Origin of the sequence: Burkholderia cepacia (assembly GCF_029962485.1) — a bacterium.
Taxonomy (GTDB): Bacteria; Pseudomonadota; Gammaproteobacteria; order Burkholderiales; family Burkholderiaceae; genus Burkholderia.
Genome location: NZ_CP073637.1, coordinates 399,630 through 513,868 on the forward strand (window position 1 = coordinate 399,630; position 114,239 = coordinate 513,868).

Here is a 114,239-nt window from a genome sequence, read left to right on the forward strand (position 1 = left end):
GAAGGCACCGTCGACAACGGCGACTGGGTCGCGGTCGAACCGGTGCTGAAAGATCCCGAACACATCTACAAATGACGCAATCGACCGAAGACACGCTGCTGCGCCTCGCGGCCGTGATCGATAGCCGCAAGGGCGGCGACCCCGATCAATCGTACGTATCGCGCCTGTTCCACAAGGGCGACGACGCGGTGCTGAAGAAGATCGGCGAAGAGGCGACGGAAGTCGTGCTGGCCGCGAAGGACGTGCGCCAGGGCGGCGCGCCGAGCGCGCTCGTCGGCGAGGTGGCCGACCTGTGGTTCCACTGCCTCGTGATGCTGTCGCACTTCGAGCTGAGCCCGGCCGACGTGATCGCCGAACTCGAGCGCCGCGAAGGACTGTCGGGCATCGAGGAAAAGGCGCTGCGCAAGCGCCGCGAGCGTGAGGAAAACGGCGGCTGACAGGCATCGTCCCGCCGCGGTGGCAACAGTACGGTAAGCTGTAAGAATTGTCATCTAACGGGGGTAGCATCATGAACGATACGTCGAACCAGTTTCCGACGCCTGCGGTGCCGGGGGCGGCGGATGCCGAACGCCTGAACGGGTTGCGCACGCTCACTCACGTGCTCTACGGCCTGTATGCGTTTCACTGGCTGACGGGTGGCGTCACGGGCATCATCGCGATCATCATCAACTACGTGAAGCGCGGCGATGTGGCCGGCACGCCGTATGCCGATCATTTCGAGTGGCAGATCCGTACGTTCTGGCGCGCGCTGATCGCGTACGTCATCGGGTTCGCACTGGCATTCGTCGTGATCGGATTTGCAGTGATGTTTGTCACATGGATCTGGACGCTGTACCGTATCATCAAGGGTTGGCTGTACCTGAACGACAACAAGACGCTCGATCCGCAGGCGTGGTTCTGACCGGCCGCGCACGGGTGTCTGCAGGAGCAACATGAGTCACGATCCGAATTGCCTGTTCTGCAAGATCGCGGCAGGCGAGATCCCGAGCACGAAGGTGCACGAGGACGATGAATTCGTCGCGTTCCGCGACATCCGCCCTGCGGCCGAGACGCACGTGCTCGTGATTCCGCGTCAGCACCTGCCGACGTTGTCGGCGGCGAGTGAGGGCGATGCGCCGATGCTCGGCCGGCTGATGCTGCTCGTCGCGCGCCTTGCCGACCAGCTCGGCGTCGCGTACACGGGCGGCGAAACCGGTTTCCGCACGGTCATCAATACGGGCCCGGGCGGCGGGCAGGAGGTCTACCACCTGCACGCGCATATCCTGGCCGGTCCGCGCCCCTGGCAGCGGATGGGTTGACGGCGCGGGGCGTTTCCCCGCATCGATAGTCGAAGCCGGCGTGTCGCCGGCGATTTGCGCCGCCCGGCGGCGTGGTTGAGGAGAGTTTCATCATGGGTGGATTGAGCATTTGGCACTGGCTGATCGTGCTGCTGATCGTCGCGCTGGTTTTCGGTACGAAGAAGCTGCGCAACATCGGCAACGATCTCGGCAGCGCCGTGAAGGGTTTCAAGGACGGCATGAAGGAAGGCGAAACGCCGGCCGACGCGCAGCAACTGCCGCGCACGGGCTCGGTCGACGTCAACGCGAAGGAAACGACGCGTTCCGATTCGAACAAGGCGTAACGCCGGCACGCTGACAGGCATTCGCGATGCTGGATCTCGGTCTTTCCAAGATGGCGCTGATCGGCGTCGTCGCGCTCGTGGTGCTCGGCCCCGAGCGCCTGCCGCGCGTCGCGCGTACGGCAGGCGCACTGTTCGGCCGTGCGCAGCGGTACATCAACGACGTGAAGGCCGAGGTCTCGCGTGAAATCGAACTCGACGCGTTGCGGACGATGAAGACCGATTTCGAATCGGCCGCGCGCAATGTCGAGACGACGATTCACGACAACCTTCGCGAGCACGAGAAGGACCTGAACGACACGTGGCATTCCGCGGTCGGCGGTCTCGACGAGGCTTCCGGTAACGCCGGTTCCTACGGTTCCGATGCGCCCGCGGCGCCGTCGTGGCGCGGCAGTTCGGCCGCGCTTGCGCCGAAGCGCCGCAACTGGCGCGTGAAGCAGGCGGCGACGCCTGTCTGGTACAAGCGCGCGACCACCCGCCGCACGCACGTGCAGTCGGGCGCCGCGCGTGTCGCGCGCCACCAGCCGGCCAGCCTGCGCCGGCCGACGCGCTTCTTCTGAGCCGAGCGCATGCTCGCTCGTCAATCCTACCGAGGGCCGGCGTGAGCGACCCCCAGCAGAACCCGGGCGACGCCCCGGAAGAAACCTTCATTTCCCATCTCGTCGAGCTTCGCGATCGCATCATTCGCGCGGGCCTGGCCGTGATCGTCGTGTTCCTCGGGCTCGTCTACTGGGCGCCCGACATCTTCCGGCTGCTCGCGCGGCCGCTGATGGAGAACCTGCCGAAGGACGGCAAGATGATCGTCACCGACGTCACCGGCTCGTTCTTCGTGCCGATGAAGGTCACGATGCTCGTCGCGCTCGTGATCGCGCTGCCGGTCGTGCTGTACCAGATCTGGGCGTTCGTCGCGCCGGGGCTGTATCAGCACGAGAAGAGGCTCGTCACGCCGCTCGTCGGCAGCAGCTATGTGCTGTTCCTGTGCGGGATGGCATTCGCGTACTTCCTCGTGTTCCCGACGATCTTCCGCGTGATGGCGCACTACAATGCGCCGCTCGGGGCCGAGATGACGACCGACATCGACAACTACCTGAGCTTCGTGCTCGGGATGTTCATCGCGTTCGGGGTCACGTTCGAGGTGCCGATCGTCGTCGTGCTGCTCGTCAGAATGGGCGTGCTTTCGCTGAAGAAGCTCAAGGAGATGCGGCCGTACGTGATTGTCGGCGCGTTCGTCGTCGCGGCGGTCGTCACGCCGCCGGACGTGTTCTCTCAACTGATGCTCGCGTTGCCGCTCATCGTGCTGTTCGAGATCGGGCTGCTGGCCGCGCGGTTCTTCGTGCCGAAGAAGCCGGCCGAAGAGGGCGAGACGGGGAACGGCGAAGCCACGAGTTGACGGCGGCGCGCAGGGTGGCGCGCTGGCCTTCCGGCCCGGCCTGGGCTGCTCGGTGGCGCAGCCGTCCGACAAGCGTGTAGCGCGGCCACCTTCCCGGCAAGACGGATAGATCGAAGCAAAGCAAAAGGGCAGCCAACCGGCTGCCCTTTTTCATTTCCATCGACGGCGCGGCGCGCGGTATTGCACCGCCCCCGCTCGTCGAAACCTCACTCGGTATCGCTGTCCTGCTCGTCGAGCGCCTGCTTCGGCGGCGGCGGGCGCTTGCCGATCACGACGTTCACGTCCAGCTCCTTGCCCTTGCGCACGACGTGCACCTTGGTCGACGTGCCGGGCTTGATCTGCGCGACGGTGTTCAGCAGCTTCGTCGTGTCGGTGATGTCCTCGCCGTTCACACTCACGAGGATATCGCCCGGCTTGATGCCGGCCTTGTCGGCCGGGCCACCCTGCAGTACGCCGGCGACGATCGCGCCCGATTTCTGCTGGAGCCCGAACGACTCGGCGATCTCCGGCGTGACGTCCTGCGGTTCGACACCGATCCAGCCGCGCGTGACCGAGCCCGTCGTGATGATGCTTTCGAGCACCGTGCGCGCGGTCGAGACGGGAATCGCGAAGCCGATGCCGAGCGAGCCGCCCGAGCGCGAATAGATCGCCGTGTTGATGCCGAGCAGGTTGCCGTTCACGTCGACCAGTGCGCCGCCCGAGTTGCCGGGGTTGATCGGCGCGTCGGTCTGGATGAAGTTCTCGAACGTGTTGATGCCGAGGTGATTGCGGCCGAGCGCGCTGATGATCCCCATCGTGACCGTCTGGCCGACGCCGAACGGGTTGCCGATCGCGAGCACGACGTCGCCGACGCGCGACTGGTCGGAGCGGCCGAGCGTGATCGTCGGCAGGCTCGTCATATTGATTTTCAGCACGGCGAGATCGGTCTCGGGATCGCTGCCGATCACCTTCGCGGTGGACGTGCGGCCGTCGGCGAGCGCGACTTCGATCTGGTCGGCGCCGTCCACGACGTGCTGGTTCGTTAGAATGTAACCTTCAGGGCTCACGATAACGCCCGAGCCGAGGTTGGCTGCCGGTTCGTCCTGCTGCTTGCGGGCGTTGCGGTCGCCGAAGAAGTAGCGGAACAGCGGATCTTTCGCGCGGGGGTCGGGCGGCAGCGAGCCGTCCTTGCTGGAGAACACGTTGACGACGGCCGGCATCGCCTTCTGCGCGGCTTCGGCGTACGACGTGGTCGCCGGTGCGCCGCCGATGCCCGGCGCGACTTCCCGCAGCGCAACGATCGGCGTGGCGAGCTGCTTGCCGAGCTGTCCTTGCCGTTGCAGCCATTGCGGCTTGAGCGTCACGACGATGAACATCAGCGCGAGCAGCACGGTAACCGCCTGCGCGAAGAACAGCCAGAAGCGTCTAAGCATCTGAATGGATTAGAGGTTTATATGGATCGGATCGAACTTGAATTGTACTTGAACAATACCCTTGAAACCGCGCGCTTCAAGGACTATTGCCCGAACGGCCTCCAGGTCGAGGGGCGCCGCAAGGTCGAGAAGATCGCCACCGGCGTCACCGCGTCGGTCGCGTTCCTCGAAGCCGCGCTCGAATGGGGGGCAGATGCCGTGCTCGTCCATCACGGCTATTTCTGGCGCAACGAGGCGCCGCAGATCACGGGCCGCAAGTACCAGCGCCTGAAGCTGCTGCTCAGGAACGACCTGAACCTGTTCGCGTTCCACCTGCCGCTCGACGCGCATCCCGAATTCGGCAACAACGCGCAGCTCGGCAACAAGCTCGGGCTGATCGGCGAGCAGCGTTTCGGCGAAGGTGACCTCGGCTGGATGGCGACGCTGCCGATGCCGGTCACGCTCGAGCACTTCGTCGCGAAGGTCGAGCGCACGCTAGGCCGTACGCCGCTCGTGCTGGGCGATCCGGAAATGCAGCTGCGCCGCATCGCGTGGTGCACGGGCGCCGCGCAGAGCTATTTCGACGCGGCGATCGACGCCGGCGCGGACGTGTACCTGACCGGCGAGGTCTCCGAATACGTGACGCACACGGCGGCCGAGAGCGGCGTCGCGTTCGTTGCGGCAGGGCACCATGCGACCGAACGTTACGGAATCCAGGCACTTGGCGCCCACTTGTCCGAAGAATTCGATATCGAACACCTTTTTATCGATATTCATAATCCGGTCTGAACCCCGGATTTGCGGCGGCGCATCGAAATTTCTCAATGTAGCGAATGCTTAAAAGTGAAATGATTTAATCGCTCCGATAGTGGGGGAAAACCCTTGACTATCAATCACTTCGAAGGGATTTTCATCTCCGGGCCTTGTAAATGGCGACTCCATTCGAGCAAACTAGCGGCGGAATGAAAAGTCGTGACGGAAAATCCAACTCAGAAGTGGGGCGTGTGATGCGAGACAAGGAAGAGAAACGCGTCGACAGCGGCCGCCGTACCTGGCTGATTGCGACATCCGTAGCAGGTGGCGTGGGAGGCGTAGCCACCGTTATACCTTTCGCGGCGTCGCTCGCGCCGTCCGCGAAAGCGAAAGCGGCCGGTGCACCGGTCGAGGTCGATATCAGCGGGCTCAAGCCCGGCGAGATGGTCACCGTGCCGTGGCGCGGCAAGCCCGTCTGGATCCTGAACCGCACCGATTCGATGCTGGCCGACGTGGTCAAGGCCGACAAGGAAGTGGCCGATCCGACCACCGAAAAGCCCTATACGATGCCGTTGCCCGCGTATTGCGCGAACGAATATCGCTCGCGGGCCGATCGCAAGAACATTCTCGTCGTGATGGCCGTCTGTACGCACCTCGGCTGTACGCCAAGCCAACGCTTCACGCCGGGTCCGCAGCCGAACCTGCCGGATGACTGGCCGGGCGGTTTCCTCTGCCCGTGTCACGGTTCGACCTACGACCTCGCCGGCCGTGTGTTCAAGAACAAACCGGCGCCTCAGAATCTCGACATCCCGCCCTACATGTTCACGTCGGCAACGACCCTCGTGATCGGCAAGGACGAGAAAGGAGAAGCGTGATGGCCGACAACAAGGAAGTCTCCACGACAGGTCTCACCGGCTGGATCGACCAGCGCTTCCCGCTCACGTCCACCTGGAAGAAGCACGTTTCCGAGTACTACGCGCCGAAGAACTTCAACTTCTGGTACTTCTTCGGCTCCCTCGCGCTGCTGGTGCTCGTCAACCAGATCGTCACGGGCATCTTCTTGACGATGAACTACAAGCCCGACTCGACGCTCGCGTTTGCGTCGGTCGAGTACATCATGCGCGAGGTGCCGTGGGGCTGGCTGATCCGCTACATGCACTCGACCGGTGCATCGATGTTCTTCGTGGTCGTCTACCTGCATATGTTCCGCGGGCTGCTGTACGGGTCGTACCGCAAGCCGCGCGAGCTCGTGTGGATCTTCGGCTGCGCGATCTTCCTGTGCCTGATGGCCGAGGCATTCTTCGGCTACCTGCTGCCGTGGGGCCAGATGTCGTTCTGGGGCGCGCAGGTGATCGTGAACCTGTTCTCGGCGATCCCGTTCGTCGGCCCGGACCTGTCGCTGTGGATTCGCGGCGACTACGTCGTGTCCGATGTCACGCTGAACCGCTTCTTCGCATTCCACGTGATCGCGATTCCGCTCGTGCTGGTCGGCCTCGTGGTCGCGCACCTCGTTGCACTGCACGAAGTGGGGTCAAATAACCCGGACGGCATCGAGATCAAGGCGAAGAAGGACGAGAACGGCATCCCGCTCGACGGCATCCCGTTCCATCCGTACTACTCGGTGCACGATTTCCTCGGCGTGTGCGTGTTCCTGATGATCTTCGCGCTGATCGTGTTCTTCTCGCCGGAGATGGGCGGCTACTTCCTCGAGGCGAACAACTTCGTCCCGGCGAACCCGCTGCAGACGCCGCCCGAGATCGCGCCGGTCTGGTACTTCACCGCGTTCTACGCGATGCTGCGCGCGACCACCGACCCGTTCAAGATCGTGCTGATGATCGTGATCGCGCTGCTCGGCGTGCTTGCGCTGATCCGCGCGCGCGGCAAGTGGAAGGCCGGGCTGCCGGTGCTGGCCGCGGCGATCGTCGTGTTCATGTACCTGACGGAGTCGAAGTTCTGGGGCGTCGTCGTGATGGGTTCGGCGGTGATCACGCTGTTCTTCCTGCCGTGGCTCGACCGCAGCCCGGTGAAGTCGATCCGCTACCGGCCGATGTTCCACAAGGTGTTCCTCGGGATCTTCGTCGCCGCGTTCCTGACCCTCGCGTTCCTCGGCACGCGGCCGCCATCGCCGGCGGCCACGCTGATCGCGCAGTGTTGCGCGCTGATCTACTTCGCGTTCTTCCTCGGCATGCCCGTCTGGACGCCGCTTGGCACGTTCAAGCAGCCGCCGGAGCGGGTGCGCTTCAAGCCCCATTAACGTGAGCGAGGAGAGAACGACATGAAGAAACTGCTTTCGACACTCGCACTGATCGGGGTGACCGCGTGTGCGCTGCTGGCGGCGCCGGCCGTGCGGGCGGAAGGTAATTTTCCGCTCGACCGGGCGCCCGATAACACGGAAAATCTCGTTTCGCTTCAGCACGGCGCGCAATTGTTTGTAAACTATTGCCTGAACTGCCACAGCGCGAACCTGATGCGCTACAACCGTCTGACGGATCTGGGCATATCCCAGAAGGAGATCGAAGCGAATCTCCTGTTCACGACCGACAAGGTCGGGAGCACGATGTCCGTCGCGATGCGGCCCGAAGACGCGAAGAACTGGCTCGGCACCACGCCGCCCGACCTGTCGGTCGAGGAGCGCGCGCGCGGCCGCGACTGGCTGTATACGTATCTGCGGAGTTTCTACCGCGACGATACGCGGCCGACCGGCTGGAACAACGCGGTGTTCGAGAACGTCGGCATGCCCCATGTGTTGTGGCAGCTGCAGGGGCAGCGCATTGCCAAATTCGAAGACAAGACGGACGAGGAGACGGGCGAGAAGGTCCACACGCTCGTCGGCTTCCAGCAGGTCACGCCGGGCACGCTCTCGTCGCCCGACTATGATGCTGCGGTTGCCGATCTGGTGGCCTATATGACATGGATGTCCGAGCCGGCCCAGCAGACCCGCAAACGCCTCGGCGTGTGGGTGCTGATCTTTCTCGGTGTCCTGACTTTCCTGGCCTGGCGGCTCAATGCCGCGTACTGGAAAGATATCAAGTAAACACGCCTGACCGGCGTGGGGCCGGCGCAAGGCGGAACCCGTGAAAGGGGTGCCGCCGCGTGCCGGCCCTCGGCTTTTTTGAGGAAACGCAAATATGATGGTTCTGTATTCCGGCACAACTTGCCCGTTCTCCCAGCGTTGCCGGCTGGTGCTGTTCGAGAAGGGCATGGACTTCGAAATCCGTGACGTCGACCTGTTCAACAAGCCGGAAGACATTTCGGTGATGAACCCGTACGGTCAGGTGCCGATCCTGGTCGAGCGCGACCTGATCCTGTACGAATCGAACATCATCAACGAGTACATCGACGAGCGCTTCCCGCATCCGCAGCTGATGCCGGCCGACCCGGTGCAACGCGCACGTGCACGCCTGTTCCTGCTCAACTTCGAGAAGGAACTGTTCGTCCACGTCAGCACGCTCGAGAACGAGAAGGGCAAGGCAGCGGAAAAGAATCACGAGAAGGCACGCCTCGCGATCCGCGATCGCCTGACGCAGCTCGCGCCGATCTTCGTGAAGAACAAGTACATGCTCGGCGAAGAGTTCTCGATGCTCGACGTCGCGATCGCTCCGCTGCTGTGGCGCCTGGATCACTACGGCATCGAGCTGTCGAAGAACGCTGCGCCGCTGATGAAGTACGCCGAACGGATCTTCAGCCGTCCGGCCTACATCGAAGCACTGACGCCGTCCGAAAAGGTCATGCGTCGTTGATGATGCAATGAAGGCAAGACGGGGAGGGCGGCGCGGCGTGCCGCGCGCCCGCTCCGGGTTCGAGGATTGTGATGCAAGAGATTTCAACGAAGCCTTATCTGCTGCGCGCGTTGTACGAGTGGTGCACCGATAACGGTTACACGCCGCATATCGCGGTGAGGGTCGACAACTCGACGCGCGTGCCGCGTCAGTTCGTGCGTGACGGCGAGATCGTGCTCAACATCAGCTTCGAGGCGACGAGCCAGTTGCAGATGGGCAACGAGTGGATCGAGTTCACGGCCCGGTTCTCCGGGAAGGCGCACAAGATCGAGATTCCGGTGGCGAACGTGCTCGCGATCTACGCGCGCGAGAACGGGCAGGGCATGGCGTTCCAGGTCGATGCGGTCGCGGGCGAAGGCGCGGATTCGGGTGCGTTCGACGAAGAAGCTGCGCAAGCGGATGAGGCGCAGCGCGACGAGTCGCCTGCCGCGCTGACGCCGGTTGCCGACCGTGGCGCGAACGAGGAACCCTCCGAAGGCGCCGACGAACCGCCGAAAACCGACGGCGATGGCGACGGTTCGAAAGGTGGCAACAGACCTCGCCTCAAGATCGTGAAATGAGGTAGAATCTCGCGCTACGCCGGCTTAGCTCATCTGGTAGAGCAGTTGATTTGTAATCATCAGGTGGCGGGTTCGAGTCCTGCAGCCGGCACCAAATTCGAAGGGCCGGGAGGTTTTCCTCCCGGCCCTTCGTCATTTCAGCGTTCACTTTCCCCGCCCACAGGTTGTCGTTTGTCCCCATGCCGCGGACACGAAGTCCGTCTTTTCGACATCGATCTGTCGAACCAATGAAAGATCGCGCGGCGCGAAGCATCGTCGACGAATCTGAACGCAGCGGCGCAGTGCAGCCGGGCAGACTGCCAACATGCCATCCACTGCCTGTCGGCGCGTAATCGCGTTGCCGGTGCCGCAGGCCGATCCGCTCACATCTGCCTGAACAACCCCGCATACGCACGACTGACCGGCAGCATTTCCCGCTGCCCATGCACGCGAATCCGCAATCTGCCGAGCAAGTCACGCTCGACACGATCGATCGCTGCGTACGCAACGATCACGCCGCGATGTACCTGCGCGAACCGCTCCGGATCGAGTCGTTGCATCAGTTCCTTCAGCGGCGTGCGAATCACGAGCCGTTCACCGGCCGTGACGATTTCCGTGTATTTCTCCGACGCCTGGAAATACAGCACGTCGTCGACCGAGACGAGCCGCGTTGCATCCTTCACGCCCACGGTCAGCCAGCGGATCGGTGCGGCATCTCGCGCTTGCGCCGCCTGCGCCAACGCGTCTGCATGCGCGACGGACGGCCCGCCACGCTGAAGCTTCGCAATACAGCGCAACAGTCGTTCGTCCGTCACCGGCTTCAGCAAGTAATCGACTGCCGCGCGATCGAACGCGTCGACCGCATATTCGTCGTAGGCCGTGACGAACACGACATGCACGTCCGGCACCAGCGCAGCGAGCTTCAACCCGTCGATGCCGGGCATCCGGATGTCGAGAAACGCGATGTCCGGGCGTGGCGACGCGTTCAGCGCGGCCAGTGTCTCGACGCCGTTACGCGGCATCGCGGCGATCTCCAGTTCGGGCCAGAGCTGCCCCAGCCGCTGCGCAAGCAAGGCGGACAGATTCGGTTCGTCGTCGGCGATGAGGGCGGTCGGCATGTCAGTCGATCGGAATCAGCAGGGTAGCGGTGACGCCATGTGCGGCGGCGACGTTCGTTTCGACGGTGACACGGCCGCGCTCGCCGTGCAGCGTCCGGATGCGCGCGGCGACGTTGGCGAGCCCGACGCCGCCGTGCAGGCGCGTGTCGCTTTTGCCGAGGCCGACACCCGTATCGATCACGTTGAGTTCGAGCCTGTCGCCCCGCATCCTGCCGCGAATCACGATCACGCCGCCGTCGATGGACGGCTCGATCCCGTGCAGCAGTGCATTCTCGACAAGCGGCTGCAGCAGCAGCGGCGAGAACGGCAACGCGTGCAAATCCGCCGGCACGTCGATCGTATAAGAAAGCCGCTCGCCGAGCCGGATCGATGCGATCTTCAGCAATGCTTCGACTAGTTCGAGTTCTTCTTCGAGCGTCGACGTCGCATCGCGCGTGCGCCGCAGGCTCGCACGCAGGTAGCGGTTCAGGCTGTCGAGCATCGTCGACGCGCGGGCCGGATCACGCTCGATCAGGCTCTGCACGTTCGCGAGGGTATTGAACAGGAAGTGCGGCTCGATCTGCGCCTGCAGCAGCGCCAGGCGCGCGGCCGTCTCGGCCTGGCGCGCTTCGGCGGCTTCGCGGCGTTCGGTCTCGAGCGTCGCACGCATGCGCATGGACTGCAGGAACAGCGATACGCACACGAACAGGATTGCGGAGATGAGAAACGACGGCCCGTAGTTGTCCCACGTTCCGAGGCGGGCGCGTCCGAATACGTGTGGTACGTTCCCGCGGACGATCGCTGCCGAGATCTCGAAGCCGATGAGTACGCTGACCGGTGCGATCACGACGGCCTTCAGCGCGAGCCCGGGCTTGCGCGGCAGCAGCCGGTCGGCGGCATGGCTGAACAGCAGTGCGCAGAAACCGATCGCGTTGGCGACGACGAGGTAGGGCAACAACGGCTCGTTGAAATGGAGCGCCCAGAAACCGAGGCCGACGACCGAGTTGAAGCACGTGAACGCGAGCAGCATGGCCGGATCGCGCAACAGCCGGGGCGGGGCGCTGGCGGGTGGCTGCGGAATCGGCGACGGGTCGGACGTAGCTCGCATGGTTTCGGGTAAGGGTGGGCGCACGATGCGCCGATGGCTTGACCTTACTGCCGGATGGGCCGATCGCGCGTGCGTTGCGACGAACGGCGCTTGGCTTCGACGAACCGCTTCGGCTGCCGACGGTCGGCCGGTTTCCGTCACGAGTGTAGTGGAAGGCGCTGCGGAAGGACACGGCGCGTTGCCGGTCGCGCGTCGAGTGCGAAGCGCCGACGGATTCAGACGTTGCCGGCTGCGCGAGGCGATCGCGCATCAACCGTCCCGATTCGCCAAACGGTCATCGCCGCGATGCGCAACTCGTCCACGAATTCCCGCCACCCGTCGCAAGCTACGCCGCCCGTCCGGATCGGGCAGTACGGTGTTGCCGTGTCCACTCCGATCAGGCGACTCCGACCATGTCCACTCTCCTTCACCTGAAGTCTTACGTGTACGTCATGTTCTGCGTGCTGCTCTATGTCGGCATCAAGCGCTGTTTTCCTCGCGAGGTGCCGGCGGCCCGTCCGCTGATCTCGCCAATCGCGTTCGGGATGCTCGGCATCGCCAGCCTGAACGGACTCTTTCCGCATGCCGGTATCGAAGCGAACGCGACTGCGCTGGCGGCCGTCCTGGGCGGTGCGGCGCTGGGCTGGTTGCACGCGAGCCGGTGGCGGCTCGAGTACCGCCCGGCCGCCTCGGGCCTGCGCGTGCGTCTGCCCGGCGACGCGAGCCTGCTCGTCACGCTGATGCTGACGTTCGTCGCCGAAACCTGCATCCATTACGCGGTCGCCGTGCAAGTGCCGTGGGCGGCGACGAGCGGCTTCGTAGTGCTGTCGTTCGCGGTATGGGGCGTGCTCATCGGGATGACGCTCGGGCGCGCGGTGAACGTGGTCGTGCGCTGCATACGCCATGCGAGTGGATCGGCGCGCGGCGGGTTCCCGTATTCGGCCGATCCGCGATGAAGGGCGCGACACGGCCGGCGAGCAGGGAACCGGCGGCCATGCATGTGATGCGACCCGTCTTCTTCAATGGGATCGGCATCGAATCGAAACGGCATGCGACGCACGCTGTCTTGCGCCCCGTTTTCCTGTCACGGTCACGTCATGGTGTGCCCATAACGTTGCACGTTCCCGTCGTGGCGGCATCGCCCGATCCGCGACGTGCGCAACCCGCTCGCGACGACGTGCCCGCGTCGCAGGCAGGCCTGCCGGGATCTCGCTCCCGGCGGCGCGACGGTCATGCATCGCGCCATTTCATTCAAAAATACGATCGACGCCGGTTCGAACCGGATCGCGGACGATCAGGAGACAAGGACCATGCTGAGTCCGCATGAATTCTCGATGCTGTTGCGCATTGCGCGTGCGCCGGACAGCGTCGATCAATCGAATCCGGCCTTTGCCGTGCTGGTCGAGAAGCGGCTGGTCGATGACACGCAGGCGCGCATGAACGCCGTGGCTGCGCGCCCGGCGCTGACACCGATCGGCCAGCTGCTGCTGGCGCGCTTCGACGAAGCGGCTTGAGGGGAAGGCGTCACGCGTTCATCCAGATGAACGGCGTGACGCGTTGAACGCCGTGCGACTTATTGCGCGACCGGCACCGTCACGTCGGCGCCGAACCAGTGCATCGAGATCTTTTTCAACGTGCCGTCCTTGTGCAGCGAATCGAGCGCGTCGTTGATCGCCTTCTCGAACTTCGGATTGCCCTTGCGGAACGGGATCGCCATTTCCTGCTTGCCGCCGTTCACGATCGCGCCTGCGCGCAGCGGCAGGTTCGACGTCTTGATCATGTACGGCAGCATCAGGCGATCGTCAAGCGTTGCCTCGATCCGGCCCGCGGCAAGGTCGCGCAGCTTTTCCGGCGCGCCCGGATACGTCTGCACCTCGATGCCCGGCACGGCGCGTGCCATCTGGTCGTAGTTGGTGCCGAGTGTCACGCCGAGCTTCTTGCCCTTGAAGTCGTCAAGCGACTTGAAGTTGCGCGTGTCGTCCTTGCGCTGGATCAGTTGCGCGGCCGAGTACGTGTACGGCTCGCTGAAGTCGAGCGCTTCCTTGCGCTGCGGCGTGATCGTGACCTGGTTGACGATCACGTCGAACTTGCTGGCCTGAAGGCCGGCGATGATGCCGCTCCATTCGGTCGGGACGAACTGCGTCTTCACGCCGAGCTTGCCGGCGACCGCGTTCGCGACGTCGACGTCGAAACCCTCGAGCTGGCCGGACGTGCCGCGCGAGTTGAACGGCGGATAGGTGCCTTCGAGGCCGACGCGCAGCACGCCGGCTTTCTTCACCGAATCGAGCAGGTCGTCGGCGTGCGCGGCGACGGCCGTGAAGCCGAGGGCCGACGCGAGCAGCAGGCCCGACAGCAGGAACTTCGAACGTTTCATCGTAGATCTCCAGGGTTCAGTGTCGTGTGGTGAGCGCCGGGTATCGGTCGGACCCGGGTAAGGCCGGAATACGGGCACGTAGACACTACTCGCAACCGCGCCGCGCCGGAAGTCGAATTGGCCCTGATTGCAATCGATTTCAGGAGGGGCACGACGGCTGCACGGGCTGGCCGGCGTGGGTGCAGGCGGCGTACGGGCGGAACGAATGACGCGTATGCAGTTCCGGTGGGTTTTCAGGGACTGACGTAATTTCTCTGTAAAATCGCGCGAGCGAAGTCCAGTGCTCGCGCCATCCGAGGGCGCGTCAAAAGAAAAAAGGCCGTAGCCATGAACATGCAGAACACTGTTGCCGCATTGCGCGGCGGGTTGCTTCAGCAGGACCGGTTGTTGAAGATCGATACGCCCTTGGGGGGCAACGTCCTGACCGTGCAGCGGGCAGTCGGCCGCTCGCGCATCGGGCGCGCGTACGAGTTTACGCTCGACGTGCTGTCGACCGAAGGCGATCTGGAACTTAAAAAACTGATCGCGCAGCCTGTCACGCTGTGGATCGAGCAAGGCAATCGCAGCTATCGGCCGATCAACGGATACGTGCATACCGCGCGCCGGCTGGGTGCCGACGGTGGGCTCACGACCTATCAGCTCACATTCGCCGATTTCACCCATTTCCTGAAGTTCCGTCGCGACCAGCGGCTCTGGAACGACACGACCGTCGACCAGATCATCAGCGACGTGCTGAACCAGCATCCGCAGGCCAAGGGCCATTTCCGCTTCGCGCCGTCGAAGCCGCTGCCGAATCGCTCCTACACGCGCCAGCACGACACCGACTGGCATTTCGTGCATCGCCTGATGGAGGACGAGGGGCTCTACTGCGCGTGGCAGCAGGCCGACGACGGCAAGTCGCACACGCTCGTGATCACCGACAACCTGCAGGCGTTTGCGCCGCTGTCACCGGAGACGGTGAGCTTCTATCGCGGTGGTGCGGCAAGCGGGGCCGACGCGTTTACGCAATGGTCGGGCTCGCGCACGCTGCAGAGCGTCACGCGTTCGACGCGCACGTTCGACTACAAGAATCCTGCGCAACCGTCGAATCCGAAAGGGACGTTGCTGCCGACGATGGCTGGCCAGGGCGAACTGCCCGACCAGCTCGAGGTGTACGAGTACACGGGCGCTTATACGTATCTGGACCAGACACGCGGTGACCATCTGACGAAGGTCAAGATGGAGGAGTGGGAGTCGCAGGCGAAGCGCTTCCACGCCGCAGGCGGCGTGCGCGCGATCGATGCGGGCCGGCGCTTCACGCTGGCCGGGCATCCCGAGCACGATCGCGATTCCGCCGATCAGCGCGAATTCGCCGCGATCGAGGTCGCGTGGTGGATCGAGAACAACCTGCCCGTTGCGAGCGACAGCGCGGATTTTCCGTACAGCCTGCGCGAGGCATTGGCAGGCGCACAGGAAGGCTATGGTGCCAGTCCCGCGTTTCGCGTGCCGCACGACGACGGATCGACCGGCTTCTATCTCGTCGAGGTCGAAGCGCAGCGCGTGAGCGTGCCGTACCGCAGCCCGTTCGAGCACAAGAAGCCGGAGATGCATCTCGAGACGGCAATCGTCGTCGGGCCGCAGGGCGAGGAGGTCTATACCGACGAACTGAACCGGATCCGCGTGCAGTTCGTGTGGGACCGCCTGAACCCGGGTAACGAGAATGCGTCGTGCTGGGTGCGCGTGGTGCAGTCCGATACCGGCGGCGGCTACGGCGGCGTGCATGTGCCGCGCATCGGCGAGGAAGTGCTGATCGATTACGTCGGCGGCGACTGCGACCGGCCGCTGGCCGTCGGGCGCGTGTACAACGGCGCGAACCAGCCGCAGTGGCATAGCGACGGGATCCTGTCCGGCTACCGGTCGAAGGAGTATTCGGGCGGCGGCTACAACCAGCTCGTGATGGACGATGCGACCGGGCAGAACCGCGTGCAGTTGATGAGCAGCAGCGCGAACAGCTTGCTGCATCTGGGCTACATCATCGACCACAGTGCGAATTCGCGCGGGTCGTATCTCGGCAGCGGGTTCGACCTGCGATCGGATGCGTATGGCGCGGTGCGCGCGAGCCAGGGCCTGTACGTGACGACGCACCCGAAGGCGGCGAACAGCCAGCCGCTCGACGTGAAGGAAGCGCAGCAGCAGCTCGTGACGGGCGAGAGCCTGGTCGAGGCGATGTCGGGCGTGAGCGAGCAGCATCAGGCGGAAAGCCTGAAGGACGCGCAGGACACGATGCGCGCGTTCACGGACGCGACGCAGGACAGTGCCTCGGGCAGCGCGTCGGGCGGGCGCACAGCGGGCGGCGGCACGGGTAACGCGAACGCGTTCAAGGAACCGGTGATGCTGTTCGGCAGCCCGTCGGGGATCGGGATGTCGACGCAGCAGTCGGTGCACGTGGTCGCGAACGATCACGTGAACGTGGCGAGCGGGCAGAGCGTGCACGTGGCCGCGGGCAAGTCGCTGATCGGGAGCATCGGGCAGAAGCTGAGCCTGTTCGTGCAGAACGCGGGGATGAAGCTGTTCGCCGGCAAGGGCAAGGTCGAGATCCAGGCGCAGTCGGACAACATCGAGGTGACCGCGCAGAAGGCGGTGAAGGTGGTGTCGGCGACGGGGCAGATCGAGATCGCGGCCGACCAGGGAATTCTGCTGACGAGCGGCGGCGGGTATATCCGCATTCAAGGCGGGAACATCGAGATTCATACGCCGGGTGCGGTCGATGTGAAAGGTGCGTCGCATACGTTCGCGGGGCCGGCGAGCATGGGGTATCCGTTGCCGAGCCCACGGCCGGATCAGCCGGGGCAACTGGAGCTGTTTCACAAGTACGTGAACGGCGAGGCGGTGAAGGGCGGGCTGTTCACGGTGAAAGACGTGAACGGTTCGGTACTGAAGAAGGGGGCGCTCGACAACAGCGGCTATACGGTCGTGAGCGGGCTGCCGCCGGGTGCGGTGCGTGTCGAGTTCGGGAAGGACCCGCGCGAGTCGGATCAGCCGGCGAATTATTTCAAGCAGGCGCAGTGGCCAGTCGAGTCCGTTGAGCCGCCGTCGCAGGCGGCGCAGGCCGCTGCGTCGGAGCAGCTTGCGAGCCAGTTGAAGGGAATGGCGCCTGCGGCTGCGACGGCTGCGATGGGACTTGCGAGCGGAGGTGGGGCCGGTGCTGCGTTGGGCGGACTTGCGAGCTCCGCGTTGCCGGCTGCGGCGGGTGCATTAGGTGGCGCAGGCGCAGTGTCCGCGTTACAGACGGCGTCGAGCCTCGGCAGCGCTGCGAAGCAGGTCGCCGGGATGGTGCAGGCTGCACGGCAGGGTGGCCTTGCCGCACTGGCTGCGCCGGCCGCGAACGCGGCATCCGGGATGCTGCAGGGGGCGCTGCCCGGCGTCGCCGGCAAGGGCGCTACGACGGTGGCATCCGCTGCGGGGGCAACCGGCATGAAGCTGCCGACGAGCGGATTCGGTGGACCGCTGAAATCCTGAGAGAGCGGCGCATCAGCCGTCTGGAACAACAAATCGCGACTTGAACCAAGAACGACATGGCACAACAACTTCCACCGGGCGCCGAGAAGGAACAGGCCGTTTCCTGGCTCAGCGATATTTCGCCGAAAGATGTGGCGGCGGGGGGCGATCGTTTCAATAAGTGGTTGCTCAAGATCAGCGGCAATCACGTTTCGTTCGAGGATCTCAAAACGTTCGCGAGCGCGGTGCCGATCATCGGCAACCTGATGGCGTTTTACGACGCGGTGTGCGACATCGTGATGATCGTCGAGAAGCGCCACGCCAATCTGCTCGACTACCTTGGGCTTGCAATCAACCTGATCGGGGTCATTCCGGTTCCGCCGCCGCTGGCATCGTTTCGCCTGTCGGCGCGCCCGCTTCTGGCGCTCGTGCGCAATCAATTGCTGATTTCGCGAGGCAATCTCGGGGCAGCGCTCATTTCGGTGCTTGTAACGCACGTCAACGCCGCTGCCGCGACCGAAATCGAAAACTTCCTGAAGACCCTGCAGGACGTTCTTGTTGAACTGCTGAACGACTGCGCGCACAAGGCGCAGGAATTGATGGTCGGTATTGCGACCGGACTGGAACTCGCCCTCAAAGGGCAAATTTTCGACAGTAGCGCGAACGTGCGGCGTACCGCGCAGATCGCTCAGAAGATGGACAAGCGCTCCTGGTACAACCCGATGCTGGTGGTTGACGCGATCGAGTACGGGTACGAAGGCTCGATCGCGTTGGGGAAGGAAGCCGGAAACGCGACGGCCGGGACTGCTGCGAAGCTTGCTCCGGATTCGTGGCTGCAACCGTTCCGCGATATCGTTGCGTTCCTGAAGACCGAGGCGCCGAAAGTCGCGAAGGCGATCCGCGATCTGAACGGCAGCGAAGAAGGCAAGATGCTGTGGCTGATCGCGCAAGTGATCGAGGCCGTGGCAAGGGTGCGCGCACGCGGCAAGCTTCATGAAAAGACCGCCGACGTGCCGCCCGGCGGCAAGGGGCGCGCGCAGCATGATCGCCCTCAGGAGCCAGCAGGTGCGACCGGACAGCAGGCGCATGCGGCAGGTGCTGGCCAGAGTCCTTGTAAAGGTTGTGGGGTTGGTGCGTCGACCGGGTCGATCGATTTTGCTTTCGGCGACGAGACTTTCACTCACGCGGACTTTGAACTGCCCGGCGCGCTGCCGCTCGTCTGGGCGCGCACTTATCGGTCGCGCCTCTCCGCATACGACAACGGGGAACTTGGCGCGCGGTGGCTCACGCCCTATACGACGCGCATCGATGTCGAAGGCGATACATGGTTTTTCCGCGACGCCAGCGGGCGCAGCATCGAATATCGAGCGCTTGCAGTCGGAGGGGTGTATGACGACCTCTCGGAGAACCTGACGCTGACACGGCTGGACGAGACGTGGGTCACGATTGCATACGGTCACGACCAGCTTCATGCGTATGAACGGCGCGGCAATGCGTTCCGGCTGGCGATGCAGAAGGACCGTGCGGGCAATACGATCACGCTCGATTACGACGCGCTCGACCGCGTGGCACGCTTGATCGATGCGAGTGGCAACGTGCTGTCGTTCGAGCACGACAAGCAAGGCCGGGTCGTGATGATCGAGCAGGTGCTCGAGGAAGGAGCGCGCCGTACGCTTGCGAGTTACGCCTATGACGAAGCGGGCGATCTCGTGCGCGCAACCGACCGGTACGGCAACGCGTGGAGCTATCAGTACCGCCGCCATCTCGTGACGCGTTATACCGATCGCACCGGCCGCGGGATGACGCTTGAATGGGACGGCGCGGACGGTGAAGACAACGCGAACGCGAAATGCGTGCGCGAGTACGCGGACGACGGCAGCCTCGATATCCGCCTTGCATGGCATCCGAACATTCGGCTGACCTACGTGACCGATGCGCTCGGTCAGATGTCGCGCTATTACTTCAATATCAAGGGGTACGTTTATCGAATCGCCTATCCGGACGGAAGCGAGGAATGGTTCCGGCGCGACGAGCACGACAATCTGACGCTGCACATTCTGCAAGACGGCAGCATCGAGCAGATGCGTTATGACGCGCGTGGCAACCGGACATGGCACGAGCGCGCGGACGGCAGCATTGTCGAGATGGCGTACGACGACAAGGATCAGATGATCCGGCTCGTTGATCCGAACGGTCATGTCTGGCAGCGCAAGTACGATGATGCCGGCAACCTCGTCGAGGAAATCGATCCGCTCGAGCATGCGACGAAGTACGCCTACAACGACAAAGGGTTGCCTGCGCAGATCACCGATGCGAAGGGCGGCTCGAAGGCACTTGAATACAATGCCGCCGGGCAATTGACGAGCTACACGGACTGCTCCGGAAAGACGACGGAGTGGCAATACGACGATATCGGCCGCGTGATCGAGACAAAGGACGCGTCCGGTGGCTTGGTTGCCTACGGTTATGGACCGAACGGCCAATTGACGGAGACGCGTTCGCCGGCCGGTGTCGAGCACGTGCAATACGACGCAGAAGGCCGGTTGTTGCGGCATACGGATCAACTCAATCGATCGACCCGATACGGCTACGATGCAGTGGGTCGTATTGCGAGCCGCGCGGATGCGCTCGGGCAGACGATCGCGTATCGCTACGACCGTCTTGGCCGCTTGACCGCGCTGACCGATGCGAACCTTGCGACGTACCAGTTCCACTACGATCCGGCGGGGCGGTTGATCGAGGAAATCGGGTTTGATGGTAAGTCGACGCGTTATCAATACGACTCGGACAGCGGCAGCCTTGTTTCGGTTGACGAAGCAGGTTGTGTGACGTCGATCGACGTCGATGCGAATGGCCGCCTGATGAAGCGTGTCGCGGGGGAAAGCGAGGAACGGTTTGCGTACGACCCGAGCGGCAGGCTGATCGACGCGGTGAACCGGTACAGCCGCGTGCAGTTCTTCTTCGATCCGGTCGGCAATCTCGTGCGCGAACATCACGCCTACGATTTGTTCGGCGAGCGGCGTAGCTATGTGTGGCATCACGAATACGACGAGCTCGGTAACCGGCGACGTACCGTGCGGCCGGATGGCCATGCGGTTGATTGGCTGATGTATGGCTCGGGATATTTGCACGGGATGCTGCTCGATGGCGAGGAGCGTGTGCAATTCGAGCGCGATGACCTTCATCGCGAGACAGTGCGGGTGCTGTCGAGCAAGGTCGGGCAGCGCACGCACTACGATCCGGCAGGACGTGTGCTGCAACAGACGATTCAGCGGTCGACGTCGCCTGCGCCGCTTGCCGAGCGGCGGTATCGCTATGACGCGGCGGGGCAGTTGTCGCGAATCGAGGATAGCCGCAAGGGCGGGATCGACTATCGATACGACCCCGTCGGACGGTTGATCGAGGCGATCAGTCCGGTTGAGAAGGAGCGGTTTGCATTCGACCCGGCGAGCAACATCATCGATCCGGTGCGGCCGACCGAAGCACCGGCCTCCCGTCCGAGCCCGGTGCGGCCGGAAAGCACGTTGCCGGTCGAGGTGTCGAAGGTGCTGGGTAACCTGCTGAAGGCGTATGCAGGGATGCACTTCGAGTACGACACGCGCGGGAATCTGGTGCGCAAGCGTACGCCGGCGGGGGAGCAGGAATACGAGTGGGACGAATTCAATCGCTTGCTGGCGGCGCGGGTTGCGGAGGCGTCGCGGCAGAGTCAGTCACGGTATTTCTATGACGCGTTCGGTCGTCGGATCGCTAAAGAGGTGAATGGCGAGCGGACGGTGTTCGGATGGGATGGTGACACGCTGGCGTACGAGAGCGATGGCGAGCGTGGCACGCACTATTTGTACGAGCCGGGAACGTTTGTCCCGCTGGCGCAGTATGTGGCGGAACCGGTCGAAGGAATCTCGACGCCGGAGTGGAAGAGTACCGACCGCTATGTGCCGGAGGATGATCCGCTGCAGAAGGCGCCGGAGCGGCGGGGTGGCGCTGCGCTGTTCTATTACCACTGCGATCAGATCGGGACGCCGCAGTTGCTGACGGATGACGAAGGCGATGTCGTATGGGAAGCGTCGTATAAGGCTTGGGGTGAAGCGCGGGAAGTCATTGCGCGAACGTCGAAGGCGACGGGCGTCGTACCGAAGAACCCGTTGCGATTCCAGGGGCAGCAGGTTGATGAGGAAACGGGGCTCACCTATAACCGACACAGATACTACGATCCGAGCTCAGGTCGTTTCGTGTCAAAGGACCCGATCGGTCTCGCTGGCGGCGACAATGTCTATCAATACGCACCGAACTCGACGGGATGGATTGATCCACTTGGATTGGCTCGTTGTCTAACATCGAGAGCAGCTCGTCGCGAAGCAATGCGGCAGGCAGGTATTCCGACGAGCCAACAGCCAATCGGTCAATCAAAGAACGCATCTGGCCGGGAGTATCGTTATGAAATTCCACAAGCAGGTGGAGGGAAAATTCAGGCCACTGTCCAGCAACAAACGATGGATGTGAGCCACCTTGACGATCCCCACTGGGAGGCGGGCAAGGTAAAGATCGATCCAATCAGCGGCGACACGCGGATGAATGACTATGGTCGACCTAAAATAGCTAATCCGAAAGGAAAGGCTTATTACGGGGGATGTCAATGAGCGAGAACCATGTGGGTGAGTACCGGAAGGAGCTTCTTTTCAGGAGGGCCAATGGAAAGAAAATTTTAGGTGCTTACCTTTCCAAAGTCGCAGTGTTATTTCCATCTCTGGCTCGTCCAGAATTGCTATCCCTTGAGGAGACGGATTTAATTTTAGAGAGATTCAGACTAGTTTGTGCTGATCTTCGGCAAGAAAAAATTCGGATCCCTGCGGGGGATGTTCATTCGCAATTGTCAGCTATTCGGAATTTTGGGGGTGGTTTCTATGTTTTGGTTGATGAGGACTGGAAATATTGCGGCTTGCTGAAGGTGGGTGCGATAGAAACTCTGAATGTGTTGGTCGAGTTTGGTGGGGAGATATTGAATGATCTTGTTTTTATATCGACTGACATGTCATTGGTTGTTGATTTTGATTTTTTTGAGATGAACGGACTTCAATTGATAGATATAAAAAAATGGTGTAAATAGTAGGGCGGATGCACAGGGATGCGAGTGGGGTGAATTTAATCGCTTGTTGTCGGCGCTGGTTGCGGAGGCGTCGCGGCAGAGTCAGTCACGGTATTTCTATGACGCGTTCGGCCGCCGGATCGCTAAGGAGGTGAATGGCGAGCGTGGCACGCACTATCTATACGAGCCGGGAACGTTCGTGCCGCTGGCGCAGTATGTGGCGGAACCGGTCGAGGGAATTTCGACGCCGGAGTGGAAGAGTACCGATCGTTACGTGCCGGAGCAGGACCCGCTGCAGAAGATGCCGGAGCGGCGGGGTGACGGGCGCTGTTCTATTACCACTGCGATCAGATCGGAACGCCGCAGTTGCTGACGGATGACGAAGGCGATGTCGTATGGGAAGCGTCGTATAAGGCTTGGGGTGAAGCGCGGGAAGTCATTGGGCGAACATCGAAGGCGACGGGCGTCGTACCGAAGAACCCGTTGCGATTCCAGGGGCAGCAGGTTGATGAGGAAACGGGGCTCACCTATAACCGGCATCGGTATTATGATCCGAGCAGTGGCCGGTTCATCAGCAAGGACCCGATCGGACTGGCAGGTGGCCTGAATCTGTTCCGGTACGCACTGAATCCGGTACAGTGGATCGATCCGTTGGGGTTAGCGCCTTGCAACTTACTCCGTTATAAAATCAGGGACGGCCTTACACCGATGGCGGGCACACGCCAGACGGGCATCAACCGAGCCTGGAAAGCGGAGCAGGATTTGGTGAAGGCAACGGGTTCGGGGACAGTTGACTGGACGCCAGCACAAATGGACGAATTGCTAAGTTCCGGGAAAGTTGCTGGATTTACAGGCCATCACATAAACAACGTTGAGAGTAACCCTGCATGGGCGGGTGACCCGCGCAACATTGTTTTCCTGTCAAATGGGCCGAACGGTGGCGATCATTTGAATAGTTTGCAAGGGCACCGAGGTAACTATCAGAACGCCACTTCGGGTCGATTGATTGATCGTGCGGCAATGACAAATCAGCATCAACGAGAGAATAGAAATGCAACCTGTCGATAGTATTTTTAGTGAGATTCGCCAGATTCTCGGTGTTGATGAAGATTCTGCCCAACAAACGACTACGTCCGAAATATTGACACTGCCATGGAACAACGAGGCCGCAACTTGGTTATCAGCACTAAGAGCGAATGACCTACATATTCCTTGGTCGGCTGAGGAGCTTCGCCTATTCGGAAACAAAGCTAGCTTGGAAAACGGACAGATTGGGTACCGTATTGACTCGACAGGGAGGCGTTTACCAAACTGGCCGGACGACTGGGTAGCCCTCGGAGAGATAAGCGGTGATCCAATCATTGGAAGGGTTGGAGCGGATGGTTGTGTCATCCTCTTTGCTCGTCATGGTTCGGGAGCGTGGCAAGCGAATCCTGTTTCGAACGACACGAAGGCATTTGCCGAGGCGTTACGCATTTGGTGCGATCTCTTTGTAAGGCGATACTCGAAAGATATTTACGATGACACGCTAGCTGTACGACCAGACTTTTTGGCGGAACTTCAGCAGCGGGTTAACCAAACTCTATCGAATACCCAAACCGACGTGTTCATGAGCATGGTTGATGGTTAAAGACGGGGCTGCACTATAACCGACACAGATACTACGATCCGAGCTCAGGTCGTTTCGTGTCAAAGGACCCGATCGGTCTCGCGGGCGGCGACAACCTCTATCAATATGCGCCGAACCCGGTGCAGTGGATTGACCCGCTAGGGCTCACGAAATGCCCTTGCGCCGACGATTGCGAGAAGATTCTCGCCGACGAAAATGCGGACAGGTTCGCCGAAGCATGTGCACATGACCGCTCGTTCGGTCCGACCGGCGCCATGCGGATCGTCTTGATCTCGCGGCAAGCATCACCGTCGTCTCCCTTCCCGATCCGCTCTCGCCGGATGTTCGATCTGGCGGCGTTTCGATCGATGTGCAGCACGCAACCCGACCTGCAACGGAAGCCGGCCAATCGCGCTCGCTTGAAATTGGCATAATCACGGCCTGCCGCGAGAATCTCGCGGCCGAAGCAACGCAATCATCTCCGATACCACTGCAATACCCATGTCGATCGACTCCGCGACCGAAGTGTCGCTGCAACATATTCTCGAACGCCCGGGCGATTTCTCCGGATGGCTCTACCTGCCGCCGAGGCCTTGGACGCTCGATACGGCGGGCGCTTTTTCCGAAGACACCGGAAACGACGAAGAGGTCGCCGCGCCTGCCATCGCCCGCCAATCCGGCTGGCAGATCACGCTCGACAGCGCGACGATCGAGGACATCGTGATCAACGCGCACGACCAGATCGACGAGCCGAGCATGGCTCAGTTGTTCGATGCGTTCGTGTTCTACATCGAAAACGACGCGTTCATTCTGTTCTGACGGCACGCAGGCCGCTCGCCGGCGGCACGGCGCGTTCAACCGGGAGGCCCGATGCACGACGCGAATCCCAAATCGCTCGTCACCGAACTGCGCGACCGCGAATTCGACGTGATCCACGTATGCTGGCAGACCGGCTGACTCGCCGCGCGACAGGAGGGAAATCAACATGGCAGGCGATCCCGCGACGCTGCGCGCGCAACAGGAAGCCATTTGCGCGCGATATGGCCTGCCTGCCGTCGAGCCTGAAGACATGGTTGCCGTCGCGATGTCGACACTCGGGCGCATGCCTGTCTACGGCACCCGCATCTCGCTGTCCGAGGGCGAGAACGTCGGCTGGTTCTTCCATTGCGGCGAATACTCCGACGCGGTCGATTTTTATCAACCGCTGCATGCCGCGCACTTGTCGACATACCTGCCATCGGTTCTCCCCTATCTGCGGTTGCCGGCCGGTGCGCGTTTCATCGTCGACGATGCGGGTTATGAAGATGTCTGGATTGAGTGATGCATCGAAACGCGTGCAAAAAAAAGGACCGCATTGCGGTCCTTTTTTCACGAAGCGGCGTTGGAACGCTCCGCGCTTCTTACGGCAACGAAATCGTCAAATTGGCCGACTCCGGCCCGACCTTGATCACCTGTGAATAAGGCGCCAACGCCTGCAGCGTCTTGTCCTTCAGATACGTGTTGAGCCCGAGAAACCCGAGCAGCGCAACCAGCGCGAACACGGCCCCGATCGCCCAGACCGGTACCTCACGCTTCAACCGGTGCGCGATCTGGTCCGGCAGCGGCCAATTCGGCGCGAACGGCGCGCGCTTGCCCTTCATATGGGCGATTTCGTCGCCCAGCCGCGCCGTCAGATAAGCGAGCTTCTCCGGCCCCTCGAGCAGATACTTGCCCTGAAACCCGAGCAGCAGGCACATATGAAACACCTCGAGCGACTGCAGCCGCGCCGCACCCTGCGCGCGGCACTCCTCGAGATACTGATAGAACTTCTCGCCCGCGAGCTGCTCGCCGAACAGCACGAGCTGCAGCGGCCGGCGCTCCCAGTCCGCGCGGATCTTGAACTGCGACGACAGCACCATTTCGTCGATGGCCGCGCAGAACGCGAATTTCGCGCCGTACACATCCTCGGCGGCGATATTCAGCTTCTTCGCACCGCGCTCGAAATCCGACAGGAATTCCTGGATCCGCGTGCCGAACTCGCCGGCGCTGTCCGGTTCCCGCCCGTTCTTGAGCAGGAACAGCATGAAGAAGCCGTCGTACAGCAAGTCGAGCAGCGAACGCGCCTGGAACGCGGAGTCCGTCGACGCCGGGGTATGCATGGGTGCCGGCGCGTTGTCGCCGAACAGGGAAGGCGCGTAGCTCATGATGTGACCGCGATCAGTTCGAATTTCAGGTCATTGATGCCAGTCGGCGCATAGATCATCGCGGACTGGGCCTGCAGCATGCGCTCGTACAGCGGGCTGCGCGAATCGAGCGCGAAGTAGCACGCGCCGGGCCGCACCGGAATCGCGGGCGGCACCTGCGGCGTGTACGACAGCCGCACGCCGGGCATCGCCGACAGCACGAGCTTGTCGACGTCGTCGGGCGCGCCGACCTTGAAGCGGGCCGGCACGGCATCGACGAGCTCGACGCTCGGCATGTCCGCGGACACGGCCAGGTAGAACTCGGTCTTGTCGTCGATCTTGCCGGAATCGAGGCGGCCGAGGTGGAACGACGGGCGCACCTCGTCGAGCGTGATCGCGAAGTAGCGCGTCGAGATCACGGTGTCGAGCAGCTCGCGCAGCATCAGGTCCAGACGCGCAAAACTCGGTCCCGGATCGTCGTGGCGGTACACGGGCAGGTCGGCAAGCGTATAGCCCTTCGAGAACGTCATCAGCTGGCCCGCGAGGCGCAGCAGTTCCTGGAACAGCCGCTCCGGATGCAGCGCCGCGTGCTGGTGCAGGTGCGCGAGCGTCGCGAACGCGGCGTTCGCGGTATGCAGCAGCCAGAACGACGCGATGTCGCCCGAGCGGAACTCGATGATGTTCTTCGACGGCTCGCGGTGGAAACCGTACAGCGCGTTCACCTTCGCCTGCAGCGCGTCGACGAGCTGGCGCAGCCGCTGGTGCAGGATCGGCGACGCCTCGATCGCGAGGCACGGCGGCACGAAGCTGTCGTCGATCTCGAAGCCGGATGTCGCGGTGCGGCGCACGCGTACGAGCGGCACCGACAGCAGCTGGTCACGCGGTTCGCTGTGCGCGATCAGCTTGACCTGCGTCTTCAGGAACGTGATGTCGGCTTCGGCGGCGTCGGTGAAATTGTCGGCGACGCTCGTCTGCTCACTGACGAAGCGCGTCATGAAGCCGGCGGCCGGATCGTCGCTGTAATTGGTGCCGTTCTCGCGCTGCGGGTGCAACGCGAGATAGAACACGAACTCGTTGATGCCGTCGGGCAGCGTGTCCAGCGCGATCGGCGGCGGCAGGTCGTCGGCCTGCGGCGCGGCATACAGCGCGCCGTCCGGGAACACGAGCGCGAGTTCCGCCACGCGCAGCACGTTGCTGCCGAGCGCGTCGCGGTCGATGCGCACCGAGCGCACGCCCCAGTTGTAAGGCTGGATCGCCTGGATGGACTCGAACAGGCGCGCTTCGTGGTACGCGTCCTGCCGCTGAAAGTGTTGGGGCCGGAGGAACAGCCCTTCCCCCCACAGCACCTTGGCCGAATAACTCATGTCAAATCCGGTTAATGTGGCGTTGCGATGTAATCGATTTGTTCGTGCCCGAATTAAATCGCCAATTGTTAACTCTTGTTAATTGACATTCGTGCGACATCTTTAACCGCAGGACACCGAAGAAAGCATATTCAGCGGTTGTGAAGGCGCACCCTGCTGCGGTGCAATGACAGTGCCATCGGTGACCGTCATCGCGCAATTATGCAGGCCGATGATTATGCCGGATTTCTCCGACTTCACCGGATCAAACGTCAGTTTCCATCGTTGGAGTGCGGGATCGCGGAACAGCGCGACGATGCCGAACGCCTGCGCCTCGCGCGAAACCTTCTCGGTCGCCGTATAGCGCTGGCCCGGAATCAGCGTGATTTCACGTACGTTCAACAGGTCGGCGCCGAGTGCGGTCTTTTCCTTGGTCGGATCGGTAAAGGCGTCGAACGGCGCCTGCTGGAACGACGTCGGGTCCTTCAGCGCGTAAAGCCGGACGACGAGCGCGAGCGGCTTGTTGTCGGTCGCGGCATTCAGGTTCGGCGCGGCGGCCAGCGTGAGCCCGATATTGCGCGGCGGCTTCTGCGCGTCCGGCAACTCGGGCTTGCCGATGCCGGCCGCGGACATCACGGCGCTCGCGGCCGAGCCGAGCAGCGGAGCGGCCGCGCATCCGGCCAGAAGGGCGCACGCAACCAGCGGCAGCGCGTAGCGAATCATGGACGATCTCATCGTTTTTCCGGCGTGCCGCCTTTATCCCTGTCAAAACTGCCGGGTATTTCCGCGTTCGCTGCGAATTCCCGGCATTGCACTGTTCAACTATTAAGCGCGCTGCGTCTCGGCAGGCGTCCGGAAATTTTTTCCGCTATCCGGGCGGTGCGTCATGCAACCAGTAAAACTTGCACATTCCGACCGAAAGAAAAACCGCTGCGAGCCCGCCGCGATAGGTCATTCGAGGGGGTAGCGCCCGGTTTTAAAAGGAATTACTCTTCACACGACGATTGAATTATGAAAAATTGATCGGTACTATACCCGCGCGCTTCTTGCAAAGCAAAAGAACCAGATTCTCAACGATTTAAAACTCACGCGCCGGTGGATATAACGATGAAAGACCGTCTCTTCGCAAAACTGTCTGGGGTAGTAGTGGCTTGCGGCGTGATCGCCGGTTGCGCGAGCCAGCCTCCCGCGCCGCCGACTGCCGAAGTGTTCAACAAGTCGCTGGCCGATGCAGACGCCGTTGCGAAGGCAGGGGATCAGGACAAGGCACTCGGCCTGTACCAGCAGCTCGCGAAGTCGGATCCGACGCGCGAGGAGCCGTGGTCGCGCATCGCGCAGATCCAGTTCGCGCAGAACCACTATGGCCAGGCGATCGTCGCCGCCCAGGAAGCGCTGCAGCGCGACGCGACCGACCGTCAGGCGAAGAGCGTGCTGGCCGTCGCCGGCCTGCGGATCGCGACGCAATCGCTCGGCGAGCTGCGCCAGGATTCGTCGCTCGCGGGCGACGCGAAGTCCGATGCGCAGGCGCTGGCGAAGCAGCTGCGCGACACGCTGGGCGAATCGGCGCTGTTCCCGCCGGAGACGAAGGCCGTGAAGACGCGCCCGCCGCGCCGCGTCGTCCATCGTCCGAAGGGTGTTGCCGCACCGGCCGCCGAAGCGGCAGCGGCCACTACGCCGACGCCGCCTGCCACGCCGCAAAAGGGCAGCGCCGATCCGTTCGGCGCACTGCGCAATTGAGCGCAACTGAGCGCAACTGACGCGATAACCACAACTAACCTGGGAGCCGTCGAGATGGCCAAGAAAGAAAGCATTCAGAAAAGCTTGCAGAAAATACGGCCGCCGCGCGTCCAGCTGACCTACGAGGTCGAGAAGGGCGATGCGATCGAGGTGAAGGAGCTGCCGTTCGTCGTCGGGGTTGTCGGCGATCTGGCGGGCCAGTCCGAAATCGAACAGCCGAAGCTGCGCGACCGCAAGTTCGTCAACATCGACCGCGACAATTTCGACGACGTGATGAAGGCGATCGAGCCGCGCGCCGCGTTCCAGGTGGAAAACCGCCTGAGCGAGGACGGCGGCAAGTTCGCGGTCGACCTGAAGTTCCGCTCGCTGTCGGATTTCAGCCCGGACGAAGTCGTCGAACAGGTCGAGCCGCTGCGCCGCCTGCTCGAGGCGCGCTCGAAGCTCGCCGACCTGCGCAACAAGCTTGCCGGCAACGACAAGCTCGAGGATCTGCTGTCCGAGGTGCTGAAGAACACGCAGCAGCTGCAGGAGCTCGCGAAGGGCACCGGCGGCGACAAAGACGGCGAATGACGACGGAGTGTTGAGATGAACCAGCAAACGGCTGCGGCCCAAGCGAGCGGTGCGGAATACGCCGCCGGGACTTCGCTGCTCGACGACATCGTCGAGAAGAGCAAGGTCGCGAAATCCGATTCCGAGCACGCACGCGCGAAGGACCTGATCGGTGAACTCGTGCACCAGGTGCTCGACGGCACGGTGATCGTGTCGGACAACCTGTCGGCCACGATCGACGCGCGCGTCGCGGAGCTCGACCGCCTGATCTCCACGCAGCTTTCCGCCGTGATGCACGCGCCGGAATTCCAGCGCCTCGAGAGCACGTGGCGCGGGATGGACTACCTGGTCAAGGAAAGCAACACGGGCCAGACGATCAAGATCAAGGCGCTGCACGCGCCGAAGCGCGACCTCGTGCGCGACTTCAAGGGCGCGAGCGAGTTCGACCAGAGCGCGCTGTTCAAGAAGGTCTACGAAGAAGAATTCGGCACGTTCGGCGGCTCGCCGTTCGGCGCGCTGGTCGGCGATTACGAAATCTCGCGCCAGCCGGAAGACCTGTACTTCATCGAGCAGATGTCGCGCGTCGCGGCGGCCGCCCATGCGCCGTTCATCGCGTCGGCATCGCCGGAACTGCTGGGTCTCGAGTCGTTCTCCGACCTCGGCAAGCCGCGCGATCTCGCGAAGGTGTTCGACACGGTTGAATACGCGAAGTGGAAGTCGTTCCGCGATTCGGAAGATTCGCGCTACGTCGGCCTGACGCTGCCGCGTTTCCTCGGCCGCCTGCCGTTCAATCCGAAGGACGGCCAGACCGCTGAACGCTTCAACTTCGTCGAGGATGTCGACGGCACCGAGCACGACAAGTACCTGTGGTGCAACGCGTCGTGGGCCTTCGCGGCCCGCCTGACGGCCGCGTTCGACGACTTCGGCTGGTGCGCGGCGATCCGCGGCGTCGAAGGCGGCGGCCTCGTCGAGGATCTGCCGACCCACACGTTCAAGACCGACGACGGCGAAGTCGCGCTGAAGTGCCCGACCGAGATCGCGATCACCGATCGCCGCGAGAAGGAGCTGAGCGACCTCGGCTTCATCCCGCTCGTCCATTGCAAGAATTCCGATTACGCCGCGTTCTTCGCCGCGCAGTCGGTGCAAAAAGCGAAGAAATACAGCACCGACAGCGCCAACGCGAACGCCGTTCTGTCCGCGCAGCTTCAGTACATCTTCTCGGTATCGCGCGTTGCGCACTACCTGAAGGCGATGATGCGCGACAAGATCGGCAGTTTTGCCTCGGCGCAGAACGTGGAAACATTCCTCAACCGGTGGATTTCGCAGTACGTCCTGCTCGACGACAACGCGTCGCAGGAGCAGAAGGCGCAATTCCCGCTGCGCGAGGCTTCCATACAAGTGTCGGAGATTCCGGGGAAGCCGGGCTCGTATCGTTCGGTCGCGTTCCTGCGCCCGCACTTTCAGCTCGACGAACTCTCGATTTCTCTGCGACTTGTCGCTGATCTGCCCAAATCGGCAAATTCATAAGCGAGCAAAATCGCCCGGGCGGGCCGCCTGGGTAGGACGTTAAAACCACCTCTTTGGGGAGTAGAAGGGCCATGTTACACATTCACTTGCAATTTGGTAGCCCGGCAGTCAAAGGCGAGTCGGCTGACAAGGACCATCAGGGCTGGCTTGAACTGAAGTCGTGGGATCACTCGATCCTGCAACCGCGTTCGGCAACGGCGTCGTCGGCCGGCGGCCTGACGCAAACGCGTTGCGAACACGGCGACATGGTGTTCTCGAAGGAAATCGACTCCGCGAGCCCGCTGCTGTACCAGCACGCGTCGGGCGGTACGACGTTCGACGAAGTGACGATCCATTTCTCGCGCGCTGACGGTGAAGGCAAGCGCGTGCAGTATCTGGAAGTCAAGCTGAAGTACGTGATCATCTCGAGCATCGCACCGAGCGTCCGCGAGGAAGGCCTGCCGATCGAGACGTTCTCGCTGAAGTACGCAGCCGTGCAGTGGAAGCAGACCCAGCAGAAGATCGGCGGCAACCAGGGCGGCAACACGCAAGGCGCCTGGAGCCTGACGAAGAACGACAAGACCTACGCGGTCTAAGGTCGGTTGCGGCAACGGGGCGCACGGCGTCCCGTTGCCGTTTTCGCTGTGCATGCCGGCTGATGAAACGATTCGAACCCAGTTTTCTCGACAAGCTGTTCGACGACGAACCGCACCTGCCGGCCTCGGCAGCGATGCGGCAATTGTCGCTGGACGAGCTCAAGAACACGGTCGCCCGCGACGTCGAGGCGATCCTCAACACGCGTATCGCGCACACCGAGAGCGAGCTCGCGGCGTTGCCCGAATGCCAGAAGTCGGTGCTGACCTACGGGCTGAACGATTTCGCGGGGCTGAGCCTCGCGAGCCACTACGACCGCGCGTTCATCTGCAAGTCGATCCAGCAGGCCATCGCGCGCCATGAGCCGCGCCTGCAGCAGGTGCAGGTGACGTTCGAGTTGAACGAGCAGGCCACCAACGCGCTCTACTTCGCGATCCAGGCGCTGCTCGTCGTGCACCCGGCCGAGGAGCCGGTGAGTTTCGACGCAATGCTGCAACCGTCGACGCTGCAGTATTCGGTCACGCGCGCACGCGCCGCGAGAATGCAGTAAATCAAGCCGCCGAGCGGGCCGGACCGCCCGGTGATGGTTCCAGGGTCCGGCAGGAAATATTGAGGTTCGGGGTCGTCGATGGAAGAATTGCTGCCGTATTACGAGCGCGAATTATCGTTTTTGCGGCGCTATTCGCGAGATTTCGCCGAACGCTATCCGAAGATCGCGGCGCGGCTCGCGCTGTCGGGCGAGCATTGCGAGGATCCGCACGTCGAACGGATGATCGAGTCGTTCGCGCTGCTCGGCGCGCGCATCAACAAGAAACTCGACGACGACTACCCCGAATTCACCGAAGCGCTGCTGGAAGTGCTGTATCCGCACTACCTGCGGCCGTTCCCGTCGTGCTCGATCGCGCAGTTCACGCCGGCTTCGCCCGGCCAGCAGACCGAACCGGTCGTGATCGATCGCGGCACCGAGCTGAAGAGCCGCCCGATCCGCGGCGTGCAGTGCCGGTTCCGCACGGCCTACGACGTGACGCTCGCGCCGATCCGCATTTCGGAAGCCCGTTACACGCCGGTCGCGCTCGCGCCGAGCGCGACGGTGCTGCCGTCCAACGCGACGGGCGTGATCTCGATCACGTTCGAATCGCTCGCCGCGCAGCTCGATCTCGGCGCGCTGAAGGTGTCGACGCTGCGCGCGCACCTGCACGGCGAGCAGTCGTTCGTCGCCGCGCTCACCGACTGCCTGTTCGTCAACGTGCTCGGCGCGTATGTCGAGCCCGAACGCAACGGCCGCTGGACCGCGCTGCGCAAGTTGCCGATCGCGCAGGCCGGCTTCGGCGAAGACGACGCGCTGATCGACTATCCGGCGAAATCGCATCCCGCGTACCGCCTGCTCACTGAATACTTCGCGTTCCCCGACAAGTTCGATTTCGTCGATTTCGATCTCGCGGCGATCGCGCGCGCGTCGGGCCGCTGCCAGCGCGCGACGCTGCATCTCGTGCTGCAGGACGTGCGCAGCGATTCGCACGTTGCGCGGCTGCTCGAACTGCTGACGCCGAGCCATTTCCGGCTGTTCTGCACGCCGATCGTCAACCTGTTCCGCCAGCACGGCGAGCCGATCCGCATCACGCATCGCGCGGTGTCGTACCCGGTGATCGCCGAGGCGCGGCGCGCGTTCGCGTACGAGGTGTACTCGATCGATTCGGTGAAGCTCGTCCGGCAGCAGGCGCATGAAGAGTCGGTGATCGAGTTCCGTCCGTTCTATTCGCTGCATCACGGCGAATCGGCCCGGATCGGCCACTACTGGTTCGCGCGCCGCAACGACTGGGTCGCGCAGAAGAGCCCCGGCTACGAAACCGAGATCTCGATCGTCGACATCGACTTCGAGCCGACGTCGCCGCAAACCGACACGCTGAGCCTCGACCTCACCTGCACGAACCGCGACCTGCCGGCGATGCTCGCGTTCGGCCTCGAGGGCGGCGACCTGTTCCAGGAAGGCGGTGCGCAGACGAGCGGCATCTCGCTGTTGCGCCGCCCGACGCAGAGCGTGCGCTTCGAGCGCGGCCGCGCCGCGCACTGGCGGCTCGTGTCGCATCTCGCGCTCAATCACGTGTCGCTGGTCGCGCACGGCCTCGCGCCGCTGAAGGAAATGCTGACGCTGTACGACCTGCGGCGCACGGCCGTATCGATGCGCCAGATCGACGGCCTCGCGGGCATCGAGCAGCGCGGCGCCGTGCAGTGGCTGCCCGGCAAGCCGTTCGCGACCTTCGTGCGCGGCATCGAGATCCGCCTGACGATCGACGAGGAGCATTTCGTGGGCGCGAGCCTCGCGTCGTTCGTGCGCGTGCTCGACAGCTTCTTCGGGCTCTACGTCCACCTCAACAGCTTTGTTCAACTAGTCGTCGTGTCGAAGCGCACCGGCGAGGAGATCATCCGATGCAAGCCCCGAACCGGCGAATCGATCCTGGCGTAGTCGATGCGCTGCTCGACGAGCCCCACCGCTTCGAGTTCTTCCAGGCGGTGCGCGTGCTCGAAGGGTTGTTCGCGCGGCAGGCGTCGGATGCCCCCGGCGCATGGCGGCAGGGCGACGTGGTCGCGCAGCGCATCGAATTCCGCAACACGCTGTCGCTCGGCTTTCCGCCGAGCGAGATCGAAGGCGTGCGTTCGTTCGACGACGACGGCACGCTGCTCGATTCGGGCGAGCAGCGCGGCGCTGCGCTCGCAGCCGGCGAGCTCGGCCACGTCGAGCTGACACCCGCGTTCTTCGGGCTGCTCGGCGGGCAGGGCGCGCTGCCGCTGCATTACACCGAGCAGATCGTCGCGCGCGAGCACCTGCGGCGCGATCACGCGGCACGCGCGTTCTTCGACGTGTTCTCGAACCGTGCGACCGCGCTGTTCTACGCGGCGTGGAAGAAATACCGGCTGCCGTTCCATTACGAGCTCGACCGCGACGAGCGCTATCTGCCGCTCTTGCTCGCGATCGCGGGCGTGCCGAGCGACGAGGTGCGCGACAGCCTCGCGGCCGGCTCGGGCGGCGTGCTCGACGAGGCCGTCGCCGGCTACGCGCTGGCCGCGCGGCACCGGCCGATGTCGGCCGCGTACCTGCAGCGCGCGCTGTCCGATTACTTCCGCGTGCCGGTGAAGATCGACCAGTTCGTCGGCAAGTGGTACGACGTGCCGCCCGACCAGTTGAGCGTGCTTGGCGAAGTCAACGCGGTGCTCGGCGCGACGGCGCTCGTCGGCGAACGCGTCTGGCAGCGTGACATGCGCGCACGGATCATCGTCGGCCCGCTGTCCAAGCGCGACTACGAGGCATTTCTGCCCGGTGGCGCGCAGGCCATCGCGCTCGAGCGGATGCTGACGCTGCTCGCCGGCGTCACGCTCGAGTACGAGGTGAAGCTCGTGCTGAAGCGCACCGAGGTCGGCGCGAGTGTGCTCGGCGCGGGCTCGCGGCTCGGCTGGGATGCGTTCCTCTGCACGCGCGACGCGATCGAGGACCGCTCCGACGCGCGCTACGAACTGCACGTGATTCACTGATTCCGAACGACAACAACACGCAATCGAACCTGAGATCGACGCCATGAGCACGCCTCTGAAGACCCTGATCACGAAACTGAACCCGCTGTGCCGGCACGCGACCGAGCGTGCGGCAAGCGCGTGCCTGGCGCGCGGCCATTACGAGGTCGATCTGGAGCACCTGTTCCTCGCGTTGCTCGAGGAGCCGGCCGGCGACCTGCCGCTCGCGCTGCGCGCAAGCCGTGTCGATCCGCATGCACTGCGTGCCGATCTCGAGCGCGAGCTGACGCGCCTGAAGACCGGCAACACGCGCACGCCGGTGTTTTCCGTGCATCTGATCGCGTTGTTCGAGCAGGCGTGGCTGATCGCATCGCTCGATTCGCAGCTCGGCCGCATTCGTTCGGGGCACCTGCTGCTCGCGCTGCTGACCGCGCCGGATCTCGCGCAGTTCGCGCAGCGGATGTCGTCGCAGTTCGCGGAAATGAACGTGACGGACCTGAAGCACAAGTTCGACGAAGTCGTGGCCGGGTCGAGCGAGGCCGAGCCGCGCCAGGGCGAGACGGACGACGGTGGCGCGGTGTCGGCCTCCGACGGTGCGGTTCCCACGGCCGGCCCGTCGAAGACGCCCGCGCTCGACACGTACACGACCAACCTCACGCAGCGCGCGCGCGACGGCAAGATCGATCCGGTGATCGGCCGCGAAGCCGAGATCCGCCAGGCGATCGACATCCTGATGCGCCGCCGCCAGAACAACCCGATCATGACCGGCGAGGCCGGTGTCGGCAAAACCGCGGTCGTCGAAGGGCTCGCGCTGCGGATCGCGGCCGACGACGTCCCGCCGCCGCTGCGCGGTGTTGCGCTGCACGTGCTCGACATGGGGCTGCTGCAGGCCGGCGCGAGCGTGAAGGGCGAGTTCGAGAACCGCCTGAAGAGCGTGATCGACGAAGTGAAGAAGAGCGCGCATCCGATCATCCTGTTCATCGACGAAGCGCACACGATCATCGGCGCGGGCGGCCAGGCCGGCCAGAACGACGCGGCGAACCTGCTGAAGCCGGCGCTGGCGCGCGGCGAGCTGCGCACGATCGCCGCGACGACGTGGAGCGAATACAAGAAGTACTTCGAGAAGGATGCGGCGCTCGCGCGGCGCTTCCAGGTCGTGAAGGTCGAGGAGCCGAGCGAGCCGCTCGCGGCCGCGATGCTGCGCGGGATGTCGGGCTTGATGGAGAAGCACTTCAACGTGCGGATCCTCGACGGTGCGATCACCGAGGCCGTGCGCCTGTCGCACCGCTACATCAGCGGCCGCCAGCTGCCCGACAAGGCGATCAGCGTGCTGGACACCGCGTGCGCGAAAGTCGCGCTCGCGCACAGCGCGACGCCGGCGGCGATCGACGACACGAAGAAGCGGATCGAGCGGATCGATGCGGAAATCGCTTCGCTGGAGCGCGAGGCGGCGGGCGGCGCACCGCACGACGAGCGACTCGGCGAGCTGCGCGGTGCGCGCGACACGGCGCTCGAACAACTGGCTAAGGACGAGGAGCGCTACGAAGCCGAGCGCGCGATCGTCGCCGAGATCACCGAATTGCGCGATGCACTCGACAAGGCGCGCGGCCCGTCGGAAGACGGCCAGCCGGTCGACGTGCAGGCCACCCGCGACAAGCTCGGCGAACGCGTGGCCGCACTGCATGCGCTGCAGGGCGGCGAGCCGATGGTGCCGCTGCAGGTCGACGGTCATGTCGTCGCCGAGATCGTCGCCGCGTGGACGGGCATTCCGCTCGGCCGGATGGTGAAGGATGAAATCGACACTGTCCTGAACCTGCAGCCGCTGCTCACCGCGCGCGTGATCGGCCAGGACCATGCGCTCGACGCGATCGCGCAGCGCGTGCGCACGGCGACCGCGAACCTCGAGGATCCGAACAAGCCGCGCGGCGTGTTCATGTTCGTCGGGCCGTCGGGCGTCGGCAAGACCGAGACGGCGCTCGCGCTGGCCGACATCCTGTACGGCGGCGAGCGCAAGATGGTCACGATCAACATGAGCGAGTACCAGGAAGCGCACAGCGTGTCGGGCCTGAAGGGCTCGCCGCCGGGATACGTCGGCTATGGCGAAGGCGGCGTGCTGACCGAGGCCGTGCGCCGCAACCCGTATTCGGTCGTGCTGCTCGACGAGGTCGAGAAGGCGCACCCCGACGTGCTCGAGATGTTCTTCCAGGTGTTCGACAAGGGCGCGATGGACGACGCGGAAGGGCGCGAGATCGACTTCCGCAACACGCTGATCATCCTGACGTCGAACGTCGGGTCGGCCGCGGTGATGCAGGCCTGCCTGAACAAGCCGGCCGAGGAGCTGCCCGATCCGGACGCGCTCGCCGAGACGCTGCGCCCGCAGCTGTACAAGACGTTCAAGCCCGCGTTTCTCGGGCGCATGAAGGTCGTGCCCTACTATCCGATTTCCGACGACGTGCTCGTCGAGATCATCGAGTTGAAGCTCGAACGGATCCGCCGCCGGATCGAGGCGAACCACAAGGCCGCGTTCGAATGGGACGAGTCGCTCGTCGAGGCAGTGCTCGCGCGCTGCACCGAGGTCGACTCGGGCGCCCGCAACGTGGACCACATCCTGAACGGCACGCTGCTGCCGGAGATCGCGGGCCACGTGCTCGGCCGGATCGCCGACGGCGAAGCCATCGCGCGCATCGCGGTGCGCGCGGACGAGGCGGGCGAATTCGCGTATACCGTCGAATGAGCGCGGCCGCGCAACGCCCAAGCATTGATGAACTGACCGAACCATGCCGATCAATCTCCCCGAGCTGCTGACACCGATCAGCGACGCGTCGCCCAGCGGCGACGACCTGCTGTTTTCGAACGAATTCGACGCGATCCAGGACGCGCGGCGCTACGACGATCCGACGCTCGACCAGGGCGAATGGGTGACCGAGATCAAGGAGGCCGACTGGGGCTTCGTCGTCGACCATGCGGGCGAATTGCTGCGCACGCGCACGAAGGACCTGCGGCTCGGCGTGTGGCTGACCGAGGCGCTCGCGCTCGAGGACGGTATTACCGGCCTCGCCGAAGGTTATGCGCTGCTCGAGGGCCTGTGCCGCGAGTTCTGGGACACCGTGCACCCGCTGCCCGAAGGCGAGGACACCGAATATCGGCTCGGCAACGTCGCGTGGCTGTCCGGCCGTACGGCCGAGCTGTTGCGCGCGGTGCCGATGACGGACGGTGCGTCGAACGCGTTCAGCACGCTCGACTGGGAAGTGGCGCAGCACGTCGCGCAGGCGATCAAGCGCGACCCCGATCACGCGGACGACATCGCGCGCGGCAAGCCGTCGCTCGACCAGATCGACTCGTCGCGGCGCATGACACCGATCGCGTTCTACACGGCGCTGCTGGCGAATCTGAAAGCGTTCGAATTCGCGCTCGATGCGTTCGAGGAGCGGCTCGTCGAGCGCGCGGGCGATTCGGCGCCGAGCTTCCGGCAGGCGCGCGACGCGTTCGAGACCGTGTATCGGCTCGCCGAGCGCTTTGCGCGCGAGCAGGGCTATACGGGTAGCGCACCGCACACGCAAGCGGCGCCGCAGGCGCAGCCCGAGCGCATCGAGCCGGTTTTCGGCAATTCGATCCAGACCGAGGAGACCCACGTGCAGCAGCAGAGCGCTCCGCGTCCTCCGGTGACGCAAATGATCGCCGGTATCCAGAACCGTGCGCAGGCCGTCGACCAGCTGCGTGCGGTCGCGCGTTATTTCCGCCAGACCGAGCCGCACAGCCCGGTCGCGTATCTTGCCGACAAGGCAGCCGAATGGGCCGACATGCCGCTGCACAAGTGGCTCGAGAGCGTCGTGAAGGACGACGGCTCGCTGTCGCATATTCGCGAGCTGCTGGGCGTGCGGCCGGACGAGCAGTCGTAAGCGTCGGGCTGGCTACCTGAGAGTGCAGGCCCCGCGGGCCTGCGGCAGACAAGAACATGGACTGACGCATGAACGTGACCGAACTGGCACAGGCGATTCGCGGTGGCCTGATTCAGCAGGATCGCCTGCTGAAGATCGACATCCCGTCGCTGCCGAACAATGCGCTGGTGCCGCGCCGGGCCGTGATCCACGCCGAACTGGGGCGCGACTTCAGCGCCGAACTCGATCTCGTGTCGACCGCGAGCGACATCGAGCTCAAGACGCTGATTGCGCAGCCGGTCACGTTGTGGATCCAGCAGGCGGACAAGTCGTACCTGCCGATCAACGGGTATATCCATGCGGCGCGCAGGCTCGGCGCCGACGGCAGCCTGTCGGGTTACCAGCTGACCTTCGCGTCGTGGATGCACTTTCTCAAGTTCCGCAGCGACATGCGGTACTGGCAGGACCAGAGTGTCGACACCATCCTGGCCGACGTGTTCGACACGCACCCACAGGCCAAGGGGCGCTATCAGTTCGCGCTGTCGAAGCCGCTGCCGTCGCGTTCCTACTGTCGCCAGAGCGAAACCGACTGGAACTTCGTGCATCGCCTGATGGAAGACGAAGGGTTGTTCGGCTTCTGGCGGCATGACGGGGATGGCAGCGCGCACACGCTGGTGATTACCGACGACCTGCACGCGGTCGACGAACTGTCGCCGAACACCGTCAGGTTCGACCGCTCGGGAACGGGCAGCGAAACCACGGGTTTCACGCAATGGGCCGCGTCGCGAACCCTGCAGAGTTCGCTGCACACCACGCGTACGTTCGATTACAAGTCGCCGTCCTCTGCTGGCAGCGCGAACGGCACGACGCTGCCGACCAAGGCCGATCAGGGCGACCTGCCGGGCCAGACCGAGATCTACGAATACACCGGCGCGTATACGTACGCGGGCCAGGACCGTGGCGAACATCTGTCGAAGATTCGCCTGGAGCAATGGGAGTCGAGCGCGAAGCGCTTTTTTGGCGTGGGCGGCGTGCGCGGGATCGATGCGGGCCGGCGCTTCACGCTGGCGGATCACCCCGAGCACGATCGCGATTCGGCTCAGGACCGGGAATTCGCGGCCGTGAAGGTCTCGCGGTTCATCGAGAACAACCTGCCGATCTCGGACCACGAAGCGAATTTCCCGCATAGCCTGCAGGGCCGTCTGGCGCGGGTGAAAGCCGGCCACGGTGAAGCTGCCGCCTTCGAGGCAGGTCATGACGACGGCTCGGCAGGGTTTTATCTCGTCGAAGTCGAAGCGCAACGCGCGGCTGTGCCGTATCGCAGCCCGTTCGAGCACCGGAAGCCCGTCATGCAGCTCGAGACGGCCGTCGTCGTCGGGCCGAAGGGCGAAGAGGTGTATACGGACGAACTGAACCGGATCAGGGTCATGTTCGTCTGGGACCGGCAGAACCAGGGCACCGAAACCGCGTCGTGCTGGATGCGCGTCGTGCAGTCGGATACCGGCGGCGGTTACGGCGGCGTTCATGTCCCGCGGGTCGGCGAAGAAGTACTGATCGGCTATATCGGTGGCGACTGCGATCGACCGATCGTGATGCATCGCGTCTACAACGGGGCGACCACGCCGCAGTGGCATAGCGACGGGATCCTGTCGGGATTCCGGTCGAAAGAGTACGCGGGATCGGGTCACAACGAGATGGTGCTCGACGACGCGACCGGGCAGAACCGAGCGCGCCTGTTCAGCAGCAGCGCGAATTCGCTGCTCCATCTCGGTTATCTGATCGAACAGAACGGCAACACGCGCGGCGCGTATCTCGGCTCGGGTTTCGACCTGCGTACGGATGCGTACGGCGCCGTGCGTGCCGGGCAGGGCCTGTACGTGACGACGCATCCGAAGCAGGCGAACAGCCAGCCGCTCGATGTGAAGGAAGCGCAACAGCAACTCGTCAATGCCGAGGGGCTGATCGAATCGATGTCGCAGGTCAGCGAGGCGCATCAGGCGGAGAGTCTCGGCACCGGGCACGACGCACTGAAGCAGTTCACCGATGCGACGCAGAGCAGCGTGCCGGGTGAGACGACGGGCGGCGGCAGGACAGCCGGCGGCGGGACCGGCAGCGCGAATGCATTCACGGAGCCGGTGATGCTGTTCTCGAGTCCGTCAGGCATCGCGTTCGCGTCGCAGCAGTCGGTGCACGTATCGAGCGATCGGCAGGCCAACATCGTCAGCGGTCAAAGCACGTTCATCACCAGCGGGAAGTCGTTGATCGCGGGTATCCGGGATCGCATCAGCCTGTTTGCCCAGAACGCGGGGATGAAGCTGTTCGCGGGCAAGGGCAAGGTCGAGATCCAGGCGCACGCCGACGATATCGAATTGACCGCGCAGAAGATCGTCAAGATCGTATCGGCGACCGAGAACGTGGACGTCGCCGCCAAGCAGGAAATCCTGCTGACCTCGGGTGGCGCGTACGTGCGGATCAAGGGCGGAAACATCGAGATTCACGCGCCGGGGAAGATCGACATCAAGGGTGCCCAGCACCCGTTCAGTGGCCCGACGAGCATGCCGTATCCGTTGCCGGCGATGCCGGGCGGCACCTGCAAGCAATGCGTGCTGAATGCGCATAGCGGGCGCGAATCGATGGTCGAGGCGGATTGATGGACGAAGTCGACGACGTGGCCGAACGGAACGACGGGACTGACGCAAGCGCAGCCATCGACGCCGCGCCGAATCCGCGCGAGCGTGAGTGGCCGGCGTTTCTGGAGATGCTGAAGGCTCCGCTGGCGCGCGCGGACGACGACGGCAGGGCGTTGCGGCTTTATGCGCTCGTCGATACGCGCGGGTATCAGGAGCTGGATGTGCAGCTCGCGACGGTGCGTCGCCTGCGTTATGCGTCGCTCTGGACCGATACGGGGCTCGATGCCTATACGGATATCGCGCCGTATCTGATCGCGTTCGAGCGCGGCGCGCTCGACGACGAGCATGCCGAGCAGCATCGGCTATTGCGCCAGCTGTGGCTGGAGGCCGTCGACCTGCATGCGGTGACGTGGCTGTGGTCGACGTGGTCGTTCGACGCGCTCGATGCGCATCTGCGCCAGTACGTGCAGTACGGGTTGCCCAATGGTCGCTCGTACTACCTGTTCTTCTTCGACAACCACGTGTTCGAGCGCGTGCGGCGGGTGTGGAGCGATGCGCAGGCAACGCGGTTCGTTGCGCCGTTCGACGAGATCCGGTATCGCGACCGGCGGCTCGACGAAGTCGTGTGGCACAACGATGCGCCGGCGCTCGAAGGCGCGATGCCGGCGGGCGATGCGCCGGGCCTGGGCGAGCGGCAGCACGCGCAGCTGATCGAGCTCGGGTATCCGGACAAGCTCGTGCTGAAGTTTCGGGAGACGATGGCGGCGGTGGTCGATCACCTGTCCGATGCGCAGCTTCACGACCATGTCGTCGGGCAGCTCGATCGCGCGGCGGCACACGGGATCGTCGACGAGGTCGGGCTGCTCTGTTATGTCGTGACCGGCGTGCAAGTCGCGCCGCGGTTCGACGAGCATCCGGCCGTGAAGTCGCGCCTCGAAGCCGCGTCGCGCGGAGAAACGAGCGTCGATGCGGCGCTGGCGTCGATCGACGATGCGACCTGGGATGCGATTCGCGATGCGCACGAGCGCGCGTTGCTGGAGGCGCATGGTGATGTGGCGTAGGTCCGGGGTGGCGGTGGGCCTGCTTGCGGTGGCTTCGAGCTTGAGCGCGTGCGGGAAGTCGGAGCCGGTGTATGGCGGGATCTCGGTGATCGCTCACAACTATCTGCCCTACAACCTGGATGGATTTACGATCACCGATGCTTATGGAAACAAGGCGGGTGGTGGGAATAGCTTGCCGGGTGGCGGAGGCGGGGTGACTTGTTGCTACAAGCTCCAGGGTACCGAGTTCACGGTCAAATGGAACTATGTCGACGTCGACCAGTGGCACAAAGGTAACGAGGAAACGCTTCATGCCGAGGCAAGGGCCGTGATGTCATCGGCCCAGGTTCCGGAAAAGATCGGTGACCGAATTCTCGAAGTGCATTTTTACCCGGATCGTCACGTCGAGCTGCAATTTCCCGGTGCGCTGGCGGATGCATCGCGCATTCCGATGGTCGATGTGTCGCGCTGGATGTCCAGCCGCTATCAGGATCAGTTGAACAAGCGGTACGACGAACGCGAAGATCAGCAGTTTCGACGCATCGTTCGTGTCGTAGCAACGGCATGGCTGAAATACCGACTCACGGATCTCGATGATCTGGAGCAGTACGCGTACTACGACTTGCTTGTGAACAACCGATTCGATGCACATCCCGAGGTTCAGCGCCTGCTGCAGACGGCTGCCGGTAAGCACGGTACGTTCGCGAAGTCGATGCAGTCTCTGCCGAAGAGCGTGCAGTCGGCGCTGGCGAGCGATAACTTCGAGCCGGTGGTTGTCCCGGTGGTTGCGGACGGATTGCTGCCGCCGCCGCGTGTGCCGGAGGTGCGGCATGGCTGAGTCGGGCGCGTTCGACCAGGGGCGCGGTCTGGCGCGCGTCGACATCGCACGTAGGACGGCGTTGGCTTGCCTGTTGTTCACGGCTGTGACGGCGTGCGGGAAGTCGGAGCCGACCTACAGCGGGATTTCGGTCATGGGCCAGAACTATCTTCCCTATAACCTGGACAAGTTCACGATCGTCGACGCGTACGGCAACAAGGCTAACGGTGGTGGCGACAGCATGCCGGGTGGTGGTGGGGGCGTGACTTGTTGCTATCAGCTCAAGGGGACCGATTTCACGGTCAAGTGGGACTACTACGACGTTGATCAGTGGCATAAAGGCGACGAGCAGACGTTTCATGCCGAAGCCAAGGTGACGTTGCCACCGTCAAAGGTCCCGGAGAAAGTCGGAACTCGAATTGTCGCGGTGCATTTTTATCCGGATCGTCACGTTGAGCTGCAGTTTCCCGCTGCGCCAGCGGACGACTCACGCATTCCGATGATCGACGTGTCTCACTGGATATCGAGTCGTTATCAGGCGCAACTGAATGAGCGCTACGACGAGCGCGAGGATCAGCAGTATCGGCGCATCGCCCGCATTGTCGCTGCGGCGTGGCTCAAATACCGGCTCACCGATGTCGACGATCTCGAGCAATACGTGTATTTCGACCTGCTCGTTAATAGCCGATTCGACGCCCATCCGGCGGTACGGCAGATCCTGAAAGCGGCCAGCGGCAAGCCCGGCGCGTTCGCGAAGTCGATGCAATCGCTACCGAAGAGCGTGTTGTCCGCATTGTCGAACGACGCGTTCGAAGCGGTCGCCGTGCCGGCGATATCCGGTGGTTTGTTGCCACCGCCGCGTGGATGATCGTGTCGGATGCGATTTGCGATGTAGATGAGAGGGATTGATGAAACGTGGACGTCGGCGCGAAATGGATGCGCGACGACGGAAATATGCGCGGCGCATTCGGTGGCCTATGTCGCTGAGGACGTTCGAATGCTTGAGGCCTGTCAATGTCTGCATGGCGTGCCGAGAGCGATTCAGAAGGGAAACATCAACGAGTAGAGCAATGAGATTGTCGAGTCTGGTAAGTCGTGTTCTGGCCGGGTGCTTGCTCGTGGTGGCCGTGACGGCATGCGGGAAGTCGGAGCCCACCTACAGCGGGATTTCGGTTATTGGCCGCAATTATCTGCCGTACAACATGAGCGGCTTCACCATTACCGACGCGTACGGGAACAAGGCGAGTGGCGGCGGTGATGATCCGCCGGGTGCGGGTGGCGGTAGTGTCAAATGTTGCTACAAGCTGAAGGGCACGGAATTTGTCGTCAAATGGAATTACTACGATGTCGACCAATGGCACCAAGGGGACAAGCAGACGTTCCGTGCCGAGGCGAAGGTGTCGATGCCGCCGTCCCGGTCGCCGGACAATGTGGGTTCCCGCATTTTCGAAGTGCACTTCTTCCCCGACCGGCATGTCGAGTTCCAGTTTCCCGGCCAGATGCTCGAGGATGCACGCCTGCCGATTGTCGATGTCGTGAGATGGGTGAAGCGGTATCAAGGGAAACTGGACAAGCGATACGACGAGCGCGAAGACCAGCAGTTTCGTCGTGTCGCCCGGATCGTGGCGTCTGCGTGGTTGAAATATCGTCTGACCGATCGAGGCGATCTCGAGCAGTATGCGTATTACGCCTTGCTTGTGAACAACCGATTCGATGCGCATCCCGAGGTTCAGCGTGTCCTGCAGGCGGCCGCCGGTAAGCCCGGTACGTTCGCGAAGTCGATGCAGTCTCTGCCGAAGAGCGTGCAGTCGGCGCTGGCGAGCGATAACTTCGAGCCGGCGGTGGTCCCGGTGATTGCGGACGGATTGCTGCCGCCGCCGCGTGTGCCGGAGGTGCGGCATGGCTGAGTCGGGCGCGTTCGATCAGCGGCGCAGCCCGGCCCCCGAGCCGCGCGCGAATGCGATCGATCACAGATGTAAAACAGGCGCTTGCTTGCCACGGAACGGCGTGCGAGGTGTCACTCAGAAGGGAAACATCGATGCATAGAGGAACGAAACTGGCGCGTATGACGGGCCGTGTTCTGGCGACTTGCCTGTTGTTCGCAGCCGTGACAGCCTGTGGTAAATCCGAGCCAACCTACAGCGGGATTTCGGTGATGGGTCGGAATTATCTGCCGTACAACATGAACGGCTTCACCATCACCGATGCTTACGGCAACAAGGCAAGCGGTGGCGGAGACGATCCACCTGGCGCAGGTGGCGGCAGCGTCGCGTGTTGCTACACGCTCAAGGGCACCGAATTTACGGTCAAGTGGAAGTACTACGACGCAGATCGATGGACGATGGACGACTCGCATACTCAGCAAGTCGAGACCAAGATCGCGATGCCGCCGTCAGCCGTTCCGGAGAAAGTCGGCAGCCGTATTCTTGAAGTTCATTTCTATCCGGATCGTCACGTCGAGCTTCAGTTTCCCGGCCAACTTCTGGACGAATCGCGCATTCCGGTCGTGGATGTTTCCCGATGGATGGCGGCGCATTATCAGGAGCAACTGGACAAGAAATTCGACGATACGGATGGGCAGTCGCATCGGCGCATTGCGCGTGTCGTAGCGGCCGCGTGGTTGAAATACCAGCTGACCGACCGGAATGACCTCGATCAGTACGCGTATTTCAGTTTGCTCGTGAACAGTCGATTCGATGCGCATCCGGAGGTGCAGCGGGTCCTGCGGGCAGCGGCTGGAAAGCCCGGTGCGTTCGCCAAATCGATGCAAGCGCTACCGAAGAACGTGTTGTCCGAACTGGCGAGCGGCAAGTTCAGGCCGGTGAACGTACCGACGATTCCCGACGGCCTGGTGCCGCCGCCGCGCACGGAGGAGAAGCAGCATGGCTGAGAGAATCAAGCTCGATCCGGATGACGCGACGCCGATGTCCACGTACATGCAGCTCGTCTGCCAGGACGCGAACATGTACCCGAAAGGGGATTGTCTGCCGTGCGGCGCGACGATCCGCATGGGATTTTTCTTCGATGCATTTGGCAGAAATCGCGATATCGACGACAAGTCGAGCTCTCAATATTCGAACATCTGCCGTTTGTGGGAAGCGCACCGGGACAACGACGACAGGCATCGACCAGTCAATCAGTTCTGGTTCCGCTTCTATTATTCGGGGCTGGGCACACCGCTCAACGAGTCGGCCAAAGCCAACGAGTGGATCAATGCGGGTGTAGCCGCCGCCAAGATGGGCGGCAAGAAGGCGTTGAGCGGAGCGGAGTCGGCCGCCAAGTCGTTCACGCGCGTCAATACCCCAATCAAACAGGCCAGCGTCAAAACGCGTGTCGACGACGTAAAGAAGCAACTCATCGAGAATTTTCTTGAGGGGGATTTTTCGCTTCGACCCATCGACAAGGCATTCCAGGATCTTCGGAAGGATATCGAGCACATTCCCGCGCAGGCGCGGCGGATCATGAATGTGGTGAATGCGTCGCCGGAGCGATATTGGGAGCGCACCAAGGCCACCGGAACGCTGCTGTGGCGTAACGCGAAGAACGATTTCAAGAACAACGTCAAAGGCGCCCCGATGAAGGCGGGCTGGGCAGTTGCCCGCAGTCTTTTTGTCGGCATAGCGATGGAGAACGTGCCGATCGTACGTGACAACTCCGTCATGGCAAAGGCTTTCGGGACGGGGGTCGATACGCGGTTGATTGCAGCCAAGGACCAGTTCGAAGAGGCGTACCACGCCGTCAAGAGGCAGATGCCGAAAGTTCGGGCCATCGAGGTATCGGTGTTCGGCGCGGATCGCGGGTGCGTGCTCGCGCGTGCGTTCATCAACGATCTGGCGGAGAAATACAAGCGCAGGGACGACATGGATCTCGCCATTGACGGCGTATCGATCCAGATCAAGTTTGTCGGCCTGCTCGATGCCGTTTCGTCGGCCATGTCGGAAGAGGCCGGCGAGCTGATCGGCATGGTGCCGTATCTGGGAATGATCAAGACCAGCTACAAGGATCGAGCCCTTGGCATACCGGCCAGTGTGCAGCGCTGCGTTCATTTTGCCGCGGCGCACGAGATGCGCTTTTATCAGCGTCTCGACAGTCTCGAGAAGACCCGTGGCGAGCAATTCCTTTATCCGGGCACGAGTTGCGATGTCGTCGGCGGCGCGCCCAAGGGTTCACTGGGCTTCAATGCCGAGTTGATGCGGATTCCTCTGCGAGACATGCTGCTGGAAGCATTGAAGGCAGGCGCGGTCATGGACACGATGGAGGACCTGCGAGACAAAAAGCCTGACACCTTCCGGAAATTCACGATCGCACAGCCCGATCAACGCGGACGGCAAGCAATACCGAATCAAGCAACTCGTCGATGCTTACTATGCCCTTGTGCCCCGCAAAGCCGGTGTCGACTTCATTGCACACTCGAAGATATTCATGCGCTGGATTGCAGCCCGCTACATGGACCCGGAGTTTCGTCGCACGATTTCGGACCCGGTCGCTGACTGGAAGCGGAACACGAGCGATGCCGACCTGCAGCGCAAGACGACGAAGTCGCAACTCGACTGGGAACTGCAGCGGCAAGGCATCAACATGAGCATGCTGGCCAGCCGCAGCCCGGCGGATCAGGAGAAGGCTGCGGGGGATGAAGGCTGCGAGCGATGCGGCGCAAAAACGTTATGAGAAGCTGATCGCGGAAGCGCCGAATGACTATTCGACGGTCTGGGAGCGTCTCGAGAAAGAGGCGGCAAAGAAGCTGCGCCACGCGTCCTATCAGGAAGGCTGGAAGAAATCCGCAGAGCAAATCCGGAACATGCCGGACTCGTGGGATTCCGACAACAAGGCGAGCGCGGACGCCGTCGAAGCAGCCATGCTGCCCGAACCGCAGATGGAGCTCGTGTCGGCCTGGAAGGAAGGCATCGACGGCAAGCACCCGCTTCCGCCGGACGTGATGGCGCTGTTCGACATGCTCGTTCACGACACGCTGCTGACGAGCTGGCAGGACCATGTGCTGGCACCGTCGCTGTACTTCCGCACGCGGGACAAGGACGAATTCGGTTCGAGCGATCTAGCCAAGGAAGCGAAGCAGCGCCAGAAAGACGATCGCGTCGCCGCACGCATCGACCAGGCTGCCAAGCAGAGCCAGGAATGGGCGAAAAGCTACAAGGGCGGCGCGACGCCTCCCGTCCACTGACGGCCGGCCGCCGCCCATGAAAACGGGCGGCGACATGCCTGTCGCCGCCCGCATCGGATCGCGTGCCGGCTCGCGATGAGCCGGCCGCACGTCTTACTGTCCCACCCGGAACTCGATCCTTCGATTCCGTGCCCGCCCGTCAGCCGTATCGTTCGGCGCAATAGGCTGATCCGGCCCGACGCCCGTCGTCGTCATCTGCTGCGGCGGAATGCTCTTCGTGATCAGGTAACCCTTCACCGCGTCCGCGCGCGCCTGGCTCAGCGCGATGTTCGACGACCGGTTCCCCGAGTTGTCGGTGTGGCCGATGATGTCGACCGTGCGGTTCTGCATCTTCGCGAGCGCGGCCGCCATCTGGTCGAGGATCAGCCGGCCCTGCGGCGTCAGCGTGGCGCTGCCGGTCTCGAACTCGATCGTCCGGTTCGCGAGCGTCTGGTCGAGCACGCCCTGTTCGGACGCCGACACGCGCAGCCCGTTCCTGATCGTGTACGTCGGGTTCAGCGTGTTCGCCATGTCGCTGGCGAGTTGCTGGCGCAACGCTTCGTTGTGCACCTCGCCCTTCATCTCGATCTGCGTGCCGTTGATCTTCAACTGGCCCTTGCTGATCTGCTTGAGCTGCGCGCCGAGCAGCTTCTGCACGTTGGCGCTCCAGTTCGGCGGCGTCGCGACGTCGCCGACCTCGATCTGGTCGACGACGTTCGTCGCGCCGTAGGTATCGCGCAGTTTCTGCAGCACGGCGGCCTTGGTCGCCTCGTCGGGTACCTTGCCGCCGACGACCACCTGGCCGGGCGTCGCGTTCGCGGGCGGCGGCGTGATCGTGCCGGCCGTGCCGTGTACCACCGTGCCGGATGCGGCGCCGGCGTTCGGGTTCGACGACGGCAGCGCGGTCGTGGCGACCGTGCCGTTACCGACAGGCGTGACGGTGGCGCCGGTGTTCTGCGCGAAGGCTGCACTGCTGGCGACGAGGCCCGCGGCGAAGAGGGCGGCGAGGGCGGGCGAGAGGGCGACCGAAAAACGGGGGCGCCGGTCGTGAATCGTGCGATGCATCCCGTCAGCCTCCGATGAACGCTTCGCGGAACGCGTCGATGGCGACGCGCAGCGAGAGTTGCGGTTGGTCGAGGTAGCTGACGAGCTTGCTGATCTGCTGATCGTTTTGCGCATGGGCGTCGATCCACTCGGGATCGTCGATGTCGATGTTGTGGGCGGCGTAGGTCTGCGGGTCGACCACGCTCAGCAGCGTCTTGGCCGACGCGCCGTTGAAGCCGATGACGAGCCGTTCGCGCTCGGCGATCGTGCCGATGAAGATCGCGAGCTCGAAGTCGGCCTGCGCGACGAACGGCGCGATCAGTTCGAGCCAGAACGCGGCGACGAGGCTGCGGTAGAACGGATCGACCGGCAGCGGCAGCGTGAGCCCGCGTTCGATGTGCGACGAGCCGCTTTGCATCACCGGCCGCAGCAGCGAGCCGAGCGCGAGCATCGCGCCGCGCAGCCGCACCGGATGACCGCTTTCGAGCAGCATCTCCTGGAGGCCGTACAGCGACTGGTGTTCGACGAAATCGTTGAAGGTACCGTCATGCGACGTGCCGGGGCCGCCGACGTCGATCGGCACTTGCGTGTCGCCGAGCGCCTGCAGCGCGCCGGGCGGCTCGTCCTTGCCCAGCAGCGGCGGGATCTGCGTGGCGACGCGCGACCACAGCCGTGCGAACGCGAGCGGGCTGCGCGCGAGGAACGCGAGCGGCCGGTCGACCTCGAGCGCGGTTGCGCCGAGGAACGGGAAGCGGCGCATCGACACGTCGTGGCTCGCGACCATGTGGCCCGCAATCGCGAGCTTGCTGCGCGAGCCGAGGAACGCGAAATGCATCGGCTTCGCATCCTCGTAGACGATCTTCCAGCGCGGATCTTCCGCGAGCAGTTCGAGCGCCTGCGCGATCCAGCGGTCGAGCGTCTGCAGCAGCTGCGGATTGTGCGCGCTCTTGACGAAGTCGCCGCGCGACGGAATCTTGCCGAAGTAGGCGATTTGCGCCTGAACGGTTTGCGTCATTGCGCCCCCTGTGCATTCGTTGCGTTGGCGGCCGCCACGGCCGGCGCGGCCGCCGGCGTGCCCGTGCCGGCGGACTGGGTCGCGTTCTGCGCGGCGCCCGCGCTCGCGTCGGCGACCGACGACGGCAGTTGCAGGCCGCGCAGGCTCTGCTGCTGCGGCTGGTCGCTGCCGCCACCGCCGGACGGTTGCGACGTGCTGATGATGCGCATCGTCACCGACACGTTCACGCTGCCCTGCGCCCACGTCAGGTCGAAGGTGCCGTCCGGGCGGCGCTTGCGCTGCGCCGAGTTGATCAGCTTCTCGAGACCGTAGCGGCCCGGTTCGTTGACGAGCTGCACCGTGCGGCCGTCGAAGGTCGTCGCGGACAGTGTCGCGCCCGGCGAGCCCTGCGGGTTCGGCCACACGAAGTTGGTCCACTGCGGCGGCGTGTTGCGGTAGCGCAGTTGCTGGCCGTCGATCGCGATCGTGTATTCCGTCGTGCCCGTGCTCGGCTGCGGCAGGATCTGGAACACGGTCTGCGGCTCGGACGAGGCGGCCGCGCTGCCGGCGGCCCCGCCTGCGAGCGGTGCGACCCAGCGTGCGAAGCCGTTCGTGAAGTCCGGCGTGAGCCCGATGCCCATGTCGCCCCACGTGCGGGCGGCGAGCGTGTCGCCGCGGCGCACGGCGAGCGGCCCGAGCGTCGTGCCGACGAACTTCGCGATCGAGCCGTCCGGACCGAACACCTGGGCGATCTCGCCGGCGCCGGCTTCGACCTTCGCGCTGGCCGCGAACGGGTACTTCGTCGCGAGCGAGTTCTGGAACGGCTGGTAGACCTGCGCGTTCCACACCTTGTTGACTTCGGCGCTGGCCGGCTGGATCACGACGGCGAACGCCTGCATCAGCGGTCGCACGAGCAGCGGACGCAGCGACTTGCGTTGCGAATCGGTGAGGCCCGTCAGCATCTGCTCGTCGACGAGCTTCAGCGAATCGGCGAGCTCCGAACCGTTGCCGTCGAGCGTCTGCTGCATCAGCTGGCGCGCGCCCGGGCCCGGGTCGCCCTGGTTCTTGATCACGTTGAAGCGGGTACGGACCTTCGACAGCGAATCCATGTAGCCCTTGAGCATCGACGTGCCGTCATGCGTCGCGACGATCCGCGCGAGCCCGATGAACTCCTGGCCGATCGGACCCATCGGCACCTCGGCCGGGTTGCCGTTGATGTCGATGTTGGCGGCTGCCACCTGGCCGGCCTGCGAGCGCGAGAACAGTTGCTTGAACCAGTTCACGACGCCCGTCTGCGCCTTCTTGATCGTCACGTTCGCGAGCGACGGGTTGTCCCACGACGTCTGGTCGTACGCGGTCTCGAGGATCTTGCGGATCGGCGAGTCCTGCGGGTCGCCGAGGCGGTTCATCCCGTCGACAGCCTGGCCGAAGCTGCTGAAACCCTGCACGGCGATGCCCTGCATGAACTTCTGCCAATGCTGCGCGTACTCGGTCTTGTACATGCCGACGAGCGTCTTCTGGATCTGCTCGGGGCTGCCCTCGAGCGTCAGGTCGTCCTGCGTCGACGTGTTCAGCACCCAGTCCTTCGCCTGCAGTTCCTTGGTCGCCGCGTCGCGGATCGCCGGCTGCACGTAGTCGAACCACGCTTCGCGCGTGAACGTGCCCGGAATCGCGTAGCTACCCGCCACGAGCGACTGGTTGCCGTCGCCGACAATGCGCGCGATGGTCATCGGCGCGAAGCGGGTCGACGCGCGCGCCTTGATTTCCTCGTAGACGCGCTGGCGGGCCGGCATGCCGCGCACGACGCGGCGCAGGTTCTCGCGGGTCTGGTCGACGAGCGCGAGGTTCGCGTCGATCATCGGCCAGTCGTTGTCGTTCACGCGGGACAGGTAGAACGAGATCATGCGCTCGGCGCTCTTGATCATCTCGTCACGCGGCATGTTGCCGCGATTCGTCTCGAGCCAGCCGCGCCAGAAGCGGGCGAGCTGGTCGGTCAGGTGTGCCTGCTCGACGTGACGCTTGTCGGACAGCATCAGGTACGTCTTCAGCGCGTTGTACGCGTCCTGCACGTTGGTCGGCGACGCGTCGCTGTAGAGGCCGCCCTGCGGTGCGGCCGGTTGTTGTGCCGTTGCGGCGGCCGGTGCGGTACCGGACGCGGCCAGTGCGGCGCCGGCCGTCGGCGCGGCGCCTGCCGCATTCGTCGAGACCGGAATCGCACCACCCTGCACGGCGCCCGATTCGGGCGGGCGCGTCATCGGCACGAGCTGTTCGGGGTGCGCGTTCACGTCCTTCATGAACGACGCGAGGTTCTGCGACACGGGGGCCAGCAGGATCTGGCGCACGCCGTTGTAGTACTCGGTCAGCAGGTGCTGCTCGAGACGGTCGCCCTGGTACAGGCCGAGCGACACCGACAGCGGCTTGTCGCGGCGGAACTGCTCGAGCTGTTCGATCCGGTCTTCGAGGATGTCCATCGCCTGCAGGCGCGACTGCAGGTCGTTGCGGCCCTGCTGCAGGCGCGTGACGTTGTCGAGGTCGGCCTGCACGTTCGACACGAGCTGCTGGTTGCCGATCGTCGACCAGGTCCAGCCGCCGAGCGCGATCGCGAGCGCCGCGACGAAACCGAAGAAGGTCGCATAGCGCAGCCGCGTCTTGGTCGGGCTCGCGAACTGGCGCACCGTCTGGCGGTCGGCGAAGATCACCTTCGAGAACAGGTCGCGCAGGAAGAAGCCGTTCTTCGAGAAGGCGCTGTGCGGTTTCGGCAGCGCGGTTCCGTCGAGGCCGAAGCGGTGCGCGATGCGCTGCGCGGCCGCGCTGTTGGTTTCGCCTTCCTGCAGCGCGCTGGTGAAGTAGAAGCCGCGGAAGATCGGCTTGTACTGGAACGGGTTGTTCTCGAACAACGTGGCGAGGAACGCGCGCAGCGACGGCTTGATCGTCGAGAATTCGAGCGGGAAGCTCAACTGGCCCGGCGACAGCTGGTTGCCGCGCGACAGCGACAGCTGTGCGACGCTGATTTCCTTCAGCCCTTCGTAGAGTTCCTCGAAGTGCGTGTCGAACTGCGCAACCACGTCGCGCTTGTCGTCGGGCTCGTAGGGCAGGGTGGCGCCCCACACGCGGTCGTACTCGTGCTTGTCGCTGCTGCTGAAGAATTCGGTGAAGCCGGTGATCAGGTCGGCCTTCGTGAACATCACGTAGACCGGCGCGAACACTTCCAGCTTTTCCGTCAGCTCCTGAACGCGCTGACGGAGGTTTTTCGCGAGGTTGATGGCGAATTCGGGACGGTTGCCGGTGAGTTCGGCGATGCTCGCGGTGACGATGATGCCGTTGATCGGCGCCTTCGGACGATAACGCTTGAGCAGGCCGAGGAAGCCGAGCCACTCGCTGCGGTCTTCCTCGTGCACCGAATAGCGGCCGGCCGTGTCGAGCAGGATCCCTTCGGTCGTGAAGAACCAGTCGCAGTTACGCGTGCCGCCGATGCCGTGGATCACGGCGCTGTTCTTGTCCGCGAACGGGAACTGCAGGCCGGAGTTGAGCACGGCGCTGCTCTTGCCCGCAGCCGGGTTGCCGATCACGATGTACCACGGCAGTTCATACAGCGCGGAGCCGCCCGACACCTGGCCGATCTTCGACGTCTTGATCGTCTTCACCGCATCCGACAGGCGCGTGCGCAGCACGTCGAGGTCGGCGGTCTTCGAATCGGGGGCGAGCGCGGCGGCGGCGGGCGCGGCGATCTTGCCGGTTTCCGCCTGCTCCTCGAGCACCTGGCCGAGCTGCTGGTTCGCGCGCTTCACGCGCCAGCGGCGCCACAGCGCGACGACGAGCCACAGCGCGAGGATCGCCGCGAACGCGATCGCCGCCCACAGGAGCGGCAGCTGCAGCATGTCGGCGACGATGAAGAGGATCGCCGCTAGCGCGACGATCCCGACAATCGAGAGCGTACGCGGATGAGTCAGCACGTTGAGGATGCGTTGCATAGGACGTTCAGGTTCCGGTGCGATTCGGTGAGGCGACGCAGGCGCGCCGAGCGGCAAGGGTGGCGCCGCGATGTGTCGCCATGCTGTCAAACGGGATGAAGGGGGCTGGCATCAATGCGCCCGCGGCATCGGAGAAGGCGCGCGCATTAATGAAAGGACGCTGTGAGATTTAAAACGGAAGCGGCGGCCGGAAAAAATCGCGCACTGGAATGCCCGATTTTTTGCGTCGCCCATATCGTTTCCTGCCGGGATATTAAAAAGCCCCATGCCGCCCTCATTATTTCCTGTCCGGCAGCCCTGGCTAGCTGCCGCGTCCCAGTTTAAAACCGGGTTTATGGTATTCAACGTGCCCGAGATCCATCATTTTCCATCGGCCGCCCCAGGTCAGGCCGACTTGTTCGGCGACCTGGCCGTACAACTGGTAGCCGCGCATCGCCCAGGGATCTTTCTCGGAAATGACCAGCTTGCCGTCACGCAGGAATGCGTTGTCGGCCGCCAGCCCGAATTGGTGATAACTCTGGAAGGCTGCCGCGTTGGTCACGTTGCCGCCCATCGCCGCCAGCCGGTTCTGCCGTTCCGGGCTTCGGTACCCTTCCAGCAGCGCCATTTCATAACCGTGTTGTTCGTGCATGATCTTGTAGACCAGCAGCAAACGCGTACGGAAATCCGGATCCAGCAGGTTCCAGTCGCGGCTCGCATCCTTCAGCGCCGGGCGTATCTGCTCGACTTCCTTGGTGGCGAAGACTTCCGGCGGCAGCGGCGGTGGCGGAACGAGCTGCTCGCCCTGCAGCAGCGCGGCGATTTTCTCGTCGGGCACGCGCGCCGTGTCGTCGTACTGGAACAATTGCCGGCCGCGTAAAGCAATGGCGACCAATGGCGGCGTCGCAAGAATACCTGCCGATACCATAATCATCAAGCGCCGGCGAACCAGTAAATTTTGCACATCGTTTAATGCGCCGCGCGTAACGCTTGCCGATTTAACAATCTGACTCCGCGTACGCGCGGCGCGATCGTTCGCACGGCGCGTAAGACGGCCGTGAAACTGGGCGACGGATTCGAAAACGGTCGCGCGGATACCCGGTAAAAGCAACAGTGCCGCAACCGCTACGGCAAGGGCGAAATAGGCGACGAGTGCGACGGCAATCAAAGAAATCCCCGGAAATTGGAATTGATTGTGTTTTGCAATGCTTGCTCTTAGAATCAGGCTGCTTCGAGAGGCCGGGCTATATTATCGCGGTGAATTAAACCAGGATTCAATGAGACGCTGAATGAGTGCGCCGGAAAATTCAAATTCGAAAACTCCGCCCAGCCTGCTGTCCGATACGAAACCGGCAGGCGAGGGAGGACCTCAGCAGTCGCGCATTCTCGCGAATCTGGAAGGCCGTGTCACGCCGCCCGCCGAACCGCCGCGCCGTTCGCTGAAGGCGCCGATCGCCGCCGTCGTCGCACTGGTGGTCGCTGTCGGCGGCTGGGGCGCATGGCGCATGCAGCAGCATTCGGGCGAACAGGTCGCCGCCGTGACGGCCGCCGAGCCCGCGGCAGCCGCGCCGGCCAAGGCCGCACCGGCCAGCAACGCCGCCGTGCAGGTCGCGCAGAATGGCGCATCCGCCGCGTCCGCCGTCCAGCCGGCCACGATCGTCAACGACGATTCGGCTTCCCAGACCGTTGCATCCGCATCGGCCGCGTCCGCCGCGGACGGCAGCCGCCTGTCGCGTGCGCTGGCCAATGGCGCCGACGACGCATCGGGCGCAGCCACGGCCGGTGCAGCCGCAGCCGCCACGGCCGCCGCTGTCGCGACGACCAGGACCGCGAAGGCCGACACCACGAAGAGCACGAAGGTCGCGGCCCATGGCAAGGCCGACACGAAGGCCGATGCAAAGGCCGAGGCCCGCAAGCATCGCAAGGAACAAGAGGCGGAGCTCGCGCAGGCCAAGAAGCGCCGCGATGCGACGTCGACCCGTACCGCGAAGGCGGCCGGGAAGGACGATCCGGATGCCGACCTGCTCGCGGCGCTCGTTGCGCGCACGAAGCCGGCCGACAAGAAACTCGCCGCGCAGAAGGGGCAGGTCGTGCCGACCAAGACGGCAGCGACGACCGGCTCGCTCGGGTCGCGCGTGAAGGAGTGTTCGGAGCGCGGTTTCTTCGAAGATCAGCTGTGCCGCTGGCGCGTGTGTGACGGCCACTGGGGCAAGGACCCCGCGTGCCCGAGCGCCGCACAGTCGGAGACGCGGCAGTAACGCGTCTTGCGCTTGCCGCCATGCATGGTCCGCGCCGCCCGTTGGGCGGCGCGTTGCTTTTGGGGCCACGAAGCTGCCGGTATGATGCGGCCTGATGCTGTCACGAGAGCGTCACGCCCGTCGGGCATACGTCTCCTTTCTTTTCCCGGCGCGGGCCCGCGACCCGCGATGTGCGGCGCGTCGCGCGCCGCACGACCTTCGACACGATGGACCTGATCGTACAGACTTACGGCGCCGATACGTCCGGCATGGTGTGCGGCTTCCGCTTCGTCCCGGGCGGCTCCGGCGCGACGCTCGATGCCGACGCGGCCGCCGCGTGGCTGCGCACGTGCCGCGCGCACGGTGCGGGCGCGTCGGGCGATTTCGTCTGGCTGCACTTCAATCTCGCGCATGGCGCGAGCGAGCGCTGGATGCGCACGCATCTCGGGCTGCCCGACAGTTTCTTCGAATTTCTCCACGAAGGGTCGCGTTCGACCCGCATCGAGCAGGAAGACGGCGCGCTGCGCGCGATCGTCAACGACGTGATGTTCAACCTCGAACTGACGCCGTCGGAGATTGCGACGCTGTTCGTCCACGTCGAGCAGCGCATCATGGTGACCGCGCGGCTCAAGCCGCTGCGCTCGGTCGACACGCTGCGCGCATGCGTGCGCGACGGCGAGCAGTTCAGGTCGCCCGCGGAACTGCTCGTGCACCTGCTGCGCGACCAGGCCGACCTGCTGATCCAGATCATGCGGCGCACGAGCGTCGACGTCGACCGCATCGAGGATCGCTTCCTGTCGCAGCGGCTCACGTCGAGCCGCATCGAGCTCGGTGCGATGCGCCGCACGCTGACGCGCCTGCAGCGCATGCTCGCGCCCGAACCCGGGTCGATCTTCCGGCTGCTCGCGAAGCCGCCCGCGTGGTTGCATCTGGAAGACGTGCAGGAGCTGCGCGAGTCGACCGAAGAGTTTTCGCTGGTGCTTGCCGATCTGGCGGGGCTCAACGAGCGGATCAAGCTGTTGCAGGAAGAGATCGGCTCGCGTCTGGACGAGCAAAACAACCGGACGCTGTTCACGCTGACGCTCGTGACCGTGATCGCCTTGCCGATCAACATCGTCGCCGGCTTCTTCGGGATGAACGTCGGCGGCGTGCCGTTCTCGGAAAACAAGCACGGCTTCTGGCTGATGGTGCTGCTGGTCGCGGGCTTCACCGGGCTCGCCGCATGGTGGGCGTTCCGGCGTCGCGGCGACCGCTAGCGCGGCAGCCGCATCGGCACGTCAACGCAGCAGCGCGATCGCGCGCTCGCCGATCACCATCCCGAGCAGGCCGACGAGCGCGACCAGCGGCGGGGCTGGCGAGCGCACGTTCAGCAGCGCGTACAGCACGCCGACGCCGAGGCCCGCCGCGAGCGAGGTCACGTAATCCGTCATGGCAGCCTCCCGTATGGTCCGGCGTCAGGGCTTGAGGATCACGCGCTCGCGCGCACCGGCCAGCACCGCGCGGTATGCGTCGTGCGCGCGGTCGAGCGGGTACACGTAGTCGTCGCCGATCGGGAACGGTCGCAGCGTGCCGTTGCCGAAACCGGACGCGAGCGTGTCGAGGATCTGCGCGACCGCGGCACCGCCGAGCTGCAGCGAATCGACCCCCACGAACGTATGCTGGCCGCGATAGAACGCGAAGATGTCGAACGGCACGCTGCGGTCGATCGTCGAGATGAAGATCTGCCGTGCACCGATCGCCATCGACGCGTTCGCGGCTTCGAAATACGGGCTGCCGACCGTGTTGTAGACGATGTCCGCGCCGTGGCCGCCGGTCGCCGCGCGCACCGCATCGGCCACCGGTTCTTTCGACGCGTCGATCATGTGCACGTCGCCCGATGCGTGGCCGCGATAGCCGCCTGGGCTGCGCTCGACGCCGATCACGGTCGCGCCATGTGCGGTCGCGAGCTGGATCGCGGCCTGGCCGACCTTGCCGTTCGCACCGAACACGAGCACGACGTCGCCGGCCGCCGGCATGCCGGCCCGGCGCAAGCCTTCGTACGCGGTGACGAACGGCACGCCGACGCCGGCTGCTTCGTCGAGCGTCAGCACGGCCGGCTTGCGGCGCACCTGCGCCGCATCAAGCACGAGCCATTCCGCGTGCGAGCCGTTGCGTCCGACGCCGAGATCGCCGCCCGAGCCCCACACCGGCGCGCCGATCCAGCCGTCCGGGCCGCTGCGCACGATGCCGGCCCAGTCGCGCCCGGGCGTGCGCGGCCACACCGCGTGCGGCATGCGGCCGAGCGCGGCCTTCACGTCGCTCGGGTTCACGCCGGCCGCGCGCACCTCGATCAGCATCTGGCCGTCGGCCGGGACGGGTGTGTCGAGTTCCCGGACGCGCGCGTCGAGCGACTCGATGTCGGCGGCGGGGGCGTCGAAGCGGATGCTGCGCATGATGATCTCCGTGACGGATGGCTGCCGTGCGACCCGGCGGGCCGGCGCGTGCAGCGGATGAAAAGGATGAGTGCAGTCTAGTCGGCCCGATTTGACGCGGAAACAGGCAAAAGCGGATGATTGCTTTGCGATAAACGCATAGCCAAATCCGAAGGCCCCGCATGGACGACTTCCTTACCCCGCATCTCGCGCTGTTCGTCGATGTGGTCGATCAGCAGAGCTTCTCGGCGGCCGCGCGCCGGCTCGGCGTCGCCGCGTCGTCGGTTACGCGGCGCATCGACCGCCTCGAGGCACAGCTCGGCATCCGCCTCCTGCATCGCACCACGCACGCGCTGCGGCCGACCGAGGCCGGGCAGCTGCTGTACGGGCGCGCGACGCGGATGCTGGCCGAACTGCGCGGCTTGCAGGAGGACCTGCACAGCCAGCGCGACGAGCCGAGCGGACTGTTGCGCGTCGACTGTCCGGCGCCGTTCGGCCGGCGGCACCTGATGGCGGCGCTGGCCGCGTTCATGCAGCGTCACCCGGCGCTGCAGGTCGACCTGGTGCTGACCGACAGCATGGTCGACCTGCAGGGTGCGCGGCTCGGCTCCGACGTCGATCTCGCGGTGCGCATCGGCCCGCTCGAGGACACGCGCCTGGTCGCGACCGTGCTCGCGCCGCAGCGGCGCGTGCTGTGTGCGAGTACGGCCTACCTCGCGCGGCGCGGCGAGCCCGAATCGCCGGACGCGCTCGCCGGCCACGACTGTCTCGCGTGGCACGGCGCGCCGCCGCCGGGTGCGTGGCGCTTCGGCGAGCGTCGCCATGTCCCGGCGCAACCGCGGTTTCGCAGCAATCATTCGGAGGCGTTGCTCGAAGCGGCGCTCGAGGGGCTCGGTCTCGCGCATCTGCCGACCTGGCTCGCGGGGGACGCGCTGCGCGACGGGCGGTTGCGTGCGGTGCTGCCGCAGTACGCTGCGACGCCCGAGCCGGCGACGATCCACGTGCTGCGCCAGCAGGCGCGCGGCAGCGCACGGACGTCGAAACTCGTCGCATTCCTCGCGTCGTGGTTCGCGCAGCCGGCGTGGGATGCCGCGTGGGCATGACGGCGGGCAGGCACCGTACGGAAAGAAAAAAGGGCCTCGCATGCGAGGCCCGTCAAAGGTCGGAGAAGCCGGTACGCCGGCCGGCGCCGCAGGCTGCGCGGCGCCGGCCGGATGCGCACCGTTACTGCGTCACTACCTTGCGCGGCTTGAAGACGCCCTGGTAGTGCAGTGCCGGGCGCTCCTTCGTCGTCAGCTCGACGCCGCCGAAGGTCGGCGTCTGGCGCAGCTTCATCGCGGCCGGCGAAGCCACCGAGCCGATCGACGTCGAGCGCGATGCCGGTGCGAGGTTGTTCGCGACGAGCAGCGCGGCTTCGCTCTTCAGGTTCGCCAGCAGGACCGGATCGGTCGAGCCGTTGACCTGCGTGAGCAGCCCGCTCCAGGCCGCGTCGCTGTAGTTCACGACGTAGTAGTCAAGACCGCTCGGGTCGGCGACCACGCCCGTGCAGCCGTCGATCCGCGTCTGCGTCTGCGTGTCCTTCAGCGCGAGCGTCGTGCGTTTCGCGAGACCCTGACCGTACGCGAGCGTGATCGGCACCGTCCACTGCAGGCCCGGATACGCGTTCTTGTTCGGGAACGGCTGCTGTTTCAGCGTGATGACCGTCTGGTTCTTCGTCAGGTCGCACTGCGTGTCGAGCGAGATCAGCGGGACACCGGTCTGGCGCACGTAGCTGTCGCCGATCGGGCCGACCGCCTGGCCGCTTTCCTTCGACAGCGCATCCCACAGACGCTTCGGCGTGCCGTTGCCGAACGAGTAGTCGACGAGGTACTGCTGCAGACCCTTGCGCAGCGTCTGTTCGCCGAGATAGTTCTCGAGCGTCTTCAGCACGTGGCCGCCCTTGTCGTACGTGAACGCGCTGGCGCTCAGCACGAAATCGTTCGACGCCCAGTCGTTGAAGTTCGGCGCGACCGGGAACGCGTTCGGGCCGATGTCACGATTGATCACGCGATACTTGTTCTTCACCTGGTCGAGCCAGCTGAACTCGTTGGGGAAGAACTGGATCGTCGTCTTCGTTTCGAAGAACGTCGCGAACGATTCGTTGAGCCATACGTTGTCCCACCAGTCGGTCGTGACGAGATCGCCGAACCACTGGTGCGCGACTTCGTGCGTCAGCACCTCGTTGCCGTAGTGCGACATCGGCTGGCCCGGCTGCGGCAGGATGTCGTCGGCGAACTCGAGGATCGACCCCCAGTTCTCCATCCCGCCGAAGTTCAGGTCCTTCTGCTCCTTGAACGCGTCGTTCGCGGCCACCGTGTCGAACTTCGTCAGCGGCAGTGCGATGCCCGTGTAGCGGTAGTAGAAGTCGAGCGCCTGCTTGGTGCGATCCATCGCCGGCTTCGCCCAGTCGCTCATGCCCGGCGGCGTGAACACGCGCAGGTGCAGGCCGCCCTTGCCGCCCGGCAGCGGGCTCGTGAAGTCGTCCTCGTAGGTGTCGAACAGGCCGCCGCCGAAGAACAGCAGGTACGACGGCATCGGCGGGGTCTTCTCGAACTGCACGAGCTTGTAGCCGCCGCCGACATTGGTCGACGGCTTCTCGGCCGCGTTCGACACGACGCGCCAGCTCGACGGCACTTCGGCCGTCACTTCATAGGTCGGGCGGAAGGCCGGTTCGTCCCAGCCGGGGAACCACTGGCGCGACAGGTTGGTTTCGCCCTGCGTCAGGATCGCGCCGCTCGTCTTGCCGTCGGTGCCCTTCAGGTCGACGCGGAAGATGCCTTCCGCGGCCGAGCAGCCCGGATACGGATCGTCTCCGCAGCTGCCGCCCGTCTTCGCGACCGGATCGTCGTACGACTTGAAGTTGATGATGCCCGACCACTCCATGTGCAGCGAGTAGTTGCCCGGCGAGATCGTGCCGCTCACGGGGCGCAGCTGATAGAAGTCGCCCTTGTCCTGCGGCGTCGCGATCAGCTGGATGTTGCCCGGCTGCAGCGTGATGCGGCCGTTCGTGAACTTGATCCGGTGGCCGGCGATCACGATGTTGTTGACCGGCTTCAGCACCTTGATTTCGACATCTGCACGGCCGTCGAACGCGTTCAGCGCCTCGTTCGGGCGGAACCACAGCCGGTAGTTCACCGGTACCACGGTGGCCGGCAACTCGACAGGCGACACGCTCTTGTCGACGTTGGATGCGCTCGGCGGCGCGGTGACGGCGGGCGACGAGCCCGTATGCGGCGCGCCGGCGGAGCTGAGCGCGGAAGCGGAGCCTGCACCGCCGTCGTCGCCGCCGCACCCGGCGAGCGCCAGGGCGGCGACGAGCGGCAGATAACGCATCTTGCGAATATGAATCGACATGACTGAAACCTCGATTGTAGAAAGAATCGTTCAGTGCTGCGAAAACGCCGGCAAAAGCAATCCCCTCGCCGTTAATCAACGGCGAAAAAATGGCAATGACGGATTATTCGGAAAGACGGTAGCCGACTACGTGAAGGTAATCATGGTTTACTGCCCCCTCTGGATTTCCGGATATTGGTTAACTTGTCAGTTCAAAATGGCCGGGCGCGTGTTGTACTGAATTGATTTCGCGCGCACGACACGGGGCCGCACGCCCGGCGTGGGCGCGCAATCCCTTTGAACCGACGACCTACGGGGCTGGCCGGGCCAGTCCGCAGGACGGAAGGAAGGCGTGTTGCCGTTCCGTAAATTCACCGTCATGCGGCTTCAAGGTTTGTCGGCTTGCTCCAAGGATGCGTAAATATACTTGATGGTTTTGGGTAAAGGAAACGAAAAATTTAGAAAGAGCATCTATTGAATTCTTGGCGCTTCATTGAATGCTGGAAGTCATTAATTCGCTTTCCGTTTAGCTGTCGAATTCGTAGTTTTAATCTATTAACGATCTTGGGTTGCCGCGGAAACTACGAAATCCGGCGTGGGGCGGTGCGCTCGGTACAATGCATCGACGACCCGCTCACCGATCGCCGCGAGGAGGCTGTGCCATGCCACGTACCCTGTTCCGTTTCGCGCCGCTGCGCGCCGTGCTGATGCTGGTTGCCGCCGCGCTGCTGCTCGGCGGTTGCGCGGGGCTGACGCGCGACCCCGTGCGCGTGTCGGTCGCGGGGCTCGACCCGCTCGTCGGGCAGGGCCTCGAGATGCGCTTCAACCTGAAGCTGCGCGTGCAGAACCCGAACGACGCGCCGATCGAATACGACGGAATCTCGGTCGCGCTCGACCTGAACGGCACGCCGTTCGCGAGCGGCGTCAGCGATCGCTCGGGCACCGTGCCGCGTTTCGGCGAAGCCGTGCTCGACGTGCCGGTGTCCGTGTCCGCATTCGCCGCCGCGCGGCAGGCGTGGAACCTGCCCGGCGCGGCCGCGAACGGCGAGCTGCCGTATGCGCTGCGCGGCCGGCTCGCGGGCGGCGTGCTCGGCACCGTGCACTTCAACGACGCGGGCACGCTGCGCATGCCCGTCATGCCGGGGTGGGGCGGGTAGGTCGTGTGGTTTTCGGAAACGTCGTCCAAATGTCACTGAAAATTGACCATTTGACAGTCTTCAATGCTTATCGTGCGTGATGCCGATTTTCGATGGTGTTGCCCCTACACTTGCCGATGTCCGAGGGTCGGACATTCTTTCAGGAGCAAACCATGGCGGCAAAATTCGAGATCAGGAAAGCCACGAACGGTCAGTACTACTTTCACCTGAAGTCGGCGAACGGCGAGATCATCCTCGCGAGCGAGCGGTACGAAGAGAAGGGCGGCGCGAGAAACGGGATCGCGTCAGTGCGGGACAATGCGCCGCTGGATGAGCGCTACGAGCGCAAGCTTGCCCACAACGGCGAGCCGATGTTCAACCTGAAGGCCGCCAACCACCAGATCATCGGCACGAGCGAAACGTACAGGAGCGTGCAGGGCCGCGAGAACGGCATCGCGGCCGTCAAGCGCGATGCGCCCGGTGCGGAAACCTTCGATCTCGCCTGATCGTCGCTTGCGCCGCGACGAGCGCTGATTGGCGGGCGTTGCGGCGCCCGTTTTGCCGGGTCGGGCAAAGCGCGGTATGGTGTGGTCCGCGCGGTGAATTCTCGCCGCCATTGAAGCCAACCGTAACCGAGTTCGCGTGACCGATTCCCCTGTTTTCCACTGGACCGACGCCGACGGCGCCGATCATGCCGTGCGCTGGCGCTCCGAAGCCGGTGTGCAACCGCCGAAGCGCGCGGTGCCCGCCGACGATCGCCTCACTGCCGACGCGGCTTATCGCCTTGCGTGCGAGGGCACCGCGCTCGTCTGGCAGGGCGATTTCCAGAATGCGCGCCAGCTCGTGCAGGCGATGGCGCGCCGTGTCGAGCGCAAGCCGAAGAAGGCGCAAGCCGCGGCCGGTGTCGACGCATTCAATCTGCATCGTCTCGCGCAGTCGCAGCGCGCCCGCACGCTCGGGATGCTGCTGATCCCGCTCGACGCCGACTACACGATCCCGCTGCGCCGCGCGCCCGACGTGCGAGCCGCATGCGAGGAGGCGTACGGCCCCGGCGGCGCACCGTCGGTCGTGTCGCTGCGTGAACTGCTCGGTCTCGTCGGCGCACACGAGTGGCGCAAGAAGGGCGTACCGATTCCGGCGCTCGGCGGCGCGCCGATTCACCCGCACTACGGCGTGTTCTCGCCGGTACGCGGCGAATACGTCGAACTCGTCGCGCGCGCGCCGCTGCCGGCGAAGTCGCTCGCATTCGACATCGGCACCGGCACCGGCGTACTGGCGGCCGTGCTTGCGTCGCGCGGCGTCGAGCGTGTCGTCGCGACCGATCAGGATCCGCGTGCACTCGCCTGCGCGCGCGAGAACATCGCGCGGCTCGGTCATGCGAGCCAGGTCGACGTCGTCGAAGCCGACCTGTTTCCGGCCGGCCGTGCGCCGCTTGTCGTCTGCAACCCGCCGTGGGTGCCGGCCCGGCCGAGCGCGCCGATCGAATACGCGGTCTACGACCCCGACAGCCGCATGCTGCGCGGTTTCCTCGCAGGGCTCGCCGCGCACCTCGAGCCGGGCGGCGAAGGCTGGCTGATCCTGTCCGATTTCGCCGAGCATCTCGGCCTGCGGCCGCGCGAGACGCTGCTGCAATGGATCGACGAGGCGGGCCTCGTCGTGCTCGGCCGCGACGACATCCGCCCCGCGCATCCGAAGTCCATGGACGCCGACGATCCGCTGCACGCGGCGCGCCGCGCCGAGGTCACGTCGCTCTGGCGGCTCGGCGCGCGAGCCTGACCGCGTATTTTCGGTAAACTGTCGCCATTCCTCACGAATTCCCGCCGCCGGGCCGTGGTCGACCGACCGTGGCCCGGCGCCGCATCACGATGTCGAACAAAACCCACGAAATCCGCCCGGAGCAGTCCGTCGAGCTGCTGAAGGAACTGCACATCCTCACCCGTGACGGGAAGCTGAACCAGGACAGCCGCCGCAAGCTGAAGCAGGTCTATCACCTGTTCCAGTTCATCGAGCCGCTGCTCGCCGGCGTGCAAGCCGACAAAAGCAACGTGACGCTCGTCGATCACGGTGCCGGCAAGTCGTATCTCGGCTTCATCCTGTATGACCTGTTCTTCAAGCAGCAGCCGGGGCACGGCACGCCGGAATTCGCGTCGCACGTGTACGGGATCGAGACGCGTGAGGAGCTCGTCACGCGCTCGACCGAGCTGGCCGAGCGGCTCGGGTTCGGCGGCATGTCGTTCCTGAACCTGTCGGTCGCCGATTCGATCACGTCGCCGCAGCTGCCCGAAACCGTCGATGTCGTTACCGCGCTGCATGCGTGCGACACGGCGACCGACGACGCGATCCGCTTCGCGCTCGCGAAGCGCGCGCAGCATATCGTGCTCGTGCCGTGCTGCCAGGCGGAAGTCGCGGGCGTGCTGCGCAAGAACAAGGGCAAGTCGCTCGCGAACGCGCTGACCGAGGTGTGGCGGCATCCGCTGCATACGCGCGAATTCGGCAGCCAGATCACCAACGTGCTGCGCTGCCTGCAACTCGAGGCGCACGGCTACCAGGTCAGCGTGACCGAGCTGGTCGGCTGGGAGCATTCGATGAAGAACGAGCTGATCATCGCTCAGTACAAGAATCTGCCGCGCCGGCGGCCCGGCGAGCGGTTGAACGAGATCCTCGGGATGTTCGGCCTTGCCGAACTGAACGAGCGCTTCTTCGTGGCGGAAGCCGCGGCGGCAGGCGGCGAGGCCGTCGAGCCGGCCGAAGGCTGACGCGCAGCCCGCGCGCCCGCGCGGAGCGTCAAACGTCGTCGCCCGGCCGGCGCATCCATTCGCGCCAGCCGTCGTGGCCGAGGCGGCGCAGCGTTTCCTGATTCTTTTCGTAGATCGCGGACGCATCCGGAAACGCGTCGACCGCGCGCGCGATGCTGTCCTCGCGCAGCAGGTGCAGGATCGGGTACGGCGCGCGGTTCGTGTAGTTCTCGATATCGTCGGGCTCGGTGCCTTCGAACCGGTATTGCGGATGGAAGCTCGCGATCTGCAGCACGCCGTCGAGCCGCAGTTGCTGCACGAGCCGCTCGGCGAAGAACAACGCATCGTTGTAGTCGAGGAAATCGGCGAACGCATGCGGGAAGATCACGAGCGTCGTGTCGACCTGCTGCGGATCCGCCGCATCGAGCGCGCGCAGCTCGGTTTCGAGTTCGGCGAGCGCGTCTTCCAGCGTTGTCGCGTCGCTGATCGCGTAGCGCACCTGTTCCTTCACATAGACGCTTTTCGCGAACGGGCACAGATTGAGCCCGATGACCGCGCGCGCGAGCCAGTGCCGGGTGGCGGCGAGGATGTCGTCGTGCGATTCGGTGCGGGTGTCGGTCATCGTGAAACCAGTCGGGCGGAAGAACGGCGAGGGCCGCATTGTAGCGGGCCCGCCGCGCTCGGGCGTATGCGCCCCGTCAAGCGCAGGCGGCTTCGATCAACTGCGTGACGAGCGCGGGCGCGGTGCCGATTGGCGTCTCGCCGTGCCGGTACGTCTGGCTTGCCGCGTAGATGCCTTCGACCACCAGTGCAAGCGCGTCGGCCAGCGCCTTCGGTTGCCGCGCGCCGGCGCCTTCGCACAGCGCGACGAGCCGCTTCATCAGCTGTTCCTTGTTCTGCGCGACACGCTCGCGCGCCGGGTGCGACGCATCCGGGAATTCCGCGGCGACATTGACGAACGGACAGCCGCGATAGTCCTTCTGCGTCGCGCGCTCGGCGAGATCGACGAAATACTGGATCAACTGCGCCCTCGGCTGGCCCGGGTGCTTCGCGGCGCTCGTATCGAGGCGCTCGAAGAAGCACGCATCCATCCGCTCCAGATACGCGAGGATCAGTTCGTCCTTCGACGAGAACTGGCGGTACAGGCTCATCTTGTTGACGCCCGCGCGCTCCACGACCGCCTCGACGCCGACCGTGCGAACCCCTTCCTTGTAAAACAGCTCCTCGGCGGCGCGCAGCAGGTGCTCCTGCGCGGTGGCGCCGTCGATCGGCCGGCGCGTGCGGCGCGCCGGCGGCTTGGCGATCTCGATGCCCGACATGATGACCCTCGGCTGCATAGTGAATTGCTTGACATGTTACCGACTGGTAACTACGATCGCAACACACTTGTGACTGGTCGGTAACAATCGCGGCCGGATCAACAGACAAATGCCAAGCGTCGGCCCGGGTCAGCCGATGTGGAAATGTGCGGCGGAGGTGGCCTGGTCGGGGCGGAGCGGGTGCGATGGCGCCGGATCCGCCAACTGGAGAACGCGAAGATGAACTGGGCAGTGACAAGAATCGGCGGGCGGTTTCACTACGGATGGCTCGCGGCGGCGGTGGTATTCCTGATCCTGTTGGCGGCAGCCGGCACGCGCGCGACGCCGAGCGTGCTGATGGTGCCGCTCGAGCGGGAGCTCGGCTGGAGCCGGGCGGCGATTTCGCTGGCGATCTCGGTGAACATCGCGCTGTACGGCCTGACGGGCCCGTTCGCGGCCGCCGCGATGCAGCGCTTCGGGCTGCGCCCGACGATCCTCACGGCGCTCGTGACGATGAGCGTGGGCGTCGCGCTGTCGTCGATGATGACGCAGAGCTGGCAGATGGTCGTGATCTGGGGCCTGATGGTCGGCTGCTCGACGGGCGTCGTCGCACTGACGCTGTCCGCGACCTTCGTCACGCGCTGGTTCCACGCGCGGCGCGGCCTCGTGATGGGGATCCTGACCGCCAGCACGGCCACCGGCCAGCTCGTGTTTCTGCCGATGCTCGCGGCGATCGCGCAACACCACGGCTGGCGGCCGGTTGTGCTGGTCGTCGCGGTGGCGGCCGCGATCGTGATTCCGCTCGTCGCCTTCCTGCTGCCCGAGCGGCCGGCCGACCTGCAGCTGCGCCCGTACGGCGAACCGGCCGATGCGCCGGCCGCGCCTGACGCATCGAAGGAGAACCCGCTCGCGGTCGCGTTCCGCACGCTGCTGATGGCGAGCCGTTCGCGCGACTTCTGGCTGCTGTTCTTCAGTTTCTTTATCTGCGGCGCGAGCACCAACGGCTATGTCGGCACGCACCTGATCGCGATGTGCAGCGACTACGGGATGACCGAAGTGCAGGGCGCGTCGCTGCTCGCGGCGATGGGCGTGTTCGACCTGTTCGGCACGACGCTGTCGGGTTGGTTGTCCGATCGCTACGACAACCGCGTGCTGCTGTTCTGGTACTACGGGCTGCGCGGGCTGTCGCTGATCTACCTGCCGCATGCGTTCGGGATCGATTTCTTCGGGCTGCCGCTGTTCGCGATGTTCTACGGGCTCGACTGGATCGCGACCGTGCCGCCGACCGTGCGGCTCGCAACCGATGTGTTCGGCAAGGCCGCGGCGCCGGTCGTGTTCGGCTGGATCGTCGCCGGCCACCAGCTCGGCGCGGCGTTCGCGGCGCTCGGCGCCGGGCTGCTGCGCGCGAGCCTCGGCACCTACACGATCGCGTCAATGATCTCGGGCGGGCTGTGCATCGTCGGCGCGCTGATCGTGCTGCGGATCAACCGCGGCCCGTCGCGCGCAGCCGCTCAGGCGGCCTGATCGCGATGAACGTGGCTGGCCGCGCAGCCCGCGGCCGGCCAATGCAGGCACGGAGATTTGCATAGCGCGGGAGGATCGGGCGCGCAGCCGCTCAAGCGGGTATGCTTGCGGTTTGCCGGGCGTTCGCGCCCCTTCATCGATTTCAGCGAGGAACCGCATGTCCGTCAAACCTGCTCCCACCACTGTTTCGATTCACGATCTGATCGCAGGCCGCTGGAGCCCGCGCGCCTATTCGGACGAGCCCGTCAGCGCCGGCGATCTGCACGCAGTGCTCGAAGCCGCGCGCTGGGCCCCGTCCGCGTACAACGCGCAGCCGTGGCGTTTCGTCGTATTCGATCGCGCGCAGGACGAAGAAGCGTTCAAGCGCGCGTTCGCGACGCTGGTGCCGTTTAACCAGGGCTGGAATGCGCCGGCGCCCGTGCTGATCGCGGTGACCGCGCACACGCTGACGTCGAAGGGCGAACCGGCGCCGACCGCGTCGTACGACGCGGGTGCCGCCGCGATGTCGCTGGTGCTGCAGGCGCACGCGCTTGGCCTCGCCGCACACCAGATGAGCGGTTTCGACGCGAAGGCGTTTCGCGACGCGTTCGCGATTCCGGCCGACGTCGCGATCCTGTCGATCATCTCGCTCGGCCACTACGGCAACGTCGACAAGCTCGATCCCGTGCTGCGCGATCGCGAAAAGGCGCCGCGTACGCGCCATGCGATCGGCGAAGTCGTTTATGCAGGCGCGTGGAAGAAGAGTTTCGACGCGGCAGCCTGACCGCGCGAGCGGGCGGGCTGCATCGTGCATCCCGTTCGCGCGTGCCCCCGGCGCGGCGCACCGCGCCGTTGCCATCGGTGCCCGCTGAGCGGTACCGGTGGCCAGCCCCGGTTGTGATCCCGCGGGCTTCATGTTAAAAAGCCCGTCCTTTCCGTTTTCGCGCCGGCCCTGCTGCGGCAATTTCCCATGACTTACTGCGCGATCGATTTCGGCACGTCCAATTCCGCCGTAGCGCTGCCCAACGGCGATGGCATACGCCTCGCGCCCGTCGAGGGCGACCACCTGACGCTGCCCACCGCGATTTTCTTCAACAACGACGAAGAAACGGTCGAATACGGCCGTGCGGCGCTGGCTTCCTATATCGACGGTTTCGACGGCCGGCTGATGCGCTCGATGAAGAGCATCCTCGGCTCGCCGCTCGCGGAAACGACGACCGATCTCGGCGACGGCAGCGCGATCGCGTACACCGAAATCATCGCGCGCTTCCTGACGCACCTGAAGCGCAAGGCCGAAGCGCGCGCGGGCGCGCCGATCGGCCGCGCGGTGCTCGGCCGGCCGGTGTTCTTCGTCGACGACGATCCGCGCGCCGACCGTCTCGCGCAGGATCAGCTCGAGGCGGCCGCGCAATCGGTCGGCTTCGCGGACGTGCACTTTCAGTACGAACCGATCGCCGCCGCATTCGACTACGAATCGCGCCAGCAGGCCGAGCGCCTCGTGCTTGTCGCCGACATCGGCGGCGGTACGTCCGACTTCTCGCTGGTGCGCGTCGGGCCCGAGCGGATGGCGCGGCTCGAGCGCAAGGACGACGTGCTCGCGCACCACGGCGTGCACGTCGCGGGTACCGACTACGATCGGCGTGTCGAGCTGGCTGCGATCCTGCCCGCATTCGGCTACCGTTCGCTCGACCCGGAAGGGCGCGAGCTGCCGAACAAGATCTACTTCGATCTCGCGACCTGGCACCTGATCAACACGGTCTACACGCCGAAACGGATCGGCGAGCTGACGCTGATGAAGCACCTGTACCAGGACGTGCGGCAGTACGACCGGCTCACGAGCGTGGTCGAGCAGCGGCTCGGGCACGGGCTGATGGCGCGCGCGGAAGAAGCGAAGATCGGCGTTGCGGCGGGCGGGGAGACGATGATCAACCTGAACGACGTGGAAGAAGACCTGCTGATCGCGTTCGACGCCGATCGCCTCGTCGATGCGAGCCGCGACGACACCTCACGCATCGTCGACGCCGCACGCGAGACGGTGCGGCTCGCGGGCATCGCGCCGCGCGATGTCGGCGCACTGTATTTCACCGGTGGTTCGACCGGGCTCGCGTTCCTGTCGGGTGCGCTTGCGGGCGCGTTCCCGGATGCGCAGCCGGTGTTCGGCGACCGCCTCGCGAGTGTCGCGACGGGTCTCGGCATTCACGCGCAGCGATTATTCGGTTGAATGCGAGCGGCTGAAAGGCCGCCATGCCGGACAACCGGCGCCGAAAAACAAAAAGCCCCGCCGAAGCGGGGCTTTTTTTCACGAATTATCGCGCCAAGCTTAGACCGGACGGATGTTCGCAGCTTGCAGACCCTTCGGGCCCGTCTTCACTTCGAATTCAACCTTCTGGTTTTCTTGCAGCGTCTTGAAGCCTTCGACGCGGATTTCCGAGAAGTGCGCGAACAGATCGTCGCCGCCGCCTTCCGGGGTGATGAAGCCGAAGCCCTTTGCGTCATTGAACCACTTGACGGTACCGGTTGCCATGTTACTTGTTCCTAAAAAGATAAAACGGGGCCGAAGCCCATGGGGTGCGGAAAATCAAGGAAGGGGTAATAGGACCAACCGGAGTACCGTTGATGGGCGAACTACGAAAGAACCAATTCACTCGCCACTTGAAATCCTGCGAAGTCCTTTATACGGCTAATCGTTCTTATGGTCAACCGTATTCCCATGCACTCAGGGTTATTGCGTAGATCAGGTTTACAAAGCTTGCAATCGATGCGAATTTTTTGTAGGGGCCGAACGATTTTGGCGGCACGTTTGAGGTGCAACCGTTAAACTACGCGCCGCGTGGACGGGTTGCCCTGATCGGGTGGCGCGTCCCCCCAAGAATGCGTGCGCGGTGCTGTCCGAGCCGATCCCGGACCGCAGGCCGACCATGCTTTTTGAGACACAGGAGAGGATGTGAAGAGTTCTATTCAACGGAACATCGGCCCGTTTGCATTGATGCTGACGGGGCTGGGTTCGATTATCGGCTCGGGCTGGCTGTTCGGCGCCTGGAAAGCCGCGAAGATCGCCGGTCCGGCGGCGATCTGCGCATGGATCATCGGCGCGGTCGTGATTCTCGCGATTGCACTGACGTACGCCGAACTGGGCGCGATGTTCCCCGAGTCGGGCGGCATGGTGCGCTATGCGCGCTACTCGCACGGTTCGCTGGTCGGTTTCATCAGCGCGTGGGCCAACTGGATCGCGATCGTTTCCGTGATTCCGATCGAGGCTGAAGCGTCGATCCAGTACATGAGCACGTGGCCGTATCCGTGGGCGCATGCGCTGTTCGTGAACGGCGAGTTGACCACACCAGGCTTGCTGCTGTCGGCCGTGCTGGTCGTCATCTACTTCCTGCTGAACTACTGGGGCGTGAAGGCCTTTGCGCGTGCGAACACCGCGATCACGATCTTCAAGTTCCTGATCCCGGGCGCCACGATCCTCGGCCTGATGCTGACGAGCTTCCATTCGGAGAACCTCGGCACCGCATCGAATGCGAGCTTCGCGCCGTACGGCTGGTCGGCCGTGCTGACCGCGGTCGCGACGAGCGGCATCGTGTTCGCGTTCAACGGCTTCCAGAGTCCCGTGAACCTGGCGGGCGAAGCGCGCAATCCGTCGCGCAGCGTGCCGTTCGCGGTGATCACGTCGATCCTGATCGCGCTGGTGATCTACGTGCTGCTGCAGATGGCGTACATCGGCTCGGTGAATCCGGCTGACGTCGCGAAGGGCTGGGCGCACTTCAACTTCTCGTCGCCGTTCGCGGAACTCGCGATCGCACTGAACCTGAACTGGCTCGCGATCCTGCTGTACGTCGACGCGTTCATCAGCCCGAGCGGCACCGGCACGACCTACATGGCGACGACCACGCGGATGATCTACGCGATGGAGCGCAACAACACGATGCCGAAGATGTTCGGCAACGTGCACCCGATCTACGGTGTGCCGCGCCAGGCGATGTGGTTCAACCTGCTCGTGTCGTTCATCTTCCTGTTCTTCTTCCGTGGCTGGAGCTCGCTCGCAGCGGTGATCTCGGTCGCAACGGTGATCTCGTACCTGACCGGCCCGATCAGCCTGATGGCGCTGCGCCGCGCGGCGACGGACATCGAGCGTCCGCTGTCGATTCCGCTGATGAAGCTGATCGCACCGTTCGCGTTCGTGTGCGCGTCGCTGATCCTGTACTGGGCGAAGTGGCCGCTGACGGGCGAAATCATCCTGCTGATGATCGTCGCGCTGCCGGTGTACTTCTTCTTCCAGGCGAAGTCGGGCTGGAGCGGCTGGGGCGCCGACCTGAAGGCTGCATGGTGGCTGGTCGCGTACCTGCCGACGATGGCCGTGCTGTCGCTGATCGGCAGCAAGGAATTCGGCGGCCACGGCGTGCTGCCGTACGGCTGGGACATGCTGGTCGTCGCGGCAATCGCGCTGGTGTTCTACTTCTGGGGCGTGAATACCGGCTACCGGACCAAGTATCTCGACGAGCGTGAATCGCACGACGAGATCCTCGAAGGGGTCGGTGCCTGACGCCTGACCTGTCGCCGGATTCGGCGGCGACAGGACGCAGCGAAAAAAAGCCCGCCCGAGCGACGCTCGGGCGGGCTTTTTGTTTGCGGCGACGATTGCGGCGCGGCTCAGGCGCCGGTGCTGGCGAACACGTAGTTCGTCATCGCGAGCACGCGCTGATAGGTGCCGAGCGACTGGATGCCGAGCTGGTAATCGTCGTCCGCCGCGCCGAGCGCCGTGAAGACCGGCAGCAGATGCTCGTCGGTCGGATGCATCAGCGCTGCGTGCGGCGCCTGCCGGCGGTAGTCGAGCAGCGCGTCGACATCGCGCGCGGCGAGCTTCGCCTCGAACCAGTCGGTGAATTCCGCGACGCGCGGGTCCGCATCTTCGGGCGCCGCGCCGAAATCGGCTGCGCGCAGGTTATGCGTGATCTGGCCCGAGCCGATCACCATCACGCCTTCATCACGCAGCGGCCGCAGCGCGCGGCCGAGTGCGAAGTGGTGCGCCGCATCCGCGCGCGGCTGGATCGACAGTTGCGCGACGGGCACGTCGGCCTCCGGGTACATCAGCAGCATCGGCACCCACGCGCCGTGGTCAAGGCCGTGCTCGGTCGTCGCGGTCGCGATGCCGGCCGCGTTCAGCAGCGTCACCGCGCGTTCGGCGACGTCGGGCGCGCCCGGTGCCGGATAGCGGATGTCGTACAGCGCCTGCGGGAAGCCGTAGAAATCGTGGATCGTTTCCGGATGCGCGGCGACGCTCGCGACCGGCCGTTGCGTGCCCCAGTGCGCGGACAGCATCAGCACCGCGCGCGGGCGCGGCAATTGGGCGCCGAGGTGCGTGAACGCACCGGACGGCAGCGTCGGGTCGATCGGCAGCGTCGGAGCGCCGTGGGACAGGTACAGCGAAGGCAAGCGGTTCATGGTGGTGGCCTGCGAAAAGGGTTTGCCTGTGACTATAGGCGCGCACCGTGTATTGATAAATCCGCGTTTTGGAATTTGATTGACGCTTGTTTGTTGATAATGGGTGCAACGCAATGCGTGGCGACGCGGTTAATCGTCAATACGCGTACGATCGAATGAATTCTCGTGAAAATCGAAGAAGATGCGCGAAGAAGGGCGCCGTGGTGGCGCTTACTGGGCGTGCCGGATGCCGGCCCACGGTGTCGTCTGCGGCGCGCTGAGCGCGAACAGGTCGAGCACGCGCGTGACGGTCTGGTCGACGAGTTCCTCGATCGTCTTCGGCATTGCGTAGAACGCGGGCAGCGGCGGAAAGACGATGCCGCCCATCTCGGTGACGGCGGTCATATTGCGCAGATGCGCGAGGTTGAACGGCGTTTCGCGCACCATCAGCACGAGGCGGCGGCGTTCCTTGAGCGTGACGTCGGCCGCGCGCGTGATCAGGTTGTCGGACAGCCCGTGCGCGACGCTCGCGAGCGTCTTCATCGAGCATGGCGCGATCACCATCCCGTCGGTCGCGAACGAACCCGACGCGATCGTTGCGCCGACGTCGCGCACCGAGTGCACGACGTCCGCGCGGCTTTCGAGATCGGCCTTCGGCAGCCTGAGTTCATGCTGGATGTTGAGCCAGCCGGCGTTCGAAACCAGCAGGTGCGTTTCGACGCCGCCCGCGGCGCGCAGCAGGTCGAGCAGCCGGACACCGTAGATCGCGCCGGTGGCGCCGGTGATCGCAACGATCAGCCGGCGTGGCGGCGCGCTGGGAGATGCCATCGAAAGGGGAGCGGGTGCCGCGTGTTAAGCGGCGGCGAACAGTTGCTGCAGTTCGCCCGACTGGTACATCTCCATCATGATGTCCGAGCCGCCGATGAATTCGCCCTTCACGTAGAGCTGGGGGATGGTCGGCCAGTTCGAGAACGACTTGATGCCCTGGCGGATTTCGTCGTCTTCAAGCACGTTGACCGTCTTGAACTGGTCGACGCCGCAGGCTTTCAGCACCTGCACGGCGCGGCCGGAGAAGCCGCACATCGGGAATTGCGCGTTGCCCTTCATGAAGAGCACGACCTGGTTTTCGTCGACGATTTGCTTGATACGTTGTTGGGTGTCCATGACTGACCTTGCGTTTGCGGGGCGTTAGATCGAAATGATAGCGGATTTCAACCGGACGGGCCGGGCATCAGCCCGGCCGCCGGCCGCCGGTCGTGCGTTCGATCGCGGCGAGATCGGCGAGCGATTCGACCGCGACGAAGCCGTGTGAGGCGAGGATCGTGCGGACGGCTTCGGCCTGATCGTAGCCGTGCTCGATCCAGAGCGTGCCGCCCGGTTTCAGACGGGTGCCGGCGCCCGCGACGATCGTGCGGATCGCGCTGAGGCCGTCGGCATCGTCGGTGAGTGCGCCGCGCGGCTCGAAACGCAGGTCGCCCTGCGCGAGGTGCGGATCGTGCTGTGCGATGTACGGCGGGTTGCTGACGATCGTATCGAACACGAGCGCCGGATCGAGCGCCGCATACCAGTCGCTCTGCAGCCACTGCAGCGGGCCGCCGGGGCGGCGTGCGTCGAGCAGCTTGTCCGCGTTGCGTTGCGCGACCGCGAGCGCGGCTGGCGAACGGTCGAGCGCCCACACGCGCGCATCGGGACGCTCGACGGCGATCGACACGGCGATCGCGCCGCTGCCGGTGCCGAGATCGAGCACGGCCGGATGCGGCAGCCCGTCGATCGCATCGAGCGCGGCTTCGACGAGCAGTTCGGTTTCGGGGCGCGGGATCAGCACGTCGGGCGTCACGTCGAACGGGCGGCCGAAGAACTCGCGCATCCCGACCAGTTGCGCGACGGGCTCGCCGGCGACGCGGCGCGCTTCGAGCGCGCGGTAGCGTTCGACCGCGGCCGCATCGAGCGGCGCGTCGCCGCGCGTGATCAGCTGCGTGCGGGTCCAGCCGAGCGCGTGCGCGAGCAGCACGCGCGCATCGACCGCGTCGAGCGGCGACGCGCGCAGCAGTTCGTCGGCGGTGGTGTCGGGCATCGCGGCCTCAGTCGGCTTCGCCGAGCGACGCAAGCAGCTCGGCCTGGTGCTCGGTGACGAGCACGCCGATCAGCTCGTCAAGATCGCCGTCCATGATCGCCTCGAGCCGGTACAGCGTCAGGTTGATCCGGTGGTCGGTCATCCGGCCTTGCGGGAAGTTGTACGTACGAATCCGTTCGGAACGGTCGCCGGAGCCGATCAGGCTCTTGCGCGTCGCGGCTTCCTTCGCGTGCTGCTCGTGATACTGCTTGTCCTTGATGCGCGCGGCGAGCACCTTCAGTGCGCGATCCTTGTTCTTGTGCTGCGAACGGTCGTCCTGGCATTCGACGACGATCCCGGTCGGGATGTGCGTGACGCGCACCGCCGAATCGGTCTTGTTGATGTGCTGGCCGCCCGCGCCGGATGCGCGGAACGTGTCGATCCGCAGGTCGGCCGGATTGATCTCGACTTCGCCGATCTCGTCGGCTTCCGGCATCACCGCGACCGTGCACGCGGACGTATGGATGCGCCCCTGCGTCTCGGTCGCCGGCACGCGCTGCACGCGATGGCCGCCCGATTCGAACTTCAGGCGCGAATACGCGCCCTGGCCCGCGATCCGCACGATCACTTCCTTGTAGCCGCCGAGATCCGACGCGCTCTCCGACATCATTTCGACCTGCCAGCGCTGGCGTTCCGCGAAGCGCAGGTACATGCGCAGCAGGTCGCCCGCGAACAGCGCCGATTCGTCGCCGCCCGCGCCCGCGCGGATTTCGACGAAGATGTTGCGGTCGTCGTTCGGATCCTTCGGCAGCAGCATCTTCTGCAGCTCGGTCTCGAGGCGCGCCATGCCGTCGCGCGCGTCGCGGATTTCGTCTTCCGCGAAGTCGCGCATCGACGGATCGGCGAGCAACTCCTGCGCGGCCGCCTCGTCATTGCGCGACTGGCGCCACAGTGCGTATTGCTCGACGACCGGGCCGAGTTCCGCATGTTCACGCGTCAGTTTGCGGTACTGGTCGAGGTCGGCCGTGACGTTTTCGCGGCTCAGCAGATCGTTCAGTTCGGCCAGCCGTGTGGACAGCTGGTCGAGCTTGCGTTGCATGCTCGTCTTCATGGTGTGGAGCGGCGCTCCCGGGCAAGGGGTATTCGGAAAGGATAGGCCGGCTCGCGGCCGGCGGCAGGGCGACCGGCCGGCGCTAGTGGCCGGACTGGTCGTTCGAGCGCGGCGCGTGCTGGTAGAAGCCGCGCATCAGGTCGATCAGCGAATCGCGATCGGCGCCGTTCACGCGGTTGAGCGCGCTCGTCGGGCCGTGGATCAGCTTGTTGGTCAGCGCTTGCGACAACGCTTCGAGTACGGCGGCCGGATCGTCGCCGCGTGCGAGCAGCTTCTGCGCCTTGTCGACTTCGGCGCGGCGCAGTGCGTCGGCCTGCGTATGCATGTGACGAATCACCGGCACGACGCTGCGCGTGTCGAGCCATTGCATGAAATTCTGCACGCGCGTCTCGATGATCGCTTCGGCCTGCGCGACCGCCGCCTGGCGCGATGCGTTGCCTTCGCGCACGATCGCACCGAGATCGTCGACGGTGTAGAGGAACACGTCCTTCAGCTTGCCGACTTCGGGCTCGATGTCGCGCGGCACCGCGAGGTCGACCATGAAGATCGGGCGGTGGCGGCGTGCCTTCACCGCGCGCTCCACTGCGCCGAGGCCGATGATCGGCAGCGTCGACGCCGTGCACGACACGATGATGTCGAATTCGTGCATGCGGGCCGGCAGGTCGGCCAGCGGCATCGCGCGGCCGTTGAAGCGTTCGGCGAGCCGCTGGCCGCGTTCGGCCGTGCGGTTCGCGACGACGAGTTCGCGCGGGCCTTGCGCGGCGAAGTGCGTCGCGCACAGCTCGATCATTTCGCCGGCACCGATGAACAGCACGCGCTGATCCGATACTTTTTCGAAGATCCGCTGTGCGAGGCGCACCGCGGCGGCGGCCATCGACACCGACTGCGTGCCGATTTCGGTCGTGCCGCGCACTTCCTTCGCGACCGCGAAAGTACGCTGGAACAGTTGGTTCAGATAGGTGCCGAGCGCGCCGGCTTCCGTCGCGGTGCGAACGGCGTCCTTCATCTGGCCCAGAATCTGGGTTTCGCCGAGCACCATCGAATCGAGGCCGGACGCGACGCGGAAGGCGTGCCGGACCGCTTCAGACTGCGGCAGCGCGTACACGTGCGGGGCGAGTTCGTCGACCGGAATCCGGTGATACTCCGACAGCCAGCGGACCGCGCCTTCGCGTGCCGCGCGATCGTCGGTCACGCAGTACAGCTCGGTGCGGTTGCAGGTGGAAAGAATCGCCGCTTCGGGCGAATTGGGCGCCTGGGGGCCGAGAAACACGTTCTTGAACGTAACGAGAGCCGGCTTGATTTGCTCGAGCGGAAACGCCACGCGTTCGCGCAGGGCGACAGGCGCAGTGTGGTGATTGATTCCGATCGTGAGGAGTTGCATATCGAGGGCTATCGTTTAGCCCCATATTATAGCGTTTCAGCGATTTCCTCACTCGCCGCATACCGGGCATCAGCGTGGCGGGGCCGCGAATTTGGGGGCTCGATCGGTACGCGGTCGAGCTGATAGCCGAAGCCGTAGAGCGGCAGCAGCCGGTAGCCGCGCTCCGGAAGCAGCCGCAATTTACTGCGCAACCGGGACGCGTGCGTATCGAGCGTGCGCGACTTCATGTCGCGGCGGCGCCCCCACACCGTTTCGAGGATATGGGCGCGCGATACGGGCCGCGACAGGTTGGCGAACAGCAGTTGGGCGAAACGGAATTCCTTGGGCGTCAGTGAAACGATTGCGTCGCCGAAGCGCACGAGATCGTGCGTGGCGTCGAATGCATATTCCCCATACATTTCGCGCGAGCGAGTGGGCGGCCGGCGTACGCCGGCGCGCCGGCTCAGCGCGTTGACGCGCGCAAGCAGCTCGGGGCCGCTCACGGGCCGCGCGAGGCAATCGTCGGCGCCCGCGTGCAGGCACGAGACGATTTCGCTTTCGCGCGGCGACTGCATTATCGCGATGGCCGGCAAACCGGGCAGGACCGCCTGCGCGCGCGGAATGACCTCCTGAGCCGGCTGGTCGCCGGCCCAGTGGCAGGTGATCAGCATGTCGCAGGTGTTGTCGGCGGCGAGCCATGCGAAGAATGCGGTGCTGGACGAAAACGCGTGGCACACGTGACCGCCCGCGAAGAGCAGGCGGTTCAGGAGTGCGGTATGACGCGCTTCCGGATCGATCAGAGCGATTCGCATGAGAATTTCTTCAATACGGCAGCCGGTGCGCGCTTGCCATAACGTCGAGTCGGCCCCTACACTCGAATGTTCGCGGCACCCGGCTGGTCCCGGGTTCGATGGATGAATCGATGCTAGCCGCTGGTAACGTTCACGCCTATTGGACGAATCCGAATTTATAGAAGGCGTCGAATGAACTGGTTTGGAATCCTTGTCCTGGGAGCGGCCGTGGGGCTGTTGGGCCGCTGGCTGCATCCGATGCGGCGCACGAGTCGGCCGGCGTGGTGGATCGCGGTGCTCGCCGGCATCGTGGGTGCGGCGGCCGCCCGCATGGCCGGCAATCTCTCGGGACTGTTTTACGATGGCGAGACGCTCGAATGGCCGGTCTGCACCGGCGTCGCGTTCCTCGCCGTAGCCGCGACGGTCGCGCTGTCGGCCCGTCGCTGAATGCTCTCAGGTGAAATCATGAATGCCCGTCTTCCCGAAGTCTCGCCGGTGCCGGCCCGCCTTGCGCTGTTGCGCGGCGCCATGGCCCGCGAGGACCTGGCCGCCTATCTCGTGCCGTCCGCCGATCCCCATCTGTCCGAGTACCTGCCCGAGCGCTGGCAGGCGCGCCGCTGGCTGTCCGGCTTCACGGGCTCGGTCGGTACGCTGGTCGTGACCGCGGATTTCGCGGGGCTGTGGGTCGACAGCCGCTACTGGGTGCAGGCCGACGCCGAGCTGGCCGGCACGGGCGTGCAGCTGATGAAGATGACGGGCGGGCAGCAGAGCGCGCCGCACGTCGACTGGCTGGCGCAGAACGTGCCGGCCGGCATGACGGTCGGCGTCGACGGTGCGGTGCTCGGCGTCGCGGCCGCGCGCGGGCTGACGGCCGCGCTGAGCGCGCGCGGCATCGCGCTGCGCACCGATCTCGACCTGCTCGACGCGATCTGGCCCGAGCGGCCGGGGCTGCCCGGCGACGCGGTGTTCGAGCACGCGGCGCCGCAGGCCGACACGACGCGCGCGAGCAAGCTGGCCGAAGTGCGCCGCGCGATGCACGCGCAGGGTGCGCAGTGGCATTTCGTGTCGACGCTCGACGATCTCGCCTGGTTGTTCAACCTGCGCGGCGCCGACGTCAACTTCAATCCCGTGTTCGTTGCGCACGCAATGATCGGTGCCGGTCGCGCGACGCTGTTCGTCGCCGACGGCAAGGTGTCGCCGGCGCTGGCCGCGTCGCTCGCACAGGACGGCGTCGACGTCCGTGCCTACGACGCCGCGCGCGCGTCGCTCGCGGCGCTGCCCGCTGGCGCGACGCTGCTGGTCGACCCGCGCCGCGTGACGTTCGGCACGCTCGAGGCCGTGCCGGCCGGCGTGAAGCTCGTGGAGGCCGTGAATCCTTCGACGTTCGCGAAGTCGCGCAAGACGTCCGCCGAGATCGAGCACGTGCGCGTGACGATGGAGCACGACGGCGCCGCGCTCGCGGAATTCTTCGCGTGGTTCGAGCAGGCCGTGAACCGCGAGGCGATCACCGAGCTGACGATCGAGGAGAAGCTCACGGCCGCACGCGCACGGCGCCCCGGCTACGTGTCCGCCAGCTTCGCGACGATCGCCGGCTTCAACGCGAACGGCGCGATGCCGCACTACCACGCGACGCCCGAGTCGCACGCGACGATCGCCGGCGACGGCCTGCTGCTGATCGATTCGGGCGGCCAGTACATGACGGGCACGACCGACATCACCCGCGTCGTGCCGGTCGGCACCGTCAGCGACCTGCAGCGGCGCGATTTCACAATCGTGTTGAAATCGATGATGGCGCTGTCGCGCGCACGTTTCCCGCGCGGCATCCGCTCGCCGATGCTCGACGCGATCGCACGCGCGCCGATGTGGGCGGCCGGGCTCGACTATGGGCACGGCACGGGGCATGGCGTCGGCTATTTCCTGAACGTGCACGAAGGCCCGCAGGTCATCTCGCACTACGCGCCGGCCGAGCCGCACACGGCGATGGAAGAGGGCATGATCACGTCGATCGAGCCGGGCGTGTACCGTCCTGGCCAGTGGGGCATCCGGATCGAGAACCTGGTCGTGAACCGCGCGGCCGGGAAGACGGAATTCGGCGATTTCCTCGCGTTCGAGACGCTGACACTGTGCCCGATCGACACGCGCTGCGTGCTGATCGAGATGCTGCACGACGAAGAGCGCGCGTGGCTGAACACGTATCACGCGACGGTGCGCGAGCGCGTCGGCCGGCACCTGAGCGGCGATGCGAAGGCATGGCTCGACGCGCGCACGCAGCCGATCTGACGTAACAACATGCGATAACGGCCGGACAACGGCCGAACGACAAAACCGAGGGCAAGCAATGGCGGACACTGCAGTGATCGTGATCGACATGCAGCGCGGGCTGGTGGAGCGGGCGCAGCCCGCTTACCGGCTCGACGACGTCGTGTCGGGCATCAACCGGTTGACGGCGGCGGCGCGCGCGGCAAACGCGCCCGTCTGCTTCGTGCAGCACGACGGCGATGCGGACGACGATGCCGTGCCCGGCACGCCGGGCTGGGAGCTGCATGCGGGGCTGGTCGTCGGCAGCGACGACTGGCGCGTGCGCAAGCAGATGAGCGATTCGTTCCACGACACGCCGCTCGCGGCGCAGCTCGACCGCCATGGCATCCGTTCGGTGCTGATCTGCGGCTACGCGACCGAGTTCTGCGTCGATTCGGCCGCGCGCCGTGCCGCGCTGCTCGGCTACCGGACGACCGTCGTGTCCGACCTGCACACGACGAACGAGCGCGCGCACCTGTCGGCCGCGCAGATCGTCGCGCATCACCACTTCATCTGGGCAAACAATTCGCTGTCGGGCAACGCGGTCACGCCGCGTCCGCTCGCCGACGTGCTGACAACGGAGTTCGCATGACGATCAAGGCCGTGGTGTTCGATTTCGGCGGCGTGCTGATCGACTGGAGCCCCGAGTACCTTTACAGGGAGCTGATTCCCGACGACGCGGAGCGCCGCTGGTTCTTCACGCATGTGTGCGCGATGGACTGGGTGGTTCGCCAGGACGGCGGGCAGACGATCGAGGAAGGTACGGCCGAACTCGTCGCGAAGTTTCCGGAGCACGAGGCGCTGATCCGTGCGTTCTATGCGCGCTGGCACGAGATGATCGGCGGCGTGCTCGACGAAGGTGCCGCGCTCGTCGACCGGCTCGACGCGCAGGGGATGCCGCTGTTCGGGCTGACGAACTGGTCTGCGGAGACGTTTCCGTATGCGTGGGACAACTTCCCGATCCTGCGGCGTTTCAAGGACATCGTCGTGTCGGGCCGTGTGAAGCTCGTGAAACCCGATCCTGCGATCTACCGCGAGATGCACGCGCGGATCGAGCCGCACCTGCCGGGCATCGCGCCGCACGAACTCGTGTTCATCGACGACAACGCGAAGAACGCCGCGGCCGCGACGGCGCTCGGCTGGCACGGCATTCATCACACGAGCGCGGCGACGACCGAGGCGCGGCTGCGCGAACTGGGCGCGCTCGCGTAAGCGTTGGGCGAAGGCTCGGGCGAATAAAAAAGCGGGCCATCGGCCCGCTTTTTCTTTGTCCCGCTCCGGAATCGGGCCCCGTCGGCATCCGGCCCAGCGTTGCCGCCGTGCCGGGCACCCGGGCCGCGCCGGTCAGCGGCTGATCGGCTTGTAGCGCAGACGCTTCGGCTTCGCGGCTTCCTCGCCGAGGCGCGCACGCTTGTCGGCTTCGTATTCCTGGTAGTTGCCGTCGAAGAACGTGACCTGCGAATCGCCTTCGAACGCGAGGATGTGCGTCGCGATCCGGTCGAGGAACCAGCGATCGTGCGAGATCACCATCACCGAGCCCGCGAATTCGAGCAGCGCATCTTCCAACGCACGCAGCGTTTCGACGTCGAGGTCGTTCGACGGTTCGTCGAGCAGCAGCACGTTGCCGCCCGAGATCAGCGTCTTCGCGAGGTGCAGGCGGCCGCGCTCACCGCCGGACAGGTTGCCGACGATCTTCTGCTGGTCGCCGCCCTTGAAGTTGAAGCGGCCGATGTACGCACGCGACGGCGTTTCGTACTTGCCGACCGTCAGCACGTCGGCGCCGCCCGAGATTTCCTCGAACACCGTCTTCGAGCCGTCGAGCGCATCGCGGCTCTGGTCGACGTACGCAAGCTTCACCGTCGGGCCCATCACGACTTCGCCCGAATCCGGCTGTTCCTTGCCCGTCAGCATCCGGAACAGCGTCGACTTGCCGGCGCCGTTCGGGCCGATGATGCCGACGATCGCGCCGGCCGGGATCTTCAGGTTCAGGTTGTCGATCAGCAGGCGATCGCCGAACGCCTTGCTGACGTTCTTGAACTCAATCACTTCGTTGCCGAGGCGATCGCCGACCGGAATGAAGATTTCCTGCGTCTCGTTGCGCTTCTGGTATTCCTGGCTGCTCAGTTCCTCGAAGCGCGCGATACGCGCCTTCGACTTCGCCTGACGGCCCTTCGGGTTCTGGCGCACCCACTCCAGTTCCTTCTTGATCGCCTTCTGGCGTGCCGATTCCGATGCTTCTTCCTGCTTCAGGCGCTCTTCCTTCTGGTCGAGCCAGCTGCTGTAGTTGCCCTTCCACGGAATGCCGTGGCCGCGGTCGAGTTCGAGAATCCACTCGGCGGCGTTGTCGAGGAAGTAGCGATCGTGGGTGACCGCGACGACGGTGCCCGGGAAGCGCACGAGGAACTGCTCGAGCCAGTCGACCGATTCGGCGTCGAGGTGGTTGGTCGGTTCGTCGAGCAGCAGCATGTCCGGCTTTTCGAGCAGCAGCTTGCACAGCGCGACGCGGCGCTTCTCACCGCCGGACAGGTTCTCGATCTTCGCGTCCCACGCAGGCAGGCGCAGCGCGTCGGCCGCCACTTCGAGCTGTTGCTCGGGGCTGCCGCCGTCGCTCGATGCGAGGATCGCCTCGTACTTTGCCTGCTCGGCCGCGAGTGCGTCGAAGTCGGCGTCCGGTTCCGCGTAGGCCGCGTAGATTTCTTCCAGCTTCTTGTTGGCCTGGAACAGGTCGCCGAGGCCTTCCTCGACGGCTTCGCGCACGGTCTTCGTCGGGTCGAGCTGCGGCTCCTGCGGCAGGTAGCCGATGTTCAGGTTCGGCATCGGCGTGGCTTCGCCTTCGATGTCCTTGTCGACACCCGCCATGATGCGGATCAGCGTTGACTTGCCCGAGCCGTTCAGGCCGAGCACGCCGATCTTCGCGCCGGGAAAGAACGACAGCGAGATGTCCTTCAGGATCTGGCGCTTGGGCGGCACGATCTTGCCGACCCGGTTCATCGTGAAAACGTATTGGGCCATTTCGGTGTGAAAGTCAGAAGTGGTTGAGACGGCCGCGCAGCGCGCGGGCGTGGCGGCGTCGGGTGATTCGGTACGGAGCATGCCGCGCGGGGCGCGGCGGCGTCGCCGCGTGTCGGCGGTGCGAACGCGTATTGTACTTCGCCGCCGGCTGCCGCTGGCGCGGCGCAGCCAATGGGATGCGCCGCGTTACAGCCACGCGGCGACGCCGCCATGCCCCGAGCACGTGCCGCGCCGGTGACGGCTGAAGCTGTACGTGCCGTCGCGGCAGCGCGCGCTCGCGCCTTCCGGCACGCGGCCCGATTTCGAATGCGCGGGCGCATGCACGGTTTCGCCGTCGCGGTTGCGATACGTGTCGTGACGGTCGAGATCGGCTTCGTTACCGTAGCCGGGCGTGGCGCGGTACGCATGCGCAGAAGGAGGCAGCGCGGCGCATACGACGAAAAAAGCGACGGACAGGGTCGCGATGCGCGTCGCGCGGCGGAGCAGGGCAGGCATGGTCTCTCTCGGTTTGTTGTTATGGCGGTCGGGCCGGTGGCCCGCGCCGCATGTTAGCGGATCCGTGCCGGATCGTTGCCGGCGCCGGACATCGACGCCGCGCCGTCGGCCCGGGCGGCATCGAGAATCCAGCGACGGAACGCGGCAACTTTCGGCCGTTCGGCGTGATGCGGCGGATAGACGAGGTAGTACGCGAAATCGTCGAGCCACGCGACGTCGGCGAGTTGCACGAGCCGGCCGCTCGCCAGTTCGCCGCGCACCATCGCGGCCGGCAGCAACCCGGCACCCTGGCCGGCGACGATCGCCTGCAGCAGCAATCCCGAATCGTCGAACGCGGCGCCGCGCGGCGGGCCGAAATCGTCGATCCGCTGCGCGCCGAACCAGATGTGCCAGCCCTTGCGTTCGGCGTCGTGCAACTGCGGCCAGCCGACGAGATCGGCCGGCGTCGCCGGCATGCCGAGCCGCGCGACGAGTTCGGGCGAGGCGAGCGCGACGATCTCCACGGTCAGCAGGCGTTCGCTGCACAGCCCGATATAGCGCCCGAGGCCGTGACGGATCGCGACATCGACGCCGTCGCGCGAGAAATTTGCGAGCGCGTGGCTGGTGACGACCTGCAGGTCGACGTCCGGGCACGCGTGCCGGAATTGCGCGAGCCGCGGGACGAGCCACGCGGATGCGAAGAACGGCGTGACGCTCACGGTCAGCACGCCGCTGTCGGCGGCGCCCGACACGCGCTGCGACGCATCGGCGATCTGCCGGAACGCGTTGCGCACCGGCGGCAGGTAGTCGCGGCCGGCGGCCGTCAGCAGGATGCCGCGGTTGACGCGCTCGAACAGCTGCACACCGAGATGCGTCTCGAGCGTGCGGATCATCTGGCTCACCGCGCCGGGCGTGACCGACAGCTCCTCGGCCGCCGATTTCACCGACAGGTGGCGGGCGGCCGCTTCGAAGGCGCGCAGCGCGTTGAGCGGCGGCAAGCGGGAACGATTCATTCAGTTTTTCTAAAGCGAAAGGCCGACGAAATATCGTTTGAGGCGATGCATGCTCGCGAGTACCGTTGTCGCATCGAATCGCATGTTTAGTGGCCGTCTTTCGGCGGCCGATGCGATCAACATAGTTCATCTATATCCATGAGGCAATCCGGACGCCGCCCGGCGGCCGGTGGAACCTGAGAGGAGCATCGTCATGAACCGCCCGGGCGCATCGCGTCTCTTCTACGGCTGGTACGTGGTCGCGGCCGCGTTCGCCGTCACGTTCGTCGGGTTCGGCAGCGCGTATTCGTTCAGCGCGTTCGTCGAGTCGCTGCAGCGGGATTTCGCGGCGTCGCGCGGGCAGATCTCGCTCGTGTTTTCGCTCGCGGGGTTCCTGTATTTCGGTTTCGGCATCATCAGCGGGCCGCTGGCCGATCGCTTCGGCTCGCGGCGGCTCGCCATCGTCGGGATGCTGCTGACGGGCGCCGGGCTGGCGGCCGCCGGCGCCGCGCAGTCGTTGCTGCAGGTCTATGTCGCGTATGGGCTCGGGGTCGGTCTCGGCGTCGGTTGCGCATACGTGCCGGCCGTCGGCGCGGTGCAGCGCTGGTTCGTGCGCCGGCGCGGCTTTGCGTCGGGGCTCGCGGTCGCCGGGATCGGCGTCGGTACGCTCGTGATGCCGCCGCTCGCGTCCGCGTTGATCGCGCATGTCGGCTGGCGTGGCGCATATTTCACGCTGGCCGTGATCGCGGTCGTTCTGGGAGCAGGCATCTCGCTGCTGATCGAGAACGATCCGCGCGGGCGCGGACTGTTGCCGGATGGCGATGCCGCCGACGAAGGCGGCCGGCAACCCGTTGCGGCCCGGGCCAGCGCGACCGCACACGCCGGCGCGACGGTGCGCGAAGCCGTCACGTCGCGGCCGTTCGCGAGCCTCTACGCCGCGTGCCTCGTGTGCTCGTTCGGCGTGTTCGTCCCGTTCGTTCACCTCGTGCCGTACGCGCTCGATCATGGCGTCGCGCCATCGACGGCGGTGTTGCTGCTCGGTGCGATCGGCGTCGGCAGCACTGCTGGCCGTTTCTTTCTGGGTGGCCTGGCCGACCGCTTCGGCCGCCGCGCGTCGCTGCTCGCGATGTTCGCCGGCATGGCCGTTGCGCTCGTTGCGTGGGCGGGCGCCGGCACGGTCGCGACGCTTGCCGCGTTCGCGCTCGTGTTCGGCGTGTTCTACGGCGGCTGGGTCGCCGTGCTGCCGGCGGTCGTGATGGACTACTTCGGCGGGCGCAACGTGAGCGCGATCATCGGCATCCTGTACACGAGCGTCGCATTCGGCACGCTGATCGGGCCGGCCGCCGCCGGTTTCATCTACGACGCGGGCGGCGGTTATCTCGTGCCGATCCTCGCGAGCGCCGCCGCGAATGCGATCGCGTTCGCGATCGTCGCGACGACGGGGCGGGCGCCGGCGGCCGCGCGCGCAGCCGGCGGATAGGCGCGCCGCGCGATTTCCGGTAGGGTGGCCGGAGCGTCAACCATCGCCCAACGGTCGGGAGGCATCGTGACATTCGACGAGGTCCGGCAGATTGCGCTCGCGTGGCGCGGTGTCGAGGAGGGCACCTCGTACGGCACGCCCGCCCTCAAGGTGAAGGGCAAGATGCTCGCCCGGCTGCGCGAGGATGGCGACACGCTCGTCGTGAAGGGCGTCGGCCCCGACGAGCGTGCATGGCTGATCGAATCGGACCCCGACGTGTATTTCGTGACCGATCACTATCTCGGCTGGCCGATCGTGCTGGTGCGCCTGTCGGCCGCGGATCCCGACGCCGTGAAAAACCTGCTTCTGCGAGAATGGCACGCGATCGTCCCGGCCAAGTGGCGGGACGAAGCGGCGCGCTGACAGCACGCGAACCGGCGCCGAACCGGATCAAGCGTTGCATCGATTCGCATCGATGCAACAAGTGGTTCCATCGAAATTCTTCAATTGGTTCTCAGTGAAGAACCGTTTGATGCTTACACTCCTTCGCTTCGAAGGCGGCTGACGAAAGCCGATGGAAAGGGCGCACGCGATGCGCCGGCGCCTTGCGCGCCGCATCGCACCCGCAGCTTCGCAGACTGCGCGGGCGCACCGACCCGACAGGCCCCATCCGGCCTCATGCCCGCGTGCGACGCACGCGCGGTCGCAGCCGGATTCAAGAACGACAACTCCCCGCGCCGCCTTCATGCGACACCCGGTCGTACCGGAACCGTTTTTTGGAGAGAGACAGATGAGTGGAAGCAATACAGGCCTCGGCACGGGCCTGAAGCAGCGTCACGTGACGATGATGTCGATTGCCGGCGTCATCGGCGCGGGCTTGTTCGTCGGCTCCGGCCACGCGATCGCGGAAGCCGGTCCGGCATCGATACTCGCGTATGCGATCGCGGGCGTACTGGTCGTGCTGGTGATGCGCATGCTCGGCGAAATGGCCGTCGCGCATCCGGACAGCGGGTCGTTCTCTACCTATGCCGATCGCGCGATCGGCCATTGGGCCGGCTTCTCGATCGGCTGGCTGTACTGGTGGTTCTGGGTGCTCGTGATCCCGATCGAGGCGACGGCCGCCGCGACCATCCTCAACGCCTGGTTCCCTGGCATTGCGACCTGGATCTTCGCGCTCGGCATCACGCTGCTGCTCACCATCACCAACCTCTTCTCCGTCAAGAACTACGGAGAATTCGAGTTCTGGTTCGCGCTGATCAAGGTCGTCGCGATCGTCGTGTTCCTGTGCATCGGCGGCGCGGCGATCGTCGGAATCGTCCCGGCACCGGCCGTCTCGGGCGTATCGAACCTGTTCGCGCATCAGGGCTTCATGCCGAACGGCGCCGGCGCGGTACTGGCGGCAATGCTCACGACGATGTTCTCGTTCCTCGGCACCGAGATCGTGACGATCGCGGCCGCCGAATCCGACAATCCGCAACGCCAGATCGTGCGTGCGACGAACTCGGTCATCTGGCGTATCACGCTGTTCTATCTCGGCTCGATCCTGATCGTCGCGGCCATCGTGCCGTGGAACGACCCGCTGCTGCCGAAGCACGGCTCGTATCAGCGCGCGATGGAACTGATCGGCATCCCGAATGCGAAGGCGATCATCGACGTGATCGTGCTCGTGTCGGTCGCGAGCTGCCTGAATTCGGCGCTGTACACGGCGTCGCGGATGCTGTTCTCGCTGTCGAAGCGCAAGGACGCGCCGGCTTTCCTGCATCGCACCGATTCGACCGGCACGCCGCGCGCGGCCGTGCTCGCGTCGACCGCATTCGGCTTCGTGACCGTGATCGCGAACTACCTGATGCCGGAACAGGTGTTCGGCTTCCTGCTCGCGACGTCGGGCGCGATCGCGCTGCTCGTGTATCTGGTGATCGCGATCTCGCAACTGCGGATGCGCAGGACGCTCGAATCGACCGGCGCCGACCTGACGCTGCGGATGTGGCTGTTCCCGTGGCTCACGTGGGCGGTGATCCTGTTCATCTGCGGCACGCTGACCGTGATGTTCATCAGCGAGGATCACCGGATGGAAGTCGGTGCGACGGCCGTGCTGGCGTTGATCGTGCTGCTCGCGTCGTGGCTGAACAAGCGCGGTCGCGATGCACGGGCGAGCGCGGGGCGGCGGGTGTCGGCGTAATGCAGTAACGTGACGGCGGGGCGGGGCGCCCCGGTCATGAAAAATGGCCCGATCGGCGTTTGCCGGTCGGGCCATTTGTCTTTCGAGACGCGCGAATGCAGGCTGCCGCGCGACGATGGGCACGCCGTCTGCCGGAACGATCGTCGCCTATACTTCACGAGAAGAAAAATGGCGGGGTGGGCGATGGGGACGGTGCATAGATCGGGCGGCCGTGCGGCTGACGCGCGACGCCTCGGTACGTACGCGGCGGCGATACTCGCACTGCAGATCGTCATCCTGGCCGTCTGGGTGCTCAGATACTACGGCTGGCACGATCGTGCATCCCCGATGGTCGGATCGGACTTCGCGGTATTCTGGACGGCGGCCCGCGTGGCGATCGAACACGGCGCTGCGGCCATCTTCTCGCCCCGGTTGATGCAGCCGATCGAAGCCGCACTGCGGCCGCTCGCCGATTTCACCCCATGGCCGTATCCGCCGACCTTCCTGCTCGTCGTCATCCCGTTCGGTCTCATCCCGTTCGCCGCCGCGCTCGAGATGTTCGGCGTGCTGCAGATCGCCTGCTATGCGGCGGTCATGGCGCGGCTGGTACGCCCGCTCGACGGGCAGTCGCGCATTGCAATCGCCTCATTTCCCGGACTGATCGGCGCGGCACTCACCATGCAGAATTCCTTCATGACCGTGGCCGCCGCCGCCGCCGCGCTCATGCTGCTCGAATCCAGCCCGGTCGTCGCGGGCGCGTGCATCGCCGTTCTGGCTGTGAAGCCGCAGTTCGGCATCCTGTTTCCGCTGGCACTTGTCTGTGGGCGGTACTGGAAGGCATTGATTTCGGCCGCCGCGTTCAGTGCCGGTATCGTCGTGGTGTCGGTGGCTGCGTTCGGCGTGCGAGCATGGACCGCGTTCTTTGCGTTCATGCCTGAATTCCACCGCAACGTGGTCGAGTACGGCGACACGTTCCGGCGGGGCATGCCGTCGACGATGTCGCTCGCCCGGGCGGCCGGGCTGCCTGTCGGACCCGCCTACGGCGTGCATGCGGTCGTCGCGATTCTGGCGGTCGCGGCGGTCGCCAGTGTGTGGATGCGCCGCTCGCGCTTCGAGCTCCGCGCGGCCGCGTTGGCTGCCGGTACGCTGCTCGTACAGCCTTACTACATGTATTACGACCTGCTCTGGTTGGTGCTGCCGATCGCATGCCTGATGCTGGACGCGCGGAATGTCCGGTTGCGCCGATCCGAGGTCGTGGTCGTCGTGCTGGCATGGGCCGCGCCCGCGCAGGCGTTCATCGCGGTGATTACCGGCGTGGGGTGGCCGGTCGCGTCGGTGATCCTGATCGCGTTGCTCGCGACGATCGTGCGTCGGAGCGGTGCGCCGGAGGCGGTGGCGGTGTAGCGGTTGCTTGGCGTGCCTGAAACAAGACGATCATCGACGATGATTGTGCCCGAGGCGTGAATATCGCCTGACCGGGGCGTGCCGGCCAGCCCATGTTTATTGTCGAAATGAGCGGATGTCGCCGGTGTCGACGAGAGGGTATCGACATACGAGGACGAAGAATCGAACTCGTCTGATTTCACTGTCGACAACATCTTCATACATAGGTCACTTCGACAGCCGGAGTGCCCGGAAAACTGCGATGACCGAGCAATCGGTCACGTCGGCATGTTCCGCCGCATGCATGCCCCGCTGTGGCCGGAACTCACTAGAGGATTGCGGAGTTGACGCTCCGGCATGCTTGCATCCTCGTATCAGGAGACCAGGGTGAACGATTCGACAGGCATGAAGGTGCGCTTCAACGCCGTCAGAAACGAAGCGAACGAGACCGCGCATCGCTTTACCATCTCACGAAAAGAAAAAGCCCGCAGCGGCGGGCTTTTTCTCGAGATCTCGACGTAACGCTCAGACGTTGAACAGGAAGTTCATCACGTCGCCGTCGTGCACCACATATTCCTTCCCTTCCGCACGCATCTTGCCGGCTTCCTTCGCACCCTGTTCGCCCTTGTACGAGACGAAGTCGTCGAACGCGATCGTCTGCGCGCGGATGAAGCCGCGCTCGAAGTCGGTGTGGATCACGCCGGCCGCTTGCGGAGCCGTATCGCCGATGTGGATCGTCCATGCGCGCACTTCCTTCACGCCCGCGGTGAAGTAGGTCTGCAGGCCGAGCAGCTTGAAGCCCGCGCGGATCACGCGGTCGAGGCCCGGCTCTTCCATGCCCATGTCGGCGAGGAACGCTTCCTTGTCCGCATCGTCGAGATCGGCGATTTCCGCCTCGATCGCCGCGCACACGGCGACTACCGGCGCGTTCTCGCTTTCCGCGTACTTGCGCACTGCATCGAGGTGCGGGTTGTTCTCGAAACCGTCGTCCTTCACGTTGGCGACGTACATCGCCGGCTTCGCGGTGATCAGGCAGAACGGCTTGATCAGCGCCTCTTCGTCTTCCGACAGCACGAGGCCGCGCACGGCCTTGCCCTGGTCGAGCTGCGCCTGCACTTTCTCGAGCACCGCGACGAGCTTTGCCGCTTCCTTGTCGTTACCCGACTTCGCTGACTTCGAGTAGCGCGTGAGCGCCTTCTCGACGGTGCCGAGGTCGGCCAGCGCGAGTTCGGTGTTGATCACTTCGATGTCGTCGATCGGGCTGACCTTGCCGGCGACGTGAATGACGTTCTCGTCCTCGAAGCAGCGCACGACGTGCGTGATCGCATCGGTTTCGCGGATGTTCGCGAGGAACTGGTTGCCGAGGCCTTCACCCTTGCTCGCGCCCGCGACGAGGCCCGCGATGTCGACGAATTCGACGACGGCCGGCACGACACGCTCCGGCTTGACGATCTCGGAGAGCGCCTTCAGGCGCGTATCGGGCACTTCGACGATGCCGACGTTCGGCTCGATCGTGCAGAACGGGTAGTTCTCGGCGGCGATGCCGGCCTTGGTCAGCGCATTGAACAGGGTGGACTTGCCGACGTTGGGCAAGCCGACGATGCCGCATTTGAGACTCATGGAATCCTTCGGACGGGTAAGGCGGCGCGGCCGGACAGGGCACGGCGGCGCGGGAAAAAAGGGCGGCCGGCGCGTGGAGCGCGGCGGGCCGACGGTCAAAGACGCTATTGTACCGTGCCGACGCCCCGGATTCCGGGGTTGCGCCGAATGGCCGATGCGGCGGGCCGCCGCGCCTCGTCGGCCGCCTGCGATTCTGCTGATTTCCCGCAAAGTCCGGCCGCGTAAGGGTTTGGCCCCGCGGCTATAATGCCCGCCATGACTGCCCACCACACCTTCGACGTCGCCGTGGTCGGCGGCGGGCTCGTCGGCAAGACGGCCGCGCTCGCGCTGACCCAGTCCGGCTACAAGACAGCCTTGCTTGCCCAGCCGGCCACGCCGCGCCCCGCCGATCTCGCGTTCGACACGCGCGTCTACGCGCTGTCCTCCAGTTCGCAAGCACTGCTCGAGCGGCTGCGGGTCTGGCAGGCACTCGACCACAGCCGGCTCGCGCCCGCCTACGACATGCGCGTGTACGGCGATGCGCATGCGGAACTGCATTTCTCCGCATACCAGGCCTCCGTGCCGCAGCTCGCGTGGATCGCCGAATCGTCGCTGGTCGAGACGTCGCTCGACGCCGCGCTGCGGTTCCAGCCGAACCTCACATGGTTCGATGCGCGCGCGCAGGGCTTCGACGTGCGTGCCGACGCGGCCGTGCTCACGCTGTCGTCGGGGCAGGTGCTCGAAGCCGACCTGATCGTCGGCGCCGACGGCGCGCATTCGTGGGTGCGTTCCCAAATGGGGGCCAAGGTCGAGCGGCGCGATTACCGGCAGACGGGCGTCGTCGCGAACTTCAAGGCATCGCTGCCGCACCGCGAGACGGCCTATCAGTGGTTCCACGAAGGCGAGATCGTCGCGCTGCTGCCGCTGCCGGACGGCCACGTGTCGCTCGTATGGTCCGCGCACACCGCGCATGCCGATGAATTGCTCGCACTCGATCCGGCGCAGCTCGCGGCCGAGGTCGAGCGCGTGTCGCACGGCCAGGTCGGCACGCTCGAATGCGTGACGCCGGCCGCCGGTTTTCCGCTGGCGCTGCAAACGGTCGACAAGCTGATCGCGCCGCGCGTCGCGCTGGTCGGCGATGCCGCACACCTGATCCACCCGCTTGCGGGGCAGGGGATGAACCTCGGGCTGCGCGACGTCGCGGCGCTCGCCGACGCGATCGCGGGCAAGGAAAGCTTCCGCAACCTCGGCGATACGGTGCTGCTGCGCCGCTACGAGCGTTCGCGCCGCGAGGACATCCGCGCGCTGATGGTCGCGACCGACGGCCTGCAGCGTCTGTTCGCGGTGCCGGGCTCGCTCGCGAAGGCGGTACGCAATGCGGGCATGGCCTTCGTCGGCGCGCAGCCGCTCGTGAAGCGCTGGCTCGTGTCGGCCGCGCTCGGCTGAGCGAACCTTCGGCTGTTTCGCCGGTCGGACTCCGTTCCGTTACGGCGTACACTGTGCCGTGCATACCGATTGAGCTGAAGGAAGATTTCGATGAAAAAAACGATCCGCATCGCGTCGCTGGCGCTGGCCGTCACGATGGCGACGCTCGGCTGCACCGCGCAGGCCGACCAGACCACCGACAAGTTGAAGGCAACGCTGCAAGCGCGTCTCGGTAACGACGCACCGATCAAGAGCGTGTCGAAATCGCCGGTCGCCGGCCTCTACGAAGTGAACCTCGGCACGCAGATCATCTATAGCGACGCGGCGGGCGACTACGTGCTGCTCGGCGATCTCGTCGACACCAAGACGCACAAGAACCTGACCGACGCCCGCCTGTCCGAAATCAACAAGATCGATTTCGCGAGCCTGCCGTTCGCGAATGCGATCAAGGTCGTCAAGGGCAACGGCGCACGCAAGATCGCGGTGTTCTCCGATCCGAACTGCCCGTACTGCAAGAAGCTCGAGACGACGCTGCAGTCGGTCGACAACGTCACCGTCTACACGTTCCTGTACCCGGTGCTGTCGCCGGATTCGACCGTGAAGTCGAAGGCGATCTGGTGCGCGACCGACCGTGCGAAGACGTGGGAAGGCTGGATGCTCGACCACCGTGCGCCGTCCGGCGCCGGCACCTGCGATACCAGCGCGCTCGACAAGAACCTCGCGCTCGGCCGCGGGATGAACGTCACGGGCACGCCGACGATCTTCCTGCCGGATGGCCGCCGTCTGCCGGGCGCAGTCTCGGCCGACCAGCTCAATCAGGCGCTCGCCTCGAGCAAGTAACCGACCACACGCCGGGCACATGGCCCGGCCAGCGAGGGGCGCCCGCATGATCTGCCGGCGCCTCTCTTCGTTTTCGCCGCCGTATTCGACCGACCGATTGCCACGATGACCCAGCCAATCCGCTATTCGATTGTCCCGAAAGATCTTGCCGCGCACCTGTTCGAAGTATCGGTGACGGTCGCCGATCCCGATCCCGAGGGCCAGCGCTTCTCGCTGCCGGTGTGGATTCCGGGCAGCTACCTCGTGCGCGAGTTCGCGCGCAACATCGTGACGCTCGGTGCGTTCAACGATGCGGGCCGCAAGGTGCGCATCGCGAAGACCGACAAGCACACGTGGCAAGCCGCGCCCGTGACGGGCGCGCTGACGCTGCGCTACGACGTGTATGCGTGGGATCTGTCGGTGCGTTCCGCGTATCTCGACGAATCGGGCGGCTTCTTCAACGCGACGGCCGTGTTCCTGAGCGTCGCCGGTCGCGAGGATGCGCCGTGCGAAGTCGACATCGCGAAACCGGCCGGCGCGGCGTTCCGCACGTGGCGCGTCGGCACCGCGCTGCCCGAAGCGCGCGGCACGAAGCGCTACGGTTTCGGTGCGTATCGCGCAGCGAACTACGATGAGTTGTCCGACCATCCTGTGACGATCGGCGAATTCGCGCTCGCGACGTTCGACGCGCATGGCGTGCCGCACGACATCGTGATCGCCGGGCGCGTGACGCAGCTCGACATGGAGCGGCTGCGTACCGACCTGAAGCGCGTATGCGAAGCGCAGATCGCGCTGTTCGAGCCGAAGTCGAAGAAGGCGCCGATGGATCGCTACGTGTTCATGACGCTCGCGGTCAGTGACGGTTACGGCGGTCTCGAGCATCGTGCGTCGACCGCGCTGATCTGCAATCGCACCGACCTGCCGGTGAAGGGGCGCCCGGAAACGACGGAAGGCTATCGCACGTATCTCGGCCTCTGCAGCCACGAGTATTTCCACACGTGGAACGTGAAGCGCATCAAGCCGGCGGCGTTCGTGCCGTACGACCTGACGCGCGAGAACTACACGTCGCTGCTGTGGCTGTTCGAGGGCTTCACGTCGTATTACGACGACCTGATGCTGGTGCGCAGCGGGTTGATGTCGCAGGACGAATATTTCGCGGCGCTGGGCCGCACGGTCGGCGGCGTGCTGCGCGGCACGGGCCGGCTCAAGCAGAGCGTCGCGGATAGCTCGTTCGACGCATGGATCAAGTACTACCGCCAGGACGAGAACGCGACCAACGCGATCGTCAGCTATTACACGAAGGGGTCGCTCGTCGCGCTCGCGTTCGATCTCGCGATTCGCGCGCAGACGCGCAACCGGAAGTCGCTCGACGACGTGATGCGCCTGCTGTGGCAACGCTACGGTCGCGATTTCTACCGCGGCAAGCAGGCGGGTGTCGAGGAAAACGAAGTCGACGCACTGATCGAGGAAGCGACGGGCGTCGCGCTCGGCCGCCTGTTCACCGACGCCGTGCATGGCACCCGCGACCTGCCGCTCGCCGAGCTGCTCGCGCCGTTCGGCGTGACGCTCGCACCCGATGTCGCGAACGGCGCGGCCGCGAAGCCGACGATCGGCGCGCGTCTGCGCGGCGGCGCGGACTGCACGTTCGCGGCGGTCTACGAAGGTGGCGCCGCGCATCGCGCGGGGTTGTCGGCCGGCGACACGCTGATCGCGGTCGACGGGCTGCGCGTGACGGGCACGAACCTCGATGCGCTGCTCGCGCGCTACCGGCCGGGCGACAAGGTCGAGGTTCACGCGTTTCGCCGCGACGAGCTGCGCACCGCGAAGCTGAAGCTCGATGGCCCGGAAGTCACGCGCTACCGGCTGACGGCGACTGCGAAGCCGGCCGCGGTCTCGAAGGCCCGGGAAGCCTGGCTGAAGGGTTGAGCGTACTGAGGCGGGTATCGGGGCGCGATCAACGATTGTTCTGCTGCTGCAACAATCCGTCGCCCTGAACCCGCTTTTTCGCGGTCATGCGGCCACGCACAATGGGGTCACTCGCGCTACCGAAGCGCAACCCTACTGGAGCCTGACATGACGACCATTCTTCAAATCAATTCCGCTGCACGTTCGCAAGGTGCGCAATCCACGCTGCTGGCTAACGAACTGACGGCAAAGCTGCAACAATCGAACGCCGGCGCGAAGGTCGTGGTTCGCGACCTGCTGGCCGATGCGCTGCCGCACCTCGACGAATCGGTGCTCGGCGCGTTCTTCACGCCGGCCGAAAACCGCACCGCGGAGCAGAATGCGATCGTCGCGAAGAGCGATGCACTGATCGCCGAACTGCAAGCCGCCGACATCATCGTGATCGGCGCACCGATGTACAACTTCGGCGTCTCGTCGCAACTGAAGACGTATTTCGACTGGATCGCCCGCGCAGGCGTCACGTTCCGCTACACCGAAAACGGTCCGGAAGGCCTGATCAAGGGCAAGAAGGTTCACGTCGTGACGGCTCGCGGCGGCAAGTACCTGGGTACGCCGAACGACAGCCAGACGCCGTACCTGCGCTCGTTCCTCGGTTTCATCGGCTTGACCGACGTGAACTTCATTCACGCTGAAGGCCTGAACCTCGGCCCGGATGCGCAAAGCGCCGCGCTGGCCAGCGCGCGCGAAGCGATCGCCGCTGCGTAAGGAAGGTCGATGCGGGTGCGACGCACCTGCTGCATCGCCAAAAAAAAGCGCCGCGTCCCCAAAAGGGGCGCGGCGTTTTTTTATGCCGGCCGGCCGCCGGCTCGAAGGACCCGGCGCGGTGCGTTACGCGAGCGTTTCGGCCACTTCCGGCAGGCGCCAGTCGATCGCTTCGCGGCCGGCGTCGACCAGATAGTCGTTCGCGAGCGCGAAATGGCGGCAGCCGAGGAAGCCGCGGTGCGCGGACAACGGCGACGGATGCGGCGCCTCGAGCACGCAATGCGCGCTCGCGTCGAACAGCGCGCGCTTCGCCTGCGCGTGCGCGCCCCACAGCATGAAGACGAGCCCGCGATGACGGCCGGCGAGCTCACGGATCAGCGTGTCCGTGCATTGCTCCCAGCCGCGCTTCGCGTGGCTCGCGGCCGCGCCGCGCTCGACCGTCAGCACGGTGTTGAGCAGCAGCACGCCCTGGCGCGCCCATGTGTCGAGACAGCCGTGACGCGGCGTGTCGTGACCGAAGTTCGCGGCGATTTCCTTGAAGATGTTGCGCAGTGACGGCGGCGTGCGGACGGCCGGCGGCACCGAGAACGCGAGGCCGTGCGCCTGCGGCGTGCCGCGATCGTCGCCGTGGTACGGATCCTGGCCGAGGATCACGATCTTCACGTCGTCCGGGCTCGTCAGGCGCAGCGCGCGGAACACGTCGGTCGGGTAGACCGTCTTGCCGGCTGCGCGCTCGTCGTCGACGAAGCGGCACAGCGGCGCGTATGCGTCGCTGTCGGTGAACGGTTTCAGCACGTCGCGCCAGACTGTCGGCAGCGCGTCGAATTGCGCGGCGAGATGCGGAACGTCAGCGGTTGCGGGCTGCGGTGCCGCGGCGGCCGGAGCCGGCGCAGCGGTTTTCTTCGCGGGTTTGCGCCCGGCCGCGGGCGGCTCGGAAGCCGCGGACGGAATATCGACCGGTGCCGTTTCCGGCACGGGATCGTCGAACAGCGACGCCTGTTGCGGCGCGCGGGAAGTCTTGCGGGTTGCCATGCGTGATGCGTGTTTATTGCGCGCGCAGCCGGTAGCCGCGCTGCGCCTTGCTGATGTTTTCGGGAGCGAGACCCGGCAGCGCCTGCTGCAGTTCGGCGGCGAGCGTCGCGAGCGCCGCTTCCGGGCCGTCGATCAGTTCGAGTTCGATTTCGCTGATCGGTTCGCGGCGCGTTTCGTTTTCCGCCTGGACGACGATCTCGCCGAGGTCCACCGCGGCTTCGACGGTCGCGCCGCCGATTGCGATGCGCCACAGCGTACGCGAAAAATCCGTTCGGAACAGCGCATGCAGCGCGCCGGCCGCGTCATTCAGCGCGGCGGCGGCTTCCGGCACGTCGCAGGCCGCGACGAGGGCGTCGATTTCGAGCGCGTCGCCCGCGACCGGCAGTTCCCATTCGTGGCGGCGATGCAGGCCGCCTTCCGCGCTGCCGACCGTCTTGAACGTCTGCAGCCAGCCGTGCGGCGCGCGACGCACGCGCACCGCGCTTTTCGAGCGTGCCAGCGCGAGATCGGGCGTGTCGTAGTAGACATTCGCGAGCGTGATGTCGTGACCGGGTTCGCCGGTCAGCGTCTCGAAGAAGCGTCGCGCGTCGTCGGCCTGGCCGGCCGGCAGTGCGAGCTTGATTTCCTTTTCGATCGCCATCAGAAGAACATCCGTGCGAGTTCCTCGCCCGGCTGCTCGGCGCGCATGAATGCTTCGCCGACGAGGAACGTGTTCACGTTCGCCGCGCGCATTGTGTCGACGTCGGTGCGCGACAGGATGCCCGATTCGGTCACGACAATGCGGTCCGCCGGAATCATGTCGAGCATGTCGAGCGTGGTCTGGATCGACGTCTCGAACGTGCGCAGGTTGCGGTTGTTGATGCCGAGCAGCGGCGTCTTGAGCGTCAGCGCCTGTTCCATCTCGTTGCGGTCGTGCACTTCGACCAGCACCGCGAGGCCGAGCGAGTGCGCATACGCTTCGAGGTCCTGCATCAGCGGCGTGTCGAGCGCGGCGGCGATCAAGAGGATCGCGTCGGCGCCCATCGCGCGGGCTTCGACGATCTGGTACGCGTCGACGATGAAGTCCTTGCGCAGCACGGGCAGCGTGCAGGCCGCGCGCGCTTCCTCGAGGTAGCGGACGCTACCCTGGAAGAATTGCTCGTCGGTCAGCACCGACAGGCACGCGGCGCCGTGCGCCGCATACGAGCGTGCGATGTCGGCCGGCACGAAATGCTCGCGCAACACGCCCTTCGACGGGCTGGCCTTCTTGATTTCGGAAATCACGGCCGCGTGGCCGGCCGTGTGCTTCGCACGCAGTGCGCCGACGAAGTCGCGCAGGTCGCGCGCCGAGGCGTCCAGCTTCAGTGCCTCGAGCGGCGCGCTGCGCATGGCCGCCGCGACTTCTTCGCGCTTGACGGCGATGATTCGGTCGAGAATGTCGCTCATGTGGGTTCCTGCTTGATTCGTAAGGGGGAGTCAGCGCTTGAACTGCTGCGTAAAGCGCACGAGTTCGTCGACCTTCGCGCGCGCCTTGCCGCTCGCGATCGCTTCGCGGGCGAGCTGGATGCCGTCCGCGATCGACTCGGCGACGTTCGCCGCATAGAGCGCGGTGCCCGCGTTCAGCGTGACGATCTCGCGCGCGACGCCAGGCTGGTTGTCCAGCGCGCCGAGCAGCATCTTGCGCGATTCGTCGGCATTTTCCACCTTCAGCGTGCGGTTCGACACCATCTGCAGGCCGAAGTCCTCCGGATGGATCTCGTATTCGTGCACCTTGCCGTCGCGCAATTCGCCGACGAGCGTCGCCGCGCCGAGCGAAACCTCGTCCATCCCGTCCTTGCCGTACACGACGAGCACGTGCTGCGCGCCGAGACGCTGCATCACACGCACCTGGATGCCGACGAGGTCGGGGTGGAACACGCCCATCAGCTGGTTCGGCGCACCGGCCGGATTGGTCAGCGGGCCGAGGATGTTGAAGATCGTGCGCACGCCGAGCTCGCGGCGCACGGCCGCGATGTTCTTCATCGCCGGGTGATGGTTCGGCGCGAACATGAAGCCCATGCCCGTTTCGGCGATCGACGCGGCGACCTGCTCCGACTGCAGGTCGATGTTCACGCCGAGCGCCTCGAGCACGTCGGCGCTGCCGGACTTGCTCGACACGCCACGGTTGCCGTGCTTCGCGACCTTCGCGCCGGCCGCGGCCGTGACGAACATCGACGCGGTCGAGATGTTGAACGTATGCGAGCCGTCGCCGCCGGTGCCGACGATGTCGACAAAGTTCGAGTTGTCCTGCACCTCGACGTGGTTCGCGAATTCGCGCATCACGGTCGCGGCGGCGGCGATCTCGCCGATCGTCTCCTTCTTCACGCGCAGCCCGGTGATGATCGCGGCCGCCATCACGGGCGACAGGTCGCCGCGCATGATGAGCCGCATCAGGTGCAGCATTTCGTCGTGGAAGATCTCGCGGTGTTCGATCGTGCGCTGCAGCGCTTCCTGCGGGGTAATCGTCATCGTGAGGCTCCCGTCAGGCAGCTTGCGCGGCCGCGGCACGGGCCAGCTTCAGGAAATTCTCGAGCAGCGCATGGCCATGCTCGGACAGGATCGATTCCGGGTGGAACTGCACGCCCTCGATCGGCAGCGTCTTGTGACGCACGCCCATGATTTCGCCGTCGTCGGTCCACGCGGACACCTCGAGGCAGTCGGGCAGCGATTCGCGCTCGATCGCGAGCGAGTGGTAGCGCGTGACGTCGAAGTGCTTCGGCAGGTCGGCGAACACGCCCTGGCAGTCGGTTTCGATCCGGCTCACCTTGCCGTGCATGATGGTCGCCGCGCGCACGACGCGGCCGCCGAACGCTTCACCGATCGCCTGATGGCCGAGGCAGACGCCGAGGATCGGCTTCTTGCCCGAAAATTCGCGCAGCACGTCGAGCGTGATGCCCGCGTGTTGCGGATTGCTCGGGCCGGGCGACAGGCAGATCGCGTCGGGATTCAGGCGTGCGATCTCGTCGAGCGTGATTTCGTCGTTGCGGTAGGTACGTACGTCCTCGCCGAGTTCGCCGAAGTACTGGACCAGGTTGTAGGTAAATGAGTCGTAGTTGTCGATCATGAGCAGCATGGTCAGTCTCCGGTCAGAAGTCGCTATCGAGGCCGTCCTGGACCTGTTCGGCCGCACGCAGCACTGCGCGCGCCTTGTTCTCGGTCTCTTGCCATTCGGATTCGGGCACCGAATCCGCGACGACGCCGGCCGCCGCTTGCACATACAGGTTGCCGTTGTGGATCAGCCCCGTACGGATCGCGATCGCGAGATCCATCTCGCCCGAGAACGACAGGTAGCCGACCGCACCGCCGTACAGCCCGCGCTTGACCGGCTCGAGCTCGTCGATCAGTTCCATCGCGCGCACCTTCGGCGCGCCGGATAGCGTGCCGGCCGGGAACGTCGCGCGAAGCACGTCGTAGTTCGTCATGCCGGGCTTCAGCTTGCCTTCGACCGAGCTGACGATGTGCTGTACGTGCGAGTACTTCTCGATGACCATCTTGTCGGTCACCTGCACCGAGCCGATTTCCGCGATACGGCCCACGTCGTTGCGCGCGAGGTCGATCAGCATCACGTGCTCGGCGATTTCCTTCGGATCGTTGAGCAGCTCGGTTGCGAGTTCCGCGTCGCGCTCGGGCGTGTTGCCGCGCGGGCGCGTGCCGGCGAGCGGACGGATCGTGACGATCTGGTCTTCGCCGCGCTTTTCCTGGCGCACGAGGATTTCCGGCGACGCGCCGACCACGTGGAAATCGCCGAAGTTGTAGTAATACATGTACGGCGACGGGTTCAGCGAACGCAGCGCACGATACAGCGACAGCGGATTGTCGCGGTACGGCTTCGTCAGCCGCTGGCCGACCTGGATCTGCATCAGCTCGCCGGCCGCGATGTATTCCTTCGCCTGGCGCACGGCGGCGAGGTAGTCGTCCTTCTTGAATTCGCGGAACGTCTCGGTACGCACGCTCGCCGACGTGACGGGCGGCTGCACGGTCGTGCGCAGCCGCTGCTTCAGTTCGCGCAGGCGCTGTTTCGCCTTCGCGTAGGCTTCGGGCTGGCTCGGGTCCGCGTAGATGATCAGGTACAGCTTGCCGGCGAGGTTGTCGATGACCGCGACTTCCTCGGTCAGCAGCAACTGGATGTCGGGCAGGCCGAGATCGTCGCGCGGCGCGGTGTTCGCGAGCTTCTTCTCGATGTAGCGCACCGCGTCGTAGCCGAAGTAGCCGGCGAGACCGCCGCAGAAGCGCGGCAGGCCCGGGCGCTGCGCGACCTTGAAGCGCGCCTGGAACGATTCGATGAACTGGAACGGGTCGCCGTCGTGCGTCTCGACGACCTTGCCGTCGCGCACGACTTCCGACACGCCGTTGCGGGTGCGTACGAGCGTGCGGGCCGGCAGGCCGATGAACGAGTAGCGGCCGAAGCGTTCGCCGCCGACCACCGATTCGAGCAGGAACGAGTTGGCGCCCGAGCGTTCGGGCTGGGCCAGCTTCAGGTAGAGGGACAGCGGCGTTTCGAGATCGGCGAGGGCTTCCGCGATCAGCGGGATGCGGTTGTAGCCTTCATTCGCGAGCGATTGGAATTCGAGTTCGGTCATGTTCCGGTCCTGTTCGGGACGAGCGGCGCGTGCGCCAGGGATCACTTGACGCTGCGCGCGTTGCCGTCGGCGAAAGGGCGGTCGATCGAGAAGTGCCTGTTGCCGGCCGGCACTCCGGGCGTGAACGTCGCGAGCCTGCGGCCGAGCCTGAACGCAAGCGTTCGGACGCGGTAGAACTCGAGGTGGTGCGACGATCGGCGCGCGGATGCGCAGCGAGATAAAAAACGGCGCTGAAGACGTGCTTCAGCGTACCTCATCGAAGAGGTTAGCGCGACCAGCGACGCCAGGGCCAGGCTCCCCGGTCGATGCTGCTCAGACTCCGTTTTTTATTCAGAAACATGCAGATGGAAGAAATGATCAGAGGGTTGGCCGGCCGGCATTGTGCGCGGTGATCGCGCGAGCTGCGACCAGCAACGAATCGACTATACCATCCGAATTTATCGTTTGTATAGCGTTGCCGTGGTTGTAGCCGTACGGCACCGTCAGCGTCGCCATCCCGGCCGCGCGGCCTGCCAGCGCATCGTTTTCCGAGTCGCCGATCGCGACCGCCGCGTCTGGTGCGACGCCGAGCGCATCGCAGGCCGTCAGCATCGGCAGCGGATCGGGCTTCTTGCGCGCGACGCTGTCGCCGCCCAGCACGATGCCGAAGCGATCGGCCAGCCCGTATTGCTCGAGCAGCTCGACTGCGAAGCGGTGCGGCTTGTTCGTCACGCACGCGAGCCGGATGCCGGCCGCGCGCAGCGCGTCGAGGCCGGCGGCCACCTCCGGATAGAGGCGCGCATGGCGGCCGTTGATCTTTGCGTATTCGGTCTGGTAGATCGCCAGCGCGTCGTCGAAGCGCGCGTGCGCTTCGTCGGCCGGGAAGCGCGGCTTCAGCACGCTCTGGATCAGGTGTTCGGAGCCCTTGCCGACGTAGCCGATCACCTCGTCGCGCGACGTGGCCGGCGCGCCGAGCTGCGCGAGCATCCCGTTCAGGCCCGCCGTGAAATCGTCGGCCGTGTCGACCATCGTGCCGTCGAGGTCGATCAGCGCGGCTTCGATGCGCGGCGCGGTGAAGCGGATCGGGGCAGCGTCCGCGGCGACCCCGGCCGGCGCATGGCCGGCAAGCGACGAATCGGCCACGGTGTCAGCTCCGCTCGACGGTGGCGAGCGCCGCGCGCATCTCGTCGATCACCTTGCGGTAGTCGGGCTTGCCGAAGATCGCCGAACCCGCGACGAACGTGTCGGCGCCGGCCGCCGCGATTTCCGCGATGTTGTCGGTCTTCACGCCGCCGTCGACCTCGAGCAGGATCTCGCGGCCCGTGCGTTCGGTATAGGCGTCGATGCGTGCGCGTGCTTCGCGCAGCTTGTTCAGCGTTTCCGGAATGAACGACTGGCCGCCGAAGCCCGGGTTGACCGACATCAGCAGCACGAAGTCGAGGCGATCCATCACGTGGTCGAGGTAGTTCAGCGGCGTGGCCGGGTTGAACACGAGGCCGGCCTTGCAGCCGTGGTCGCGGATCAGCGACAGCGTGCGGTCGATGTGATCGGAGCCTTCTGGGTGGAAGCTGATCAGGTTCGCACCGGCCTTCGCGAAATCGGGCACGATCCGGTCGACCGGGCGCACCATCAGGTGCACGTCGATCGGCACCTGCACGTGCGGGCGGATCGCTTCGCACACGAGCGGGCCGATCGTCAGGTTCGGCACATAATGGTTGTCCATCACGTCGAAGTGGATCCAGTCGGCGCCGGCGGCGACGACGTTGCGGACTTCTTCGCCGAGCCGTGCGAAATCGGCCGACAGGATGCTGGGAGCGATACGAAATTGGGTCATGGCAGGGGGGCGGGGACGTTGCGGCGCAAAACCGTCATTCTACCGTCCGGCGACCCGGTGCGCGGCGGCGGGCCGTGCGGCCGAGGCCCGATTGCGCATAGAATGCCGAACCAATGCGGCACGCCCGCGGCCCCGTTGCCCATGCCGGCACGGACAGTCACCTTCCACCGGAAACATCATGAGTCAGTATCAGTTCACCGTTTCGGTGAAAACCAGCTACTTGCCGGAACAATCCGACCCCGATCGCCGTCAATATGCATTCGCGTACACGCTGACGATCCGCAACACGGGACAGGTCGCGGCGCAGCTGATCGCGCGTCACTGGATCATCACGGACAGCGAGAACCACGTGCAGGAAGTGAAGGGGCTCGGCGTCGTCGGGCACCAGCCGCTGCTGCAGCCGGGCGAGCACTTCGAATACACGAGCTGGGCCGTGATCGCGACGCCGGTCGGCACGATGCGGGGCGCGTACTTCTGCGTGGCGGAAGACGGCGAGCGTTTCGAGGCGCCGGTCGACGAGTTCGCGCTGCACATGCCGCGCACGCTGCATTGAGCGTGCGAAGCGCGTCAGCGCGGCTGGCGGTCGTTGTCGCTGCGGGCGTGCTTCTTTCTGCCCGACGACGTCCACACGACGATGAAGATCAGCAGGGCAAGCGCTACGAAGGCTTCGAGCGCGAAGATGAGCATCGGATATTGGTCGAGAAAATCTGACATGGCGGTTTCCATCAAGAACGGACATTGTATGTGGTTTGGGCCCCGGTTGGCCGGGTGGGTGGCAGCGGCCGCGGCGGCGGCGCTGCTTGCCGCGTGCGGCAGCGCGCCGACGCGGACGTCGTCGCAGAAGCCGCCGACCGGCGCAGCGATCGTGCCGGGGCAGATCGCCGCGAAGCGGCTCACGCCGGTCGCGTGGCAGCAGGTGCCGGGCTGGCAGGACGATTCGCTGATCGGCGCGACGGCCGCGCTGCGGCAGAACTGCGCGCGGCTCGCGCGCCAGCCGGCGTGGGCGCGTGCCTGCGCGGCCGCCGACCGGCTCGACGAGCTTGACGTCAGCAGCGCACGCACTTTCTTCGAAACGTATTTCACGCCGTTCCAACTCGCGAACACCGACGGGACGCTCGACGGGCTCGTGACCGGCTATTACGAGCCGCTGCTGCACGGTTCGCGCGTGCGCCGCGGCCCGTATCAGTACGCGCTCTATCGCTGGCCGTCCGGCTATCGCGCGGGTGCCGCGCTGCCGGTACGCGCGCAGCTCGAGCGCGCCGGCATCCTGAGCGGCAACGAACTCGTGTGGGTCGACGATCCGATCGAGGCGTTCTTCCTGCAGGTGCAGGGCTCGGGGCGCGTGCTGCTCGACGACGGCTCGGTGATGCGGGTCGGCTTCGGCGGCACCAACAACCAGCCGTACCGGTCGATCGGCAAGTGGCTGCTCGATCGCGGCGAGCTGACGCCCGCCCAGGCAACGATGCAGGGCATCAAGGCATGGGCGAAGGCGAACCCGACCCGCGTCGACGCACTGCTCGACACGAATCCGCGGTTCGTGTTCTTCCGCGACATGCCGACCAAGGAAGATGCGCCGCACGGCGGCGCGGACGGCCCGATCGGCGCGCTGGGCGTGCCGCTGACACCGGAGCGTTCGATCGCGGTCGACCCGTCGGCGATCCCGCTCGGCACGCCCGTTTTCCTGCAGACTACGCGTCCGCTGACGAATACGCCGATGAACCGACTCGTGTTCGCGCAGGATACGGGCTCGGCCATCAAGGGCGGCGTGCGCGCCGACTATTTCTGGGGGCTCGGCGACGACGCCGGTGATCAGGCGGGCCGGATGAAGCAGGTCGGCCGGATGTGGCTGCTGTTCCCGAATTCGTGATGCGCAGTGGCCGCGTCGGGCGCGCGAGCGCAGCGGCGCGGGTGTTCCGTGCGGAATGCCTGACGTGATGTGACTCGATTTGACGGGCTGTGCCCGAGACGAAACAGCCCGATCGGTTTTGGCCGATCGGGCTGTTTCTTTTTGGCGCGGGGCGATGGCCGCTCCGCATTGCTGACAGGCTGCGCCTGGCTTTATCCCTTGCGCTTGTCCACGACGCGGCGCGCCTTGCCGACCGAGCGCTCGATCCCGTTCACGGGCAGCACGTTGATCACGGCCGTCACACCGATCAGCGACTTGATGTCGTACGCGAGCGCCTGCTTTGCTGCGTGGATCGCCGCCGTATCGGGCGCGGAGTCGGGACACGGCTCGACGTTGAGCGTCAGCACGTCGAGTGGGCCTTCCTTCGTCAGTACGATCTGATAGTGCGGCGCGAGCGCGCGCTGCTTGAGCAACTGCTCCTCGATTTGCGTCGGGAACACGTTGACGCCGCGCACGATCATCATGTCGTCCGAGCGGCCGGTGATCTTCTCCATCCGGCGCATCGTGCGGGCGGTGCCGGGTAACAGGCGCGTGAGGTCGCGGGTGCGATAGCGGATGATCGGCAGCGCTTCCTTGGTCAGCGACGTGAACACGAGCTCGCCGAGTTCGCCGTCCGGCAGCACTTCGCCGGTTTCCGGGTCGATGATTTCCGGATAGAAGTGGTCTTCCCAGATGGTCGGGCCATCCTTGGTCTCGACGCATTCAGACGCGACACCTGGGCCCATCACTTCGGACAGCCCGTAGATGTCGACCGCATCGATGCCCATCCGCTGTTCGATCGCGACGCGCATGTCGTTGGTCCAGGGCTCCGCGCCGAAGATGCCGATACGCAGCGAGCTCTGCACGGGATCGAGGCCCTGGCGCTCGATTTCGTCGGCGATCGACAGCATGTAGCTCGGCGTGACCATGATGATGTCGGGCCGGAAATCCTGGATCAGCTGAACCTGCTTTTCGGTCTGGCCGCCGCCGAACGGGATCACGGTCAGCCCTGCGCGTTCGGCGCCGTAATGCGCACCGAGCCCGCCCGTGAACAGGCCGTAGCCGTAGCTGACGTGCACCTTGTCGCCGCGGCGCGCGCCGGCAGCGCGGATCGAGCGCGCGACGAGATTCGCCCACGTGTCGATGTCGCGGGCCGTATAGCCGACGACTGTCGGCTTGCCGGTCGTGCCCGATGACGCATGGATGCGCGAGATCTGATCCTGCGGCACCGCGAACATCCCGAACGGATAGCTGTCGCGCAGGTCGCCTTTCGTCGTGAACGGGAAGCGAGACAGGTCGGCAAGCGTTTTCAGGTCGTCCGGATGCACGCCCGCGTCGTCGAACTTGCGACGATAGACGGGCGAGTGGTCATACGCATGCCGGAGCGACCACTTGAGGCGTTCGAGCTGCAGTGCGATCAGCTCGTCGCGCGAGGCGGTCTCGATCGGCTCGAGCGGTAGCGGGGTAGTCATGCCTGTCTCCAGTGTTTGTTATGTGCGAACCGTCGACGTCAGCGGTCTTCCGGGATGACCGTGCCCTTGATCTGGGCGGATTTGCCGCGAAACATCGCGACCGTTTCACCGGTCTGGTTCGTGACGCGGATGTCGTAAATGCCGTGGCGGCCGGCGCGTGCCTGTTCGATCGCCTCGGCCGTCAACATGTCGTTGCCGTGCACGGGGCGCAGGAATTCGATCGAGCAGCCGGCCGCGACCGTGTTCAGGTTGTACGAGTTGCACGCGAACGCGAAGGTCGAATCGGCGAGCGTGAAGATGATGCCGCCGTGACAGGTCTGGTGTCCGTTCAGGAATTCGGGCCGTACGTGCATCTGCAGGCGGGCGTAGCCGGCGCGTACTTCGGCGATTTCCATGCCGAACGCGCGGCTGCATGCATCTGCGTCGTACATGGCCTGCGCCGTGGCGCGCGCCAGCGAATCGGGATCGAGCGTGTCGGTGGCGTTCGTCATGTCAACGCCCCTCGAAGCGCGGCGCGCGTTTCTCGATGAATGCCTTCACGCCTTCCGCATAGTCGTGCGACTGACCGAGCTCGCGCTGAAGGTCGCGTTCCAGGTCGAGTTGCTGGTCGAGCGTGTTCGTGACGCTGTCGCGCATCGATTGCTTGATCGATGCGATGGCGAGTGTCGGCTGTTGCGCGAGTTGGGTGGCGAGTTGACGGACGGTCGCGACGAGCGCGTCGTCGTCGACCGCACGCCAGATCAAGCCCCATTGCTCGGCCTGTTCGGCACCGAGCTTGTCGCCGGTCAGTGCGAGCCCCAGCGCACGCGCCATGCCGACGCGCTGCGGCAGGAACCACGTGCCGCCCGAATCCGGTACGAGCCCGATCTTGACGAAGGCCTGGATGAAACTGCTCGAACGGGCAGCGAACACGAGATCGCACGCGAGCGCGAGATTCGCGCCGGCGCCGGCCGCCGTGCCGTTGACGGCGGCGATCACCGGAATCGGCAGACGCTGCAGGCGGCGGATCAGCGGATTGAAGTGCTCGTCGATCAGCGTGCCGAGGTCGGTGGACGCGCCCGGCGTGAAGTCGAGGTCGGCCAGGTCCTGGCCCGCGCAGAAGCCGCGCCCCGCACCCGTCAGAATCAGCGCGCGTGCGCCGGCCGCTTCGACTTCATCGAGCGCCGACTGCAGTTCGCGATGCATCGCCCGCGTGAAGCTGTTCAGCTTGTCGGGGCGGTTGAGGGTGATCGTGGCCACGCGCGCGGCCTGATCGATATCCAGCTGAATCGCCTGATAGGACATGCAGTGTCTCCTTCGTGACTTCGTTATAGGCGCGCGGCGCGTCGGTTACACGCGTTCGATCGCGAGGGCAATGCCCTGGCCGACGCCGATGCACATCGTACAGAGCGCAAAGCGGCCGCCCGTACGTTCGAGTTGATGGAGCGCCGTGGTCACGAGACGGGCGCCGGAAGCGCCGAGCGGATGACCCAGCGCAATGGCGCCGCCGTTCGGGTTCACGCGGGGATCGTCATCGGCGACGCCGAGCATGCGCAGCACCGCGAGGCCCTGCGACGCGAATGCCTCGTTCAGTTCGATCACGTCGAACTGGTCGATGGTCATGCCGAGCTGGCGCAGCAGCTTTTGCGTGGCCGGCGCGGGGCCGATGCCCATCACGCGCGGTTCCACACCGGCGGTCGCCATGCCGACGACGCGCGCGCGGCGACGCAGACCATACTGGTCGGCTGCCTGTGCATTGGCGAGCAACAACGCACATGCGCCGTCGTTGACGCCTGATGCATTGCCGGCCGTCACCGAGCCGTCCGGACGCACGACACCCTTCAGCTTCGCAAGGGCTTCGAGGGACGTCTCGCGCGGATGTTCGTCGCGCGACACGACGATGGCGTCACCTTTCTTCTGCGGAATCGTGACCGCGACGATTTCGTCGGCAAGCGTGCCGTCCTGCTGCGCGCGTGCAGCCTTCTGCTGGCTGCGCAGTGCGAACAGATCCTGATCGGCTCGGCTGATGTTGTAGTCGACTGCGACGTTCTCGGCCGTCTCCGGCATCGAATCGACGCCGTACAGCTGTTTCATCAGCGGATTGACGAAGCGCCAGCCGATCGTCGTATCGAAGATGTCGGCCTGCCGTGCGAACGCGCTCGCGGCCTTGCCCATCACAAACGGCGCGCGCGTCATGCTCTCGACGCCACCCGCGATCATCAGGCGCGCCTCCCCCGCCTTGATCGCGCGTGCGGCCGTGCCGACCGCGTCCATCCCGGAGCCGCACAGCCGGTTCAGTGTCGTGCCCGGTACGGCGGTGGGCAGGCCCGCGAGCAGCGCCGACATGCGCGCGACGTTGCGGTTGTCCTCGCCGGCCTGATTCGCACAGCCGTAGATCACGTCGTCGATCGCTGACCAGTCGACGTTCCGGTTGCGCTCGACGAGCGCCTTGAGCGGCACCGCGCCGAGGTCGTCGGCGCGGACGTCTTTCAGGGCGCCGCCGTAGCGGCCGATGGGGGTGCGAATCGCGTCGCAGATGTAGGCGTCTGTCATGGGCGTATCGATGAGCAACGAACCCGCCGGGTGGCGGATTCGTTCATGGTAGAGAACGTGGCGGCGTTTGCACGTCGGCCATTCGGGTTATGCCGTCTGGCCAGCTTCCGCGGGGACCGCCTTCGGGGCAACATGGACGCGGCTTTGCACCACACGGAAGCGGTTGGCGACGAACGCCGGGTCGGCCAGCGCGGCGTTGGCCGCCGGGTTTGCGCCGGTGCCGTGGAAATCGGAGAACGCGGCCGACTGGTTGACGAATACAGCGCCCGTCAGGTTGATCGACAGCGCGACACCGCCGCGTACCGCTGCGTCGTACGCGGCCTCGACGATTGCGTCGTCGGTGCTATAGACAGAAAGCGTCAGCGCGCCATGTTCTGCCGCAATTTCCCCGGCGAGATCAAGCGACTGCGCGGTCGAGTCGGTCGCGATCACGAACGAGATCGGGCCGAACCACTCCTGCGTGAATTTCGCGCGATCGGCCACGTCGAGTTGCAGCACGAGCGGCGTGCGCACGCGGGCATCGGGGAAGGCAGGGTGCTGGAGGGTCAGGCTGTCGGCGAGCACGCGGCCGAGCTGGCGGGCGTCGTCGATACGTGCGGTCACACCTTCGTTCTGGATCGCGCCGATCAGTTCGACCGAGCGTGCCGGGTCGCCGGTGAGTTTTTGCACGGAAACGGCGATGGCCTGTGCGACTTCGTCGAAGCTCGCATGACCGTCCGACGTCCGGATACCGTCGCGCGGTACGTAGATGTTCTGCGGCGCCGTGCACATCTGGCCGGAGTACAGCGCCAGCGAGAACGCGATGTTCTTGGCGGCGGCCTTCAGGTCGTCGGTCGAGTCGATCACGATCTGGTTGACGCCAGCCTTCTCGGTATAGACCTGTGCCTGATGGGCGTGGCGTTCGAGCCACGTACCGTTCTGCGTGCTGCCGGTGAAGTCGATCAGCTTGATCTCGGGGCGCAGTGCGAGATCCTGAACGAGGGCGCCGTCGTTGGGCTCGGTCGCGAGGAGCGTGACGACGTTTGGATCGAACCCGGCCTCGCGCAGCACGTCGCGAGCGATCCGGACCGTGATCGCGAGCGGCAGGATCGCACCCGGATGCGGTTTGACGATCACGGTGTTGCCGGTTGCCAGGTCGGCGAACAGGCCCGGGTATCCGTTCCAGGTCGGGAACGTGCAGCAGCCGAGCACAAGCCCCGTGCCGCGCGGGACGATCGTGTAGCGCTTGTGCATCGCGAGCGGCGGGTTCTTGCCTTGCGGCTTTTCCCAGTGCGCGTCGGCGGGGATGCGGCGCAGTTCGTCCCACGCATAGGCGACTGCCTCGAGCGCGCGATCCTGCGCGTGCGGGCCGCCGGCCTGGAACGCCATCATGAATGCCTGCCCGGTGGTGTGCATCACGCTGTACGCGATCTCGAAGCTCGCACGGTTCAGACGCGCGAGGATTTCGAGGCTGACGCCGACCCAGGCGCTCGGGCCGGCTTCACGCCACGTGCGTTGCGCGGCGGCAGCGGCGGCGATCAGTGCGTCGGGCGTCGATTTCGGATACCGGATGCCGAGCGCGATGCCGTACGGCGACTGCTCCGCGCCGACCGTTTCACCGGAAGCCGGCTGGTCGAGCTCGAACGTGCTGTCGAGGTGCGACTTGAACGCGGCCTCGCCATCGGCGTTCGCGCTTTCCCCGTACACTTTGGGGCTCGGCATTTCGGCGAACGGGCTCCAGTACCCGCGGCTCTCGATGGCGGCGAGTGCGTGTTTCAGCGTGTCTTCGTGCTTCGTGAACAGTGCATGGGTCATGGCGGCGGCCTGATGGACGTTGAGAGGGGTTGGATCGATTAATTAACCGACCGGTTGGTCGGAGAATGGTAGCATCAAACTATTCGCATGTGCGAGGCGTTTCTCATTTCATTGATCGAGGAGAAATAGATGGCTTACGAGAACATCCTGGTGGAGACCCGGGGGCGTGTCGGGCTGGTTACGCTGAACCGCCCGAAGGCGCTGAATGCGCTGAACGATGCGCTGATGGATGAGTTGGGCGCCGCGCTGAAGGCGTTCGATGCGGACGACAACATTGGCGCGATCGTCGTCAC

At 65.1% G+C, this 114,239-nt stretch carries 105 protein-coding genes, 1 tRNA gene and 4 pseudogenes (2 of these 110 cut by a window edge); 69 read left to right on the plus strand and 41 right to left on the minus strand.

Features of this window, described 5'->3' with window-relative positions; translation table 11 throughout:
- The 7 genes from hisI to tatC all read left to right on the plus strand — a co-directional run.
- Positions 1-75 carry the end of a phosphoribosyl-AMP cyclohydrolase gene (gene hisI / locus KEC55_RS01835; protein ID WP_011350733.1) on the plus strand. It extends 342 nt beyond the left edge of the window, so 75 of the gene's 417 nt are visible here — the last part of the coding sequence; the start codon falls outside the window, past its left edge; it ends in the stop codon at positions 73-75.
- Complete coding sequence (locus KEC55_RS01840; RefSeq protein WP_034189812.1) at positions 72-437, plus strand: phosphoribosyl-ATP diphosphatase; 366 nt, start codon at positions 72-74, stop codon at positions 435-437. The genes hisI and KEC55_RS01840 overlap by 4 nt, the downstream gene beginning before the upstream one ends.
- Positions 438-508: 71 nt before the next feature.
- Positions 509-901, plus strand: a complete 393-nt coding sequence (locus KEC55_RS01845; RefSeq protein ID WP_059236499.1) for a DUF4870 family protein — start codon at positions 509-511, stop codon at positions 899-901.
- 31 nt (positions 902-932) lie between these two features.
- Positions 933-1,298 (plus strand): histidine triad nucleotide-binding protein, encoded by a 366-nt coding sequence (locus KEC55_RS01850; protein WP_282506489.1) that lies wholly within the window; start codon positions 933-935, stop codon positions 1,296-1,298.
- 92 nt (positions 1,299-1,390) lie between these two features.
- Complete coding sequence (gene tatA / locus KEC55_RS01855) at positions 1,391-1,621, plus strand: Sec-independent protein translocase subunit TatA (protein ID WP_059232563.1); 231 nt, start codon at positions 1,391-1,393, stop codon at positions 1,619-1,621.
- A gap of 26 nt (positions 1,622-1,647) precedes the next feature.
- Positions 1,648-2,178, plus strand: coding sequence for a Sec-independent protein translocase protein TatB (tatB, locus tag KEC55_RS01860; protein ID WP_282506491.1), 531 nt, complete (start codon positions 1,648-1,650; stop codon positions 2,176-2,178).
- 41 nt (positions 2,179-2,219) lie between these two features.
- A complete protein-coding gene (tatC, locus tag KEC55_RS01865) occupies positions 2,220-3,008 on the plus strand; it encodes a twin-arginine translocase subunit TatC (RefSeq protein ID WP_282506492.1) in 789 nt (262 codons plus the stop codon).
- Between the two features lie 206 nt (positions 3,009-3,214).
- On the opposite strand, the gene KEC55_RS01870 is transcribed toward tatC, so the two are convergent.
- Complete coding sequence (locus KEC55_RS01870) at positions 3,215-4,420, minus strand: Do family serine endopeptidase (protein ID WP_282506493.1); 1,206 nt, start codon at positions 4,418-4,420, stop codon at positions 3,215-3,217.
- Positions 4,421-4,441: 21 nt separating this feature from the next.
- Between KEC55_RS01870 and KEC55_RS01875 the strand changes: the two genes are divergently transcribed.
- From KEC55_RS01875 to KEC55_RS01905, 7 genes are all read left to right on the plus strand, one after another.
- Positions 4,442-5,188 carry a Nif3-like dinuclear metal center hexameric protein gene (locus KEC55_RS01875; RefSeq protein WP_282506494.1) on the plus strand — a complete coding sequence of 249 codons (747 nt, stop codon included), beginning with the start codon at positions 4,442-4,444 and terminating at the stop codon, positions 5,186-5,188.
- A 218-nt stretch (positions 5,189-5,406) separates the two neighbouring features.
- The gene (gene petA, locus KEC55_RS01880) at positions 5,407-6,027 is read left to right on the plus strand and encodes a ubiquinol-cytochrome c reductase iron-sulfur subunit (RefSeq protein WP_021161845.1); all 621 of its coding nucleotides are present in this window, start codon (positions 5,407-5,409) and stop codon (positions 6,025-6,027) included.
- Positions 6,024-7,406: a cytochrome b gene (locus tag KEC55_RS01885; protein WP_282506497.1), complete on the plus strand. Its 1,383-nt coding sequence runs from the start codon at positions 6,024-6,026 to the stop codon at positions 7,404-7,406. Before petA ends, KEC55_RS01885 begins: the two co-directional genes overlap by 4 nt.
- Before the next feature lie 21 nt (positions 7,407-7,427).
- Entirely contained in the window at positions 7,428-8,186 is a 759-nt protein-coding gene (locus tag KEC55_RS01890) for a cytochrome c1 (protein WP_176051077.1), read from the plus strand.
- Positions 8,187-8,280: 94 nt separating this feature from the next.
- Positions 8,281-8,892, plus strand: a complete 612-nt coding sequence (locus KEC55_RS01895) for a glutathione S-transferase N-terminal domain-containing protein (RefSeq protein ID WP_006400565.1) — start codon at positions 8,281-8,283, stop codon at positions 8,890-8,892.
- A 71-nt stretch (positions 8,893-8,963) separates the two neighbouring features.
- Positions 8,964-9,491: a ClpXP protease specificity-enhancing factor gene (locus KEC55_RS01900; RefSeq protein WP_282506500.1), complete on the plus strand. Its 528-nt coding sequence runs from the start codon at positions 8,964-8,966 to the stop codon at positions 9,489-9,491.
- An 18-nt stretch (positions 9,492-9,509) separates the two neighbouring features.
- A tRNA-Thr gene (locus KEC55_RS01905) sits at positions 9,510-9,585 on the plus strand.
- 268 nt (positions 9,586-9,853) lie between these two features.
- On the opposite strand, the gene KEC55_RS01910 is transcribed toward KEC55_RS01905, so the two are convergent.
- Both KEC55_RS01910 and KEC55_RS01915 read right to left on the minus strand, forming a co-directional pair.
- Positions 9,854-10,588: a LytR/AlgR family response regulator transcription factor gene (locus KEC55_RS01910; RefSeq protein WP_282506502.1), complete on the minus strand. Its 735-nt coding sequence runs from the start codon at positions 10,586-10,588 to the stop codon at positions 9,854-9,856.
- 1 nt (position 10,589) lies between these two features.
- Entirely contained in the window at positions 10,590-11,612 is a 1,023-nt protein-coding gene (locus KEC55_RS01915; RefSeq protein WP_432626288.1) for a sensor histidine kinase, read from the minus strand.
- 455 nt (positions 11,613-12,067) lie between these two features.
- Here KEC55_RS01915 and KEC55_RS01920 point away from each other — a divergent pair, with 455 nt between their 5' ends.
- Positions 12,068-12,610: a DUF6622 family protein gene (locus tag KEC55_RS01920; RefSeq protein ID WP_282506504.1), complete on the plus strand. Its 543-nt coding sequence runs from the start codon at positions 12,068-12,070 to the stop codon at positions 12,608-12,610.
- A gap of 354 nt (positions 12,611-12,964) precedes the next feature.
- Entirely contained in the window at positions 12,965-13,168 is a 204-nt protein-coding gene (locus tag KEC55_RS01925) for a hypothetical protein (protein WP_282507472.1), read from the plus strand.
- Between the two features lie 59 nt (positions 13,169-13,227).
- Here the strand turns inward: KEC55_RS01925 and KEC55_RS01930 are convergent, their stop codons facing one another.
- Entirely contained in the window at positions 13,228-14,028 is an 801-nt protein-coding gene (locus tag KEC55_RS01930; RefSeq protein WP_282506506.1) for a transporter substrate-binding domain-containing protein, read from the minus strand.
- 327 nt (positions 14,029-14,355) lie between these two features.
- Here KEC55_RS01930 and tssI point away from each other — a divergent pair, with 327 nt between their 5' ends.
- The 9 genes and pseudogenes from tssI (at position 14,356) to KEC55_RS01975 (ending at position 25,518) form a co-directional block, all read left to right on the plus strand.
- Positions 14,356-17,526 carry a type VI secretion system Vgr family protein gene (gene tssI, locus KEC55_RS01935; RefSeq protein ID WP_282506507.1) on the plus strand — a complete coding sequence of 1,057 codons (3,171 nt, stop codon included), beginning with the start codon at positions 14,356-14,358 and terminating at the stop codon, positions 17,524-17,526.
- 56 nt (positions 17,527-17,582) lie between these two features.
- Positions 17,583-22,142 (plus strand): RHS repeat-associated core domain-containing protein, encoded by a 4,560-nt coding sequence (locus KEC55_RS01940; protein ID WP_282506508.1) that lies wholly within the window; start codon positions 17,583-17,585, stop codon positions 22,140-22,142.
- Positions 22,139-22,609, plus strand: a complete 471-nt coding sequence (locus tag KEC55_RS01945; RefSeq protein WP_282506509.1) for a hypothetical protein — start codon at positions 22,139-22,141, stop codon at positions 22,607-22,609. Before KEC55_RS01940 ends, KEC55_RS01945 begins: the two co-directional genes overlap by 4 nt.
- 4 nt (positions 22,610-22,613) lie before the next feature.
- A pseudogene (locus tag KEC55_RS01950) lies at positions 22,614-23,251 on the plus strand (RHS repeat-associated core domain-containing protein); the annotation flags it as partial.
- Positions 23,252-23,365: 114 nt separating this feature from the next.
- Positions 23,366-23,656: pseudogene (locus KEC55_RS01955) on the plus strand (hypothetical protein); the annotation flags it as partial.
- Positions 23,640-24,218, plus strand: coding sequence for a hypothetical protein (locus tag KEC55_RS01960; RefSeq protein ID WP_282506510.1), 579 nt, complete (start codon positions 23,640-23,642; stop codon positions 24,216-24,218). The pseudogene KEC55_RS01955 and the gene KEC55_RS01960, both read left to right, overlap by 17 nt.
- Positions 24,218-24,371: pseudogene (locus KEC55_RS35095) on the plus strand (RHS repeat-associated core domain-containing protein); the annotation flags it as partial. The gene KEC55_RS01960 and the pseudogene KEC55_RS35095, both read left to right, overlap by 1 nt.
- Before the next feature lie 327 nt (positions 24,372-24,698).
- Positions 24,699-25,016 (plus strand): DUF7716 domain-containing protein, encoded by a 318-nt coding sequence (locus tag KEC55_RS01970; RefSeq protein ID WP_282506511.1) that lies wholly within the window; start codon positions 24,699-24,701, stop codon positions 25,014-25,016.
- Positions 25,017-25,182: 166 nt separating this feature from the next.
- Positions 25,183-25,518 (plus strand): immunity protein Imm33 domain-containing protein, encoded by a 336-nt coding sequence (locus KEC55_RS01975; protein WP_282506512.1) that lies wholly within the window; start codon positions 25,183-25,185, stop codon positions 25,516-25,518.
- A gap of 79 nt (positions 25,519-25,597) precedes the next feature.
- Here KEC55_RS01975 and icmH read toward each other — a convergent pair whose 3' ends face one another.
- From icmH to tssJ, 3 genes are all read right to left on the minus strand, one after another.
- A complete protein-coding gene (gene icmH / locus KEC55_RS01980; protein WP_282506514.1) occupies positions 25,598-26,380 on the minus strand; it encodes a type IVB secretion system protein IcmH/DotU in 783 nt (260 codons plus the stop codon).
- Entirely contained in the window at positions 26,377-27,723 is a 1,347-nt protein-coding gene (gene tssK, locus KEC55_RS01985; protein ID WP_282506516.1) for a type VI secretion system baseplate subunit TssK, read from the minus strand. The genes icmH and tssK overlap by 4 nt, the downstream gene beginning before the upstream one ends.
- A 102-nt stretch (positions 27,724-27,825) precedes the next feature.
- Positions 27,826-28,425 carry a type VI secretion system lipoprotein TssJ gene (tssJ, locus tag KEC55_RS01990; protein ID WP_282507475.1) on the minus strand — a complete coding sequence of 200 codons (600 nt, stop codon included), beginning with the start codon at positions 28,423-28,425 and terminating at the stop codon, positions 27,826-27,828.
- A 384-nt stretch (positions 28,426-28,809) separates the two neighbouring features.
- Here tssJ and KEC55_RS01995 point away from each other — a divergent pair, with 384 nt between their 5' ends.
- The 16 genes and pseudogenes from KEC55_RS01995 (at position 28,810) to KEC55_RS02070 (ending at position 49,139) form a co-directional block, all read left to right on the plus strand.
- Entirely contained in the window at positions 28,810-29,439 is a 630-nt protein-coding gene (locus tag KEC55_RS01995; RefSeq protein WP_176051200.1) for a tetratricopeptide repeat protein, read from the plus strand.
- Positions 29,440-29,493: 54 nt separating this feature from the next.
- Positions 29,494-30,009: a type VI secretion system contractile sheath small subunit gene (gene tssB / locus KEC55_RS02000; protein WP_282506518.1), complete on the plus strand. Its 516-nt coding sequence runs from the start codon at positions 29,494-29,496 to the stop codon at positions 30,007-30,009.
- Between the two features lie 15 nt (positions 30,010-30,024).
- Positions 30,025-31,515, plus strand: coding sequence for a type VI secretion system contractile sheath large subunit (tssC, locus tag KEC55_RS02005; RefSeq protein ID WP_176051199.1), 1,491 nt, complete (start codon positions 30,025-30,027; stop codon positions 31,513-31,515).
- A 71-nt stretch (positions 31,516-31,586) separates the two neighbouring features.
- Complete coding sequence (locus KEC55_RS02010) at positions 31,587-32,090, plus strand: Hcp family type VI secretion system effector (protein ID WP_048251029.1); 504 nt, start codon at positions 31,587-31,589, stop codon at positions 32,088-32,090.
- A gap of 62 nt (positions 32,091-32,152) precedes the next feature.
- Positions 32,153-32,638 carry a type VI secretion system baseplate subunit TssE gene (gene tssE, locus KEC55_RS02015; RefSeq protein ID WP_034187524.1) on the plus strand — a complete coding sequence of 162 codons (486 nt, stop codon included), beginning with the start codon at positions 32,153-32,155 and terminating at the stop codon, positions 32,636-32,638.
- A gap of 78 nt (positions 32,639-32,716) precedes the next feature.
- Positions 32,717-34,552, plus strand: coding sequence for a type VI secretion system baseplate subunit TssF (gene tssF / locus KEC55_RS02020; RefSeq protein ID WP_282506520.1), 1,836 nt, complete (start codon positions 32,717-32,719; stop codon positions 34,550-34,552).
- The gene (gene tssG / locus KEC55_RS02025; protein WP_282506522.1) at positions 34,516-35,616 is read left to right on the plus strand and encodes a type VI secretion system baseplate subunit TssG; all 1,101 of its coding nucleotides are present in this window, start codon (positions 34,516-34,518) and stop codon (positions 35,614-35,616) included. The genes tssF and tssG overlap by 37 nt, the downstream gene beginning before the upstream one ends.
- Before the next feature lie 43 nt (positions 35,617-35,659).
- The gene (tssH, locus tag KEC55_RS02030) at positions 35,660-38,329 is read left to right on the plus strand and encodes a type VI secretion system ATPase TssH (protein WP_282506523.1); all 2,670 of its coding nucleotides are present in this window, start codon (positions 35,660-35,662) and stop codon (positions 38,327-38,329) included.
- A 43-nt stretch (positions 38,330-38,372) separates the two neighbouring features.
- Positions 38,373-39,494, plus strand: a complete 1,122-nt coding sequence (tssA, locus tag KEC55_RS02035; protein ID WP_282506524.1) for a type VI secretion system protein TssA — start codon at positions 38,373-38,375, stop codon at positions 39,492-39,494.
- 68 nt (positions 39,495-39,562) lie between these two features.
- Positions 39,563-42,124, plus strand: coding sequence for a type VI secretion system Vgr family protein (locus tag KEC55_RS02040; protein ID WP_282506525.1), 2,562 nt, complete (start codon positions 39,563-39,565; stop codon positions 42,122-42,124).
- On the plus strand, positions 42,124-43,164 hold the full coding sequence (locus tag KEC55_RS02045; protein WP_282506526.1) for a DUF4123 domain-containing protein: 1,041 nt from the start codon (positions 42,124-42,126) through the stop codon (positions 43,162-43,164). Before KEC55_RS02040 ends, KEC55_RS02045 begins: the two co-directional genes overlap by 1 nt.
- Positions 43,148-43,981: a DUF3304 domain-containing protein gene (locus KEC55_RS02050; protein ID WP_282506527.1), complete on the plus strand. Its 834-nt coding sequence runs from the start codon at positions 43,148-43,150 to the stop codon at positions 43,979-43,981. Before KEC55_RS02045 ends, KEC55_RS02050 begins: the two co-directional genes overlap by 17 nt.
- Positions 43,974-44,828: a DUF3304 domain-containing protein gene (locus KEC55_RS02055; protein ID WP_282506528.1), complete on the plus strand. Its 855-nt coding sequence runs from the start codon at positions 43,974-43,976 to the stop codon at positions 44,826-44,828. The genes KEC55_RS02050 and KEC55_RS02055 overlap by 8 nt, the downstream gene beginning before the upstream one ends.
- A gap of 202 nt (positions 44,829-45,030) precedes the next feature.
- Entirely contained in the window at positions 45,031-45,867 is an 837-nt protein-coding gene (locus tag KEC55_RS02060) for a hypothetical protein (protein WP_282506529.1), read from the plus strand.
- Positions 45,868-45,998: 131 nt separating this feature from the next.
- Complete coding sequence (locus KEC55_RS02065) at positions 45,999-46,850, plus strand: hypothetical protein (RefSeq protein WP_282506530.1); 852 nt, start codon at positions 45,999-46,001, stop codon at positions 46,848-46,850.
- Positions 46,843-49,139 (plus strand): annotated as a pseudogene (locus tag KEC55_RS02070) (hypothetical protein). Before KEC55_RS02065 ends, KEC55_RS02070 begins: the two are co-directional and overlap by 8 nt.
- A gap of 93 nt (positions 49,140-49,232) precedes the next feature.
- Here the strand turns inward: KEC55_RS02070 and KEC55_RS02085 are convergent.
- The 4 genes from KEC55_RS02085 to KEC55_RS02100 all read right to left on the minus strand — a co-directional run bounded on the left by KEC55_RS02085 (position 49,233) and on the right by KEC55_RS02100 (position 56,274).
- Positions 49,233-50,183, minus strand: coding sequence for an OmpA family protein (locus KEC55_RS02085; RefSeq protein WP_282506534.1), 951 nt, complete (start codon positions 50,181-50,183; stop codon positions 49,233-49,235).
- Positions 50,184-50,187: 4 nt separating this feature from the next.
- Positions 50,188-51,177, minus strand: coding sequence for a type VI secretion system-associated protein TagF (gene tagF / locus KEC55_RS02090; protein ID WP_176051190.1), 990 nt, complete (start codon positions 51,175-51,177; stop codon positions 50,188-50,190).
- Positions 51,174-55,127, minus strand: a complete 3,954-nt coding sequence (gene tssM / locus KEC55_RS02095) for a type VI secretion system membrane subunit TssM (protein WP_282506535.1) — start codon at positions 55,125-55,127, stop codon at positions 51,174-51,176. Before tssM ends, tagF begins: the two co-directional genes overlap by 4 nt.
- Positions 55,128-55,428: 301 nt before the next feature.
- Entirely contained in the window at positions 55,429-56,274 is an 846-nt protein-coding gene (locus tag KEC55_RS02100) for a M15 family metallopeptidase (protein ID WP_176051188.1), read from the minus strand.
- A gap of 121 nt (positions 56,275-56,395) precedes the next feature.
- Here KEC55_RS02100 and KEC55_RS02105 point away from each other — a divergent pair, with 121 nt between their 5' ends.
- Both KEC55_RS02105 and KEC55_RS02110 read left to right on the plus strand, forming a co-directional pair.
- Entirely contained in the window at positions 56,396-57,364 is a 969-nt protein-coding gene (locus KEC55_RS02105; protein WP_282506536.1) for a phage tail protein, read from the plus strand.
- Positions 57,365-57,570: 206 nt separating this feature from the next.
- Positions 57,571-58,599, plus strand: coding sequence for a transporter (locus KEC55_RS02110; RefSeq protein WP_282506537.1), 1,029 nt, complete (start codon positions 57,571-57,573; stop codon positions 58,597-58,599).
- Positions 58,600-58,620: 21 nt separating this feature from the next.
- Here KEC55_RS02110 and KEC55_RS02115 read toward each other — a convergent pair whose 3' ends face one another.
- Together KEC55_RS02115 and KEC55_RS02120 are read right to left on the minus strand one after the other, a co-directional pair.
- Positions 58,621-58,773 (minus strand): DUF1427 family protein, encoded by a 153-nt coding sequence (locus tag KEC55_RS02115; protein WP_282506538.1) that lies wholly within the window; start codon positions 58,771-58,773, stop codon positions 58,621-58,623.
- Between the two features lie 24 nt (positions 58,774-58,797).
- Positions 58,798-59,775 carry a quinone oxidoreductase family protein gene (locus KEC55_RS02120; protein WP_282506539.1) on the minus strand — a complete coding sequence of 326 codons (978 nt, stop codon included), beginning with the start codon at positions 59,773-59,775 and terminating at the stop codon, positions 58,798-58,800.
- A 161-nt stretch (positions 59,776-59,936) separates the two neighbouring features.
- Between KEC55_RS02120 and KEC55_RS02125 the strand changes: the two genes are divergently transcribed.
- Positions 59,937-60,857 (plus strand): LysR family transcriptional regulator, encoded by a 921-nt coding sequence (locus KEC55_RS02125; protein WP_282506540.1) that lies wholly within the window; start codon positions 59,937-59,939, stop codon positions 60,855-60,857.
- 121 nt (positions 60,858-60,978) lie between these two features.
- On the opposite strand, the gene KEC55_RS02130 is transcribed toward KEC55_RS02125, so the two are convergent.
- Positions 60,979-63,147, minus strand: a complete 2,169-nt coding sequence (locus tag KEC55_RS02130) for a M1 family metallopeptidase (protein WP_282506541.1) — start codon at positions 63,145-63,147, stop codon at positions 60,979-60,981.
- Between KEC55_RS02130 and KEC55_RS02135 the strand changes: the two genes are divergently transcribed.
- From KEC55_RS02135 to KEC55_RS02155, 5 genes are all read left to right on the plus strand, one after another.
- Entirely contained in the window at positions 63,146-63,367 is a 222-nt protein-coding gene (locus KEC55_RS02135) for a hypothetical protein (protein WP_176051181.1), read from the plus strand. The genes KEC55_RS02130 and KEC55_RS02135 overlap by 2 nt on opposite strands.
- 421 nt (positions 63,368-63,788) lie before the next feature.
- On the plus strand, positions 63,789-64,283 hold the full coding sequence (locus KEC55_RS02140; RefSeq protein WP_282506542.1) for an LEA type 2 family protein: 495 nt from the start codon (positions 63,789-63,791) through the stop codon (positions 64,281-64,283).
- Positions 64,284-64,435: 152 nt separating this feature from the next.
- Complete coding sequence (locus KEC55_RS02145; RefSeq protein WP_282506543.1) at positions 64,436-64,768, plus strand: YegP family protein; 333 nt, start codon at positions 64,436-64,438, stop codon at positions 64,766-64,768.
- A 136-nt stretch (positions 64,769-64,904) separates the two neighbouring features.
- Positions 64,905-66,038 carry a class I SAM-dependent methyltransferase gene (locus KEC55_RS02150; RefSeq protein ID WP_282506545.1) on the plus strand — a complete coding sequence of 378 codons (1,134 nt, stop codon included), beginning with the start codon at positions 64,905-64,907 and terminating at the stop codon, positions 66,036-66,038.
- Between the two features lie 89 nt (positions 66,039-66,127).
- Positions 66,128-67,018 (plus strand): class I SAM-dependent methyltransferase, encoded by an 891-nt coding sequence (locus KEC55_RS02155; RefSeq protein ID WP_282506546.1) that lies wholly within the window; start codon positions 66,128-66,130, stop codon positions 67,016-67,018.
- 28 nt (positions 67,019-67,046) lie between these two features.
- Here the strand turns inward: KEC55_RS02155 and KEC55_RS02160 are convergent, their stop codons facing one another.
- Positions 67,047-67,619: a DUF1415 domain-containing protein gene (locus KEC55_RS02160; RefSeq protein WP_282506547.1), complete on the minus strand. Its 573-nt coding sequence runs from the start codon at positions 67,617-67,619 to the stop codon at positions 67,047-67,049.
- A gap of 76 nt (positions 67,620-67,695) precedes the next feature.
- Positions 67,696-68,316, minus strand: coding sequence for a TetR/AcrR family transcriptional regulator (locus tag KEC55_RS02165; RefSeq protein ID WP_282507476.1), 621 nt, complete (start codon positions 68,314-68,316; stop codon positions 67,696-67,698).
- Positions 68,317-68,535: 219 nt separating this feature from the next.
- Here KEC55_RS02165 and KEC55_RS02170 point away from each other — a divergent pair, with 219 nt between their 5' ends.
- The 3 genes from KEC55_RS02170 (at position 68,536) to KEC55_RS02180 (ending at position 72,019) form a co-directional block, all read left to right on the plus strand.
- Positions 68,536-69,819 (plus strand): MFS transporter, encoded by a 1,284-nt coding sequence (locus KEC55_RS02170; protein ID WP_282506548.1) that lies wholly within the window; start codon positions 68,536-68,538, stop codon positions 69,817-69,819.
- Between the two features lie 157 nt (positions 69,820-69,976).
- Positions 69,977-70,582 (plus strand): nitroreductase family protein, encoded by a 606-nt coding sequence (locus tag KEC55_RS02175; protein ID WP_282506549.1) that lies wholly within the window; start codon positions 69,977-69,979, stop codon positions 70,580-70,582.
- 186 nt (positions 70,583-70,768) lie between these two features.
- Complete coding sequence (locus KEC55_RS02180; protein ID WP_282506550.1) at positions 70,769-72,019, plus strand: Hsp70 family protein; 1,251 nt, start codon at positions 70,769-70,771, stop codon at positions 72,017-72,019.
- Between the two features lie 99 nt (positions 72,020-72,118).
- On the opposite strand, the gene KEC55_RS02185 is transcribed toward KEC55_RS02180, so the two are convergent.
- On the minus strand, positions 72,119-72,322 hold the full coding sequence (locus KEC55_RS02185; RefSeq protein WP_006477070.1) for a cold-shock protein: 204 nt from the start codon (positions 72,320-72,322) through the stop codon (positions 72,119-72,121).
- A gap of 420 nt (positions 72,323-72,742) precedes the next feature.
- On the opposite strand from KEC55_RS02185, the gene KEC55_RS02190 reads away from it, so the two are divergent.
- Positions 72,743-74,341 (plus strand): APC family permease, encoded by a 1,599-nt coding sequence (locus tag KEC55_RS02190; protein WP_282506551.1) that lies wholly within the window; start codon positions 72,743-72,745, stop codon positions 74,339-74,341.
- Positions 74,342-74,448: 107 nt separating this feature from the next.
- Here the strand turns inward: KEC55_RS02190 and KEC55_RS02195 are convergent, their stop codons facing one another.
- The 7 genes from KEC55_RS02195 to KEC55_RS02225 all read right to left on the minus strand — a co-directional run bounded on the left by KEC55_RS02195 (position 74,449) and on the right by KEC55_RS02225 (position 80,555).
- Positions 74,449-75,240 carry a DODA-type extradiol aromatic ring-opening family dioxygenase gene (locus KEC55_RS02195; protein WP_282506552.1) on the minus strand — a complete coding sequence of 264 codons (792 nt, stop codon included), beginning with the start codon at positions 75,238-75,240 and terminating at the stop codon, positions 74,449-74,451.
- Between the two features lie 210 nt (positions 75,241-75,450).
- Positions 75,451-76,047 carry a UbiX family flavin prenyltransferase gene (locus tag KEC55_RS02200; RefSeq protein ID WP_282506553.1) on the minus strand — a complete coding sequence of 199 codons (597 nt, stop codon included), beginning with the start codon at positions 76,045-76,047 and terminating at the stop codon, positions 75,451-75,453.
- Positions 76,048-76,071: 24 nt separating this feature from the next.
- Positions 76,072-76,383, minus strand: a complete 312-nt coding sequence (grxD, locus tag KEC55_RS02205; protein ID WP_121859134.1) for a Grx4 family monothiol glutaredoxin — start codon at positions 76,381-76,383, stop codon at positions 76,072-76,074.
- Positions 76,384-76,450: 67 nt separating this feature from the next.
- A complete protein-coding gene (gene prmC / locus KEC55_RS02210) occupies positions 76,451-77,293 on the minus strand; it encodes a peptide chain release factor N(5)-glutamine methyltransferase (RefSeq protein WP_282506554.1) in 843 nt (280 codons plus the stop codon).
- A 7-nt stretch (positions 77,294-77,300) separates the two neighbouring features.
- Positions 77,301-78,383, minus strand: coding sequence for a peptide chain release factor 1 (prfA, locus tag KEC55_RS02215; protein WP_282506555.1), 1,083 nt, complete (start codon positions 78,381-78,383; stop codon positions 77,301-77,303).
- 82 nt (positions 78,384-78,465) lie between these two features.
- Complete coding sequence (hemA, locus tag KEC55_RS02220; protein ID WP_282506556.1) at positions 78,466-79,764, minus strand: glutamyl-tRNA reductase; 1,299 nt, start codon at positions 79,762-79,764, stop codon at positions 78,466-78,468.
- Positions 79,765-79,790: 26 nt separating this feature from the next.
- Positions 79,791-80,555: a response regulator transcription factor gene (locus KEC55_RS02225; RefSeq protein WP_282506557.1), complete on the minus strand. Its 765-nt coding sequence runs from the start codon at positions 80,553-80,555 to the stop codon at positions 79,791-79,793.
- A gap of 171 nt (positions 80,556-80,726) precedes the next feature.
- On the opposite strand from KEC55_RS02225, the gene KEC55_RS02230 reads away from it, so the two are divergent.
- The 4 genes from KEC55_RS02230 to KEC55_RS02245 are packed head-to-tail and all read left to right on the plus strand — an operon-like array spanning position 80,727 to position 84,044.
- Entirely contained in the window at positions 80,727-80,981 is a 255-nt protein-coding gene (locus KEC55_RS02230) for a hypothetical protein (protein WP_282506559.1), read from the plus strand.
- 18 nt (positions 80,982-80,999) lie between these two features.
- Entirely contained in the window at positions 81,000-82,814 is a 1,815-nt protein-coding gene (locus tag KEC55_RS02235) for an aminopeptidase P family protein (protein ID WP_282506560.1), read from the plus strand.
- A gap of 58 nt (positions 82,815-82,872) precedes the next feature.
- The gene (locus tag KEC55_RS02240) at positions 82,873-83,424 is read left to right on the plus strand and encodes a cysteine hydrolase family protein (RefSeq protein ID WP_282506561.1); all 552 of its coding nucleotides are present in this window, start codon (positions 82,873-82,875) and stop codon (positions 83,422-83,424) included.
- Positions 83,421-84,044 (plus strand): HAD family hydrolase, encoded by a 624-nt coding sequence (locus KEC55_RS02245; protein ID WP_282506562.1) that lies wholly within the window; start codon positions 83,421-83,423, stop codon positions 84,042-84,044. Before KEC55_RS02240 ends, KEC55_RS02245 begins: the two co-directional genes overlap by 4 nt.
- 132 nt (positions 84,045-84,176) lie before the next feature.
- Here KEC55_RS02245 and ettA read toward each other — a convergent pair whose 3' ends face one another.
- The 3 genes from ettA to gcvA all read right to left on the minus strand — a co-directional run bounded on the left by ettA (position 84,177) and on the right by gcvA (position 87,331).
- Entirely contained in the window at positions 84,177-85,844 is a 1,668-nt protein-coding gene (ettA, locus tag KEC55_RS02250) for an energy-dependent translational throttle protein EttA (protein ID WP_282506563.1), read from the minus strand.
- A gap of 186 nt (positions 85,845-86,030) precedes the next feature.
- A complete protein-coding gene (locus KEC55_RS02255) occupies positions 86,031-86,339 on the minus strand; it encodes a DUF3761 domain-containing protein (RefSeq protein ID WP_282506564.1) in 309 nt (102 codons plus the stop codon).
- Between the two features lie 53 nt (positions 86,340-86,392).
- Positions 86,393-87,331, minus strand: a complete 939-nt coding sequence (gcvA, locus tag KEC55_RS02260; protein WP_282506566.1) for a transcriptional regulator GcvA — start codon at positions 87,329-87,331, stop codon at positions 86,393-86,395.
- Positions 87,332-87,524: 193 nt separating this feature from the next.
- On the opposite strand from gcvA, the gene KEC55_RS02265 reads away from it, so the two are divergent.
- The 5 genes from KEC55_RS02265 (at position 87,525) to KEC55_RS02285 (ending at position 92,832) form a co-directional block, all read left to right on the plus strand.
- A complete protein-coding gene (locus tag KEC55_RS02265) occupies positions 87,525-88,790 on the plus strand; it encodes an MFS transporter (protein WP_282506567.1) in 1,266 nt (421 codons plus the stop codon).
- A gap of 66 nt (positions 88,791-88,856) precedes the next feature.
- The gene (locus KEC55_RS02270) at positions 88,857-89,192 is read left to right on the plus strand and encodes an MmcQ/YjbR family DNA-binding protein (protein ID WP_282506568.1); all 336 of its coding nucleotides are present in this window, start codon (positions 88,857-88,859) and stop codon (positions 89,190-89,192) included.
- A 367-nt stretch (positions 89,193-89,559) separates the two neighbouring features.
- Entirely contained in the window at positions 89,560-90,948 is a 1,389-nt protein-coding gene (gene gabP / locus KEC55_RS02275; protein ID WP_282506569.1) for a GABA permease, read from the plus strand.
- Positions 90,949-90,984: 36 nt separating this feature from the next.
- Complete coding sequence (locus KEC55_RS02280; protein WP_282506570.1) at positions 90,985-92,331, plus strand: glycosyltransferase family 87 protein; 1,347 nt, start codon at positions 90,985-90,987, stop codon at positions 92,329-92,331.
- A gap of 366 nt (positions 92,332-92,697) precedes the next feature.
- Entirely contained in the window at positions 92,698-92,832 is a 135-nt protein-coding gene (locus KEC55_RS02285; RefSeq protein ID WP_282506571.1) for a hypothetical protein, read from the plus strand.
- Between the two features lie 3 nt (positions 92,833-92,835).
- Here KEC55_RS02285 and ychF read toward each other — a convergent pair whose 3' ends face one another.
- Positions 92,836-93,930: a redox-regulated ATPase YchF gene (gene ychF / locus KEC55_RS02290; RefSeq protein WP_282506572.1), complete on the minus strand. Its 1,095-nt coding sequence runs from the start codon at positions 93,928-93,930 to the stop codon at positions 92,836-92,838.
- Positions 93,931-94,176: 246 nt separating this feature from the next.
- Here ychF and KEC55_RS02295 point away from each other — a divergent pair, with 246 nt between their 5' ends.
- The 4 genes from KEC55_RS02295 to KEC55_RS02310 all read left to right on the plus strand — a co-directional run bounded on the left by KEC55_RS02295 (position 94,177) and on the right by KEC55_RS02310 (position 98,823).
- A complete protein-coding gene (locus tag KEC55_RS02295; RefSeq protein WP_282506573.1) occupies positions 94,177-95,355 on the plus strand; it encodes a UbiH/UbiF family hydroxylase in 1,179 nt (392 codons plus the stop codon).
- A 90-nt stretch (positions 95,356-95,445) separates the two neighbouring features.
- Positions 95,446-96,174 (plus strand): DsbC family protein, encoded by a 729-nt coding sequence (locus KEC55_RS02300; RefSeq protein WP_176051151.1) that lies wholly within the window; start codon positions 95,446-95,448, stop codon positions 96,172-96,174.
- A gap of 105 nt (positions 96,175-96,279) precedes the next feature.
- Positions 96,280-98,079: a M61 family metallopeptidase gene (locus KEC55_RS02305; RefSeq protein WP_282506574.1), complete on the plus strand. Its 1,800-nt coding sequence runs from the start codon at positions 96,280-96,282 to the stop codon at positions 98,077-98,079.
- Between the two features lie 147 nt (positions 98,080-98,226).
- The gene (locus KEC55_RS02310) at positions 98,227-98,823 is read left to right on the plus strand and encodes an FMN-dependent NADH-azoreductase (protein ID WP_282506575.1); all 597 of its coding nucleotides are present in this window, start codon (positions 98,227-98,229) and stop codon (positions 98,821-98,823) included.
- A 123-nt stretch (positions 98,824-98,946) separates the two neighbouring features.
- On the opposite strand, the gene KEC55_RS02315 is transcribed toward KEC55_RS02310, so the two are convergent.
- The 8 genes from KEC55_RS02315 to rpe all read right to left on the minus strand — a co-directional run bounded on the left by KEC55_RS02315 (position 98,947) and on the right by rpe (position 106,263).
- Entirely contained in the window at positions 98,947-99,852 is a 906-nt protein-coding gene (locus tag KEC55_RS02315; RefSeq protein ID WP_282506576.1) for a uracil-DNA glycosylase, read from the minus strand.
- A 13-nt stretch (positions 99,853-99,865) separates the two neighbouring features.
- On the minus strand, positions 99,866-100,492 hold the full coding sequence (locus tag KEC55_RS02320; protein WP_282506577.1) for a CYTH domain-containing protein: 627 nt from the start codon (positions 100,490-100,492) through the stop codon (positions 99,866-99,868).
- Positions 100,492-101,277, minus strand: coding sequence for an indole-3-glycerol phosphate synthase TrpC (gene trpC, locus KEC55_RS02325; protein WP_282506578.1), 786 nt, complete (start codon positions 101,275-101,277; stop codon positions 100,492-100,494). Before trpC ends, KEC55_RS02320 begins: the two co-directional genes overlap by 1 nt.
- A 30-nt stretch (positions 101,278-101,307) precedes the next feature.
- Entirely contained in the window at positions 101,308-102,339 is a 1,032-nt protein-coding gene (trpD, locus tag KEC55_RS02330; protein ID WP_282506579.1) for an anthranilate phosphoribosyltransferase, read from the minus strand.
- A gap of 13 nt (positions 102,340-102,352) precedes the next feature.
- On the minus strand, positions 102,353-102,943 hold the full coding sequence (locus KEC55_RS02335; protein WP_176051144.1) for an aminodeoxychorismate/anthranilate synthase component II: 591 nt from the start codon (positions 102,941-102,943) through the stop codon (positions 102,353-102,355).
- Between the two features lie 13 nt (positions 102,944-102,956).
- On the minus strand, positions 102,957-104,450 hold the full coding sequence (gene trpE, locus KEC55_RS02340; RefSeq protein WP_282506580.1) for an anthranilate synthase component I: 1,494 nt from the start codon (positions 104,448-104,450) through the stop codon (positions 102,957-102,959).
- 357 nt (positions 104,451-104,807) lie between these two features.
- On the minus strand, positions 104,808-105,572 hold the full coding sequence (locus KEC55_RS02345; protein ID WP_282506581.1) for a phosphoglycolate phosphatase: 765 nt from the start codon (positions 105,570-105,572) through the stop codon (positions 104,808-104,810).
- Between the two features lie 4 nt (positions 105,573-105,576).
- Positions 105,577-106,263: a ribulose-phosphate 3-epimerase gene (rpe, locus tag KEC55_RS02350; RefSeq protein ID WP_011883156.1), complete on the minus strand. Its 687-nt coding sequence runs from the start codon at positions 106,261-106,263 to the stop codon at positions 105,577-105,579.
- A gap of 178 nt (positions 106,264-106,441) precedes the next feature.
- Between rpe and apaG the strand changes: the two genes are divergently transcribed.
- Both apaG and mltA read left to right on the plus strand, forming a co-directional pair.
- Positions 106,442-106,816, plus strand: a complete 375-nt coding sequence (apaG, locus tag KEC55_RS02355; RefSeq protein ID WP_011350820.1) for a Co2+/Mg2+ efflux protein ApaG — start codon at positions 106,442-106,444, stop codon at positions 106,814-106,816.
- An 81-nt stretch (positions 106,817-106,897) separates the two neighbouring features.
- The gene (gene mltA, locus KEC55_RS02360) at positions 106,898-108,130 is read left to right on the plus strand and encodes a murein transglycosylase A (RefSeq protein ID WP_282506582.1); all 1,233 of its coding nucleotides are present in this window, start codon (positions 106,898-106,900) and stop codon (positions 108,128-108,130) included.
- A 191-nt stretch (positions 108,131-108,321) separates the two neighbouring features.
- Here the strand turns inward: mltA and paaK are convergent, their stop codons facing one another.
- The 5 genes from paaK to paaN all read right to left on the minus strand — a co-directional run bounded on the left by paaK (position 108,322) and on the right by paaN (position 113,946).
- On the minus strand, positions 108,322-109,620 hold the full coding sequence (paaK, locus tag KEC55_RS02365) for a phenylacetate--CoA ligase PaaK (protein WP_282506583.1): 1,299 nt from the start codon (positions 109,618-109,620) through the stop codon (positions 108,322-108,324).
- A gap of 38 nt (positions 109,621-109,658) precedes the next feature.
- Positions 109,659-110,111, minus strand: coding sequence for a hydroxyphenylacetyl-CoA thioesterase PaaI (gene paaI / locus KEC55_RS02370; protein ID WP_282506584.1), 453 nt, complete (start codon positions 110,109-110,111; stop codon positions 109,659-109,661).
- A 1-nt stretch (position 110,112) separates the two neighbouring features.
- Complete coding sequence (paaG, locus tag KEC55_RS02375; protein WP_282506585.1) at positions 110,113-110,904, minus strand: 2-(1,2-epoxy-1,2-dihydrophenyl)acetyl-CoA isomerase PaaG; 792 nt, start codon at positions 110,902-110,904, stop codon at positions 110,113-110,115.
- Between the two features lie 45 nt (positions 110,905-110,949).
- Positions 110,950-112,152: a 3-oxoadipyl-CoA thiolase gene (pcaF, locus tag KEC55_RS02380; RefSeq protein WP_282506586.1), complete on the minus strand. Its 1,203-nt coding sequence runs from the start codon at positions 112,150-112,152 to the stop codon at positions 110,950-110,952.
- Positions 112,153-112,239: 87 nt separating this feature from the next.
- Entirely contained in the window at positions 112,240-113,946 is a 1,707-nt protein-coding gene (paaN, locus tag KEC55_RS02385; RefSeq protein ID WP_282506588.1) for a phenylacetic acid degradation protein PaaN, read from the minus strand.
- A 129-nt stretch (positions 113,947-114,075) separates the two neighbouring features.
- On the opposite strand from paaN, the gene KEC55_RS02390 reads away from it, so the two are divergent.
- Positions 114,076-114,239 carry the 5' end (the start) of an enoyl-CoA hydratase gene (locus KEC55_RS02390; RefSeq protein WP_176051135.1) on the plus strand. The gene runs 613 nt beyond the window's last position, so only the first 164 of its 777 coding nucleotides appear in the window; its start codon is at positions 114,076-114,078; the stop codon falls past the right edge of the window.

Bases quoted from the DNA above. Each gene is read 5' to 3' on its own strand.
- KEC55_RS01995 (WP_176051200.1), top strand. From the start codon at position 28,810: ATGAAAGACCGTCTCTTCGCAAAACTGTCTGGGGTAGTAGTGGCTTGC.
- KEC55_RS01960 (WP_282506510.1), top strand. From the start codon at position 23,640: ATGCAACCTGTCGATAGTATTTTTAGTGAGATTCGCCAGATTCTCGGT.
- KEC55_RS02310 (WP_282506575.1), top strand. From the start codon at position 98,227: ATGACGACCATTCTTCAAATCAATTCCGCTGCACGTTCGCAAGGTGCG.
- KEC55_RS02120 (WP_282506539.1), bottom strand. From the start codon at position 59,775: ATGCGCAGCATCCGCTTCGACGCCCCCGCCGCCGACATCGAGTCGCTC.
- paaI (WP_282506584.1), bottom strand. From the start codon at position 110,111: ATGACGAACGCCACCGACACGCTCGATCCCGATTCGCTGGCGCGCGCC.
- KEC55_RS02135 (WP_176051181.1), top strand. From the start codon at position 63,146: ATGACTGAAACCTCGATTGTAGAAAGAATCGTTCAGTGCTGCGAAAAC.
- KEC55_RS02280 (WP_282506570.1), top strand. From the start codon at position 90,985: ATGAAAAATGGCCCGATCGGCGTTTGCCGGTCGGGCCATTTGTCTTTC.
- rpe (WP_011883156.1), bottom strand. From the start codon at position 106,263: ATGACCCAATTTCGTATCGCTCCCAGCATCCTGTCGGCCGATTTCGCA.
- KEC55_RS02040 (WP_282506525.1), top strand. From the start codon at position 39,563: ATGAACGTGACCGAACTGGCACAGGCGATTCGCGGTGGCCTGATTCAG.
- KEC55_RS01945 (WP_282506509.1), top strand. From the start codon at position 22,139: ATGAGCGAGAACCATGTGGGTGAGTACCGGAAGGAGCTTCTTTTCAGG.
- tssE (WP_034187524.1), top strand. From the start codon at position 32,153: ATGAAACGATTCGAACCCAGTTTTCTCGACAAGCTGTTCGACGACGAA.
- KEC55_RS02065 (WP_282506530.1), top strand. From the start codon at position 45,999: ATGCATAGAGGAACGAAACTGGCGCGTATGACGGGCCGTGTTCTGGCG.
- paaK (WP_282506583.1), bottom strand. From the start codon at position 109,620: ATGACTACCCCGCTACCGCTCGAGCCGATCGAGACCGCCTCGCGCGAC.
- KEC55_RS02240 (WP_282506561.1), top strand. From the start codon at position 82,873: ATGGCGGACACTGCAGTGATCGTGATCGACATGCAGCGCGGGCTGGTG.
- trpE (WP_282506580.1), bottom strand. From the start codon at position 104,450: ATGACCGAACTCGAATTCCAATCGCTCGCGAATGAAGGCTACAACCGC.
- KEC55_RS01870 (WP_282506493.1), bottom strand. From the start codon at position 4,420: ATGCTTAGACGCTTCTGGCTGTTCTTCGCGCAGGCGGTTACCGTGCTG.
- tssK (WP_282506516.1), bottom strand. From the start codon at position 27,723: ATGAGTTATTCGGCCAAGGTGCTGTGGGGGGAAGGGCTGTTCCTCCGG.
- paaN (WP_282506588.1), bottom strand. From the start codon at position 113,946: ATGACCCATGCACTGTTCACGAAGCACGAAGACACGCTGAAACACGCA.
- ettA (WP_282506563.1), bottom strand. From the start codon at position 85,844: ATGGCCCAATACGTTTTCACGATGAACCGGGTCGGCAAGATCGTGCCG.
- KEC55_RS02265 (WP_282506567.1), top strand. From the start codon at position 87,525: ATGAACCGCCCGGGCGCATCGCGTCTCTTCTACGGCTGGTACGTGGTC.
- gcvA (WP_282506566.1), bottom strand. From the start codon at position 87,331: ATGAATCGTTCCCGCTTGCCGCCGCTCAACGCGCTGCGCGCCTTCGAA.
- KEC55_RS02295 (WP_282506573.1), top strand. From the start codon at position 94,177: ATGCCCGCCATGACTGCCCACCACACCTTCGACGTCGCCGTGGTCGGC.
- KEC55_RS01900 (WP_282506500.1), top strand. From the start codon at position 8,964: ATGCAAGAGATTTCAACGAAGCCTTATCTGCTGCGCGCGTTGTACGAG.
- KEC55_RS02045 (WP_282506526.1), top strand. From the start codon at position 42,124: ATGGACGAAGTCGACGACGTGGCCGAACGGAACGACGGGACTGACGCA.
- tssF (WP_282506520.1), top strand. From the start codon at position 32,717: ATGGAAGAATTGCTGCCGTATTACGAGCGCGAATTATCGTTTTTGCGG.
- KEC55_RS02050 (WP_282506527.1), top strand. From the start codon at position 43,148: ATGGTGATGTGGCGTAGGTCCGGGGTGGCGGTGGGCCTGCTTGCGGTG.
- KEC55_RS02155 (WP_282506546.1), top strand. From the start codon at position 66,128: ATGTCGAACAAAACCCACGAAATCCGCCCGGAGCAGTCCGTCGAGCTG.
- apaG (WP_011350820.1), top strand. From the start codon at position 106,442: ATGAGTCAGTATCAGTTCACCGTTTCGGTGAAAACCAGCTACTTGCCG.
- tssC (WP_176051199.1), top strand. From the start codon at position 30,025: ATGAACCAGCAAACGGCTGCGGCCCAAGCGAGCGGTGCGGAATACGCC.
- KEC55_RS02140 (WP_282506542.1), top strand. From the start codon at position 63,789: ATGCCACGTACCCTGTTCCGTTTCGCGCCGCTGCGCGCCGTGCTGATG.
- KEC55_RS02085 (WP_282506534.1), bottom strand. From the start codon at position 50,183: ATGCATCGCACGATTCACGACCGGCGCCCCCGTTTTTCGGTCGCCCTC.
- KEC55_RS02225 (WP_282506557.1), bottom strand. From the start codon at position 80,555: ATGCGAATCGCTCTGATCGATCCGGAAGCGCGTCATACCGCACTCCTG.
- tssH (WP_282506523.1), top strand. From the start codon at position 35,660: ATGAGCACGCCTCTGAAGACCCTGATCACGAAACTGAACCCGCTGTGC.
- KEC55_RS01920 (WP_282506504.1), top strand. From the start codon at position 12,068: ATGTCCACTCTCCTTCACCTGAAGTCTTACGTGTACGTCATGTTCTGC.
- icmH (WP_282506514.1), bottom strand. From the start codon at position 26,380: ATGAGCTACGCGCCTTCCCTGTTCGGCGACAACGCGCCGGCACCCATG.
- KEC55_RS01910 (WP_282506502.1), bottom strand. From the start codon at position 10,588: ATGCCGACCGCCCTCATCGCCGACGACGAACCGAATCTGTCCGCCTTG.
- KEC55_RS02175 (WP_282506549.1), top strand. From the start codon at position 69,977: ATGTCCGTCAAACCTGCTCCCACCACTGTTTCGATTCACGATCTGATC.
- KEC55_RS02315 (WP_282506576.1), bottom strand. From the start codon at position 99,852: ATGGCAACCCGCAAGACTTCCCGCGCGCCGCAACAGGCGTCGCTGTTC.
- KEC55_RS02195 (WP_282506552.1), bottom strand. From the start codon at position 75,240: ATGAACCGCTTGCCTTCGCTGTACCTGTCCCACGGCGCTCCGACGCTG.
- tssA (WP_282506524.1), top strand. From the start codon at position 38,373: ATGCCGATCAATCTCCCCGAGCTGCTGACACCGATCAGCGACGCGTCG.
- prmC (WP_282506554.1), bottom strand. From the start codon at position 77,293: ATGCCCGACACCACCGCCGACGAACTGCTGCGCGCGTCGCCGCTCGAC.
- pcaF (WP_282506586.1), bottom strand. From the start codon at position 112,152: ATGACAGACGCCTACATCTGCGACGCGATTCGCACCCCCATCGGCCGC.
- KEC55_RS02180 (WP_282506550.1), top strand. From the start codon at position 70,769: ATGACTTACTGCGCGATCGATTTCGGCACGTCCAATTCCGCCGTAGCG.
- KEC55_RS01970 (WP_282506511.1), top strand. From the start codon at position 24,699: ATGTCGATCGACTCCGCGACCGAAGTGTCGCTGCAACATATTCTCGAA.
- KEC55_RS01940 (WP_282506508.1), top strand. From the start codon at position 17,583: ATGGCACAACAACTTCCACCGGGCGCCGAGAAGGAACAGGCCGTTTCC.
- tssB (WP_282506518.1), top strand. From the start codon at position 29,494: ATGGCCAAGAAAGAAAGCATTCAGAAAAGCTTGCAGAAAATACGGCCG.
- KEC55_RS01875 (WP_282506494.1), top strand. From the start codon at position 4,442: ATGGATCGGATCGAACTTGAATTGTACTTGAACAATACCCTTGAAACC.
- KEC55_RS02160 (WP_282506547.1), bottom strand. From the start codon at position 67,619: ATGACCGACACCCGCACCGAATCGCACGACGACATCCTCGCCGCCACC.
- KEC55_RS02170 (WP_282506548.1), top strand. From the start codon at position 68,536: ATGAACTGGGCAGTGACAAGAATCGGCGGGCGGTTTCACTACGGATGG.
- KEC55_RS02055 (WP_282506528.1), top strand. From the start codon at position 43,974: ATGGCTGAGTCGGGCGCGTTCGACCAGGGGCGCGGTCTGGCGCGCGTC.
- tssG (WP_282506522.1), top strand. From the start codon at position 34,516: ATGCAAGCCCCGAACCGGCGAATCGATCCTGGCGTAGTCGATGCGCTG.
- tssI (WP_282506507.1), top strand. From the start codon at position 14,356: ATGAACATGCAGAACACTGTTGCCGCATTGCGCGGCGGGTTGCTTCAG.
- trpD (WP_282506579.1), bottom strand. From the start codon at position 102,339: ATGACGATTACCCCGCAGGAAGCGCTGCAGCGCACGATCGAACACCGC.
- petA (WP_021161845.1), top strand. From the start codon at position 5,407: ATGCGAGACAAGGAAGAGAAACGCGTCGACAGCGGCCGCCGTACCTGG.
- KEC55_RS01930 (WP_282506506.1), bottom strand. From the start codon at position 14,028: ATGAAACGTTCGAAGTTCCTGCTGTCGGGCCTGCTGCTCGCGTCGGCC.
- hemA (WP_282506556.1), bottom strand. From the start codon at position 79,764: ATGCAACTCCTCACGATCGGAATCAATCACCACACTGCGCCTGTCGCC.
- KEC55_RS02060 (WP_282506529.1), top strand. From the start codon at position 45,031: ATGAGATTGTCGAGTCTGGTAAGTCGTGTTCTGGCCGGGTGCTTGCTC.
- gabP (WP_282506569.1), top strand. From the start codon at position 89,560: ATGAGTGGAAGCAATACAGGCCTCGGCACGGGCCTGAAGCAGCGTCAC.
- paaG (WP_282506585.1), bottom strand. From the start codon at position 110,904: ATGTCCTATCAGGCGATTCAGCTGGATATCGATCAGGCCGCGCGCGTG.
- KEC55_RS02130 (WP_282506541.1), bottom strand. From the start codon at position 63,147: ATGTCGATTCATATTCGCAAGATGCGTTATCTGCCGCTCGTCGCCGCC.
- KEC55_RS02335 (WP_176051144.1), bottom strand. From the start codon at position 102,943: ATGCTGCTCATGATCGACAACTACGACTCATTTACCTACAACCTGGTC.
- tatA (WP_059232563.1), top strand. From the start codon at position 1,391: ATGGGTGGATTGAGCATTTGGCACTGGCTGATCGTGCTGCTGATCGTC.
- ychF (WP_282506572.1), bottom strand. From the start codon at position 93,930: ATGAGTCTCAAATGCGGCATCGTCGGCTTGCCCAACGTCGGCAAGTCC.
- KEC55_RS02145 (WP_282506543.1), top strand. From the start codon at position 64,436: ATGGCGGCAAAATTCGAGATCAGGAAAGCCACGAACGGTCAGTACTAC.
- KEC55_RS02110 (WP_282506537.1), top strand. From the start codon at position 57,571: ATGGACCTGATCGTACAGACTTACGGCGCCGATACGTCCGGCATGGTG.
- KEC55_RS01925 (WP_282507472.1), top strand. From the start codon at position 12,965: ATGCTGAGTCCGCATGAATTCTCGATGCTGTTGCGCATTGCGCGTGCG.
- KEC55_RS01895 (WP_006400565.1), top strand. From the start codon at position 8,281: ATGATGGTTCTGTATTCCGGCACAACTTGCCCGTTCTCCCAGCGTTGC.
- KEC55_RS02185 (WP_006477070.1), bottom strand. From the start codon at position 72,322: ATGGCAACCGGTACCGTCAAGTGGTTCAATGACGCAAAGGGCTTCGGC.
- prfA (WP_282506555.1), bottom strand. From the start codon at position 78,383: ATGAAGACGAGCATGCAACGCAAGCTCGACCAGCTGTCCACACGGCTG.
- KEC55_RS02200 (WP_282506553.1), bottom strand. From the start codon at position 76,047: ATGGCATCTCCCAGCGCGCCGCCACGCCGGCTGATCGTTGCGATCACC.
- tssM (WP_282506535.1), bottom strand. From the start codon at position 55,127: ATGCAACGCATCCTCAACGTGCTGACTCATCCGCGTACGCTCTCGATT.
- tagF (WP_176051190.1), bottom strand. From the start codon at position 51,177: ATGACGCAAACCGTTCAGGCGCAAATCGCCTACTTCGGCAAGATTCCG.
- KEC55_RS01890 (WP_176051077.1), top strand. From the start codon at position 7,428: ATGAAGAAACTGCTTTCGACACTCGCACTGATCGGGGTGACCGCGTGT.
- KEC55_RS02105 (WP_282506536.1), top strand. From the start codon at position 56,396: ATGAGTGCGCCGGAAAATTCAAATTCGAAAACTCCGCCCAGCCTGCTG.
- KEC55_RS02320 (WP_282506577.1), bottom strand. From the start codon at position 100,492: ATGGCGATCGAAAAGGAAATCAAGCTCGCACTGCCGGCCGGCCAGGCC.
- tssJ (WP_282507475.1), bottom strand. From the start codon at position 28,425: ATGATTCGCTACGCGCTGCCGCTGGTTGCGTGCGCCCTTCTGGCCGGA.
- KEC55_RS02245 (WP_282506562.1), top strand. From the start codon at position 83,421: ATGACGATCAAGGCCGTGGTGTTCGATTTCGGCGGCGTGCTGATCGAC.
- KEC55_RS01850 (WP_282506489.1), top strand. From the start codon at position 933: ATGAGTCACGATCCGAATTGCCTGTTCTGCAAGATCGCGGCAGGCGAG.
- KEC55_RS02305 (WP_282506574.1), top strand. From the start codon at position 96,280: ATGACCCAGCCAATCCGCTATTCGATTGTCCCGAAAGATCTTGCCGCG.
- KEC55_RS02255 (WP_282506564.1), bottom strand. From the start codon at position 86,339: ATGCCTGCCCTGCTCCGCCGCGCGACGCGCATCGCGACCCTGTCCGTC.
- trpC (WP_282506578.1), bottom strand. From the start codon at position 101,277: ATGAGCGACATTCTCGACCGAATCATCGCCGTCAAGCGCGAAGAAGTC.
- KEC55_RS01975 (WP_282506512.1), top strand. From the start codon at position 25,183: ATGGCAGGCGATCCCGCGACGCTGCGCGCGCAACAGGAAGCCATTTGC.
- KEC55_RS02165 (WP_282507476.1), bottom strand. From the start codon at position 68,316: ATGTCGGGCATCGAGATCGCCAAGCCGCCGGCGCGCCGCACGCGCCGG.
- KEC55_RS02235 (WP_282506560.1), top strand. From the start codon at position 81,000: ATGAATGCCCGTCTTCCCGAAGTCTCGCCGGTGCCGGCCCGCCTTGCG.
- grxD (WP_121859134.1), bottom strand. From the start codon at position 76,383: ATGGACACCCAACAACGTATCAAGCAAATCGTCGACGAAAACCAGGTC.
- mltA (WP_282506582.1), top strand. From the start codon at position 106,898: ATGAAGATCAGCAGGGCAAGCGCTACGAAGGCTTCGAGCGCGAAGATG.
- KEC55_RS01840 (WP_034189812.1), top strand. From the start codon at position 72: ATGACGCAATCGACCGAAGACACGCTGCTGCGCCTCGCGGCCGTGATC.
- KEC55_RS02125 (WP_282506540.1), top strand. From the start codon at position 59,937: ATGGACGACTTCCTTACCCCGCATCTCGCGCTGTTCGTCGATGTGGTC.
- KEC55_RS02115 (WP_282506538.1), bottom strand. From the start codon at position 58,773: ATGACGGATTACGTGACCTCGCTCGCGGCGGGCCTCGGCGTCGGCGTG.
- tatB (WP_282506491.1), top strand. From the start codon at position 1,648: ATGCTGGATCTCGGTCTTTCCAAGATGGCGCTGATCGGCGTCGTCGCG.
- KEC55_RS01845 (WP_059236499.1), top strand. From the start codon at position 509: ATGAACGATACGTCGAACCAGTTTCCGACGCCTGCGGTGCCGGGGGCG.
- KEC55_RS02300 (WP_176051151.1), top strand. From the start codon at position 95,446: ATGAAAAAAACGATCCGCATCGCGTCGCTGGCGCTGGCCGTCACGATG.
- KEC55_RS02010 (WP_048251029.1), top strand. From the start codon at position 31,587: ATGTTACACATTCACTTGCAATTTGGTAGCCCGGCAGTCAAAGGCGAG.
- KEC55_RS02230 (WP_282506559.1), top strand. From the start codon at position 80,727: ATGAACTGGTTTGGAATCCTTGTCCTGGGAGCGGCCGTGGGGCTGTTG.